The 104,486-nt window shown below is 61.6% G+C and carries 92 protein-coding genes (1 of these 92 only partly in view); 58 read left to right on the top strand and 34 right to left on the bottom strand.

Annotated features, from left to right (window positions below):
* The first annotated feature begins 46 nt into the window (after window positions 1–46).
* Window positions 47–1,009 carry a sensor domain-containing diguanylate cyclase gene (locus NIM87_RS16990; RefSeq protein WP_254675894.1) on the top strand — a complete coding sequence of 321 codons (963 nt, stop codon included), beginning with the start codon at window positions 47–49 and terminating at the stop codon, window positions 1,007–1,009.
* Between the two features lie 568 nt (window positions 1,010–1,577).
* The gene (locus NIM87_RS16985) at window positions 1,578–2,486 is read left to right on the top strand and encodes a DMT family transporter (RefSeq protein WP_254675893.1); all 909 of its coding nucleotides are present in this window, start codon (window positions 1,578–1,580) and stop codon (window positions 2,484–2,486) included.
* A gap of 31 nt (window positions 2,487–2,517) precedes the next feature.
* On the opposite strand, the gene NIM87_RS16980 is transcribed toward NIM87_RS16985, so the two are convergent.
* A complete protein-coding gene (locus NIM87_RS16980) occupies window positions 2,518–2,862 on the bottom strand; it encodes a hypothetical protein (protein ID WP_254675892.1) in 345 nt (114 codons plus the stop codon).
* Window positions 2,863–4,477: 1,615 nt separating this feature from the next.
* Between NIM87_RS16980 and NIM87_RS16975 the strand changes: the two genes are divergently transcribed.
* The 3 genes from NIM87_RS16975 to NIM87_RS18840 are packed head-to-tail and all read left to right on the top strand — an operon-like array spanning window position 4,478 to window position 6,241.
* Entirely contained in the window at window positions 4,478–5,176 is a 699-nt protein-coding gene (locus tag NIM87_RS16975; protein WP_254675891.1) for an SCO family protein, read from the top strand.
* The gene (locus NIM87_RS16970) at window positions 5,176–6,030 is read left to right on the top strand and encodes a WD40/YVTN/BNR-like repeat-containing protein (RefSeq protein ID WP_254675890.1); all 855 of its coding nucleotides are present in this window, start codon (window positions 5,176–5,178) and stop codon (window positions 6,028–6,030) included. The genes NIM87_RS16975 and NIM87_RS16970 overlap by 1 nt, the downstream gene beginning before the upstream one ends.
* Window positions 5,996–6,241 (top strand): c-type cytochrome, encoded by a 246-nt coding sequence (locus tag NIM87_RS18840; RefSeq protein ID WP_408640093.1) that lies wholly within the window; start codon window positions 5,996–5,998, stop codon window positions 6,239–6,241. The genes NIM87_RS16970 and NIM87_RS18840 overlap by 35 nt, the downstream gene beginning before the upstream one ends.
* Before the next feature lie 395 nt (window positions 6,242–6,636).
* On the opposite strand, the gene NIM87_RS16965 is transcribed toward NIM87_RS18840, so the two are convergent.
* From NIM87_RS16965 to NIM87_RS16945, 5 genes are all read right to left on the bottom strand, one after another.
* Window positions 6,637–7,002, bottom strand: coding sequence for a response regulator (locus NIM87_RS16965; protein ID WP_254675889.1), 366 nt, complete (start codon window positions 7,000–7,002; stop codon window positions 6,637–6,639).
* A complete protein-coding gene (locus tag NIM87_RS16960) occupies window positions 6,999–9,185 on the bottom strand; it encodes a PAS domain-containing sensor histidine kinase (RefSeq protein ID WP_254675888.1) in 2,187 nt (728 codons plus the stop codon). Before NIM87_RS16960 ends, NIM87_RS16965 begins: the two co-directional genes overlap by 4 nt.
* Window positions 9,186–9,656: 471 nt before the next feature.
* On the bottom strand, window positions 9,657–9,890 hold the full coding sequence (locus tag NIM87_RS16955) for a DUF2934 domain-containing protein (protein WP_254675887.1): 234 nt from the start codon (window positions 9,888–9,890) through the stop codon (window positions 9,657–9,659).
* A 255-nt stretch (window positions 9,891–10,145) separates the two neighbouring features.
* Window positions 10,146–12,107, bottom strand: a complete 1,962-nt coding sequence (locus tag NIM87_RS16950; protein ID WP_254675886.1) for an MASE1 domain-containing protein — start codon at window positions 12,105–12,107, stop codon at window positions 10,146–10,148.
* Window positions 12,108–13,516: 1,409 nt separating this feature from the next.
* Window positions 13,517–14,866: a tyrosine-type recombinase/integrase gene (locus NIM87_RS16945; protein WP_254675885.1), complete on the bottom strand. Its 1,350-nt coding sequence runs from the start codon at window positions 14,864–14,866 to the stop codon at window positions 13,517–13,519.
* Window positions 14,867–16,403: 1,537 nt separating this feature from the next.
* Here NIM87_RS16945 and NIM87_RS16940 point away from each other — a divergent pair.
* The gene (locus tag NIM87_RS16940; RefSeq protein WP_254675884.1) at window positions 16,404–17,420 is read left to right on the top strand and encodes a zinc-binding alcohol dehydrogenase family protein; all 1,017 of its coding nucleotides are present in this window, start codon (window positions 16,404–16,406) and stop codon (window positions 17,418–17,420) included.
* Window positions 17,421–17,537: 117 nt separating this feature from the next.
* Here NIM87_RS16940 and NIM87_RS16935 read toward each other — a convergent pair whose 3' ends face one another.
* Entirely contained in the window at window positions 17,538–18,245 is a 708-nt protein-coding gene (locus NIM87_RS16935) for a FadR/GntR family transcriptional regulator (protein ID WP_254675883.1), read from the bottom strand.
* A gap of 269 nt (window positions 18,246–18,514) precedes the next feature.
* Window positions 18,515–19,573 (bottom strand): ABC transporter ATP-binding protein, encoded by a 1,059-nt coding sequence (locus tag NIM87_RS16930; RefSeq protein ID WP_254675904.1) that lies wholly within the window; start codon window positions 19,571–19,573, stop codon window positions 18,515–18,517.
* A 337-nt stretch (window positions 19,574–19,910) separates the two neighbouring features.
* Between NIM87_RS16930 and NIM87_RS16925 the strand changes: the two genes are divergently transcribed.
* The 7 genes from NIM87_RS16925 to NIM87_RS16895 all read left to right on the top strand — a co-directional run bounded on the left by NIM87_RS16925 (window position 19,911) and on the right by NIM87_RS16895 (window position 29,001).
* On the top strand, window positions 19,911–21,311 hold the full coding sequence (locus tag NIM87_RS16925; protein ID WP_254675882.1) for an ABC transporter substrate-binding protein: 1,401 nt from the start codon (window positions 19,911–19,913) through the stop codon (window positions 21,309–21,311).
* 139 nt (window positions 21,312–21,450) lie between these two features.
* Window positions 21,451–23,412 carry an ABC transporter permease gene (locus NIM87_RS16920; RefSeq protein WP_254675881.1) on the top strand — a complete coding sequence of 654 codons (1,962 nt, stop codon included), beginning with the start codon at window positions 21,451–21,453 and terminating at the stop codon, window positions 23,410–23,412.
* A complete protein-coding gene (locus tag NIM87_RS16915; protein WP_254675880.1) occupies window positions 23,409–24,161 on the top strand; it encodes a FadR/GntR family transcriptional regulator in 753 nt (250 codons plus the stop codon). Before NIM87_RS16920 ends, NIM87_RS16915 begins: the two co-directional genes overlap by 4 nt.
* A 92-nt stretch (window positions 24,162–24,253) precedes the next feature.
* On the top strand, window positions 24,254–25,390 hold the full coding sequence (locus tag NIM87_RS16910) for a sugar ABC transporter substrate-binding protein (RefSeq protein ID WP_254675879.1): 1,137 nt from the start codon (window positions 24,254–24,256) through the stop codon (window positions 25,388–25,390).
* A 69-nt stretch (window positions 25,391–25,459) separates the two neighbouring features.
* Window positions 25,460–26,986, top strand: coding sequence for a sugar ABC transporter ATP-binding protein (locus NIM87_RS16905; RefSeq protein ID WP_254675878.1), 1,527 nt, complete (start codon window positions 25,460–25,462; stop codon window positions 26,984–26,986).
* Window positions 26,983–28,029, top strand: coding sequence for an ABC transporter permease (locus tag NIM87_RS16900; RefSeq protein ID WP_254675877.1), 1,047 nt, complete (start codon window positions 26,983–26,985; stop codon window positions 28,027–28,029). Before NIM87_RS16905 ends, NIM87_RS16900 begins: the two co-directional genes overlap by 4 nt.
* Before the next feature lie 9 nt (window positions 28,030–28,038).
* Entirely contained in the window at window positions 28,039–29,001 is a 963-nt protein-coding gene (locus NIM87_RS16895; protein WP_254675876.1) for an ABC transporter permease, read from the top strand.
* Window positions 29,002–29,026: 25 nt separating this feature from the next.
* On the opposite strand, the gene NIM87_RS16890 is transcribed toward NIM87_RS16895, so the two are convergent.
* The 7 genes from NIM87_RS16890 to NIM87_RS16860 form a co-directional block, all read right to left on the bottom strand.
* Window positions 29,027–30,184 carry a mandelate racemase/muconate lactonizing enzyme family protein gene (locus tag NIM87_RS16890; protein ID WP_254675875.1) on the bottom strand — a complete coding sequence of 386 codons (1,158 nt, stop codon included), beginning with the start codon at window positions 30,182–30,184 and terminating at the stop codon, window positions 29,027–29,029.
* A 56-nt stretch (window positions 30,185–30,240) separates the two neighbouring features.
* A complete protein-coding gene (locus NIM87_RS16885; protein ID WP_254675874.1) occupies window positions 30,241–30,987 on the bottom strand; it encodes a ribonuclease activity regulator RraA in 747 nt (248 codons plus the stop codon).
* Between the two features lie 25 nt (window positions 30,988–31,012).
* Complete coding sequence (locus tag NIM87_RS16880; protein ID WP_254675873.1) at window positions 31,013–32,173, bottom strand: mandelate racemase/muconate lactonizing enzyme family protein; 1,161 nt, start codon at window positions 32,171–32,173, stop codon at window positions 31,013–31,015.
* A gap of 26 nt (window positions 32,174–32,199) precedes the next feature.
* Window positions 32,200–33,297 (bottom strand): ABC transporter ATP-binding protein, encoded by a 1,098-nt coding sequence (locus NIM87_RS16875; protein WP_254675872.1) that lies wholly within the window; start codon window positions 33,295–33,297, stop codon window positions 32,200–32,202.
* Window positions 33,298–33,308: 11 nt separating this feature from the next.
* Window positions 33,309–34,190, bottom strand: a complete 882-nt coding sequence (locus tag NIM87_RS16870; RefSeq protein WP_254675871.1) for a carbohydrate ABC transporter permease — start codon at window positions 34,188–34,190, stop codon at window positions 33,309–33,311.
* The gene (locus tag NIM87_RS16865; protein WP_254675870.1) at window positions 34,187–35,146 is read right to left on the bottom strand and encodes a carbohydrate ABC transporter permease; all 960 of its coding nucleotides are present in this window, start codon (window positions 35,144–35,146) and stop codon (window positions 34,187–34,189) included. The genes NIM87_RS16870 and NIM87_RS16865 overlap by 4 nt, the downstream gene beginning before the upstream one ends.
* 69 nt (window positions 35,147–35,215) lie before the next feature.
* A complete protein-coding gene (locus NIM87_RS16860) occupies window positions 35,216–36,697 on the bottom strand; it encodes an ABC transporter substrate-binding protein (RefSeq protein ID WP_254675869.1) in 1,482 nt (493 codons plus the stop codon).
* Window positions 36,698–36,900: 203 nt separating this feature from the next.
* On the opposite strand from NIM87_RS16860, the gene NIM87_RS16855 reads away from it, so the two are divergent.
* The 4 genes from NIM87_RS16855 to NIM87_RS16840 are packed head-to-tail and all read left to right on the top strand — an operon-like array spanning window position 36,901 to window position 41,410.
* Window positions 36,901–37,614, top strand: coding sequence for a GntR family transcriptional regulator (locus NIM87_RS16855; RefSeq protein ID WP_254675868.1), 714 nt, complete (start codon window positions 36,901–36,903; stop codon window positions 37,612–37,614).
* Between the two features lie 35 nt (window positions 37,615–37,649).
* Window positions 37,650–38,819, top strand: coding sequence for a mandelate racemase/muconate lactonizing enzyme family protein (locus NIM87_RS16850; protein WP_254675867.1), 1,170 nt, complete (start codon window positions 37,650–37,652; stop codon window positions 38,817–38,819).
* Between the two features lie 21 nt (window positions 38,820–38,840).
* Window positions 38,841–40,199, top strand: a complete 1,359-nt coding sequence (locus NIM87_RS16845; RefSeq protein ID WP_254675866.1) for a mandelate racemase/muconate lactonizing enzyme family protein — start codon at window positions 38,841–38,843, stop codon at window positions 40,197–40,199.
* A gap of 8 nt (window positions 40,200–40,207) precedes the next feature.
* Window positions 40,208–41,410 carry a mandelate racemase/muconate lactonizing enzyme family protein gene (locus NIM87_RS16840; RefSeq protein WP_254675865.1) on the top strand — a complete coding sequence of 401 codons (1,203 nt, stop codon included), beginning with the start codon at window positions 40,208–40,210 and terminating at the stop codon, window positions 41,408–41,410.
* Window positions 41,411–41,957: 547 nt separating this feature from the next.
* Here NIM87_RS16840 and NIM87_RS16835 read toward each other — a convergent pair.
* The 3 genes from NIM87_RS16835 to NIM87_RS16825 form a co-directional block, all read right to left on the bottom strand.
* Complete coding sequence (locus tag NIM87_RS16835) at window positions 41,958–42,800, bottom strand: carbohydrate ABC transporter permease (protein ID WP_254675864.1); 843 nt, start codon at window positions 42,798–42,800, stop codon at window positions 41,958–41,960.
* Entirely contained in the window at window positions 42,800–43,732 is a 933-nt protein-coding gene (locus NIM87_RS16830) for a carbohydrate ABC transporter permease (RefSeq protein WP_254675863.1), read from the bottom strand. Before NIM87_RS16830 ends, NIM87_RS16835 begins: the two co-directional genes overlap by 1 nt.
* A gap of 111 nt (window positions 43,733–43,843) precedes the next feature.
* The gene (locus tag NIM87_RS16825; protein WP_254675862.1) at window positions 43,844–45,100 is read right to left on the bottom strand and encodes an extracellular solute-binding protein; all 1,257 of its coding nucleotides are present in this window, start codon (window positions 45,098–45,100) and stop codon (window positions 43,844–43,846) included.
* Between the two features lie 326 nt (window positions 45,101–45,426).
* On the opposite strand from NIM87_RS16825, the gene NIM87_RS16820 reads away from it, so the two are divergent.
* From NIM87_RS16820 to NIM87_RS16810, 3 genes are read left to right on the top strand one after another with little or no spacing between them, the layout of a single operon-like run.
* Window positions 45,427–46,653, top strand: a complete 1,227-nt coding sequence (locus NIM87_RS16820) for an ROK family transcriptional regulator (protein ID WP_254675903.1) — start codon at window positions 45,427–45,429, stop codon at window positions 46,651–46,653.
* Window positions 46,650–47,294, top strand: a complete 645-nt coding sequence (locus NIM87_RS16815) for a ThuA domain-containing protein (RefSeq protein ID WP_254675861.1) — start codon at window positions 46,650–46,652, stop codon at window positions 47,292–47,294. Before NIM87_RS16820 ends, NIM87_RS16815 begins: the two co-directional genes overlap by 4 nt.
* A gap of 30 nt (window positions 47,295–47,324) precedes the next feature.
* Complete coding sequence (locus NIM87_RS16810; RefSeq protein ID WP_254675860.1) at window positions 47,325–48,413, top strand: ABC transporter ATP-binding protein; 1,089 nt, start codon at window positions 47,325–47,327, stop codon at window positions 48,411–48,413.
* 304 nt (window positions 48,414–48,717) lie between these two features.
* On the opposite strand, the gene NIM87_RS16805 is transcribed toward NIM87_RS16810, so the two are convergent.
* A complete protein-coding gene (locus NIM87_RS16805) occupies window positions 48,718–49,023 on the bottom strand; it encodes an ArsR/SmtB family transcription factor (RefSeq protein WP_254675859.1) in 306 nt (101 codons plus the stop codon).
* A gap of 75 nt (window positions 49,024–49,098) precedes the next feature.
* Here NIM87_RS16805 and NIM87_RS16800 point away from each other — a divergent pair, with 75 nt between their 5' ends.
* Genes NIM87_RS16800 through trxC form a run of 8 tightly spaced genes read left to right on the top strand, consistent with a single transcriptional unit; the run spans window position 49,099 to window position 55,005 of the window.
* Window positions 49,099–49,314 carry a YgaP family membrane protein gene (locus NIM87_RS16800; RefSeq protein WP_254675858.1) on the top strand — a complete coding sequence of 72 codons (216 nt, stop codon included), beginning with the start codon at window positions 49,099–49,101 and terminating at the stop codon, window positions 49,312–49,314.
* 4 nt (window positions 49,315–49,318) lie between these two features.
* Complete coding sequence (locus tag NIM87_RS16795) at window positions 49,319–49,747, top strand: YeeE/YedE family protein (RefSeq protein ID WP_254675857.1); 429 nt, start codon at window positions 49,319–49,321, stop codon at window positions 49,745–49,747.
* Window positions 49,747–50,187, top strand: a complete 441-nt coding sequence (locus NIM87_RS16790; RefSeq protein ID WP_254675856.1) for a DUF6691 family protein — start codon at window positions 49,747–49,749, stop codon at window positions 50,185–50,187. Before NIM87_RS16795 ends, NIM87_RS16790 begins: the two co-directional genes overlap by 1 nt.
* A 19-nt stretch (window positions 50,188–50,206) precedes the next feature.
* The gene (locus NIM87_RS16785) at window positions 50,207–51,100 is read left to right on the top strand and encodes an MBL fold metallo-hydrolase (protein ID WP_254675855.1); all 894 of its coding nucleotides are present in this window, start codon (window positions 50,207–50,209) and stop codon (window positions 51,098–51,100) included.
* 41 nt (window positions 51,101–51,141) lie between these two features.
* Complete coding sequence (locus tag NIM87_RS16780; RefSeq protein WP_254675854.1) at window positions 51,142–51,468, top strand: protein tyrosine phosphatase family protein; 327 nt, start codon at window positions 51,142–51,144, stop codon at window positions 51,466–51,468.
* 5 nt (window positions 51,469–51,473) lie between these two features.
* Entirely contained in the window at window positions 51,474–53,234 is a 1,761-nt protein-coding gene (locus tag NIM87_RS16775) for a SulP family inorganic anion transporter (protein WP_254675853.1), read from the top strand.
* 50 nt (window positions 53,235–53,284) lie between these two features.
* The gene (locus tag NIM87_RS16770; protein WP_254675852.1) at window positions 53,285–54,580 is read left to right on the top strand and encodes an NAD(P)/FAD-dependent oxidoreductase; all 1,296 of its coding nucleotides are present in this window, start codon (window positions 53,285–53,287) and stop codon (window positions 54,578–54,580) included.
* Window positions 54,577–55,005: a thioredoxin TrxC gene (trxC, locus tag NIM87_RS16765; RefSeq protein ID WP_254675851.1), complete on the top strand. Its 429-nt coding sequence runs from the start codon at window positions 54,577–54,579 to the stop codon at window positions 55,003–55,005. The genes NIM87_RS16770 and trxC overlap by 4 nt, the downstream gene beginning before the upstream one ends.
* Window positions 55,006–55,051: 46 nt before the next feature.
* Here the strand turns inward: trxC and NIM87_RS16760 are convergent, their stop codons facing one another.
* Both NIM87_RS16760 and NIM87_RS16755 read right to left on the bottom strand, forming a co-directional pair.
* Window positions 55,052–56,065, bottom strand: a complete 1,014-nt coding sequence (locus NIM87_RS16760; RefSeq protein ID WP_254675850.1) for an NAD-dependent epimerase/dehydratase family protein — start codon at window positions 56,063–56,065, stop codon at window positions 55,052–55,054.
* Between the two features lie 28 nt (window positions 56,066–56,093).
* On the bottom strand, window positions 56,094–57,428 hold the full coding sequence (locus tag NIM87_RS16755; RefSeq protein WP_254675849.1) for a UDP-glucose dehydrogenase family protein: 1,335 nt from the start codon (window positions 57,426–57,428) through the stop codon (window positions 56,094–56,096).
* Between the two features lie 174 nt (window positions 57,429–57,602).
* Here NIM87_RS16755 and NIM87_RS18750 point away from each other — a divergent pair, with 174 nt between their 5' ends.
* The 6 genes from NIM87_RS18750 to NIM87_RS16725 all read left to right on the top strand — a co-directional run bounded on the left by NIM87_RS18750 (window position 57,603) and on the right by NIM87_RS16725 (window position 65,250).
* A complete protein-coding gene (locus NIM87_RS18750; protein WP_254675848.1) occupies window positions 57,603–59,888 on the top strand; it encodes an ATP-binding cassette domain-containing protein in 2,286 nt (761 codons plus the stop codon).
* A gap of 277 nt (window positions 59,889–60,165) precedes the next feature.
* Entirely contained in the window at window positions 60,166–62,025 is a 1,860-nt protein-coding gene (locus tag NIM87_RS16745; protein ID WP_254675847.1) for a feruloyl-CoA synthase, read from the top strand.
* A gap of 3 nt (window positions 62,026–62,028) precedes the next feature.
* Window positions 62,029–63,270 carry a thiolase family protein gene (locus NIM87_RS16740; protein ID WP_254675846.1) on the top strand — a complete coding sequence of 414 codons (1,242 nt, stop codon included), beginning with the start codon at window positions 62,029–62,031 and terminating at the stop codon, window positions 63,268–63,270.
* Window positions 63,270–64,031, top strand: a complete 762-nt coding sequence (locus tag NIM87_RS16735; RefSeq protein ID WP_254675902.1) for an SDR family NAD(P)-dependent oxidoreductase — start codon at window positions 63,270–63,272, stop codon at window positions 64,029–64,031. Before NIM87_RS16740 ends, NIM87_RS16735 begins: the two co-directional genes overlap by 1 nt.
* Window positions 64,032–64,040: 9 nt before the next feature.
* Window positions 64,041–64,487 (top strand): acyl-CoA thioesterase, encoded by a 447-nt coding sequence (locus NIM87_RS16730; protein WP_254675845.1) that lies wholly within the window; start codon window positions 64,041–64,043, stop codon window positions 64,485–64,487.
* Window positions 64,480–65,250, top strand: coding sequence for a crotonase/enoyl-CoA hydratase family protein (locus NIM87_RS16725; RefSeq protein ID WP_254675844.1), 771 nt, complete (start codon window positions 64,480–64,482; stop codon window positions 65,248–65,250). Before NIM87_RS16730 ends, NIM87_RS16725 begins: the two co-directional genes overlap by 8 nt.
* A gap of 1,166 nt (window positions 65,251–66,416) precedes the next feature.
* Here NIM87_RS16725 and NIM87_RS16720 read toward each other — a convergent pair.
* Window positions 66,417–66,893: a MarR family winged helix-turn-helix transcriptional regulator gene (locus tag NIM87_RS16720; RefSeq protein WP_254675843.1), complete on the bottom strand. Its 477-nt coding sequence runs from the start codon at window positions 66,891–66,893 to the stop codon at window positions 66,417–66,419.
* A 269-nt stretch (window positions 66,894–67,162) separates the two neighbouring features.
* On the opposite strand from NIM87_RS16720, the gene NIM87_RS16715 reads away from it, so the two are divergent.
* From NIM87_RS16715 to NIM87_RS16705, 3 genes are all read left to right on the top strand, one after another.
* Window positions 67,163–67,705: a TRAP transporter small permease gene (locus tag NIM87_RS16715; protein WP_254675842.1), complete on the top strand. Its 543-nt coding sequence runs from the start codon at window positions 67,163–67,165 to the stop codon at window positions 67,703–67,705.
* Complete coding sequence (locus NIM87_RS16710) at window positions 67,702–69,024, top strand: TRAP transporter large permease (RefSeq protein ID WP_254675841.1); 1,323 nt, start codon at window positions 67,702–67,704, stop codon at window positions 69,022–69,024. Before NIM87_RS16715 ends, NIM87_RS16710 begins: the two co-directional genes overlap by 4 nt.
* A gap of 129 nt (window positions 69,025–69,153) precedes the next feature.
* Complete coding sequence (locus tag NIM87_RS16705) at window positions 69,154–70,170, top strand: TRAP transporter substrate-binding protein (RefSeq protein WP_254675840.1); 1,017 nt, start codon at window positions 69,154–69,156, stop codon at window positions 70,168–70,170.
* 131 nt (window positions 70,171–70,301) lie between these two features.
* Here NIM87_RS16705 and pobA read toward each other — a convergent pair whose 3' ends face one another.
* Window positions 70,302–71,459, bottom strand: coding sequence for a 4-hydroxybenzoate 3-monooxygenase (gene pobA, locus NIM87_RS16700; protein WP_254675839.1), 1,158 nt, complete (start codon window positions 71,457–71,459; stop codon window positions 70,302–70,304).
* Between the two features lie 55 nt (window positions 71,460–71,514).
* Here pobA and NIM87_RS16695 point away from each other — a divergent pair, with 55 nt between their 5' ends.
* Complete coding sequence (locus NIM87_RS16695) at window positions 71,515–72,387, top strand: helix-turn-helix domain-containing protein (protein ID WP_254675838.1); 873 nt, start codon at window positions 71,515–71,517, stop codon at window positions 72,385–72,387.
* 58 nt (window positions 72,388–72,445) lie between these two features.
* On the opposite strand, the gene pcaQ is transcribed toward NIM87_RS16695, so the two are convergent.
* The gene (pcaQ, locus tag NIM87_RS16690; RefSeq protein ID WP_254675837.1) at window positions 72,446–73,381 is read right to left on the bottom strand and encodes a pca operon transcription factor PcaQ; all 936 of its coding nucleotides are present in this window, start codon (window positions 73,379–73,381) and stop codon (window positions 72,446–72,448) included.
* 146 nt (window positions 73,382–73,527) lie between these two features.
* Here pcaQ and pcaD point away from each other — a divergent pair, with 146 nt between their 5' ends.
* The 8 genes from pcaD to pcaF all read left to right on the top strand — a co-directional run bounded on the left by pcaD (window position 73,528) and on the right by pcaF (window position 80,011).
* Entirely contained in the window at window positions 73,528–74,319 is a 792-nt protein-coding gene (gene pcaD / locus NIM87_RS16685) for a 3-oxoadipate enol-lactonase (protein ID WP_254675836.1), read from the top strand.
* Window positions 74,312–74,701 (top strand): 4-carboxymuconolactone decarboxylase, encoded by a 390-nt coding sequence (gene pcaC, locus NIM87_RS16680; RefSeq protein WP_254675835.1) that lies wholly within the window; start codon window positions 74,312–74,314, stop codon window positions 74,699–74,701. The genes pcaD and pcaC overlap by 8 nt, the downstream gene beginning before the upstream one ends.
* On the top strand, window positions 74,698–75,444 hold the full coding sequence (gene pcaH, locus NIM87_RS16675; RefSeq protein ID WP_254675834.1) for a protocatechuate 3,4-dioxygenase subunit beta: 747 nt from the start codon (window positions 74,698–74,700) through the stop codon (window positions 75,442–75,444). The genes pcaC and pcaH overlap by 4 nt, the downstream gene beginning before the upstream one ends.
* Window position 75,445: 1 nt before the next feature.
* Window positions 75,446–76,066 (top strand): protocatechuate 3,4-dioxygenase subunit alpha, encoded by a 621-nt coding sequence (pcaG, locus tag NIM87_RS16670; RefSeq protein WP_254675833.1) that lies wholly within the window; start codon window positions 75,446–75,448, stop codon window positions 76,064–76,066.
* A gap of 162 nt (window positions 76,067–76,228) precedes the next feature.
* Window positions 76,229–77,266 carry a 3-carboxy-cis,cis-muconate cycloisomerase gene (locus NIM87_RS16665; RefSeq protein WP_254675832.1) on the top strand — a complete coding sequence of 346 codons (1,038 nt, stop codon included), beginning with the start codon at window positions 76,229–76,231 and terminating at the stop codon, window positions 77,264–77,266.
* A gap of 150 nt (window positions 77,267–77,416) precedes the next feature.
* Window positions 77,417–78,139, top strand: coding sequence for a 3-oxoacid CoA-transferase subunit A (locus NIM87_RS16660; protein ID WP_254675831.1), 723 nt, complete (start codon window positions 77,417–77,419; stop codon window positions 78,137–78,139).
* Window positions 78,136–78,807, top strand: a complete 672-nt coding sequence (locus tag NIM87_RS16655) for a 3-oxoacid CoA-transferase subunit B (RefSeq protein ID WP_254675830.1) — start codon at window positions 78,136–78,138, stop codon at window positions 78,805–78,807. Before NIM87_RS16660 ends, NIM87_RS16655 begins: the two co-directional genes overlap by 4 nt.
* Window position 78,808: 1 nt before the next feature.
* Window positions 78,809–80,011: a 3-oxoadipyl-CoA thiolase gene (gene pcaF / locus NIM87_RS16650; RefSeq protein ID WP_254675829.1), complete on the top strand. Its 1,203-nt coding sequence runs from the start codon at window positions 78,809–78,811 to the stop codon at window positions 80,009–80,011.
* A gap of 174 nt (window positions 80,012–80,185) precedes the next feature.
* Here pcaF and NIM87_RS16645 read toward each other — a convergent pair whose 3' ends face one another.
* From NIM87_RS16645 to NIM87_RS16630, 4 genes are read right to left on the bottom strand one after another with little or no spacing between them, the layout of a single operon-like run.
* On the bottom strand, window positions 80,186–82,588 hold the full coding sequence (locus tag NIM87_RS16645) for a glycoside hydrolase family 38 N-terminal domain-containing protein (RefSeq protein ID WP_254675828.1): 2,403 nt from the start codon (window positions 82,586–82,588) through the stop codon (window positions 80,186–80,188).
* A 10-nt stretch (window positions 82,589–82,598) separates the two neighbouring features.
* Window positions 82,599–85,265, bottom strand: a complete 2,667-nt coding sequence (locus NIM87_RS16640; protein ID WP_456298721.1) for a family 78 glycoside hydrolase catalytic domain — start codon at window positions 85,263–85,265, stop codon at window positions 82,599–82,601.
* A 33-nt stretch (window positions 85,266–85,298) separates the two neighbouring features.
* Window positions 85,299–85,982 (bottom strand): GntR family transcriptional regulator, encoded by a 684-nt coding sequence (locus NIM87_RS16635; RefSeq protein ID WP_254675826.1) that lies wholly within the window; start codon window positions 85,980–85,982, stop codon window positions 85,299–85,301.
* 35 nt (window positions 85,983–86,017) lie between these two features.
* Window positions 86,018–86,932 carry a dihydrodipicolinate synthase family protein gene (locus NIM87_RS16630; protein ID WP_254675825.1) on the bottom strand — a complete coding sequence of 305 codons (915 nt, stop codon included), beginning with the start codon at window positions 86,930–86,932 and terminating at the stop codon, window positions 86,018–86,020.
* Between the two features lie 184 nt (window positions 86,933–87,116).
* Here NIM87_RS16630 and NIM87_RS16625 point away from each other — a divergent pair, with 184 nt between their 5' ends.
* The 5 genes from NIM87_RS16625 to NIM87_RS16605 all read left to right on the top strand — a co-directional run bounded on the left by NIM87_RS16625 (window position 87,117) and on the right by NIM87_RS16605 (window position 91,666).
* The gene (locus NIM87_RS16625; protein WP_254675824.1) at window positions 87,117–88,118 is read left to right on the top strand and encodes a sialic acid TRAP transporter substrate-binding protein SiaP; all 1,002 of its coding nucleotides are present in this window, start codon (window positions 87,117–87,119) and stop codon (window positions 88,116–88,118) included.
* 32 nt (window positions 88,119–88,150) lie between these two features.
* Complete coding sequence (locus NIM87_RS16620) at window positions 88,151–88,642, top strand: TRAP transporter small permease (RefSeq protein WP_254675823.1); 492 nt, start codon at window positions 88,151–88,153, stop codon at window positions 88,640–88,642.
* Between the two features lie 21 nt (window positions 88,643–88,663).
* Window positions 88,664–89,965 (top strand): TRAP transporter large permease, encoded by a 1,302-nt coding sequence (locus NIM87_RS16615; protein ID WP_254675822.1) that lies wholly within the window; start codon window positions 88,664–88,666, stop codon window positions 89,963–89,965.
* Window positions 89,966–90,035: 70 nt separating this feature from the next.
* On the top strand, window positions 90,036–90,950 hold the full coding sequence (locus NIM87_RS16610; protein ID WP_254675821.1) for an ROK family protein: 915 nt from the start codon (window positions 90,036–90,038) through the stop codon (window positions 90,948–90,950).
* Window positions 90,947–91,666 carry a copper homeostasis protein CutC gene (locus NIM87_RS16605; RefSeq protein ID WP_254675820.1) on the top strand — a complete coding sequence of 240 codons (720 nt, stop codon included), beginning with the start codon at window positions 90,947–90,949 and terminating at the stop codon, window positions 91,664–91,666. Before NIM87_RS16610 ends, NIM87_RS16605 begins: the two co-directional genes overlap by 4 nt.
* A gap of 33 nt (window positions 91,667–91,699) precedes the next feature.
* Here the strand turns inward: NIM87_RS16605 and NIM87_RS16600 are convergent, their stop codons facing one another.
* Entirely contained in the window at window positions 91,700–92,392 is a 693-nt protein-coding gene (locus tag NIM87_RS16600; protein ID WP_254675819.1) for a FadR/GntR family transcriptional regulator, read from the bottom strand.
* A 291-nt stretch (window positions 92,393–92,683) separates the two neighbouring features.
* On the opposite strand from NIM87_RS16600, the gene NIM87_RS16595 reads away from it, so the two are divergent.
* The 5 genes from NIM87_RS16595 to NIM87_RS16575 all read left to right on the top strand — a co-directional run bounded on the left by NIM87_RS16595 (window position 92,684) and on the right by NIM87_RS16575 (window position 97,680).
* Window positions 92,684–93,427: an ATP-binding cassette domain-containing protein gene (locus tag NIM87_RS16595; RefSeq protein ID WP_254675901.1), complete on the top strand. Its 744-nt coding sequence runs from the start codon at window positions 92,684–92,686 to the stop codon at window positions 93,425–93,427.
* Entirely contained in the window at window positions 93,427–94,458 is a 1,032-nt protein-coding gene (locus tag NIM87_RS16590; RefSeq protein WP_254675818.1) for an ABC transporter permease, read from the top strand. The genes NIM87_RS16595 and NIM87_RS16590 overlap by 1 nt, the downstream gene beginning before the upstream one ends.
* Before the next feature lie 123 nt (window positions 94,459–94,581).
* Window positions 94,582–95,523 carry a sugar-binding protein gene (locus NIM87_RS16585; protein WP_254675817.1) on the top strand — a complete coding sequence of 314 codons (942 nt, stop codon included), beginning with the start codon at window positions 94,582–94,584 and terminating at the stop codon, window positions 95,521–95,523.
* Window positions 95,524–95,663: 140 nt separating this feature from the next.
* Window positions 95,664–96,395, top strand: coding sequence for an SDR family oxidoreductase (locus NIM87_RS16580; protein ID WP_269468124.1), 732 nt, complete (start codon window positions 95,664–95,666; stop codon window positions 96,393–96,395).
* Window positions 96,396–96,408: 13 nt separating this feature from the next.
* Window positions 96,409–97,680 (top strand): L-fuconate dehydratase, encoded by a 1,272-nt coding sequence (locus tag NIM87_RS16575; RefSeq protein ID WP_254675816.1) that lies wholly within the window; start codon window positions 96,409–96,411, stop codon window positions 97,678–97,680.
* Between the two features lie 168 nt (window positions 97,681–97,848).
* On the opposite strand, the gene NIM87_RS16570 is transcribed toward NIM87_RS16575, so the two are convergent.
* The 5 genes from NIM87_RS16570 to NIM87_RS16550 all read right to left on the bottom strand — a co-directional run bounded on the left by NIM87_RS16570 (window position 97,849) and on the right by NIM87_RS16550 (window position 102,912).
* The gene (locus NIM87_RS16570) at window positions 97,849–98,583 is read right to left on the bottom strand and encodes a fumarylacetoacetate hydrolase family protein (RefSeq protein ID WP_254675815.1); all 735 of its coding nucleotides are present in this window, start codon (window positions 98,581–98,583) and stop codon (window positions 97,849–97,851) included.
* A 19-nt stretch (window positions 98,584–98,602) separates the two neighbouring features.
* Complete coding sequence (locus NIM87_RS16565) at window positions 98,603–99,370, bottom strand: DeoR/GlpR family DNA-binding transcription regulator (protein WP_254675814.1); 768 nt, start codon at window positions 99,368–99,370, stop codon at window positions 98,603–98,605.
* A 168-nt stretch (window positions 99,371–99,538) separates the two neighbouring features.
* Window positions 99,539–100,999, bottom strand: coding sequence for a M81 family metallopeptidase (locus NIM87_RS16560; protein WP_254675813.1), 1,461 nt, complete (start codon window positions 100,997–100,999; stop codon window positions 99,539–99,541).
* 81 nt (window positions 101,000–101,080) lie between these two features.
* Window positions 101,081–102,253: an MFS transporter gene (locus tag NIM87_RS16555; protein ID WP_254675812.1), complete on the bottom strand. Its 1,173-nt coding sequence runs from the start codon at window positions 102,251–102,253 to the stop codon at window positions 101,081–101,083.
* Window positions 102,254–102,423: 170 nt separating this feature from the next.
* Window positions 102,424–102,912, bottom strand: a complete 489-nt coding sequence (locus NIM87_RS16550; RefSeq protein WP_254675811.1) for a hypothetical protein — start codon at window positions 102,910–102,912, stop codon at window positions 102,424–102,426.
* A 368-nt stretch (window positions 102,913–103,280) separates the two neighbouring features.
* On the opposite strand from NIM87_RS16550, the gene NIM87_RS16545 reads away from it, so the two are divergent.
* Window positions 103,281–104,435, top strand: a complete 1,155-nt coding sequence (locus NIM87_RS16545; protein WP_254675810.1) for a Gfo/Idh/MocA family protein — start codon at window positions 103,281–103,283, stop codon at window positions 104,433–104,435.
* Window positions 104,436–104,446: 11 nt separating this feature from the next.
* Window positions 104,447–104,486: the start of a carbohydrate ABC transporter permease gene (locus NIM87_RS16540; RefSeq protein ID WP_254675809.1), read on the top strand. 848 nt of this gene lie beyond the right edge of the window; the window shows 40 of its 888 coding nt (coding positions 1–40); its start codon is at window positions 104,447–104,449; the stop codon falls past the right edge of the window.

The following is a 104,486-nucleotide window of genomic DNA, read 5'->3' as shown; positions in this document are numbered from 1 at the left end:
CATCCTGATTGACGCTGAGTCTCACCCTGTTTGACGCGCAGCAGCGGTGAACAGCGAAGACGAAGAGCTGCGGCTGAGCAGACTCTATCAGTACAATCTTCTCGATACGCCAGAGGATGATACCTTTGATCGCATCACGCGTCTCGTATCCGCCCTGCTCGACGTTCCAATCGCCTTGATAACGCTCGTTGATCGTGACAGGCAGTGGTTCAAATCCAAACAGGGATTGGGCATCAGTGAGACACCACGCAGCCAGTCCTTTTGTGCCCATACGATGATTGGCCAAGGACCGATGGTAGTCCAAGACGCTTCCCTGGACGCGCGCTTCGTTGATAACCCGTTGGTCACCGGTCACCCCGGCATCCGCTTCTACGCCGGCATTCCGCTTCGTGCTGCGGACGGCACCCCGCTCGGCGCCCTTTGCGCCATTGATTCCAGCCCACGAGAGATCGACTCCCGACAGTTGAAGTTGCTCGCAGATCTCGCCAACCTCACCATGGAGCAATTTGAACTGCGGCTTTTGGCGACACTCGACGGACTGACAGGGGCAATGCGTCGCTCGTCTTTTCTGGCCACCGCTGCGCGCGATATGGTTCCCGCCCTGCAACGTGGATCACCCCTTTCCTGTCTGATGATCGATGCGGACAACTTCAAAAACTTGAACGACCAGTTCGGTCACGCCGTCGGTGATGAAGCTCTGGTGGCGATTGCCAAGGCCATCCGCGACCAACTCCGTCGTGGCGATAGCCTTGGCAGGATGGGCGGTGAGGAGTTCTGTGTGTTTCTGCCTGGTACAGAACTCAGTGGTGCGATATCCGTCGCTGAGCGCATGCGCATGGCTATCGCAGATATCAGTTTGCAGACCGGCACAGGCGATGTCGGCGTTACAGCGAGTATCGGGGCCGCTGTGATGTTGTCAACCGACTCTGGTCCGTCCGACCTAATCCAACGCGCAGATGTCGCGCTATACGACGCCAAGAATTCAGGGCGAAACAGAGTGGCAGCTTGAAGGATCTAGACCATCGATTGTGGTTCGCATACCGCCCTCCACCCTTGCAATGCGCTTCTGGAGCGTACGCGTGCAGGTTAGCGATAGGTGTTGATCTCAGACACATGCGCGAACATGGTCTTGCTCTAAAAGCCGCGTGACTGGGCTGGTGACCCGTTCGGCCAACTGCCAGACCCTGTCGGTGACGCTAGTATCAAGCCAAGGGCTCGTGATGATCGGGCTTGGGCTGTTCATCCCGAGAGTTGAACCAGTAATAGGGCTCCTCTGGATCCGGTAGGGGTTCCTGAAAAGGCTAGCACATACCGTACCAAGCCTGAAATCGCACTGGCAGTGATCGACCGTGTGCACAGCGCAGGTGCGCGCTTTGCCGACGCCAGCTATAGCGTGGTGGCATTCTTATCGATGCCATCTGTCAGACTGGGGGTGGCACCGCTGCATGTCTCGCCGACGGACACGGGTCCGCCGACATATCGGGGATGGGGAGAGCGACACATCGCCCTTTCAGCAGTAAACCAATAAGCAATAACAAGTCTGCTCTTGGGCAGCTCATCTCCCCAGGGTCAACACCATGCGTTCTATCACTGACAAACTCTCAGCGGCCCTTTCTCGAGAAACTGTTGGTCTTTGGCTTGGGCTGCTCGGCGTTGCAATCTTTGCTGCGACTCTACCTTTTACCCGGCTTGCAGTTGAAGAGCTTGATGCGGGGTTTCTCACGGCGGGACGAGCCGCTGGGGCCGGTATTCTGGCTGCAATGGTTCTTTTGGTTGTGCGCCCCCGCATGCCATCCAAGACTGACTTCTGGAAGCTGCTACTCATCTCCGCCTGTGTTGTGGCAGGCTTTCCGGCGTTTACAGCTGTTGCAATGACAAGCGTCGATGCGTCTCACGGCGGAGTCGTTCTGGGCGTGCTTCCTCTGGCAACAGCCGCTGCAGGTGCTCTTCTTGGCAAAGAACGGCCCTCACTCCCCTTCTGGCTTGCGGCAGTCGCAGGAGCAGCAGTGGTGACCGCCTTTGCCTTGTTTCGCGGCAATGGAGGCTTCGAGGCAGGAGACCTGCTGCTAGCAGCGGCAGTTGTCAGCGCTGCCGTGGGCTATACCTATTCTGGACAACTGGCTCGTACGATGCCGGGCTGGGTGGTGATATCCTGGGCATTGGTCTTGGCATTGCCGATTTCAGTTCCGGTGACCGCTCTCCGGTGGCCTGACAACATTGGCTCGTTCCAGCCGCAGACCTGGTTTGCCTTCGCTTACGTGACTATCATGAGCCAATATGTTGGCTTCTTTGCCTGGAATGCCGGACTCGCCATGGGCGGCGTCGCAAGGGTCAGCCAGGTCCAGTTGCTGCAGAGTTTTCTGACATTGGCGATCGCCGCCACCCTGAACTTCGAGCGCGTGGGCTGGGACACCTGGGCCACTGCAATCATTGTCGTTCTGATTGTTCTGGTCGGCCGAAGACTGATGGTGCGACGCTCCGCGTAACAGCGATCAACAGCCCGTTGGATGATCTGATTTACTCCGAGGGGAACATCCAGCGGACCGACCTGCCCAGCGAGCGGGCATATTCGATTTCCCGCTTCGTGCTCGATCCGACATAGCCGCCGACATTGACCACGAATATCTCGTCCGAAAGGTCAATCTTGCGGAAGTGCAACTGGTCTATGGCCTGTTTTTCTGGGGTGCTCTCGTCCCCGTCTGACAACAGAAACCGCGAGCCAGTGGGCTGATCGGCATGCCCGAAAGCGCCGAGACTGATCACGATGTGACCGAGCATAGACAGATGCAAATTCGCCAAATGGAAGGCATCAGGGAAGCGGCTGGAGCCGCACAGGGTGATAACTTTGGGCCGAGAGCTCATGCGAATATTCCAGTGGCGAAGGGATCAGTAGCTGAACGGAATTAGAGGGCGCTCCTCCATTTGTCATGCCAAACTTCCAGAATACGACAAAGTCAGCTTTCCACGGGAGCTTCCGGAAAGCATAGGTAATCGGGGTGGCTCTGAGCATGAGGCAGGATGTGATGGTGGTCAGCCCCGCATCAGTGTGTCCTGCTGCATGCGTAGGGGCGCGTGACTCTTCTGGCGCGACAGCACGATGCTCACTTCGCCATGGCGCCACGCGTGCGCGAACAAGGCGCGCACGTTTGGCGCGCCAAGGCATCTCACGGAAATGGCATGTACAAAGGTGCTACCTGACCTACTCCGGGTTCGATGTTGAACTCGCCTGGGCCAGGAAGTTAGTGAGCGCGGCCCTCCTAGAATCCCAGTCGAGCGCATAGGCCTTGTGGGTAAGGCGACGCCGTCCATCAGACACTGGATGTAGCCTGCGATACTGTCGGCGGCCATATTGAGGGAGGTGTCAACCGTGTGGATGTAGCGGCTGGTTATCACCAGGGCGCGTGACGACACTGCCAGATGGTCCAACGCATCCCGGGCACTTGAAATTGGGATGGAGGTCATGGGGTGGTGGTGCGCACCCCCGCCTATCCAAAGACGGCTGCGAGGGTGACCTCTGGTCAGGTCGAAAGGCCTCCCTCGTAACGGTCTGCGGAATTTCTCCGGCCGCAGTATGTTGACCGGGCTGATCATTACCAGAAGCAGGTACCTGTCGAGAAGCGGACGCAAGGCCTCTATGAAAGCCTGGGCCCGCGGTGGCTCGGCAACTGTGAGTAGGACCACCTGGTGCTGTGCGCCGGTAACCGGGTCGTCGCTCCATCTTCCCGAAGCGCCCTAGCCCGAGAGGGTGGGCATTACAGTGTGGCCGTGTATCCGGTGTTTTTCCAGAAGACCGACCAGTTCAGGAACGAGAGGGGCATCGACGAGCACTTTAATCCGCGTTCGCTCTGTGCCTTGTAGACTCATCCCACCACCTGCTGTGTCAATCGGCCCGGCCTCGCTCCAAACTGTCGCATCACGCATGCGTGCCTTGATTTGCAGAGGTGCTACCGACAAGATCGCGCGCCATGAGGTTTCAGTCGGTTCCACAGCTGTTTCTGCTCGCCTTGGGGGTCATCGTCTCCCTCGCGATGGGCGTGTCGAATGTCGCGTCAAATGACTTCGCGAGTCGCAACGCCAGACTGGTTTCGACGACGAACGACATGGTGGCTATGGACTGTCAGGACAGCGGCGGGGGGCTGCACTGTGAAGCGAACACGGCGTGTGCGGCGATCTGCGCTGGTCCGGTGATGGCCCTTCCGCTAGCGGTCGCCTCGCTCGAGCAAGCGTGTTCTGCGCTCTACTTCGCGACACTCCTCGCCAAGTCCTTGGTCGGCAGTAGCCCACCTCCAGAGCTTTCCCCTCCGCGAACCACCTACATTGCCTGACACTGGCGGCCCCAGCGCCGATTGAAGTGTCGTGTCCTGTCTGTCTCGGCCCTCACCGTTGGTGCGAGCGGCGGCTGGGACGGGTCTCGCGAACGTCGATCGTGGGTGGCCACCCCACGCAATGATCGGCATCCCAAGGAAACCTTTTTGCAATGAACATCGCCAGAGGGGCAGCATTGATGGCGGCGCTACTGCCATTACTGATCATGCCTGTTGGGGGCCATTCGCTCGAGGAACTCGAATCGCAGCTCTTGGGCCGCGATAAGTACTTCCAACCGGTGGACCAGCCCGCGCCCGCGTTCTCACTCATCGATGCTGAGGACCGCGAGAGCGACCTCGCGGACTACCGGGGCAAGGTGGTGATCCTCAATTTCATCTATGCCAGCTGCGGCGACGTCTGCCCGCTGCACAGCCAGTTGATCGCCCAGTTGCAGTCGATGATCAACATCTCGCCGATGAAGGATCGCGTCGCCTTCGTCAGCATCACCACTGATCCCTCGCACGACAGGGGCAGGCTGCTGACCGAATACGGCGAGGCGCAGGGACTCGATCTGGTCAACTGGACCTTCCTGACGTCGCCGGCGGGCCAACCGGAGGACACGACGCGCAAAGTCGCAAGGGCCTATGGCCTGGAGTTCACCGAAGTGGACGACATGCAGATGCACGGGCTCGTCACGCATGTCATCGATCGCGAAGGAAAGCTCCGGGGCCGCTTCCACGGCCTTAGCTTCGAGGCCTTGAGCCTGGTCACGTTCGCCAACGCGCTGGCGAACGATGCCTATGCACAAGGACATTCGGAGCCGTATCAAGACCCTTGGTCATGGATAACCAATCTGTTCGGAGGTCAGTAATGAGAACCCGTTCTAGCCGGATGCTATTAGCGTCGATCGCCTCCTTGGCGTTCTTTGTGTCATTGAACGCAGAAGAGTTGCCGCTCGGCGAAGTGTCCCACATTCACGGCATCGGCTTTGACCCATCCAAGCCGGGGAGCGTGTTACTCGCGACGCACTATGGCGTCTATCGCGCGAACCCCAATGGCATGGCCGAGGCGGTCTCCACCGACGCCAACGACTTTATGGGGTTCAGCCCCGATCCCAGCAATGCCAGGCGGCTGCTGGCCAGCGGTCACCCTGGACAGGGCGGCAATATGGGGGTGATCCTTTCAACCGACGGCGGCGTCACCTGGCAGAAAATCGCCGATGGCGTCGGAGGTCCGGTCGACTTTCATGCCATGTCAGTCAGCCGCGCCGACCCGAAAGTGATATATGGGCTCTATGGTGGCATTCAGGTGAGCCGGGACGGAGGTTTAAGCTGGAGCCTGGCTGGGCCGAGTCCCGAACGAGTGATTGACCTCGCCGCATCACCCATCGCTGCCGACACGGTCTATGCCGGGACTGCTGGTGGACTGATGCAGAGCGCCGATGCAGGAGTGACCTGGACGCTCATTGGGCCCAAAGGTCAGCCCGCTACATTGGTCGAGGCAATGGCGGACGGCTCAGTCTATGTGTTCTTCGCCGGCATTGGCCTATTTCAGTTGCCGAAGGATGGGCAGGCGGTGCCGCTCGCCAGCGACTTCGGCGACCGATACATCCTCCACCTCGCTGCCGATCCCATCGACGCCACCCACCTCGTCGCCATTACTGGCGAGAGCGCGGTACTCGAAAGCCGCGATGGTGGTAAAACCTGGCAGGGCTTCGGGCAATGAAAGTGCTCGTTCTGGCCTACTCATCGCCGCAAGCATCCTGAGTGCAGCGGGCGTCTACTTCACCGGCGAAGCTTCGAAAGGGCGCGGGCTCTATTCAGCCAACTGCGCGAACTGTCACGGTGCCAATCTCGAAGGACAACCCGGCTGGATGATCAGGCCCTGTCGCGGCAAAAGGCGCGGGTCGCAACCGTCTGATCCAGGCAATTGGTAAGGTAGCGATAGGAAGCTGGGGGCAACCCATGGGACCAAGTGTGGCTAACGGTGTTTATCGGGCGAGGGTCGCTCGCAAAACTGCAAGTAGTTGATCCATGTCATAGGGCTTGGACACGACCGGTCGGGTGCTGAACGCCTCCGACAGTTGCGATGCACCATAGGCACTGGAAAAGGCAAACGGAATGCCGCGCTTCGACGAGCAGGGCGCAATCGAACGTGCCGCCTGCGGCCATTTCGATCGCTTCGGTGAGGTTTGCTGCGCTGGCAGTGACCTTGCACCCTAACTCCATAAGCATATCCTCCACCGACATTGCCAGCAGAGGTTCGTCCTCGACAAGGAATACGCCGACGCCATCCAGGCTAACTCACGTTCTCCAGCAGTATGCCGCAGACCTACCGATTACGAAGGACGGTGCGGAGCTTCTGTTCCAATTCTTCTTTCGCGAAAGGCTTGTTTAGAACCTGGTATGCCTTGAACGTGTCCGGCACGCCTAAGCGGCCGTAGCCGGTGCTGAACAGGAACGGCACCTGTCGGCCCATCAAAACTTCAGCAACGGGAAAAACCTTTTCACCATCGAGATTTACGTCCAGCATGGCGACGTCGAACGTCTCCGTGGCAGCGGCTTCGATTGCTTTGGCGAGGCTCGCCACCGAGCCGACCACCTGGCATCCCAAGTCCTCGAGCATGTCTTCGATAAGTAAGGCCACCACGCCCTCGTCCTCGACGACGAGCACGCGCAGGCCAGAAAGTTCACTCATGGGTGTGGGTTTTCCCTGAGGGGAAAGGACATTTGGCAGCGTAGCCCGTCGCGGTCGAATACCACGTCCAGCTCTCCACCAAGGTCGCGTTCGAGACACCGCTCGATCCACCGTGTCCCAAACCCGCGGCGGCTCGGCGCGGTCACCGGAGGCCCCGCGGCTTCCTGCCAGAGCAGTTCCACCCACCTTTGCCCTGCTCGATCCGCAACTTTCCAGACAAGGGAAAGTCTTCCCTGCTCCGAAGACAGCGCCCCAAACTTGGCAGCGTTGGTAGCGAGCTCGTTGAGGGCCATGGTGAGGCTCAGGGCCGCGCGAGGGTTCAGCGCGACTGCTGGTCCGTCAATATTTACCTGTTGCCCCATGGCATCCGAAAGGGGTCCGATCACTTCCCGGGCGAGCACATCCAAGGGCGCGTCTTTCCAGTTGCGCGACGTCAGCAGATCATGCGCTCGCGCCAATCCCAACAACCGCTTCTCATACTGAGGTGCAAACTCCTTGAGGCTTCCCGAGTGGCGCACAGTTTGCACCGCGAGAGACTGGACGGTCGCAAGAGTATTCTTCACCCTGTGGTTCAGCTCGTCGATGAGGACCCTTTGCGCGCTTTCGGATCGCTTTCGTTCGGTAATATCCACCAGCATATTGATGGCGCCGATCAAGTTGCCTTCGGCATCATGCAGCGGCGTGGGGTACGGCATGAAGGGTACGAAACTGCCATCAGGCCGCTCTGCCATGGCTTCCACATCGCGCACAGGTCGGTCTTCCTTCAGTGCCACCGCCATGGGGCATTGGTCGTGCGGTAGCGGGACTCCCTCGGCGGTGTAGAGGCGCCAGGTCACGCACCACTTCTCGCCAAGCGCCGGAACGCGGCCGGCAATGTCGATGCAGGCCTTGTTGAAGAAGGTGATGTTGCCTTCCGCGTCAGTGGTATAGACGGCGGCCGGCAAGGCCTCGAGGAGGTCTCTCAGATGCCGCTCGCTCTCGCGGATCCTGTCCTCCATGTGCTTTGCTTCTGTCACGTCCTGAATGACCCGGACGCCATAGACAAACTTGCCGTCCTCGTCACGCACGGCGGAACCTTTGACGTCGAGATAGACGGTGGTGCCATCGGGCTTATGCGCCCTTTTACGCAGGGAGTAGCTTCCGAGGTCTCCGGTCACCTGGCGTGAGAAAAGCGCGGCGTCTTCGTCACGATCCTCGTCGTGGGTGTAGTCGAGGAACGTCATATCAAGCAGTTGTTCACGCGATCGGCCGAGCATCTGGCAGATCGCGTCATTGACGCGGAGCAGGCGTCCATGCTCGTCCGCCTCGGCTATGCCGATCGTCGCCGCTTCATATGTAGCGGCCAGCCGCTCCTCGCTGTCCCGATGCGCGCGTTCAGCCTCACGCAGGTTGGTCACATCCGTGGTGAAGCAACGGGTGTTGACGAACTTGCCGTCCTTGAAGCGACTGTTGGAGGTTATGAGGACGTGTTTGATTGAGCCATCCTTGGCACGCAGCCGCGCGGCGTGACGGTCGAGCTTGGTGCCTTTGGACAGCTTTTGAAGGATGTCGCCGATCACCGGTGCATCAGCATGGAATTCCGCAATGTGCCGGCCGACATACTCATCAGCTGAATATCCCAGCAGATTGAGCTCAGCCTGGTTGGCGCGAACGATGATGCCTTCGCCGCTGACGATATGCAGGCCAACCGCGCTGTTTTCGAAGAAGTCCTCCAGATCGTTGTTCTTGCGAAGCAACTCCGCTTCGGCTGCTTTATGGGCTGAAACGTCCTGAAAGCAGTTGATGGCACCCTGGATATTGCCCTGGTCATCTCGCAAGGCACGGATATTCACGAGGGCAGTAATCCGGGAGTGGTCGGGCCGCTCGATGACGACTTCGGCATTCCGGGTGTCGACCCCAGCGCGCACAGCTTCGCCCATGGGACAGTCTTCGTGGCGAAGTGCGGCGCCATCCGGCAAGAACAATGCAAGGGACCCACAGAAGCGCTCGCGCGCATGGTCGAGGTCGGGTGCGCGACCCCACAAGGCGGCAGCCTCTGCATTGTAGCGAACCAACCATCCGTCATGGTCGCAGATATAGACAGCGCCAGGTATGGCATCGAGTACTGCCGGCCCGGCCGACACGAGTGCCTCATATTCCGACAGCTGGCGGGCGGGGATTGGAAAATCGGTGACGTTCGACATGGCGTTGGATAGCCCCCAAGGCTCGGCAAAAGCTCCAAACAGCCGTTAGGATATACTTCCCCGATATAGCAACAACCACTCGGGAAGTAAAAGGTTCCAGGGAATCCGGTCAAACCTGCAGGGCGGTTGCTCTGTCAGAGAGGAGACCATATGCGTGGAACGTCCCTCCCTGGGTAAAGGTGCCGATATGAAGTTCGTATAACACCAATTCGTTGAATGGCCGGCCGGTCCATGCCGGGCCCCCGGTCACTTCCTATTCTGCCAACCAGCCGGGAGGGGCCCGTGAACTTCACCCACCTGCAAACGGCTGGCCGTATCGTGGTAGCGCACACCGTCAACAACCAGCCAGCAGGCGAATTTCCTTAGCCTTAAACTCCGTCTCCCAAAATCCGTCGGCGTCGCGCTCAAGCCGCAACACTTCATGATCAAGGGCGATCTCCACGCAACTTGCCTTTGGTGCCCATAGACCCGCTATCCATAGTTCGCCTGACGGCCGAGCACCGTCTCTCCATCGGCGGAGACTGGGTGCTGTCGTCGGAGGTGGTCGGCCTCGCGCTCCCGCAGGCAGCCTTCCAACGCTGCAAACCAGCAGCCCTTTTCCGCGCCTTCGGGGCGACCGTCCAGTTCCCACTGAAAATAGGCCGTTTCACGAACCCTCTGCTCAAAATCTTGGTCCCCCAGGGATCCACCTTGCACCTGCGCCATCGCAACACTCCCGTTTGCCCGTTAGCGCAGGCAGGCCGGTACGGATGCCAATGGACTGAATTTGTGTGGATGCATGAACTAACGAAGTGAGGAGGCCGGGCATTCGCCGAGGAGTTGCGCGCGCCAACACCTAGAGTGTTGGGCTACCCTGCCACAACAGAACGTGCTCAATCAGGGCTAAGGGCCGCGATGGATGACGTTTTCGTCTGTATGTCGTTCGCGCCGCCACGGGGGGCACCGACACTGGGATAATTCTCAACCAGTAGTGGTGCCGGGAGTGATTGTGCCTGTGCCTACATCGGTTAGGGGCGCCACGAGAAGGGACGAGGTCGGGCCCGCGAGGACCCACGTCAGTCCGGCCGGTGCAAAGTCGCTACGAACACTGCACCCCTGAATCCCGGCAACCATCTTTGCGATGACATGCGTACCAAATCCTAGTCGACCGGGAGGGGTCACGGTCGGGCCATTTTTTTCAACCCAGGTCAGGACGAGTCGGCTGTCCGATGTGAACTCCCAGCCGATTGCGATTTCACCGATATCGTTTGATAGCGCCCCATATTTCGCAGCATTAGTCGCGAGTTCGTGGATCGCAAGTGAGACCGTCTGGGCCGCAGCGGCCGACAATTGAGCCAGGGGTCCGTGAATCGAAACCCGACTATCAAGGACGTCCCCGAAATGCGCCAGTTGCCCGCGGATAACCTCAGCAAGGGAAGTTCCTTCCCACTGACTGGCAATAAGGAGGTCCTGCAGCGCAGAGAGAGCCCGTAGGCGGCTATCAAAGCGTGTAAGGAACTCGGCAACTGACTCTGCCTTAGTTTGCCGTGCCACCGACTGCACCACCGCCAAGAGGTTCTTCGCCCGATGATTTACCTCGCGCATGAGCAAGCGAGTCTGCTCTTCATGTAGCTTCTGCTCGGTCTGGTCGACGATGAAAGCGACGTGGTCATCGTCGTCGAGCTTAGAGGCCGTGAAAATCGTTGGAACCGACGACCCGCTGGCCCGCCGGAATACAATTTCAGCAGGATGGCTGCGCCCCTCTGTCTCCATCTGGGCCATCGCCGATCTCAACTTTTCCCGGTCAGGAGGCGCCATGAGGTCCTGCCAGCGCACAGCCCCCCCCTCAAGCGAAGCAGAGGGGCGTTCAAGGAGCGTGGCAAGGCTAGCATTCGCATGGTGCAGCGCCATGGTACGATCGCCAAACGCTATGCCGACCTGGGTACCTTCCATCATTTTCCTGAGCCGCGCCTCGCTTGTGGCGAGGCTGGCAGTGCGCTCGGCTACACGCTGCTCCAACATGCGGTTGGAGTCAGTCAATTGCAAAAGAGAGTCTGAGTTCTGCTTAGCGAGAACCGCCACGACCAACGCTGAAAAGGCAGCAATGCCCAAGAACAGTTGCTGCTGCACATTGCTTTCCAGTGAATTCCCGATCAACGCAAACGGTTTGATCCGCAGAACTTCGAAGAGGCCGAGAAGCATCACGAGGGCGAGTATTCCAAGCAAGCTCCCCCAGAAAAACAATCGTGCGGCAGCCATCAGGATAAGCGGCAGAAAGATAAGCCCAAATGGCAGGCGCTCAGTCACCGAGGCGGCTGCGACAAGACCGATCGCCAGCACGAATAGGGCGGCCTCGGGAAGGCGCTGTGGCTCACCAAATGAACGCCGGCGCCATGATTCGGCAACGGTCAGCACTGCGGGAGCGGCCACCAGCACGCCAGTGGCGTCTCCCACCCACCAGAGATAGAACGCGCGCTGCCACGGTTGGCCTTCGGACCAAACAAGAGTCAACGTACCGATGGCGGCTGCGATCGTCGGCGCGACCAGAGCACCCCCCAGCACCAGCCAAAGTAGGTCGCTGATCTTCAAGAGGCGAAACGGCAGGCCGGCTAGATGTCCCACCACCAATGCGCCGCAAACAGATGCTGCGACGTTGCCCACGATGAAAAGCGTCGAAACAACCGCACTGTTGCCGAACCAGATGAGATTACCCGTCAATTCTGCGGTTACAGCAGCGGCAATCCACATAATCCAGCTTCGGCGAGAGCTTGCCAGCAGTGCTCCTAGCAATAGTCCGTTGGGTAACCACAGCGAGATACCCGTTTCGGGTATGGTGGCCAGCAGCTGGGCGTAGCCAGAGCCAGCAAGGCACACCAAATAGAACGCAAGGATATGCCACGGTCTAGCGGCCTGGGTAGGGTGAGACTGTTGCGCCTGCTTCAAGTTCGCCTACCACCCTGCTGGAGGAGTTTGACCGTCGCCTAACAGAGACGGCGCCATTCAGCTTTGCCCATCTGTACATCTGACGGGCTTTCGGTCCTGCTGAGTAAGATGGCCCACAAGCAGTGCCCGGACGATGCGGAACACCGGGTGATTGCTGACCGGTACAAGGGGTATGTCACCGATCTGCGCGAAGATTATGCTACGCCCTACGAAAGTCGCGAGAGTGAACCGCACCACCATGGAGAACTTCAAGATGTTGAACCAAGCTTTCCCGGGTTTCCATCGCTACCGCCTTTCGCGATCAGGATGACAGACCATGGCACGCCTGCAAATTAAAAATGTTAACCCGATCCCGTTTGCCGGCATCGGCAGAATTTCGGTGGGCATAATGAGTGCACTTCTTCGAAGGCAAGCCCAAAGGCGGGATAGGCCTCCCAGACAAGATCATCGCCGGCCACGACGACGGCTGGACATTGCCTGAGGTGCTAGACATCACGCGATCAATCCAAGCGCCATTCGCCCCTGGATTGGGTAAGGCGCACTATTCTGTCACCAATTTCGAGCTGCTCGGCGCGATCCTCAAACTCAGGACCGGGCTTGACTTCGCAACCCTGGTTCGCCGAGACATTAGCGGCCCGCTCGGCTGTCGGCAACAGCCGCATTTGGCGACTCCCACGGGCCCAACTATTCCGATGTCGCCCCCATTCGTGCCAGAGAAAAGTTGCTTCGCATTCCCAAAACACTACGCGCTCTGGGCCGCATGGTGCGGTGGTGTCGACTCTGGGCGATAGCTCAGCCTTCTTTGGCGCCTTTTTCGGCGGTCGCGTGTTCTCCTCAAAATGGCTCGACCATATGCAGAAATGGACGCCGCTTTTCTTTCCGATGAGCTACGGCATGGGCCTGATGCGCTTTCGTCTACCACCTGTCATGACGACGTTCCGGATTGCCAGAAATGATCGGGCACGGGGGCGCTTCGGGCGTCTTGATGTATGCCAATCCCGCACGCGCCATTCGCATTGTCGGTTCGACAATTCAACTAGCAGGTCGGGAGCGCCCCTACCGTTTCCTTGCCGCGGTGACCAACTTGCTGCGGTGACGCTGCCGAACAGACTTTCACAACCGTCAGGTGTGCGACCCACGATTTTCAAGTGCTCAACCCCACCCTTTCCACCGCCGCATCTATTGACGGCCTCGATCTGCGGTCTGCGGTCTGCGAAAGGCGCAGACGCGACAGCGCCGTGGACAGATATCTGAAGGACCGCCAAACAACGGCTGACCCGGTCCTCAGCCGCGGAGACGCACACGCGGTCTTTGCCGGAAGATCGGCCTTTTGGCGACCAGAAGGTTCAGAACCCAAGCGGCCCCCATCAGAAGGGCCAGCGTCGTGGAGGCTGGTTCTCCGAATATCATCATGTGCATTGCTCAGCAGTTCTTTCTCCGTGGGTCGGCTTGCCCAGGAAATGTGCGAGGGCTGACTTTCGGGAATCTCGGTCTAGTGCATAGGCAGTATGGGTGAACGCGACACCGTCCAGGAGCCCTTGGATGTAACCAGCGATGCTGTCGGCTGCCATAATGAGCGCGGTGTCGACGGTGTGAATGTAGCGGCTGGTTATCGTCCCTCGCGAATGACCAACCAAGGCCGCGATCGTCGCCTCGGTGAACCCCAGATCGTTTCCGATACTGGCGAAGCTATGTCGCAGAACATGCGGGGTGATGCCGGCCAGGTCGGTATCCTTGAACAGCTTGGTCCACTGTCTGGGGAAGGCTCCGAATGGCGTGTCATCCTCCCATCCGGGGAAGACATAGTCGTCCGCATCCTGTTCCTCGCCGCGGCGGCTCTCGAGATACTCCAGCACGGGCAAACCGATTGGACGAACCGATGCGCCCTCCTTGCTGTCGGTCAGGCGCAGGCAACTGCCTTCTGTATCGACTTCGCCACACTGCAGACCAATGACTTCGCTGCGCCGGCAGCCCGTCAGGGCGATCACCCGGATGATCTCTGCTGTGGTCTCGTATTGCCGATCCTTGATGGCCTTCCGCAGAATATCGCCAAGCGTGCGATACTCTTGCTCGCTGAGACGACGAGCGTTGACCTGGTCCTTCGGCTTGCGAACGCCTTGCACGGGGTTCTGATCGATGATGCCGAGTTCGACTGCATAGGTGAGAATACCGCCGAAGAGACCGATCGTTCGGGCAGACGTGCCAGCCCCGCCACGCACGATAGCTCGGCCCCGCAGCTTGTCGGTCTTGACGTTCGCGCGAGTCTTACCCGCCATTATGTCCTTCATGGCCTGGGTAATGTCGGACTTGGCCAAATCCCGCACGCGCCGATTGCCAAGTAGGGGAACGATGTGGCGCTCGATGCGCCCCACATCGGTGGAAATTGTCGTTGGCTTCTTCGGCCGCCCTCGCTTCCCGAGCACAAGACCATTCCTGAGATCTTCAAGGTATCGGTTGCAGAGTTCTTTGACGGTGATGGCCTCACGATCGAGCTTCCGTTCCTCGGCGGGGTTACCGCCTCGTGCGACATGGCCGAGCAGGACTTTGGCTTCGCGCCTCGCTTCTTCAGGAGTCCAAACCCCGTGCAGGCCGATCGTAAAGCGACGCGAGCGGCCAGCAGTGCGATACTGCACCACATAGCTTCGCTTCCCCGATTTGAAGACGCGCAACCCAAAGCCTGGAAGATCATCGTCCCATAGGACATAGTCAGATGCTCTGATATCGGTCGCATCGACGGTTCGTTTGGTCAGCTTGGTCATTTGGGGGCGTTTCCTTGGCAGAATACCCGCGTAAGCAATGCGTAAGCACCTGGGGGAGGGGTTTGGGCCTCTCCGTCGTATCGCCGGCGCCGTTCAAGTTCAAATTTGTTTTGTGATTTCAGTGGCATAGCGCGCAATCGGATAGAAACGGATAGGTTCGGCGAAAGCCACTATCCATTCTCCGAAGGCAAAGGTCCCGCTCTGGTGGGGCCACTGCTCATCCACTTTAACTACCCCAGACATTGACATACGCTCCGGTCGATTTCTGGTCGTTGTGCGGCTTGGCGCGTGACTAGCGGGCAAAAAACTGATCAAGACCGACAAGCTTTCGGCGAGGGTGCAGTCGCTCGTCGAAGCCAGTTTGGCCGACAACACACACCGAACCTATGCTAGCGCAATTGGGTAGTTCCGCTTTTGGTGTGCTGACCACAGGTGTGACGCGTTGCCCGCTGCGGCCGCGGTAGTGGCAGAATATGTCGCATCGCTCATCGCCGCCGACAAGCAAGGTTCTTGAGTGAAGATCCACGCCCACGCAATTGCACATTTGCATAGGAGAAACGGTCATAGCAGCCCTACAGACACTACCTAGTTAAGGCAGTCCCCAGAGGATCCATGCATTTGCGTGGAAGCCTTGTCGATCAGAAGTTACCGGTTGTGGCCGCTGAATTCAAAGGCGTACTTCAGCACATTCCGGACACGCTGATAGGGCGTCGAGACCGCGCGATGCTGGCTTGTGTTTTGCAGGAGCGTTCAGTCGGTCAGAAGTGGCCGCCCTACGCTTTGAAGACATAGCGTTCTCGGAACAGGGGGCGACGATCTGCATAAGAAAGTCGAAAACAGATTTTTTAAGGCATAGGTGTCAAAGTTGGTGTGCCCAACGGACTAGAGTTGCAGGCGGTGTCCACGCTGAGAGACTCGCTGGATGCCGCGAACATAACTAAAGGGGCGATGTTTCGACTTGTCTATCGCAACACGGAGTTACCCCGGACGGTTGAACCATTGTTGGTTTCTCGCGTGTTAAGGGCCTACCAACAGAAGGCAGGCATCGATCCGGCGAGACACGGTGTGCATTCATTGAGGGCAGGTTTCATCACAAGCGCTGCAGAAGCTGGAGTCAGCCTGGATCGTATCATGGATCACTCTAGGCATATCTAGCCTAGGCACGTGCGAGTGTATGTGGGGCGTGCAAATTTATTCCTGGATCATCCGGGAGAAACGTTCCTGTAGAAGTCCAGCGACTCGGGACTGTCTGCCGGACAGTTAACGGATGCAGTTTATCTTGCAATTTCAATTATGTAAGAGTTCGCGGTTTTGTTCTGACCGGTGCGCCATTTCCTTTTCTCCGAAAATTTCTTTTGAGCCCACGTCCTTCGGGCCACTTCGCGGGCTGTCGTGGCGCGTGTCCACGACCGTATGTGGCGACTGCTCTGGTTGCGGTTCCATCGACCGGCTATACGTGGCGCATCTGCTGTGCGGGCGAGCGCCTGCGCGCCCGATGTTCCGTCGGGTCCACCGTCATCGTAGAAAGCGAAAGATCATGAAAGCGGTTCGCCTTACTGCTCCAAACGCGATCTCCATCGGGGATGTCCCGGTGCCGGATGCAGCGGCGGGCGATGTGGTCATTGATGTGGCCTTCGTCGGCTATTGCGGATCTGATCTCACCTCGTTCAGGGGTCTCAACCCGCTGGTCAGCTATCCTCGTGTGCCGGGCCATGAGATCGCGGGGGTCGTCGCCGCGCTGGGGGCAGATGTCGATGACCTGTCGATTGGTGCTCAGGTAACGGTGCTACCTTACTTCAACTGCGGAAACTGTCGGGCCTGTCGTCTCGGGCGTCCCAATGCCTGCGTGAATAACCAGACGATGGGCGTGCAGCGTGAGGGCGCGATGACCGCTCGCATCGTTGTGCCAAGGAGTAAGGTCATGCCCACGCCAGGGCTGCGGCTTCGCGATGCCGCGCTCGTGGAGCCTTGCGCCGTCGGGTTTCACGCCGTGAGCAGGGCTGATGTCGCTGCTGGCGAAACCGTGGTTGTGCTCGGTTGCGGCATGATTGGACTGGGAGCCTTGATGGGAAGCTTGAGACGGGGCGCAAAGGTGATTGCCGTCGACCTCAGCCCCAAGAAACTGGACATCGCCAAAAGCCTGGGCGCACACCATGTTATCCTTGGTGGCGATGGGGCAGCGGAGCGTATTGCGGAACTGGTGCCCGAGGGGCCCGATGTCGTGATCGAAGCGGTCGGAGCACCGGCCACGTTCCTGCTTGCCGTCGAGGCTGTGGGACAGTGCGGCCGGGTTGTCTATATCGGCTACGCCAAGCAGGCCATCGCCTTTGATACCAAGCAGTTCATCACCAAGGAAATCGACATCCGCGGCTCGCGCAATGCACTTCATGCAGATTTTGCCGATGTCCAGGATTGGCTTCGGGCGCGCCCGGATGTCGGGGACCTGATTGTCTCGGCGACGGTGCCGCTCGATGAGGCGCCGGCTGCCCTGGAGCGGTGGGCCCAGGATCCGGGCGGATACACCAAGATTCTGGTCTCGCTGGAAGAAGCCTAGGCGTCTTCGGTGGCGGGCGGATTGACCTCGCTCCTCAATCAATAATGGGCATCACTGGGTGGCAAGCCGTCCTGCGCCCCGCGTCGTGCGGAGCAGGTGAAGCTCATGGGGGATGCTTCAGATGCCGGCGCTTGGGGTTTGCCCGCCCTCGATCGCCAGACCATTCATGATGTCCTTCAGCGAATCGTCCACCAGGATCTCCATCCGCATTCTGGCCATATCTGGATTGCGCCAGCGTATCGCCTCCAGCACATCCTGGTGCTGAAGCAAGCGTGCAGGCTTTAGCGAGACCGCCTCCACGCCGCTCCATCCCAGTGCAAGCGTGCGCTGCATGACAGTGGTCAGCAGCGTGTTGAACGCGCCAATGAAGGGATTGTGGGTCGCGGCGAGGATTTCGAGATGAAAACGCAAGTCGGCCGCAATCAGCCCATCCCTGTCACGACCAGCCTCTTTCATCTGCGCATAGGCGGTCTCGATCCGTGACAGCTCAGTGTCGCTGCGCATCTGCGCGGCCAGTGCCGCAGCACCTGGCTCGATCATGCGGCGCAGGGGGTGAAGGCTCATGGCGATCTCGTCGAGCGGCTTTGAATCCAGGTGCCAAAGCAAGACTTCTGGATCGAGCATGTTCCAGAAGATGGGTGAGGTGACACTGGTGCCGACCTTGGGCTTGGCCACGACCATGCCTTTTGCGCTCAATTGCGCATAGGCCTCGCGCAGCGCCGTCCGCGAAATGTCATAGCGGGCCAGCATGCTGGCCTCATCGGGCATGCGCTCGTCGGCAGGATAGTCACCAACCACGATTTCGCGTCCCAGTTGATGCAACAACTTGGTTTCCGCTCTGCTGGCGGGCGGGGACGATATCAGTCTTTCAACTGCGGGATTGTGGTCCGGGCGGAAAACGTCGTCGGCGGAAGGATTGCTGAAAGCCATAAAAAATCGATTAGGTCTGGTGCCGCGAGCCGTTAGGGCCCGGTATGTTCCCCATACCCTTTCAATGGTGCGAAAAAAAGTGCCTGCGAGCAATGCGTCACAGTCAATAGCAGCCAAGCGTGCTGCGCATCCTTGGCTGGCGACGGGCCAGGGTCAAATCGGCGTCAGCGCGTCAGGCGCTTGCCGGTCTCGGGGTCGAACAGGTGAACCTGGTCGCTCGCGATGCTGATGCCCATCATGTTTCCAGGACTTGTGGCAATGCGCTCCCGGAAGATGCCCACCAGTTCCTGATCGCCGAGCCGGAAAGCGACCTGCGTTTCCGACCCTGTGGGCTCGACCACCATGACTTCCGCATTCAGCCCCTTTGGGTCGAGGCGGAGATGCTCGGGCCGAATGCCCAGTTTGACCGGGCCGTGATGGGCGGGAATGGCATCTGCCTTGAGGGGGATATCGATGCCGTCGGGCGTTGTGAACGTCGTGCCGGCGATGGATCCGTCAAGAATATTCATGGCCGGCGAACCAATGAAGCCGGCAACGAACAGGTTGGCGGGTGTGTCATAGAGGTCAAGCGGGCTGCCGATCTGCTCGACATAGCCGGACCGCATCACCACGATCCGATCCGCCATGGTCATGGCCTCGATCTGGTCGTGCGTCACATAGACTGTAGTCGTGCTCAGGCGGCGGTGGTTCATCTTGATCTCACCGCGCATCTGCACCCGCAGCTTGGCATCGAGATTGGAAAGCGGCTCGTCGAACAGGAAGACCTGCGGGCTGCGGACAATCGCCCGGCCCATGGCCACGCGCTGCCTCTGCCCGCCGGACAGGTGCCGCGGATAGCGCTCAAGATAGGGTTGCAGGCCCAGAACCTCGGCCGCATTGGCCACGCGCGCCCGTATCGTTTCTTTGTTCACCCGCGCCAGCTTGAGTGAGAAGCCCATGTTCTCCTCAACGGTCATATGGGGATAGAGGGCGTAGGACTGGAAGACCATGGCGATGTCGCGATCCTTGGGAGCAAGGTCATTGACCACCTGTCCGCCAATCTCGATCTCGCCGCCGGTGATGTCCTCAAGCCCGGCAATCATGCGCAAAAGCGTCGATTTTCCACAGCCTGACGGTCCAACCAGAATGACGAATTCGCCATCGGCTATGTCGATGGAAACACCATGCAGCACTTCCACACTGCCGTAGTGCTTTCGCACATCACGGATCGTGACCGCACCCATTGCCTGCCCTCCGATATGGCGGCCACCCAGCTTTGCCGTGTCGTGGCCAATGTCCCTGCCTCGCCGCATGCCGCTGCATCGGCCCCTCATCGATATTTAGTCGACGGATTTGGTGTGAACAAGCATTTTGTCCGACAATATGTTGACGTTTGGCAAGGGCGGGCATAATTATCCGACTATTGACTGCCAATGCTGGGACAAAAGAGGGCGTGGCGGTGAATGCGGGGTGAGGGAATTGACCCCGTCGGGGAGGCTGGTTGCCGTTGGCAGAGTGATTGCCCACGCTTTTTGCGTGCGGTCGCCGGTCGCATGTTCCACTGTGGAGGAGACTGGAACCATGTCGTCAAACAAATATACTCGACGCGACGTTCTGCGGGTCGGTGGTGCGGCGGGCCTTGGCCTGCTGGCTGGGAGTCGAGGGCTTCCAGCCTTCGCCCAGGATGCGCCGGCCGAACTGGACCTGCCGACCGGCAGCGCCGGAAAGCTGACGGTTATTCACCGTACCGAATATTTTGAAGCCGCCCAGAACCTGTTCCGCGACACCGTCACCAAGTTCGCTGCGGCGAACGGGACGGAACTGGACATATCCACGACCAATCCCGAGTCCTTCGGCGATTTCCTGGGCAAGATGTCGGCAGCGGTGCGCGCGGGTAATCCGCCCGACCTGGCCTATACCAGCAATGTTTCCGTGCCGCAGATGCACCTTCTGGGTCTGCTCGAAGACGTCAATGATGTCGTCGAGGAAGCCATCAGCCGCTACGGCAATGTCATGCAGGGGATCAATGCCGAGGAATCCGGCAAGATCGATGGCCGCTGGGTCGCAATCCCCTTCATCGCCAATACCACTGGCACCTTCTTCAGGGGCGACAAGCTGGCGGAAAAGGGGATCGATCCGCAGACCCTGGATACCTGGGAACAGCGCCGCGAGGCGGCACTGGCCATCTCGGATCCAGACAATGGCTTCTGGGGCTGGGGTCTTACCGTCAACCAGTCCGGCGATGGCTGGGGCGTTGCATCCGGTATCCTGAACGCATTCGGCGGCCACTTCACCGACGAGACGGGCACCAAGGTCGAATTCGATTCGCCTGAAACGGTCGCCGCCTACGAATTCGTGCGCGAGACCTATGACCGTAATGGCAAATATGCTGCCATGCTGCCGCCCGGTGTCGAAAGCTGGGGCGATATTTCCAACAACGAGGCCTATCTGGCCGGAAGCATCGGCTATACGCACAATGCTTTCTCGGTCTATGCAGCGGCCAAGCGCGACAACAATCCGGTGTTCCCGGGGACCGTCCTGCTCCGCCAGCCCAATGCCAATAACGGCGACAGCCGGGATGGTGGCGCCGTGGGCGGTTGGCTGACGATCTTTAAGGGCGCGCCGAACGTCGAGCTGGCCAAGAAGCTGGCACTGGACCTGCTGGATCCGGCCAACTTCACGCCCATGTCGTCGGTGGCCGGTGGCCTGTTCATGCCAGCCTACGAAAACCTGTGGACCCCCGAACTGATCGCCGCGGATCCGAACTTTGCGATCATCAAGGATCAGGTCAGCGTTCCCGATCCGTTCATTGGCGCCTCCTGGCCGGCACAGCCCGCCGCCCAGATCGATGCCATTCGCGCCCAGGGCATTCTGGAACAGTCGATGGGCAATGTGATCGCCGGACGCATGACTGCGCAGGAAGCAGTCACCGACGCGCACAACAAGATCGTCCAGCTCTTCGAAGAAGGCGGCATCATGTAGCTGCAAAAGTCGGCGAGGCGGGCAAACCCGTCTCGCCGATTGGCCAGTGACGAATGGCTGCGCATGCCGCCCGCCGGCTGCGCGGGCGCTCTCTTCTTATCGACTGGGTGCCGAATTGGCGCCCCCATGGAGTGCAGGCATGGATGATCGGATGACTTTGGCCGCTGGGTCGCCGCGGCGGCATGTGTCTGGCAAGAAGCGTTTTCAGAACCTGTTCGGCCCCGACTGGAAGGTTGGGTATCTGTTCGTGTTGCCGATGGTTCTGATCATGGCACTGCTGATCTTCTGGCCCTTCGTCAGCGCCATTTTCATCAGCACCACCTCTTTCAACTTCCTGACCGGTGAAACCAACGACGTCGGCCTGCGCAACTATCAGCGCCTCTGGACCAACAGCGATTTCCTGCTCGCCATGCAGAACACGCTGGTCTTCACCTTCTGGTCGCTGCTGCTCAAATTCTTTGTGGGCATGTCCGTGGCCCTCATCCTCAATAGCCGCCTGCCGTTCCGCAGCCTGCTCAGTGGCATCATGCTGCTGCCCTGGATCGTGCCCGAGATCGTCACGGCTCTGGCCTGGAAAAGCATCTACGACCCCATGTTCGGTGGGCTCAATCCGATCCTTCAGGGGGCCGGGATCATTGACCGGCCGCTCGGCTGGCTCTCCGATCCCAATATGGCCATGGGCTCGATCATCTCGGTCAATGTGTGGAAGGGCATTCCCTTCTTCGTGCTGCTATTGCTCGCGGGCCTCAAGGCGGTGGATCGCGAGCAGATCGAGGCGGCTCAGGTGGATGGCGCCACGGCGGTTGAGCGCTTCCGTCATGTGACATTGCCCAGCCTGCGCTACGTGATTGTCGTCACGCTGCTGCTCTCCTTCATCTCGACATTCAATCAGTTCGGCCTGCCGTTCCTGATGACCGGTGGTGGCCCCAGCGGCGCCACCAAGCTCTATTCGATCCTTGCCTATGAAAAGGCTATCGGCTCGCTGCAATATGGGCCTGGCATCGCCATCGCCTTTTCCGTTGCCCCGCTGATGGCGGTGCTGATCTGGCTTTTGGCGCGGTTCATGCGGCACGACGACAAGCGTGACGGCGGCGTGGACGCCCGCCCCGGCATTGCCGACAGGATCGTGACGATCAGCGGCAAGGGCATCAATCTGGTGCTCGATATTGTCTTCTGGCCCATCCAGCTGCTCTTTGCCGGGTTTGAGGTGCTGGTGCGCCAATTACGGCGCGCCCGGGGACGACCGGCAAAGCAGCCGCTGACCAGCACCGCCACGCGCAAAGTGGTCGGGCCCTGGTTGCGCGCATCACTGCTGCTGCCCGTGCTGCTCTTTGTTGCCTTTCCCTTCTACTGGATCATCACCACATCACTCAAAACCACCGACCAGATCAGCCAGCGTCGGTCCATTTTCTGGCCGGAGCCAGCGACGCTGGAACAGTACCGGTCACTGGTGCAGGACACGCCTTTCCTGACATGGCTGCTCAATTCGGCCCTGGTTTCGGCAGCGGCAACGCTGATCTCGGTGGGGCTTGCCTCGCTCGCCGCCTATGCTCTGTCGCGCCTGCGCTTCCGCGGCGCGGGCCTGCTCACCACTCTTTTGCTGATCACCTATCTGCTGCCCGGCACGCTATTGTTCATTCCGCTCTACCAGACGCTCAACGCGATGGGCCTGATCAATAGCCACGCGGCCCTGATCGTCACCTATCCGACGTTCCTCCTGCCTTTCGCCACCTGGGTACTGATGGGGTATTTCCGCTCCATTCCCGTGGAACTGGAAGAAGCCGCGCTGATCGATGGCGCCAGCCGGTTCTACATCTTCTGGCGCATAACCCTGCCGCTGGCGGCGCCGGCCATTCTCTCGGTCACGCTGTTTGCCTTCACCAATGCCTGGAACGAGTTCCTCTTCGCCTTCGTCTTCATCACGTCCGAGTCGTTGCGGACCCTGCCGATCGGGCTGCAATCGCTTGTCGTTGGCGACATCCTGCCCTGGGGCAAGCTGATGGCCGCATCCCTTCTGACCGCGGTTCCAGTCGCTGTTCTCTATATCTACGCGCAGCGGTTCCTGGCCGAGGGTCTCACGGTTGGGGCGGTCAAGGGATGAGTGCCAAGCGATTGAGCGGCGCCGCGGTCGACCTTGCGGCTCCGCGGGGCAGTCCCGCGCCCTCGGCAGTCGATGCCATGGTGACCAATATCCGCGGCTTGATCTCGGATGGTGGGTTGCAGGTGGGCGACAGCCTGCCGACCGAAAAGGAGCTTTGCGAACGTTTTGACGCGGGCCGGAACACGGTCCGCGAGGCGATGCGGATACTCAAGGCCTATGGCATCGTGTCGGTGCGGCCCAAGGTGGGTGCGACCTTGGTGGATGACCGCATGGAGCGGGCGCTCGATCTGTTTTCCTTCAACACGCTCGATATTTCGCGCCGCACCTTCAATGACATCCAGGGCTTCCGCAAGCTGATCGAAGTGGGCACCGTCGATACGCTGTTTGACAAGGTTCAGCCCAGCGACATCGCGGCCCTGCGTGAGATAAACGACAAGCTGCGCGCCGCCCAGTCGATTGCGGAAGCGTCCGAACAGGATTTCCGATTTCACCTGTGCCTGGTGTCCATTCTCGAGAACCGGGCTGTGCGCGATGTCTATCGGATCATGAAGCCGGTGATCATCCGCATCATGGAGCGGGCCAAGCAATTGCGGGACTTCAACGAGGATACGTTCCAGCAGCACGCGGCCATCGTGGACGCGCTCGAGCAGCACGACCGTATTCACTACCAATATGCGCTCGTATCGCATCTGGAACTTGGACTTTGGGCCTTCGAGGAGGAGACGAGGCCCGAGCAGCACGCCTTCTAGGGGTTTGCTGAAGACTGCGCGGGCCGTCCGGTCATCCGGGCTGGGCCGCATGAACTGGCGTCACGATGACGCCAGACCGAGGGAGGACGACCATGAAGACCAAAAGTGTTGCATCACTGGTGATGGCGGGCATGCTCGCAACAACCAGTTTGACGTTCGCCGGCCCCGAAGTGGTTTCGGGTCCGGGCGCTGACCCAACCTGTTTTGCACCCTGGAGTGCGGACACCAAATATCTGCAGTGGCCGGCCCAGGAAGGGCCTTACCGCATCGCGGTGGTCAATGGATTTGTGGGCAATACCTGGCGCATCCAGATGATCAAGACGGCCAAGGCCTATGCCGAGGACCCCTCGATCAAGGACAAGATTGCCGAGTTCAAGGTGGTTTCGACCGGCACCGATGCGCCCGCTCAATTGGGGGCCATCGAGGACTTCATCAACCAGGGGTTCGACGCCATCGTCACCATCGCTGTATCACCCGATGGCTTCGACCGGGTCATCCGCCTGGCGGATCGCGAGAATGTCGTGCTTGTCCCGTTTGACAATGTTCTGGACACCGATGCGGTGATGCAGGTCAACGAAGACCAGACCGCCATGGGCAATCAATGGGCGCAGTTCCTGATCGACGAACTCGCCGCGGCAGGCAAATCGGGTGGCAAGATCCTCGAAGTGCGTGGTCTGGCCGGCAATTCGGTGGACCGTGACCGCTCTGCCGCGATCCACGACACCTTTGCCGCAACGGGCGGCGACTGGGAAATCGTGGAAGTGGTTGGCAACTGGGACGACGGCACGGCCCAGAAGGTCACGGCCGACGCCATTGCCGTTCACGGCCAGTTTGACGCCGTGGCGGCCCAAGGCGGCACGACCGGCGTGGTCCAGGCCATGATCGACGCTGGCCACCCCATGGTGCCCATCGCCGGCGAATCCGAAAACGGCTATCGCAAGCTGGTCGCTGCACGGTCTGCCGATGGCCTGAAGGGTATTTCCATCGGTCAGTCGCCCGGGCTGGTCGCCATTGCCATGAAGGCAGCGGTGTCGGCACTGGAAGGCAACGCCATGCCCCAGCTGATTTCGGTGCCGCTGCCAGTGGCGACCTATGACCAGCTCGAAGATGGTCTCAACTTCTGGTCTGACCTGCCGGACAACTTCTTCACGGTCAACGAGTTCCCGCCCTGCGGCGTGAACATTTCCGGTCCTGCGATCATGTCGCAGTCCGAAGCCGACGTGAACTGAGCCGAACCGAGGCGACGCCACATCCTGGCGTCGCCTTTTCCTCGTCCCGCCCAGGAGTGCCGCCACTTTATGCCTGACCATCCCTTTCTTCAGTTGACCGGCATTTCAAAACACTTCTCGGGAACCCGTGCCCTCGAAAATGTCGACTTCTCCTGCGAACGCGGGACCATTCACGCCGTGCTGGGAGAAAACGGAGCCGGCAAATCGACCCTGATCAAGACCATTGCTGGCGTGCTCAAGCCCGACACGGGGTCCATGTCCATCGACGGCCAGGCGGTGGAGTTTTCGAGGCCATCAGAGGCCAATGCCGCTGGCGTCGTCTGCATCTTTCAGGAATTGTCCCTCGTCCCCGACCTGACAGTGGCGGACAATATCTGTCTGGCCATGCCCCCACGGCGGTTCGGGATGATTGATCGCCGGGCGCAGCACAATTTTGCCGAGGCCATCCTGGCGCGCATCAAATGCGAGGATGTGGACCCCAATGGGCTGGTCCGGGACCTGTCGTTGTCGCGCCGTCAAATGGTTGAAATCGCCAAGGCGCTGGGCAAGTCACCACGGCTGTTGATCCTCGACGAAGCCACATCGGCCCTGACCCGCAAGGACGTCGAGACGGTCTATGATCTTCTGGCGGACCTGCGGCAGGACAATGTCGCCTGCCTTTTCATTTCCCACCGCATGAACGAAGTCGAGCGGCTGTGCGACACGCTGTCCGTGTTCCGCAACGGCCGGCACGTGGAAACCTTCGCCAAGGGTACCAGGACAGATCGCGATATTGTTCGCCTGATGATCGGGCGCGAAGTTGATGCCCAGTTTCCGCCAAGGCCCGCGGAACGGACGCGACCGCCCCACCTCACGATCCAGAACCTGTCCTGGCAGGGGCGCCTCAAGGGGGCGACGCTGTCGGTGGGCAAGGGCGAAATCGTTGGTCTGGGCGGCCTGGATGGCCAGGGCCAGAAAGAGCTGATGCTGGCGCTTTTCGGCGTCTTGCGCGGGGTCGAAGGCACTGTGGATGTCGGCGGCCAGATTGGCGCCCCACGCTCCCCTGCGGCGGCCAAGCGCGCGCCGCGCCGCATTTGCCTGGTGCCCGAGGACCGCAAGACCGAGGGTCTCATGCTGCCCATGTCGATAGCCGACAACCTGCTGGCCGCGTCCTATTCACGCGTGTCCGTGGGGCCGTTCATCGACCCGGCGCAGGAAAGAAAAGCGGTCGATGCAGCGATTGCCAAGCTTCAGATCAAGATCGGTTCCCCCCAGGATGCGGTTGCAACGCTTTCGGGCGGCAACCAGCAGAAAGTGGTCATCGCCAAGTGGCTGATGACCGATCCCGAGGTCATTCTGCTCAACGATCCGACGCGGGGCATTGATGTGGGGACCAAGCAGGAGATTTACCGTTTGATGCGCCAGCTTGCAGAGGAGGGCAGGGCGATCCTGTTCTATTCGACGGACTATGCCGAACTGATCGGGTGCTGCGACAGGGTGGCCATCATGTACGACGGGGCCATAGTCGCCGATCTGGCGGGCAGTGCCATCACCGAGGAAGCCATTGTCGGCGCCTCGCTCAATATCGGTGCCTCGCTCAAGGAGGCCGTGTCGTGACCGTCGCGCGCGCCTTTGGCACCAGCCTGCGGCAGAACCGCGGATTTTACGGCGCAGTGGTCCTGCTCTGCGTCCTCTACCTCGTCTATAACCTGCTGCACCCGCGCGGCTTTTCGTCCGCGGTGCTGATCCAGAATGCCAATGAGTCCGTGGCCATCGTGTTTCTGGCCATGGCGCAGACAATTCCCGTCCTGCTCGGTGGCCTCGATCTGTCGGTGGGTGCTGTCATGACCCTGGCCGCCTGCATTGCTTCGGTCCTGGTCAATGGTTCGCCGCTTCAGATCATCTTTGGCATGGTCGTCACCCTGGCAGCGGGCACTGCGTTCGGTCTCTGCAATGGGTTGATCGTCGTCTATGGACGGTTGCAGCCGATTATTGCGACCCTGGCCACAGGCGCCATCGCCATGGGCCTGGCCCTCTTTATCCGCCCCAAGCCCGGCGGCGATATTGACGGCGACCTCAACTGGGCGCTGACAAATTCGCTCTGGGACTTTGTCGATACCTACGCCCTGTTTGATCCTGACGCGTCCTGGTTTGCGCCGTTCGCGTGGATTCCGGTGCCCATACTGATCATGCTGGTGTTCGGGGTGGGTGTCTGGCTGCCGTTCCGGCGCACGATCATCGGGCGGACGATCTATGCGATCGGCTCGGCGGAAGGCGCCGCCTATATGTCCGGCCTGCCGATCAATCGCGCCAAGATTGCCGCGTTCACCCTGGCCGGGTTCTTCGCCTCCTGCGGCGGCCTTTACCTTGCCATCCAGACGGCCTCGGGCAATGCCGACATCTCTCAGGCCGGCGCCTATACGCTCAATTCAATTGCTGCGGTGGTGCTGGGCGGAACCTCGCTGCTTGGTGGCATTGGTGGCGCCATTGGCTCGATGATTGGCGCGCTTATCCTGAGGGTGATGTCATTCTACTTCCGCATCCTTTCGATTGATCCATTGCTGCAACCGCTGGTCGAGGGCGTCGTGCTGCTCGCGGCGGTCAGCCTGGGAGCGTTCCGGGTGCTGCGCATCAAGAACCGCCTCGAACTGTTCCGCTAGGAGACCGTCATGCAGATTGCGCTTTCGCGGCTTCGGCCAGAAGACAAGCCGGTGGTCATCTCTGCCGGCTTCATCGTTGTGATCCTGATCCTGGGAACGGTGTACACGCTGGCGACGCAGGGCACCGCGCCCCTTTTCTCGCCCAACTATCTGCTCCAGCAACTGCAAACGGGCTCGTTCCTGGGCATTGTTGCCGCGGGCATGATGATGGTCATCCTTCTGGGCCACATCGACCTTTCCATACCCTGGACGCTTGCAGCCGCAGCGATGATGGCGACAGCGGTCGGTGGCGACATGGCGCTGCCGACCGGCATTGCCGTGGGCGTCGCGGTCGGCTTGGTCAATGGCTTCGGCGTCGCCTATCTGCGCATCCCGTCCATGATCTTTACCCTGGGCGTGGACTCGGTGATGCGCGGGTTGATGGTTTGGCACACGGGCGGATTTGCGCCGCAGGACCAGGCAACGCCGCTGATGCGCACCCTGGCTGCGGACAAGTTTTTGGGCATTCCCTTGGCCATCTTTGTCTGGGCGGCGGTGTCGGTGGTGATCGTGGTGCTGTTGTCACGAACCGCGTTCGGGCGATCCATCTACGCCACCGGCAATCGCGAGGCGGCGGCCTATCTCTCGGGGATCAGGACCCCCTGGATCATCGTGGGAGCCTTCGTCGCCTCAGGGGTCTGCGCGGCCATCGCCGGTGTGCTGCTGGCCGGTTATTCCACCAAGGCCTATCAGGGCATGGGTAATGCCTATCTGCTTCCCGCTATTGCGGCGGTGGTGATTGGCGGAACGCGCATTCTGGGCGGGCAGGGGCGCTATGTTGGCACATTGGTGGGTGTCACCCTGATCGTGCTGCTCAATTCGGTATTGTCGATCATGCAGATGCCCGAGGCGGGCCGACAGGTCATTTATGGCTGTGTGATCGTGGGCATGTTGCTGGTCTATGGCCGGGGTAGCCGCAATTTCGGCGGCTAACCCCGCTTGTGTCGATCTCGACCGATCAGGCAAACCAGGTCGTGCCGGGATATTGGTGGGCTCTGGCGACATCTTCGTTCAGTTCCAGGCCAATTCCCGGGCGGTCGCTCAAGGCGATCTTGCCGTTCTTGATGATGTCGCCGCCATCGGTGATGGTCGACCAATAGTCCCGGTGGAACCAATGAAACTCCAGCACGAGGAAGTTGGGCACTGTCGCGCAGACCTGAGCCGATGCCATCGTGCCGATGGGTGAGGACACATTGTGCGGCGCAAAGGGGATTGAATAGAGATCGGCCAGTTCGGCAATCTTCCGGCATTCGGACAGGCCGCCGCATTTGGGAATGTCGGGCATGATGATGTCGACGGCCTGCTGTTCGAGCAGCTTGCGGAATCCGTGGCGCAGATAAAGGTTCTCGCCTGCGCAGATCGGGGTCGACGTGCTGCGCGTGATTTCGGCCATCACGTCGATATTCTCAGGCGGGATCGGCTCTTCGAGCCACATCAGCTGCAGGTGTTCCAGATCGCGAGCGAGGCGGATGGCGCTGTGCTTGTCGAGCCGCGTATGCAGGTCGCAGGCGACCTCGACACCCTTGCCGGCGGCCTTGACCACCATTTCGGCCAATTGCACCATGCGATCATGCTCCCACTTGTTGGGAGTCATGTTGAAGCCGTCCTTCTGGTACCAGCCGGTCTCGGTGCCGGTGTGGCCATAGGCGCGGATATCGAGATCGACCTTGAGTGCGGTGAAGCCGGCTTCAAGCACCTGGTCCACCTCGCGCTGGACCTCGTCCATGTTCATGCCCGGCGAGACTTCGCAGTCGCAATAGACGCGGATATCGTCTCGGAACTTGCCGCCCATCAGCTCATAGATCGGCACCTTGAGCGCCTTGCCCTTGAGGTCCCAGAGCGCGATTTCGACCCCGGTGAGCGCTGTAATGAGCGCACCGGCAAACCCGCCCTCGAACACGAGGCTGCGGCGGATGTCCTCAAAGATGGCGTCGATGGCGAATGGATCGCGGCCGACCAGCTTTTCGGCCAGTTCCTTTTCGATGATGGCTATGGCCTGGTGCCCGCCATGGACGCATTCGCCCAGGCCGGTAATGCCGGCATCGGTTTCGATGCGGACCCACAGATGCATGCAATGACCGACCGTGGCGGCAGTCTTGACGGACGTGATCTTCAAAATAGTTCCCCGGGCAGGTCTGAATTCAATGGTCTGGATGGTGCCGCGATCGGCGCTTAGGCCGGCTTGACGGAATTGAGCTTTCGCCAGGCCTGATATTCTTCCTCGGCGTCAGGGTGCAGCGGGTAGTAGCGCTGCAATGGCTCACCCGCCATGAGCTTGATGCGGGAGAATTCTTCCCATTCAGCATGCTTCTGCCCGTCTTCGAGCACCTGTTGGGCCATGGAGACCGGTACGACCACAGCGCCATCGTCATCGGCCACGATGATGTCGCCGGGCACCACGGTAACCCCGCCACAGGCAATGGTGACATTGACGGCATTGGGGTAGATATCGGTCTGCACGTGGTAGTTTGGCGACCAACCCTTGAGCCAGAGCGCCAGGTCGAGCTTTTCGACATTGGGGCGATCCCGCATCACGCCGTCAATGATGATGCCGGCGCCGCCGCGACCCTTGAAATAGGTACTCATCATGTCGCCGAAAATGCCCGAACGCATGTCGCCGCGCGCATCCACCACGACAACGTCACCTTCCTGCACATGGTAGAGAACGTGCCGGTGCAGCTGGGTTTCGGGGTCGGCATATTCGCCTTCGCTGAACAGATCAGGGCGCTGCGGCAGGCATTGCAGGGTTAGGGCGGGGCCACAAATGGCCTTGCCCTTCGTTTGCGGCAGAATGCCGGTCATGTGCGGGTTCTTGAACCCCATGTGACCAAGCGTGCCCGCAATGGTCGCCGCGCCCAGCTGGCGCAGTCCCTCGACCAGGTGCTTGGGCGGCCGGGTGATGTCGTTTGACTTGATCATGCTCGTCTCTCGTTGTGTTTGGCGGCTACCAATTGGTGACCGAACCATCTCGGCGCGTCAGATGCGGCGCTTCCCAGAATGCAAAGCTTTGTTTGGCCAGGAGGGCCTCGTTGACTTCGACGCCCAGGCCCGGCTGGTCGCTGACCGGATAGACCGCGCCATCGAGCCGGGGCTGCACCGGGAAAAAGTCGGAATTGTCGAACCCCAGCGCCACTTCGGGCGCCCGGGTCTCGAGCCACGAAAAATTGGGAATGGCAGCGGCGAAATGGATTGTCGCTGCCGTGCACACCGGGCCGAGTGGGTTGTGGGGCATCAAATCGACATAGTGTGCCTCGCTCCAGCCGGCCACTTTCATCGCTTCGGTCAGGCCGCCGACATTGCAAACGTCGAGCCGGTTGAACTGGTGAATGCCGCGCTCGATATAGGGTAGAAACTGCCATTTGCTGGCGAATTCCTCGCCAATGGCGAAGGGGATATTCGTCATCGTGCGCAAAGACTCATAGGCTTCTGGCGTCTCGTCTCGGATCGGCTCCTCGAGGAAATCGAGCACCCCCGGCTCGAGTTTGGCGCAGAAGCTGGCGGCCTCGGCGACGGAGAGGCGATGGTGATAATCGATGCCCAGCACCACCGTCTCGCCCAGTTCTTTGCGCGCCCGGTTGAGGATGCGGGCGGTAGCGGCAATCGAGGCGCGCGGCTCGAATATGTCGCGACTGTCCTGGCCGATGGGGAAGAAGCGGATGGCGTCAAATCCCATCGCGCGCAGTTCATGGGCCCGGTCCACGGCGCCTTCTGCGGCAGCGTCGCCCGTTGAAGCGAAAGTGGGGATGACGTTGCGCTGCTTGCCGCCCAGCAGTTCATAAACCGGAACGCCCAGCGCCTTGCCCTTGATGTCGTGAAGGGCAATATCGATGGCCGATATGGCCGCCTGCAGCACCCGCCCGCCCTCGAAATACTGGCTGCGATACATTTCCTGCCAGATGCGGCCGATCTCCATGGCATCCCTGCCAAGCAGGAACTCCCGAAAATGCTCGACGGCACCGGCAACGGCTTTCTCGCGCCCCGTCAGCCCACTCTCGCCCCAGCCGACAATCCCCTGGTCAGTTTCCACCTTGAGCAGGAACTGGTTCCGAATGCCGACCCGCACGGCATAGGTCTTGATGTCGGAAATCTTGAGCTTGAGAGGCATGATCAGTCTCGGTTGACCGGCGTGGTTCAATCGGCGCGCAGCGCCATTTCGGTCTCGCCGTCGAAAAGGTGGATGCGGTCCTGGTCGAATTCGAGCCACACCATCTCGTCGGGCGCGACATGCACGGTTGGCGGCAGGCTGATATTGACGATGGAGCCGGCGAGGAATGCCTGGACAAAGGTGATGTCGCCGGTTGGCTCCACGGTATAGACCTTGGCCGGAACCGTCCCATCCACCTGGGTCTTGTGCAGGTTGATGGTCGAGTGGCGCGCGCCCAGCACGACCTTCCTGGAGCTGGCAGTTGCCACCTTGCGCGCATTGCGTTCGGACAGCGGCAGGGTCCAGCCCTCCGCACTTTTCAACACCGTGTGGCCATCCACGCTGCCCACTTCGAGCGGCACCAGGCTCATGGCGGGGCTGCCGATAAAGCTGGCAACGAACATGTTGACCGGATTGGCAAAGACATTGGCCGGCGAGTCATATTGCTGGAGCAGACCGCCATTCATCACGGCCATCTTGTCGGCCATGGTCACGGCCTCCAACTGGTCGTGGGTCACATAGATGATGGTCGCCTTGAGGTCCTGGTGGAAGCGCTTGATCTCGCTGCGCATCTGCACGCGCAGCTTGGCGTCCAGGTTGGAGAGCGGCTCATCCATCAGGAACACGGCCGGGTCGCGCACCAGCGCGCGTCCGAGCGCCACGCGCTGTTGCTGCCCGCCGGACAGTTCGCGCGGACGGCGCTCAAGCAGGTGGGTAATGTCGAGAACCCGCGCCGCCTCGCGCACCTTTGCCTCGATTTCGGCCTTTGGCAGCTTGCGCATCTGCAGCGGGAAGGCCAGATTCTGGAACACCGTCTTCTGCGGATAAAGCGCGTAGTTCTGGAACACCATGGCGATGTCCCGGTCCTTGGGGTCGAGGTCGTTGACAACGCGGTCGCCGATGACAATGTCGCCCGAGGTGATGGGGATCAGGCCCGCCACGAGGTTGAGCGTCGTGGTCTTGCCGCAGCCGGAAGGGCCGACAAGGGCTACGAATTCACCGTCATTGACCGTCAGCGACACATCCTTGGCTGCATAGACGGAGCCATAGGTCTTGACGAGATCTTTGAGGACCACCTGGGCCATTGGACTACCTTCTAGTGTTTGACGGCGCCTTCGGTGAGTGCGCGTACGAAGTATTTCTGGAGGACGAGGAACAGCACCACGACAGGCACGCTCATCAGGAAGCTTGCAGCCATAAGGCCGGGGAAGTCGGTCGTGTTTTCGGAAAAGAACCGCTGGATGCCAACCGGCAGGGTGAGCTGATCGTTCTTGGTGAGGAAGGTCGCCGCGTAGATGTATTCATTCCACGCGCCGATGAACGAGTAGATCGCCGTGGCAATGATCCCGGGCACCGAGAGCGGCATGACGATCAGCAGGAAGGCCTGGAAACGGGTAGCGCCATCGATGCGCGCCGCCTGTTCGAGCTGCACCGGGATGTTGTCGTAAAAGCCCTTGAGCAACCAGATCGCCAGCGGCAGGCCGAACGTGAGATAGGTCAGGATCAACGATCCATGCGTGTTCACCAGGCCCAGCCAGCGCATCAGAATGAACAGCGGTACGAGGAAGATGACCGCTGGGAACATGTTGCGCAGCAGCACCGAGAAGAACAGGAATTGTCGACCCGGGAAGCGGAACCGCGAGAAGGCGTAGGCGGCCGGCACGGCTACGGCCACCGCAAGGGCAGTCGTGACCGTGGACACAAAGAAGCTGTTCCAGAAGAAGCGCAGGAAGTCTTGCCCAACGCTGTTCTGTGGGTCCAGCAACTTCTGGTAGCTGGCCAGGGTCGGCTCGCTTGGCCACCATTGCGGCGGGAACTGGGTCGCCGCAAAGCCGGACTTGATCGAGGTCAACAGCATCCACGCCATTGGCAGGGCGGTGTAGAGCACCATGATTAGCAGGAAGATGCGTCCCGCCCAGCGCCAGCCGTCCACCCCTTTGCGGCCACGGCGGGTAACCGCATTACCGACACTGCTCATGCGCCGTGCTCCTTGCTTTCGTTGCCGCTCAGGGCCCGCACATAGAAGTAGCCAAGCACCATCATGATGATGAACAGCAGCACCGAATAAGCCGCCGCCACGCCCCAGCGCTGGCGCCCGAAGGCAAGCTCGTAAATGTGGGTGATCCAGATGTGGGAGGCATTGGACGGGCCACCGCCAGTCATGATCCAGGGAATGATGAAGGAGTTGAAATTGGCCACCGCCAACAGGAGGATGGTGACCGTCGATACGCCGCGCAGGTGCGGGAAGGTCACGTGCCAGAACCGTTGCCAGGTCGAGGCGCCATCCACCTTTGCGGCCCGCAGCAATTGCTCGGGAACGGTCTGCAGGCCCGCCATCAGCATGATCATGGCAAAGGGAAATTCGCGCCAGATATTGACCACGATGAGCGAGGGCAGAACGCTGTTGACGTTGTCGATGAAATTGGGCTGCCGGTCGAGGAAGCCGAGTTGCACCATCACCGCGCCGAGTACGCCGAAATCGGAATGGTAGATCCACTTCCAGATATAGGACGCGGCAACCGCGCTGATCACCCAGGGAATGATGAGGACCGCGCGCAGGATCGCGCGGCCGGCAAAGTCGCGATGGAGCGCCAGCGCCGCCCCGAAGCCGAGGACGAAGGCGATCAGCGTGGACGCGAGTGTCCAGATCACCGTGTTGAGCGTGACCTTCCAGAACACACTGCTGGACAGGATGGCGCTGTAGTTCTCGGTGCCGATGAAAATCTTGTCGCGGAGCTGCAGGCCCGGCGGGGTTTTGAAGAACGAGAGGTCAATCGTGTAGTAGATGGGATAGGCGATGACGACGAGCATCACCACGATTGCCGGCAAGACATAGAGATAGTCGGCGCGGCTCATCCACATCTGCCGCAAAAGATTGGGTCGCCGGGCGATATGCTCGGGAGCAGCGCTCAATTGGCCCGTTATCGTGGTCATTGGCTCGTTCCTGTCAGAAGGGGAGACCGGCAGCGGCGCCGCCGGTCTCTTTTGCAGGGAGAGAGGGGGCTAGAGGCCGCCGCCATCGGTGACGTCACGCACCTTTTGCGCGGCGTCCGCAGCGGCTTCTTCCACGGTCATCGCCCCGGTCAGCGCGTTCTGCAGCATGTCGGGAATGATGATGTTCATGATCTCGGGCGTTTCCGGCAGCGTCGGGAAGGGCACGCCGTAGGGCAGCATCGAGGTCGTGACGTCGAGGAACTTGATATTCTCGAGGCGTTCCTTCATCCACTCGGTCTTGAAGCCATTGAGATTGCCTGGGTTGGAGCCGGCATAGGCCATCTTCAGGCTCCATTCCGGGCTCGTCCAGAAGCAGACCATGGCCTTGGCTGCCGCCTCGTCCACTTCCCCGCCCTCGACATATTCAGGGTTGAGGATGTGGATGTTGGAGCCGCCAAACACCACGGCGCGACGGCCGTCGGGACCTGTCGGGATCAGCCCGTAGCGCATGTTGTCGATGACGGTCTGGGCAGTTTCCTTATCGGCGCCGGTCGCCTTGGCCTGGAGATCGAGCATCACGTTGTAGTCCGAAGGATGCGAGATCATCATCGCAACCTGTCCCCCAAGGAATAGGGGCTGGTTGTCGGCCTGCTGATTGGTGAGCGCCGAAACCGGCACCGACTGGTCACGGACATACATGTCGTAGGATGCCTGGAGTGCCCGGATGCTCTCGGGGCTGTCGAGGCGCACTTCGCCATAGGTCGGGTTGGGGTCGGCTTCGTCGAAGACACCGCCGCCGTAGGCCCAGAGTTGTGGCATGAAGCGGTAGGGCGTGTTGCCGGCATTCTTGCGGGCGACCAGGCCATAGCCGGCTATGCCCAGCTTGTCGTGAATCGTCTTGGAATATTCGACGACTTCGTCCCAGGTTGCCGGCGGCCGTTCCGGATCGAGCCCGGCACGCTCGAAGATGTCGGCGTTCCAGATGAAAGCCATGGTTTCATTGTTGGTGGGCACGCCATAGGCCTTGCCTTCCCACATCACCGACTTCATGGCGCCTGGCCAGAAGTCCTCGGTCTTCCAGCCCACATCTTCCGGGCTCAACTCTTGCAGATAGCCCTTCGAGGCAAACTCGACGCCGCCCAGGATTTGCAGGCGCACGACCATGGGGCCGGCATTGCCAAGCAATGCCGTGCGGAACTTGTCCAGCAGGTCGTTATAGGTCAGGGCCTGTTCCTGCAGGTCGATATTGGGATAGGTCGCCCGGAAGGCCTCGAAGAAGTCCTTATAGTACTGACGCAGCAGGTCCGGGTCGCCCTCGAAGACGCCCTGATACCAGAAGGTCAGCTTGCCTTCGTAGTCGAGCGGCGTGACCGCGCCGCATTGTTCGGCCGTATTGTAGGTCTCCGTGCCGGCGATTGACCGGACATATTCCGGCGACCACTGACTAAGATCGACGCTCTGGCCGAGTACCGTCGTGCTCATCATAGAAACGGCGAGCGCAGAGACGAATGCGCCACGCACCAGGGCGCGGCCCAATGGGTATTTGCTCATGTAGTCCTCCTCTGTCCCCGCAGCGCCCCTCGCGCTTCAGGTCCTTTTTGCGGCGGTCTACATCGGGCTTTTGCCTCTTATGTACATCTCGCCATGTAATGAGCGTTGCAGAATAGATATTGCGTGTCAACTGACTTGGATTGTACACGATTTGATGATAGCCATACACGACATTAGGTCACGAGACGGTGGAGGAGTGCAGTTTGGCAAGTACCAGCGAGTTCAAGATATCGCCGCCCGCCGGCATGGAGGACATGGATGTCTCCAGCCAGCGTGCCGTCACGCTTTACGAAGCGATCCGCGAGGATATCTTGTCAGGTCGCCTGGCGCCCAATGAGCGCCTGGTGGTCGCTGATCTGGCCGAACGCCTCGGTACGTCCACCAACCCGATCCGCGAAGCGCTGCAAATGCTGCGCGGGGAGGGCTACGTGATGTTTTCGCCCAATCGTGGCGCTCGCGTCCGCCCGATTGACCACGATTTCGTGCGCAATATCTACGAGATCAGCACCCTGATCGAACCGGCCTTGACGCGCTGGTTTGTCGGCATGGCAACGGACGCTGATATCGCCGAACTTGAACGCATTCAGCGCCTGATCGAAGAGAATAACTTCGTCGACGCGGTGCTCCATAGCGGCCTTGATGTGCAGTTTCACACTGTCGTCTATCAGCGCCACTACAACCGACATGCTGCCGAGATCTGGTGGAAACACCGGCAGGTTCTGCGGGCTGTGACCCAGCGTTTTCCCTATACGCTGGCCCGGCGCAGCCAGGTGATCCGCGAACACCGCGAACTGATTGAACACGTCAAGTCCGGCGAAGCCGACAAGGCGGCGGCCTGTATTGCCCGTCATGTCGAAAGCTCGGGCCAGCACATCCTTGAGCAGATGCGTGCCTTTGATGCGGCGCGGACGGGATAGTTCACGCGGCCATATTTTCGGGAGGGGAACAGCAAATGAAGATCACAGGCGTCAAGCCGTGGCTGATCAAGACCGAGGCGTCCTATTGGGGGGAGTTTCTGTTTGTCGAAGTGACCACCGACGAAGGCGTTTCCGGTTGGGGCGAGATCACCACAACCACCTATGTCGCCAATCGCGCGCTCTGCGTCATGCTCCGGCAGATCAGCAAGATCATCGAAGGGGATGATCCCGCTCAGATCGAGCGCATCTGGCACAAGATCTTCCGCAACTTCACCTATATGGGCAGTCGCGGCGCAGCCGTTGAATGCGTCAGCGCCATCGATATCGCCCTCTGGGATATTCGTGGCAAAGTTCTCGGGCTGCCGATTTATGAGCTGCTGGGCGGTCCGGTGCGCGACGAAATCCTGCTCTACACCCACCCCGATCAGCGCAAGTTCACGACCAGGGAAGGCGTTGTCCAGGAAATCCGGGACATCATCGCCTCGGGCCACACGGCCCTCAAGTTCGACCCCTATCCGCAACAAGGCCCGCTGGGAAAGAACGGCATCGCCCGGGAGCAGGCCGACGGCTATCTCGATGGTTCGATGGACCGCAAACACGCGCGCGAGGCCGCCGAACTCACCGCCCTTATCCGCGAAACCGCGGGCCCCGATGTCGATATCCTCATCGACGCCCATGGGCGCTTTGACGTTCCCACGGCCATCCGCTGTTGTCGCGACCTTGAGGAGGCGGGCGACATCGACTGGTTCGAGGAGCCTGTTCCACCCGAAAGCATCAATGCGCTCAAACAGGTCCGCGACAAGGTCAATGCGGCGATCTCCTGGGGGGAGCGCGGTCACACCAAGTGGGACTTTGTGCCCGTCCTTGAAAACCGGCTGGCCGATTACATCATGCCCGATGTCACCTGGACCGGGGGCATTACCGAACTCAAGAAGATCGCTTCACTGTGCGAGGCCTATTACATTCCCGTCTCGCCCCACGATGCGGCCGGGCCGATCAATGTCGTTGCCGGCGCACAGGTAATGATGACCGTGCCCAATTTCTACCGGCTCGAAACCTCCGAGTGGAACCTGAGCAAATACGATCATCTCATCGACCGGCCACTCGACAATTCCAACGGCAGTCTCAAGCTCAACCGGGCGCCGGGTCTCGGCATCGAGATGAACCGCGACTATCTCGAAGCCAATGTGCTTTCGCTCGATTGAGATCCGCTAGGAGCCAAGTCTATGGATGATCAAATCGCCGCCCAGTCCATCCAGGCCAATGTCCGCACCGCGTCGCGACCGGCGGATCTGCGCATTACCGACCTGCGTGTCGCCGAAATCGTCGGCGCGCCATTTCGCTCGGCCCTGGTCAAGATCTACACCAACCAGGGCATTGTCGGCCTGGGCGAGGTGCGCGACGGCGCCAGCGCCAGTTATGCACTGATGCTCAAGTCGCGCTTGCTGGGCGAAAATCCCTGCGACATCGATCGTCTGTTCCGCCGCATCAAGCAATTCGGGGGGCATGGTCGGCAGGGTGGTGGCGTCTCGGCCGTGGAGATCGCGCTCTGGGACCTGGCGGGCAAGGCCTATGGCGTGCCGATTTACCAGATGCTCGGTGGCAAGTTCCGTGACAAGGTGCGCTGCTATTGCGATACCGATGCCGAAAAGCCCAGCGGCACCGAGACCGGCAAGCGTCTCAAGGCGCGCATGGACATGGGCTTCACCTTTCTCAAGATGGACCTTGGCCTGATGCAGATTGCCGACGTGCCCGGCGCCGTCGTGGCGCCGGCCGGGTCGCTTGAGAGCTATCGCATCCATCCCGGCCAGGGGCCGGCCAGGTCGATGGAGGACCGGCGGGCCCGCAATGCCGTCTATGACACGCACAATGTGCGTCACCCGTTCACCGGCCTGCATTTTTCCGACAAGGGCCTCGACTTGCTCGAGCAATACATTGCCGAAGTGCGCGAGGTGATCGGCTATGAAGTGCCCCTTGCAATCGACCATGTCGGCCATATTTCCCTGCAAAACGGCATTCGCCTGGCCAGGCGCATCGAGAAATACGTGCCGGCCTGGCTCGAGGATGTGATCCCCTGGCAGTACACCGAGCAGTACCGGCAATTGCAGCAGGCCACGACCGTGCCGATCTGCACCGGCGAAGATATCTACCTCAAGGAAGGATTCGAGCCGCTGCTCAAGGCTGGCATCTCGGTCATCCATCCTGATCTGCTGACTTCGGGCGGCATACTGGAAACCAAGAAGATCGGTGACATGGCGCAGGACCACGGCGTCGCCATGGCCATTCACATGGCCGAAAGTCCGGTAGCGGCCATGGCCGCAGCCCATGTCGCGGTCGCCACCGAAAACTTCATGGCGCTCGAATACCATTCGGTGGAGGTCGACTGGTGGGACGATATCGTCACCGGTCTGCCCGGGCCGCTGGTCAAGGACGGGTTCATCACCGTGCCGGACAAGCCGGGATTGGGCATTGATGACTTGGTCGACGACGTCCTTCGCGAGCACTTGCAGCCGGGGGTGACCGACATCTGGCAATCGACCGAGAGCTGGGACGATGACTATTCCTGGGACCGGACCTGGAGCTGAGACCGCCGATGAAAATCACCGATTTGCGATGTGCGGTCATCGGCCGTCACCCGATTGTTCGGATTGTCACCGACGAGGGTCTGTATGGCCTGGGTGAAGTGGAGTTCACCAAGACCTATCTCAAGCCCTTCGTACTGCATTTCCGCGAGGCGTTGATCGGGGAAGACCCCACCGATGTCGAGCGGGTCATGCTCAAGATCCGCCAGCGTGGCAGCTTCAAGCCCTATGGCGCTGCGGTCAGTGCAATCGAGCATGCCCTGTGGGATATTGCCGGCAAGGCAGCCAATGTGCCCGCATACAAGCTGCTCGGCGGCAAGGTGCGCGATCAGGTGCGCGTCTATAACGGCTCGATCCGCAGAAAGCGGACAGGCGACCGGCCCGAGGACTATGCCGCCGACGTCAAGTGGATGATGGAGCAGCCGCAGAACTTCTTCATGGTCAAGCAGGGCATCAGTTTCCACTCGAACATGAAGGACAATATCGACAACTTCCATTACGGCGTCCGTCAGAATAATGCCGGCTATCACGGCGCCATGGATCAGGGACAGATCTCCGAGCACGGCTTCAACCACATGCTCGATTGCGTTATCGCCATGAAGGAAGTCCTGGGCGACAAGGTATCCTTGGCGCTCGACTGTGGTCCGGGCTGGTTCCTGCCCGACGCGATCCGCTTTGCCAATGCGGTCGAAAAATACAACCTGATGTGGCTCGAGGACATGTTGACCGGCGACTATGTGCCCTGGGTCAACCCGCAGGCCTATCGGGAGCTGACGCTATCGACCACGACGCCGATCCATACCGGTGAGCAGATCTACCTGCGGCACAATTTCAAGGAACTGATCGAGACCCAGGCGGTCCGCGTGATCGGGCCGGACCCGGCCGATATTGGCGGCATTGCCGAGCTGAAATGGGTCGCGGAGCACGCCTATATGCACTCGATCATGATGGCGCCGCACGGCACCGCAAATGGTCTGCTGGGGCTGGGGGCGTTGATCAATGTCTGCGCCACGCTGCCCGCCAATTACATCGCCTTCGAATATCCCAGCGCCTCCGACCCCTGGTGGGAGGATATCGTCGTCGGCCTGCCGAGGCAGATCGTCAAGGACTCCATGATCGATCTGCTCGAAGCGCCGGGCCTCGGGCTCGATATCGACCCGGAGGGCGCCAGGAAGTACCTGTTGGAGGATGACGTCGGATTTTTCGATCCCTGACCCGCTCACGCTGCAAGCGAGGCGGAAACGCAAAAGCCCGGCTTCACGCCGGGCTTTCTTGTTGACCTGGCCGTGCAGGCCGCCGCGCGGTCTCNAAGCGCCGGGCCTCGGGCTCGATATCGACCCGGAGGGCGCCAGGAAGTACCTGTTGGAGGATGACGTCGGATTTTTCGATCCCTGACCCGCTCACGCTGCAAGCGAGGCGGAAACGCAAAAGCCCGGCTTCACGCCGGGCTTTCTTGTTGACCTGGCCGTGCAGGCCGCCGCGCGGTCTCAGCCCGTTTCACGTTTAGCTGAACGCGCTGCCCTCTTTCCTCCCTCCCCCTTGTGGGGAGGGTAGCGACGCTAGGCCGACAGGCCATAGCAGAGCTGCGGTGGGGGAGACGCGACCTCCAAAGGCTCCGAGCAAGAGGACATGCCGACACCCCCACCCTCGGTCCTTCTCTCCTCAAACCTCTCCACCGGAGAGGTTTGCCCTTCGGGACGGGTCGAAGCCCACAAGGGGGAGGGACGCGCAGGAGCCGCGTCCGCCTGAGTGTGAAATGATCTAGCCCTTTACGGCGCCGCCGGTCAGGCCCGAGATCACGTAGCGCTGGGCCATGAGGAAGAAGGCGATGGCGGGCATGATCGAAAGGGTGAGGAAAGCCAGAATGCGTGGCCAGTCTGAGCCGAACTGCCCCTGGAACTGCATGATGCCCAGCGGCCAGGTATATTTGGCCTCGGAGTTGAGCACGATCAGGGGCAGCAGGAAGCTGTTCCAACTGCCCACGAAGTTGAACACGCCCACGGTGGCGATGATCGGCAGGCAAAGCGGCAGCGTGATGTACCAATAGATGCGGATATAGCCGCAATTGTCCATGCGCGCGGCGTCGATCAGGTCCTTGGGCAGTTCCTTGAAGAAATTGTGGAACAAGAGGACGGAGAACGACACGCTGAAGGCGACCTGCACCATGATGATGCCCCAGTGGCTGTCCAGCATGCCCAGGTCACGCATCTTGATGAACAGCGGCAGGATGCCGGTCGCCGCCGGAAAGAGTAGCCCCATCATCAGATAGCCAAGGATGAACTTGGACCCGAAGAATTTGATATGGGCCAGGGCAAAGGCAGTCATTGAAGCCACCAGCGTGGAAAACAGCACTGTGCCCCCCGCGATGAGCAGCGAATTGCCCAGGGACGAGAAATAGCGCGGTCCACCGAGAATTTCGGTGAACCGGACGGGGTCCCAGCTCGCCGGTAACCCGAACGGATTGACGCGCAGTTCCCCGATCTCTTTGAAGCCGCCCAGGGCCGTCGTGTAGAAGGGCACGATCACGAATGCCGCCACGATCAGCAGACTGATCCATTGAACGGGCGAGATGACCGGACGGCGTTTCTTGGATGCGGCAGCCATCAGTTCTGCTCCACTTTGAACAGGATGCGACGATAGGCCAGCGCAACGATGACGCAGGCGATGAACAGCAACACACTGACCGCGCCACCAAAGCCCAGCTTCATGCGCAGGATGCCGAACTGGTAGAGGAAGGTGACGATCGTGTGGCTTGAATGGGAAGGCCCGCCATTGCTGAGCGGAATGATCAGGTCGAATAGCTGCAAGGCCCCGGTGATTGCGAAAAACACCGAGATGACGATGGCCGAGCGGATCATCGGAATCTTGATATGCCGGACGATCTGCCACTTGCTGACGCCATCCAGGCGCGCCGCCTCGATGACTTCGCTCGAGATCGATTGCAGGCCGGCAATGAAGATCATCATGTGGAAGCCGAAATACTTCCAGGTAATGACCAGCATGATGGCCGGAATGACCCATAGTTTGTCACCCAGCACAAAGGGCATTTCCACGCCAATGGCGCCGCCGATGGCTGGCAGCAGGCCGTAATTGCCGTCATAGACGAATTTCCAGATCAGCCCGGCGGCGACCTCTGCCAACATGAAGGGCAGGAAAAACAGTGTGCGCAGGATGTTGATGTTCACCGAGCGCTCTGCGAGCGCGATGGCGCACCACATGGCCAGCGGCAATTGCACCAGCAGGGAGACGGCCACCACGATCAGGCTGTTGCGGACGGCGGTGCCGAAATTGCGATGGGTAATCACGTCGGCATAGTTTTCGAAACCGACGAAATCGGTGATTGGACCGTAGCCGTTCCAATCGAAAAACGAGAAGGTCGCCGCGTCGACCATCGGCAGAACGACGAAGACCGTGAAAAGGATCAGCGACGGGGGCAGGAACAACAGGAGTGGCAATAGGCTCTTGCGATCCATGTATCGGCGGCGCCGCGCGGTCGTCGTAATCCCCGCAGTCGCTCCCGCAGCGACGGTGCTCATAGCTCTTCTCCTCACACCCGGTATGGATTGCGCGCAGCAGATCCGGGGCATGCTTGAATGAATGACAGGCCTCGGCGGGCGATATCGCCCGCCGAGGGGATTGGAAAAAGCCTAGAGAGAATCGTCCACGGCTTCCTTGATCAGCTCCGCCGCTTCCTGGGCGCTGATGGAATTGCCGGCCAGTTCGGCAGACATGTCATTGACGACGCCACCGACATTGGGGCCAAGGGCCTGATCGAAGAACAGGGCGTGCCAGTGTGCATTGCCGATATTGCGGGCGATCTGCACCTTGAAGGGGTTGGTCATGACGTCAGCCGCCCCCTTGGAGATCGGGATGTAGTAGGCGTCCTTGGCGTATTTCGCCTGGTTCTCCTGATTGTTGAAGAACTCGACCCAGCGAACGGCCGCGTCCGAGGCGTTCTTGCTGAACGCGATGCCGCCCAGGCCACCCAGCGTATCCGTCGGGTCGCCCTTGCCGCCTTCGATGGTGGGGAAGGGCAGGATGCCGAGCTGGTCGTCGGGGATGCCTTCCTTATTGGCCGAATTGTCCTTCATGGCGCCGTAGTCCCAGTCGCCCATCAGGTGCATCGCGGCCTTGCCATCGCCAAAGTAACCCGAGGCATCGCCATACCCGGCAGCCAGGAAGCCCTGTTGCCACGGTTCCATGGCAGCCAGCTCCAGGAAGTATTCGCCTGCCTTGACGAAGTCCTCGCCGGCAAAGCCGTCGCCCTCGCCGCGTGCCGCGGCCTGGAAGCCTTCCATGCCGGCCTGGCGAACGACAAGCTTGGACCACCAGAAGTGCGCTGGCCATTTGTCCTTGGCGCCGATTGCAATCGGGGTGATGCCTGCATCCTTGAAAGTCTGGACGCCGGCCAGGAAGCCTTCCCAGGTTTCCATGCTGGCGGGGTCAACGCCAGCCTGCTCGAACAAGGCCTTGTTGTACCACAGCACGACTTCCGCCACGTCGCGCGCGACACCATAGAGATGCCCGTCTTCGGCCGTATAGGCGGCAATGCCGGCGCTGCCGACGGCCTCCTTGGCTTCATCGCTCAATACGTCCTCGATCGGACGCAGGAAGCCGGCCTTTGCCTGCTCATAGAAAACGCCGCCGCCCCAGGTGTGAAACACGTCGGGTGCATCAGCCGACTGCAGCAGGGTCGTCAGCTTGGCCTTGAAAGCCTCGTTTTCAAGAAACGGCAATTCCACGACGATGTCGGGATTTTGGGCCATGAAATCGGCGGCGATGCTGTTCATCAGTTCCACCTCTGCCGGGATGGACGTGATGTGCAGGTGCCGGACGACAGTCTGGGCCTGTACCGGCGCGATAGCGGCCAGTCCAAGCATTGCGGCGAGCGCAATATGCTTCATGAATTCCTCCTGTTCAAAATTGCGGTCTCCGAAATCCGTTTCGGAAATTCCTCCCTGACCGCGGCGCTGAGTCAGTCCCCACTGAACTCACCACTTGCTACTTTTTACGCATCCCTTATTAAAGACGCAAGAGGGACGTACCTCATAGCGCCGACGATCCGTTCAAAACAGGATAGGTTACGTAATAACGACTTGAAATATCGAGATAAAATGAATTTCGATGAGGGTTCCGTACAAATTTGAATGCTAAATCGCAGTAGAATTTGATACAGATGGCAAACTAAATCATCGATGCTGAATTTGTTCCCTGGAGTGCCACCTTGGCCGTGAAGATCGCCGATCCGCTGCTGATGCGCGAAATCAATAAGTTCCATGTGCTCGAAACAATCCGCTGCCATGGCCAGATTTCGCGCGTCGAGATTTCGGAGCGCACGCTGCTCAGCGGCACGACTGTTTCGGCCATCACGGGTGCGCTGATCGAGGAAGGCCTTATCCATGCCACCCATACCGAGGCCAATGGGGAAACCCATCGCGGACGACCGCGCGTGCTCCTGGGGCTGGTGGCCGATGCGGCCTATGTGTTGGGCATCAAGATTTCCGAGGCCACGACAACGGTGACGCTGATCGACTTCCAGGGCGAAGTGGTCACCTCCGTGCAACTGCCGATCCGGCTGTCACGCCAGCCGGCCGAAGTCATTGCCGACCTGATCGAAGATGCCATGGATGATTGCATCAACAAGTCCGGCGTCAATCGCAAGCGCATCCGTGGAATAGGTATCGGCGTTCCGGGCCTGGTCGACCCGCGCTCGGGCCGGAGCTATGCCAGCTCGGTTTTCGGCGAGCGTGAAGTGCCTTTGAGCGCCCTTTTGGGTGAGCGCACCGGCTTGCCGGTCAAGCTTGAAAAGCCCGCGAACCTGCTCGCCCTGGCAGAGGCTTGGTTCGGCTATGCGCAGCGGGACAAGAGTTTTGGCGTGATCGTGCTCGATCAGACCGCCAGCCTGGGGCTCTGGCTGGACGACGATGTGCATCGCGGCGCCAGCACGCTTGGCCCCACCTTCGGCCACCTCAAGGTCGGCAGCCAGGGTGTCGCCTGCGACTGTGGTCAGCTTGATTGCCTCAACGCCCATGTGAGCGATGCCGCCCTGCGCAAGCACGCCGCCGATGCGCTGGGGAGCGGGTTCGTCCAGACCGCGCTGGCACGCACCTCCATCACCGCGGCGCTGGCCGAGGCCTGCGATGCCGGCGAGGCCGAGGCCCGCAAGATCATTGATGGGCACGGCGCCAAGCTTGGCGTCGGGGTGTCCCATGTCATCAATCTGATCAATCCCGAAAAGATCATCGTGGTGCTCGAATCCCAGCGCTATTGCGACCTGGTCGAGCCCGCCCTCAGGGCCGCAGCGGCGGCCAACAGTTTCCGCGCGCATTACGCGTCAACCGAGCTGATCCTTCATACGCTGGACGATCAGCTTTGGGCGCGGGGCGCTGCGGCATTGATGCTGCGCGACATCTACAGCGCTCCGTGGACTTCAGCCTACCAGGAGGAACTACAATGACTAAATCTGCCCTGATCGTTTGGGGAGGCTGGGACGGCCACACACCTGAACAGAGCGCCCGCGTGGTCGGGGAGATGCTCGAAGCGCATGACTTTACAGTCGATATCGAGCCCACGACCGAGGCTTTTGCCGATGCCGGCCTGTCGCGCTATGACCTGATCATTCCGGCCATCACCATGTCGCGCATCGAGAAAGAGGAACTGACCAATCTGCTGGCCACCGTACGGGCCGGCACCGGCCTGGCGGGCTTTCACGGCCTCATGTGCGACAGCTTTCGCAACGAGCCCGACTATCAGTTCATGACTGGCGGCCAGTGGGTCGCCCATCCTGGCAATATCATCGACTTTACCGTCAATGTGACCCGGCCGGATGACCCGATCATGCAGGGCATCGGCGACTTCGCCTATCGCTCCGAGCAATATTACATGCACTTCGATCCCAGCGTCGAAGTCCTGGCCACCACCACATTCTCGGGTGAATATTTCGACGAGATCGACGGCGTGGTGATGCCGGTTGCTTGGAAGCGCCGCTATGGCAAGGCCAGGATCTTCTATTCCACCCTGGGCCATGTGGTGGATGAATTTCAGGTGCCGCAGATGCGGACCATGTTCGAGCGCGGCGCCCTCTGGGCCAGCCGCTGATAGACCCTAACCATCGGCAAGGAGGAGACGATGGCAGAACTGCAATTGCGAGGCATCAACAAGAGCTTTGGCGCCGTCAAGGTGATCCACGACATCGATCTCGATATCGCCAACGGCGAATTCGTGGTGTTCGTCGGGCCTTCAGGCTGCGGCAAGTCGACCCTGCTGCGCACCATATCGGGCCTGGAGGAACCCAGTTCCGGCCAGGTCCTGATCGGGGGCGAGGACGTCACCGATTTCGACCCGTCCGAGCGCGGGGTCGCCATGGTGTTCCAGTCCTATGCGCTCTATCCGCATATGACGGTGGAGCAGAACCTGGGCTTTGGCCTGCGCATGGGCGGCATGCCCCGGGAGCAGGTTTCCGAGCGTGTCCTGGAAGCGGCGCGTGTCCTTGAACTGACTGATCTGCTCGAGCGCAAGCCACGTCAGCTCTCCGGCGGCCAGCGTCAGCGCGTGGCCATCGGTCGCGCGATTGTGCGTCAGCCCAAGGCGTTCCTCTTCGACGAGCCGCTTTCAAATCTGGATGCGGAACTGCGCGTCCAGATGCGCATCGAAATTGCCAAGCTGCACCAGCAACTGGGCTCTACCATGGTCTATGTGACGCATGACCAGGTCGAGGCGATGACCTTGGCGGACCGCATCGTGGTGCTGCGCGCCGGCCGCATCGAACAGCAGGGCAGCCCGATCGAACTCTATGACAACCCGGACAACAGGTTCGTCGCCGGCTTCATCGGCTCACCCCGCATGAATTTTCTCGACGGCGTCATTGAGTCCATCAATGGGGCCGACATGACCGTGAAGCTCGACGCATTCGATGCGTCCGGCCTGGTCATCCGCCGCCGCGGCGTCACCGCGGCCGTCGGGCAGAAAGTCAGCGTGGGCATTCGCCCCGAACATTTCAGTGAGGCGGCCGGCGACGGTCCCGTCCTGACGGCCAAGGCGCAGGTGGTCGAGCAATTGGGGGGCGTTTCCTACGTCTATGCAGTGGGCAAGGACGACCAGACCAAAGTGACCATCCAGCAAAAGGGCCATTCGCGGATAGCCGACGGCGCGGCCATCACGGTGGGCTTTGAACCCGGCGCGCTGCTGGCTTTCGACGAATCCGGGCTCAGAATCTAACCGCTGGGAGACGCCCAGGCTCGCGTCCGGGCCGTCGCCATTCCGCCCCATCCAACAGGCCCCTGGTTGCTCGACGGCACCCGGGGGTTGCCTTTTGATCCGGTCGTGCTTGTCGGCGTGCGTCCTGATGAGCCCCCATTTCGCTGATGGAACCACCCATCGGCGAACACCAGCCTGCAAGAGCAGTCAGCCCCCGTCGCCCCGCTGCCAAGGCATCCCCCTTGCGGAATATCCCGCGCATCTGGGCTACACCCAGTCAAGCCCGCTGCGGCCGCAACAGCCGTGGCGGCTCGTCCCCGGTCCATTAATTGGCACAATAGATTCCATATAGGGTTGTCAGCACCTGCTTTACGGCGTCGGAGGCCAGGCTGTAGTGGACCTGCTGGCCGTCGCGGCGGGTTTTGACGAAGTCCCAGGCGCGCAGCTTGGACAGGTGCTGGGAGAGCGGTGACTGGCCCAGCCCGACCCGGTCGCCCAGTTCCGTCACATTCATCTCCTGCTCCAAAAGGTTGCACAGGATCAGCAACCGCTTGGGATTGGCCATGGCGGTAAGAAGGCGCGTTGCCTGATCGGCATTGGCCTCCATTTTTTCGATTTCCATCTTGATCATATTAGAATGTTCTTATATACGACTGGACGCGACGTCAATGTTTATCAACTTCCCTCCAATTTCAAGGATGCCGTCATGAGATTCAATGTTGGAACGCCAGACCGGATTGCCCGCATCGTCATCGGCGCAGCGCTGGTGCTGCTGCCCTTTCTCTCCGGGCTGGCCGTTTTTGCCAATCCGCTCTGGTTTGGCGCCTCGGTCGTCATTGGCGCCGTGCTGATTGTCACTGCCGTCGTCCGCTTCTGTCCGGCCTACGCCATTCTTGGCCTCTCCACCTGCAAGGTTTCCTAACTCCATGACTGAATTTACCCCTCTCATGTCGCTGCTTGGCGGCACGCTGATCGGGCTTTCTGCCGTATTGCTCATGGCCTTTAATGGCCGCATCGCCGGAATGACCGGCATCTTGACCGGCCTTTTGCCGCCCGTCTCCAGCGACTGGCCTTGGCGCGCTGCTTTCATCGCCGGTGCCATTGTGGCACCGATGCTGATCCTTGCTGCCTCCAGCCAGGCCATCAGCTTTGAAAGTCCGGTGCCCGCGCCATGGATCGCCATCAGCGGTCTGATCGCCGGCGTTGGCGTCTATTTCGGGTCGGGCTGCACCTCGGGCCACGGCGTTTGCGGCATGGCGCGGCTGTCGCCGCGTTCGCTGGCTGCCACTGTCATTTTCATGGCGACAGCGACCATCACCGTCTTTGTTGTTCGTCACGTGTTGGGAGGCTTCTGATGCAGCGCACGATTTCTGCTGGTCTGATTGGCCTCGTTTTCGGCACCGGCATTGCCCTTTCGGGCATGGCCAATCCGGCCAAGGTGCTCAATTTCTTCGATATTGCCGGCACTTGGGATCCGTCCCTGGCGCTGGTGATGGTGAGCGCCCTGACGGTTGCTGCCATCGGCTACCGCTTCGTGTTGCGGCGCGACAAGCCCATTGTTGAAACCCGCTTCCACCTGCCCACCGGCCGTAAGCTCGACATGCCGCTCCTGGCCGGTTCGGCCATCTTCGGCGTCGGCTGGGGAATTTCCGGCTTCTGTCCCGGTGGCGCCATTCCGGCGCTGGGCCTGGGCGAACCGACGGCCTGGATCTTCGTTGGAACCATGCTGGCCGGCATCGCCGCCGCCCGCACCATCCGCATGGGATTGCAAGCCCGCGCCACCCAAACTGCCTAATTCGCGAAAGGATATCGCCATGAGCAATCTTCCATTCACGCCCGACCTTTCGGTCCACCCCGAGGTCACCGCCTTCTTCGATGCACCGACCAACACCATCAGCTACGTGGTCAAGGACCCCCAGTCCAATGCCTGCGCCGTCATCGACAGCGTCATGGATATCGACTACGCCGCCGGCCGCATCACCTATGACGGCGCCGACGCCATCATCGCCTATATCGAGCAGCACAAGCTCAAGCTTGAATGGCTGATCGAGACCCATGTGCATGCCGATCACCTCTCGGGCGCGCCCTATATTCAGGGCAAGCTCGGTGGCAAGCTTGGCATTGGCGAGAACATCACCATCGTGCAGGACACCTTCGGCAAGGTGTTCAACGAAGGCACCGAGTTCCAGCGCGACGGCAGTCAGTTCGACCGCCTGTTCACCGATGGCGACAGCTACCAGATCGGCGGGTTGACCGTGCATGTCATGCACACACCCGGCCATACCCCGGCCTGCATGACCCATGTGGCGGGCGATGCCGCCTTTGTCGGGGACACGCTGTTCATGCCCGATGGCGGCTCGGCCCGGGCCGACTTCCCCGGCGGCGATGCGCGCACCCTTTACCGCTCGATCCAGCGCGTCTTGGCTTTGCCGCGCCAGACACGGCTGTTCATGTGCCACGATTACGGCCCGAACGGTCGCGACATTCAGTGGGAGACCACCGTCGGCGATGAAATCGACCACAATATCCATGTCGGCCACGGCACCGACGAGGACACGTTCGTTGCCATGCGCGAGGCGCGGGACGCCACCTTGTCCATGCCCAAGCTCATCATTCCGGCGCTCCAGGTCAACATGCGCGCCGGCAAGCTGCCGCCCAAGGACAGCGACGGCAAAACCTATCTCAAAGTTCCCGTGAACGGCCTCTGACCATGTGGCCCTTCAGTACCAAACCCAGGAAAGACAGAAAAATGAACATCCGTCAGATTGCCCCCGACTTCTCCGCCACCGGTCAGATTCTGCCCGAGCAGATGCCGGCCGTTGCCGCAGCGGGCTTCAAGTCCATCGTCTGTGCCCGCCCCGATAACGAGGAAGGTGGTCAGCCCGCCTTTGACGCGGTGGCCAAGGCCGCCGCTGCCGCCGGCATTGGCATCGTCCATATCCCGGTTTCCGGGCCTCTGGGCGAAGGCCAGATCATCCGCTTCCACGACGCCTGGGCGAACCTGCCCAAGCCGATGCTCGGCTATTGCCGCTCTGGCGCCCGCGCCGGCAGCCTTTACGCCACCCTGTCCAAGTAAGACCGATGCAGCTAAAGACCTACTTCCCCATCCTCGATTGGGGCCGGCGCTACAACCGGCAGACGCTGACCAGCGATCTTGTCGCGGCGGTCATCGTCACCATCATGCTGATCCCGCAGTCGCTGGCCTATGCACTGCTGGCCGGCCTGCCGCCGGAAGTGGGTCTTTACGCCTCGGTGCTGCCGCTGGTCGCCTATGCGATTTTCGGCACATCATCGGCGCTGGCGGTCGGTCCGGTGGCCGTCGTCTCCCTGATGACCGCCGCCGCCGTTGGCCGGCTGGCGGCCGAAGGCACCGCTGACTATGCCAGCGCCGCGATCCTGCTGGCCCTGCTTTCTGGCGCCATGCTCACCGTCATGGGCCTGTTCCGGCTGGGGTTCATCGCCAATTTCCTGTCGCATCCGGTGATCTCGGGCTTCATCACGGCTTCGGGCATTATCATTGCCACAAGCCAGGTCGGCGGCCTCCTTGGCATCAAGACCGAGGGCCATACATTGCCGCAGCTGGCCATGTCGATTTCCGAAAACATCGGCACCGTCAACTGGAACACCCTGGCTGTGGGTGCGCTGGCGCTGGCGCTGTTGCTGTGGATCCGGCTCGATCTCAAGAACTGGCTCAATCGCTTCGGCCTGCCCAAGGGCGTTGCCACCATTATCGTGCGGGCCGGTCCGGTTTTCGTGGTGTTTCTCACCATGGCCTGGTCGGCCGTGTTCGACCTGGGCGGCAAGGGCGTGGCGCTGGTTGGCCAGGTGCCGCAGGGCCTGCCGATGCTGTCTCTTCCCAGCTTCAACGCCGATACCATGCAGGCGCTGCTGCTGCCGGCGCTGATCATCTCGGTCATTGGATTTGTCGAGTCGATTTCGGTTGCCCAGACCCTTGCGGCCAAACGGCGCGAGCGCATCGATCCGAACCAGGAGCTGATCGGACTGGGGGCTTCCAACCTGGCCGCGGCCATTGGCGGCGGTTATCCGGTGACGGGTGGCTTTGCCCGCTCTGTCGTCAATTTCGATGCCGGGGCGGCAACGCCCGCAGCCGGTGCCTTTACCGCCATCGGCATTGCCGGGGCGACGCTGTTGCTGACCCCGTTCCTGGCCATGCTGCCCAAGGCGACGCTGGCGGCAACGATTGTGCTGGCGGTGCTGACGCTGGTGGATTTCTCCATCCTCAAGCGCGCCTGGAACTACTCCAAGGCCGATTTTGCGGCGGTGGCGATCACGCTGGTGGGCACGCTGCTGCTCGGCGTCGAAGTCGGCATCTCGCTGGGCGTGGGCGCGTCCATCCTGGTCTTCCTCTATCGCTCGTCCCAGCCGCATGCGGCCGTGGTGGGGCAGGTGCCTGGCACCGAGCACTATCGCAATGTCGAGCGCCACAGGGTTGATACCGTCCCCGGCGTGCTGTCCATTCGCATCGACGAAAGCCTCTATTTTGCCAATGCGCGATACCTCGAAGACCTCGTCACCAACCAGGTGGCGGCCAATCCCGGCCTGACCGACGTTGTGCTGATGTGTTCTGCCGTCAACGCGATCGACATGTCGGCGCTCGAAAGTCTCGAAGCCATCCATGGGCGCCTGAGCGATCTCAAGGTTCGGCTGCACCTCTCCGAGGTCAAGGGACCGGTAATGGACCGGCTCGCCGGCACTGAGTTCCTGGCCCATCTCAGCGGTCAGATCCACCTCAGCCAGCACCAGGCCATGCTGGCCATAGCAGAGCGCCGCCTGGCAAGGCCCGCGCCTGGCGTCCGCGAACATCTCGGCGTGATGATCTAGATCAAGAAGTCCGCCGCGCGCCCCCGCTAAGGTGTGGCATGGAGGAAGAAATGGCTCATATCGTTGTACTGGGTGCCGGTCTTGGCGGCACGATCATGGCCTACGAGTTGCGCGACGCGCTCGGCGCGGGGCACAGGGTTTCGGTCGTCAACAAGGGGACCAGGTTCAGCTTTGTCCCGTCCAACCCATGGGTTGCCGTTGGCTGGCGCGACCGCGAAGACATTGAGGTCGACCTGACCGAAGTGTTCAAGCGGCGCAACATTGACTTCTTTCCGCAGGGCGCCGAGCGCGTGCATCCCGCAGAGAAGCGGGTGACGCTGACCGACGGCCAGGACCTCGACTACGACTACCTGGTCATCGCCACCGGCCCCGAACTCGCTTTCGATGAAATCCCCGGCTTTGGTCCCGATGCCGCAACGCAGTCGGTCTGCCACATTGATCACGCGCTCGGTGCCAAGGACGCCTTTGATCGATTGGTCGCCAATCCCGGCCCCGTCATTATCGGCGCCGTGCAGGGGGCCTCGTGCTACGGCCCTGCCTATGAATTCGCCTTCATCCTCGACAAGGCCCTGCGCGATGCCAAGGTGCGCGACCGGGTCCCGATGACCTTTGTGACCGCAGAACCCTATATCGGCCATCTGGGCCTCGACGGCGTGGGTGACACAAAGGGGCTGCTCGAAAGCGAGATGCGGCAGCGCCATATCCGCTTCATCACCAATGCCAAGGTCGACAAATTCGAGGACGCAAAGGCCTTCGTCAGCGAAATTGCTGACGATGGTTCGGTGCGGCAGTCCCACGAAATCCCCTTTGTCTATACCATGATGCTGCCCGCGTTTCGCGGCGTGCCGGCCGTGCGCGGCATCGAGGGCCTGACCAATCCGCGTGGCTTCATCCTGGCCGACCAGTACCAGCGCAATCCCACGTTCAAGGACGTGTTTTCGATTGGCGTGTGCGTCGCCATTCCGCCGGTGGGCAAGACGCCCGTGCCGGTGGGTGTGCCCAAGACAGGCTTCATGATCGAATCCATGGTCACCGCCACCACGCAGAACATCGCCAGCCTGGTCAGCGGCAGGGAGCCGACCGCGATCCCCACCTGGAATGCGGTCTGCCTGGCCGACTTTGGCGATGGCGGCGTCGCCTTCGTGGCCCAGCCGCAGATTCCGCCCCGCAATGTCAACTGGTCGGGTTCGGGCAAGTGGGTGCATGTCGCCAAGATCGGCTTTGAGAAATACTTCCTGCACAAGATCCGCGCTGGCACCGCCGAGCCGTTTTATGAGAAACTGGCGCTCCAGGTGCTCGGCATAGACAAGCTCCGGGCCGTCAAGCAGGACAAGACTGGCGCATGACCCACATCGTTTGCTCCCATTGCGGCGCGACCAACCGCATCCCGGACGGCCGCGACCTGGCTTCGGGCAATTGCGGAAAATGCGGACGGCAGCTTTTCGAGGGTCAACCTGCGGATGTGTCCGCCGCAATCCTCGAAAAGCACATCGCCAAGTCCGACATTCCCGTGCTGGTCGATGTCTGGGCACCTTGGTGCGGACCCTGCAAGGTCATGGGCCCACAGTTCGAGGCGGCCGCCAAACGGGCCGAGCCCAGGCTTCGCTTCGTCAAGCTCAACTCCGATGACAACCAATCGCTATCCGGGCGCCTGGGCATTCGGGGCATCCCCACCATGATCATGTTCAAGAGTGGCCGGGAGGTTGCCAGGGTGTCCGGCGCCATGAGCAGCGCCGACATTCTCGCATGGGCCGATCAACACCTGCGCTGACGGTCTCGCACCCCGGGCCCATGCCACGGGATACGAAGTGGAGGCGCTATGAAGCCGCAAGGTGCCGCCCGACCTCTCGATACCACTCGACAAACCTGGCGACGCCCGTCGGGACATCAGTCTGCGGGACGGAGCCGATCAGGGCCTGCAGGAGAGTCGTGTCCGACTCGGTTGCCACCACGTCACCGGGCTGCATGTCCATCAGGTTGAGGCTGGCTCTCTGTCCGATGGCGGTTTCCACCGCCGAGATGAAATCCATCAGTTCCGTGGGCCTGCCGCCGGCGATGTTGACGGTGCGGAATGGGGCGATAGCGGAGAGACTGTCGCTGGGGCCAACGGGTTCACCCGTTTTGGGAATGCACGCGCCCAGCTTGATCATGGCCGTCACCAGATCATCGACATAGGTGAAATCGCGGCGCATCCGCCCATGGCCATAGACGTCGATGGGACGGCCGTTGAGGATGGCGTCGGTGAACTTGAACAGCGCCATATCCGGTCGGCCCCAGGGGCCATAGACGGTGAAGAAGCGGACGCAGGTCGAGGGAATGCCAAACAGGTGCGCATAGGAATGGATGGCCGCCTCGCCGGCCTTCTTGGTTGCCGCATAGAGCGAGGCGGGAGCGTCGGCGCGGTCGGTTTCGGCAAAGGGCATCTTGGTGTTGCCACCATAGACCGAGCTGGTCGACGCAAAGACCAGGTGCTTTGGCGGGGTGCGGCGCAGGGCTTCGAGCAGATTTGCCGTGCCGACCACATTGGACTGGATATAGCTCTGGGGGTGTTCGAGGCTGTAGCGGACGCCCGCCTGGGCGGCGAGGTGGAAGACGATATCGGCCTTGGCGCTGTCGATAGCGCCCCCAAGTGTGTCCGCATCCTCGAGCATGGCTTCAATCTGGCGAAAGCGGGATTGCTCGCCAAGGATTGCGACGCGCGCACGCTTCAGCCCCGGGTCGTAGTAGTCGGTGAAGCCGTCATAGCCAACCACGTCATGGCCCAGGGCCAGCAGGTGCCGGGCAAGGTGGAAACCGATAAAACCTGCCGTTCCGGTGACGAAAGCCTTCATGTCTGTCCTGTCTTTCGGTCGGCCTGGCTCAGTGGGCCGCGTCGTCGGCAACCGGCTCGATGCCCCGGCCGATGCCGACATAGGTGAACCCGTGCCGCGCCATTTCCTGCGGCGGATAGACATTGCGCAGATCGACAAAGACCGGCGCGATCATGGCGGACTTGATCCGGTCCAGGTCAAGCGAGCGGAACTCGTTCCATTCGGTCACCAGCACGATTGCATCGGCGCCCCGGGCGGTCTCGTAGGCATTATCGGCGAACCTGACACCCTCGATAAGGCTGCGCGCAGTGTCCATGCCCTGCGGGTCAAAGGCCACCACACTCGCGCCGCGGTCCTGCAATCCCCGGATCAGATCGATGGAGGGCGCCTCGCGCATGTCATCGGTATTGGGCTTGAAGGTGAGGCCGAGCACGCCAATGGTCTTGCCGCGCACGTCCCCGCCGCAAGCCGCAATCACCTTGCGCGACATGGCGCGCTTGCGATGATCATTGATGGAAACGGTGGTTTCGACCAGCCGCATGGGACTGCCGAAATCCTGGCCGATCTTGACCAGGGCCTGCGTGTCCTTGGGGAAGCAGGAGCCGCCATAGCCGGGGCCGGCATGGAGGAATTTCGATCCGATGCGATTGTCGAGGCCGATGCCGCGGGCCACTTCCTGAACATCCGCGCCGGCAACTTCGCACAGGTCGGCAATCTCGTTGATGAAGGTGATCTTCATGGCAAGGAAGGCATTGGCGGCATATTTGATCAGCTCCGCCGTGCGGCGCGCGGTGAACTGAAGCGGCGCCTGATTGAGATAGAGCGGACGGTAGACCTCGGTCATCACCTCGCGGGCGCGATCGTCCTCGAGCCCGATGACGATGCGGTCGGGCCGCTTGAAATCCTCGATGGCTGCGCCTTCGCGCAAGAACTCGGGATTGGACACCACGGCGACATCGGCGTCGGGATTGATGCTGGCGATGATATGGGCGACCTCGTCGCCCGTCCCCACCGGCACGGTGGATTTGGTGGCGACCACGGTGAACCCGGTGACGGCCCCGGCGACTTCGCGGGCCACGGCATAGACAAAACTGAGATCGGCATGGCCATCGCCCCGCCGGCTGGGTGTCCCCACCGCGATGAAAACGACATCGGCAGGCGCAACCGAGGCCGGCAGGTCGGTGGAAAAGCGGAGGCGGCCGGCGCTGATATTGGATTTGACCAACGCGTCCAGGCCAGGCTCGTAGATCGGAATGATACCTTCGCGCAACGCTGCGATCTTGGCATCATCCTTGTCGATGCAGACCACCTCATGACCAAAATCGGCAAGGCAGACGCCGGTGACGAGACCAACATATCCAGATCCGACGATGGCAATTTTCATGAGCTGTGTTCCCGATACTGGCTGGCCTCTGGATAAAGTGGCACAACGTCCTGATCAAGGGTGTTGCGCGTCAACGGGGCCGTAATCCTAGGGAGTGCCCGCAAAGCTCTTGAGCCGGTCCGGACACCGAAGACGTCTAAATTGACATGAAGATATTTGATTTGGGGGAATTACGTGGCTGACGATCTTTATGGCGCCATTGTCATTCGCGGGGCGCGCGAGAACAATCTCAAGAATGTCTCGCTCGACATTCCCAAGCGCCAGATCACGGTGTTCACCGGAGTTTCGGGATCGGGAAAGTCATCGCTGGTCTTTGGCACCATTGCCGCGGAAAGCCAGCGGCTGATCAACGAGACCTATCCCGCCTTCGTGCAGCAGTTCATGCCCCACTATGGGCAGCCCGATGCCGACCAGCTCGAAAACATTTCGGCGGCGATCATCGTTGACCAGCAGCGGCTGGGCGGCAATTCGCGCTCGACCGTCGCCACGGTGACCGACGCGGCGCAGATGCTGCGCGTGCTGTTTTCGCGGCTGGGTGAGCCGCGCCTTGGACCGCCCGGGCTCTATTCCTACAATGACCCGCGCGGCATGTGCCCGGATTGCGAGGGCATTGGCCAGGTCGCGGCCATGGATATGAGTGCGGTGATCGACGAGACCAGGTCGCTCAACCAGGGTGCGCTCCTGCCCAAGGATTTTGCCGTCGACGGCTGGTACTGGGAAATCTACGCCAATTCGGGCTTGTTCGATCTCGACAAACCGATCAGCCAATATTCCCCCGAGGAGCGCGAGAACCTTTTCCACCTCGATGACGGGCGCAAGATCAAGGTGGGCAAGATCGGCCTAACCTACGAGGGCGTGGTCACCAAGCTCAAGAAGGGGCTCGGCTCCAAGGACCCGGAGAGCCTGCAGCCCCATGTGCTGCGCGAGTACGAAAAGATCTTTACCCGCGCCACTTGCCCCGCGTGTCATGGCACCCGCCTCAATGCCGGGGCGCGCGAAAGCCGGATCAACGGCAAATCGATTGCCGAGCTGTCGGCCATGCAGGTTTCCGACCTCGCCTTGTTCATCAGGGCCATCCAGGCGCCGCAAGTCGGCCCCATGCTCGGTGCCCTGGCGTTGCGGCTCGAGAACCTGGTCACCATTGGCCTGGGCTATCTCAGCCTTGATCGTGAAAGCTCGACCCTGTCGGGTGGCGAAAGCCAGCGGGTAAAAATGGTCCGTCACCTTGGCTCGTCGCTCACCGACATCACCTATGTATTCGACGAGCCTTCGGTGGGCCTCCACCCCCACGACGTGGGAAGCCTTGCCACGCTGATGACCCAGCTGCGCGACAAGGGCAATACGGTGCTGCTCGTCGAGCACAAGCCCGACATGATCGCCATTGCCGACCATGTCGTCGACATGGGCCCGCTTGCCGGCTCAAGGGGCGGCGAGGTCGTTTACGAGGGCGATTTTGCGGGCCTTCTCACCTCCGGCACCTTGACCGGAAACCACATGCGCAAGCATCAGAAGATCAAGGACAAGGTGCGCAAGCCCGAAGGCGATGCCCTGCGCATCGAGCACGCAACGCTCAACAACCTGCGCGACGTTTCGGTATCGATCCCGCGCGGCGTGCTGACGGCGGTAACCGGCGTGGCCGGGTCGGGCAAGTCGAGCCTGATCCAGGGCTGCCTGCCGCTTGCTTATCCCGACACCATCATCATCGACCAGAACCTGGCGCGGGGGTCGCGCCGCTCCAATACCGCCACCTATACCGGCATTCTGGACGCAGTGCGCAAGGCCTTTGCCAAGGCCAATGGCGTCGAGGCGTCGTTGTTCTCGGCCAATTCCAAGGGGGCCTGCCCCGACTGCAACGGGCTTGGCGTCATCTTCACCGATCTTGCCCATCTCGACCCCATGGTCACCACCTGCGAGACCTGCGAGGGCAAGCGTTTCCTGCCCGAAGTGCTTGAGCATGCGCTACGCGGCAAATCCATTGCCGACGTCTATGAGATGAGCATTGAGGATGCGGCAGGCTTCTTCACCGAGGCTGCTATCGCCAAAATTCTGAAGGGCCTTGTCGATGTCGGTCTGGGCTATCTCACCCTGGGCCAGCCGCTCTCGACCCTTTCGGGCGGCGAACGCCAGCGCCTGAAACTGGCCGCCGAGCTGGGCAAGCAGGGCAATATCTATGTGCTCGATGAACCCACCACAGGCCTGCACATGAACGATGTCGATACCCTGATCGGCCTTTTCGACCGTCTCGTCGATGCCGGCTCGACCGTTATCGTCATCGAGCACAATCTGGACGTCATCTCCCGCGCCGATTGGGTCGTGGACCTGGGGCCGGGTGCCGGACACGATGGTGGCACCGTGCAGTTCGAAGGTGTCCCGGCGGACCTCGCCAAGGCGAAGGGCGCGCTGACGGGGCAATATCTGGCGCAGCGGAACGGCGCACCCGGCAACAACCCTCTCCCTTGATCCTTCTCCCCTCAAATCTCTCCGCTGGAGAGATTTGACCCATGGGTCGGGTCGAAGCCCGCAAGAGGGAGGGAGATGATGAGCACTGACCTCTCAGACTTTCGCCTCGCTCCCCTTGATGGGGAGGGGAAGAGGGCAGGGTGATGCCATGCACCACTCCAACGCGGTTTGCGATCCGCGCTCCCTGCCGTGGCCGGACACTTGGGGTTTGCGGCATTGCAGGCCCTTGCACCTGTTATAGTTATGCGTCATAACTAAATCCGTGGGGAGGATACTCATGGACGTCAAATCTACCCCGATCCGCCAGGTGCGGCTCGGAAACATGGCTGCTTCTGCCGAACACCGCGCCGATGGCAGCGCCATCATCCGCTCTGTCGAGGCGCTTGGCGCCTATCCGCGCGCCATTGTCGATGCGCTGGAAGCCTGGGCGCACAAGACACCCGACGCCATGCTAATCGCCGACCGCGACGGCGACGGCTGGCGCGAATTGACATTTGGGGAGGTCCTGGCGCGCATTCCGCCGCTGGCGCAGGCGCTTCTCGATGCCGGTCTCTCGCCCGAGCGGCCCCTGATGATCCTTTCGGGCAATGAGATCGAGCATTTCCTCTTGGGCATGGCAGCGATCTGGGTGGGCATCCCCTATGCTCCCATTTCCCCGGCCTATTCGCTGGTCTCCACCGATTTCGGCAAGCTCCGGCACATTGCAGGTCTTCTTACTCCCGGCATGCTCTATGCCAGCGATGGCGCAAAATTTGCACCCGCCATTGATGCGGTGTTTGGCCCCGACGTGCCGCTGATCGTGCGGTCCAATCCTATTGGCGGGCGCGCTGCCAGCCTCTTCAATGACCTGCTCACGACACCGGTGACGTCCGCTGTTGCCGATGCTCATGACGCCATTTCGGCCGACACCATCGCCAAGGTGCTGTTCACCTCCGGCTCGACCGGTCTGCCCAAGGGTGTCATCACCACCAACCGCATGATGGCCTGCAACCAGCAGATGATCCGCCAGGCGCTGGCCTTCGTGGCCGATGAACCGCCGGTGCTGCTCGACTGGATGCCCTGGAACCACGTCGCCGGCGGCAGCCATAATACCGGCATCGCCATCTACAATGGCGGCAGCTTCTATATCGACGATGGTCAGCCCACTCCGGCGCGCATCGGCCGTACGCTGGAAAATTTGAAGACGGTGCAGCCGACCCTCTTCACCAATGTGCCCAAGGCCTATGAATTTCTCGTCGCTGCCTTTGACGAGCATCCTGAGGCGCGGCGCAATCTCTTCGCGCGGTTGAAGCTTTTGCAATATGCCGGCGCCGGTCTCTCCCAGCACGTCTTTGAGGGTCTCGATAAGGCCGCCCGCGCCGAAACCGGCGAGCGGGTGTTGATCATCACCGGCTACGGCTCGACCGAAACGGCGCCCTTTGCCTTCACCACCACTTGGCCGGTGGAAGAGGCCGGCCATATCGGCCTGCCCGCCGCCGGCATGACGGTCAAGCTCGTGCCCAATGGCGACAAGACCGAATTGCGTCTCAAAGGCCCCAATGTCACTCCCGGCTATTGGCGCGACGCTGAAAAGACCCGCGAGGCCTTTGACGAAGAAGGTTTCTACCAGATCGGCGACGCCGTACGCTTCGCCGACCCGGATGATCTCACCAGGGGCTTTGTCTTCGATGGCCGCGTCACCGAGGACTTCAAGCTCTCGACCGGCACCTGGGTCAATTTCGCTGCCGTGCGCACTGCCGTCATCAGCGCCTGTGCGCCGCTGATCCGCGATGTGGTGCTCACCGGCCTCGACAGCAATTTCATTGGTGCCATGATCTTCCCCGACCTCAACGCCTGCGCCCGCCACGCGGGCCTGCCCGCCGATGCGGAGGCCGAGGCCATTGTCGGCCATCCCGCGGTGCGGCAGAAATTTGCCGAAAGCCTCGGCGCCCTGGCGCAGAAGTCCACCGGCAGTTCCAACCATGTGGCGCGAGCCCTGGTGATGACTGCGCTGCCCGACATCGACAAGGGCGAGGTGACCGACAAGGGCTCGATCAACCAGCGGGCCGTGCGTACCCATCGCCCCGATCTGGTCGCCAGCCTTTATGCTGAACCGCCCGGCCCCGACATTTTCGTACTTTCCCGGAAAGGCGCCTGAACCATGAGCAAAGGCCTTCGCCTCACCTTCGACGACGCCTGGCTGCTCGGCGGCGCCCGCACGCCCTTTGTGGACTATCGCGGCGCACTGAGCGAGATTTCGCCCATCGACCTCGGCATCAAGGCGGCCCGCGCCGCCATCGAGCGGACGGGTGTGAACGCCGCCGATATCGGCCATACCATTGCCGGCTCCATGGCCCAGGCCTCGTTCGATGCCTATGTCACCCCGCGCCATATCGGCCTCTATGCCGGCGCGCCCATCGAGGCCCCGGCCCATCTGGTGCAGCGCATCTGCGGCACCGGCATCGAGGTCATCGCTCAGGCAGCCGATTCCGTGTCCCTCGGCCGCGTCGACCTGGCGCTGGCGGCGGGTTGTGAATCGATGAGCCGCAATCCCATCGCCGCCTATACCCACCGCAATGGCTTTGCCATGGGCAAGGTGGAGTTCAAGGACTTCCTCTGGGAAGCGCTTTACGATCCGGCCGGTTGCGTCAACATGGGCGACACGGCGGAAAACCTCGCCAAGCAATACAACATCGGCCGCGAGCGCGTGGATCGCTTCGCCGAGCGCAGCTTCAACCGCGCCATCGCCGCCCGCGACGCCGGCATCCTGGCCGAGGAAATCGTGCCGGTGATCAGCGAGAGCTTCGAGATCGATACGCTCGACAAGCGCGGGATCAAGCTGCCGCGCGGGGTCGAAAGCGTCGATACCGACAGCCATATCCGTCCCTCGCCTTACGATATCCTTGCCAAGCTCCGTCCCGCCTTTGGCGGCGTGCAGACCGGGGGGAATTCTTCGGCCATCGTCGATGGGGCAGGGGCCGTGCTGGTCGCCTCCTCGGCCTATGCGAAAGCCAATGGCCACACTCCGCTCGCCCGCATACTTGCCAGCGCCGCCGTCGGCGTGCCGCCCCAGATCATGGGCATCGGCCCCGCCCCGGCCATTCGCGCGGTGCTCGAAGTGGCGGGCATGCGCCTCGACCAGATCGACCGCATCGAGATCAACGAAGCCTTCGGCGCGCAGATCCTGGCCTGCGTCGATGAGCTCGGCCTCGATGAAGACAAGCTCAACGTCAATGGCGGCGCCATTGCCATCGGCCACCCGCTCGGGGTCACCGGCATCCGCCTTGGCCTCACCCTGGCGCTTGAACTCAAGCGCTCCGGCAGCCGCTATGGCATCGCCTCGGCCTGCATCGGTGGCGGGCAGGGTATTGCTCTGCTCATCGAAAACCCCGAGGCCGCGTGATGGATATTTCGGGCAAGATCGCCTTTATCACCGGTGGCGCCTCCGGGCTTGGTGCAGCAACAGCGCGCATGCTGGCCGCGGCCGGCGCCAGGGTCGGCATTTTTGATCGCAACGCCGAACTGGGCCAGGCCGTCGCCGCCGAACTGGGCGGGCAATTCTTTGCCCTCGACGTGTCCGATGCCGCCAGCGCCGAAGCTGCCGTATCGGCCGCCGTCGCATCCCTGGGCACGCCATCGGTGCTGGTCAATTGCGCCGGCATCGGCACCGCGGGGCGCATCGTCGGGCGCGACGGACCAATGGCCCTCGATGCCTTCACCCGGGTCATCAATGTCAATCTGGTGGGCAGCTTCAACATGATGCGGCTGTGCGCCCATGCCATGTCGCTGGGCGAGCCGGATCAGAACGGCCAGCGCGGCGTCATCATTTCCACCGCGTCCGTCGCCGCCTATGAGGGGCAGATCGGCCAGGCCGCCTATGCGGCCTCCAAGGGCGGCATTGTCTCGCTGACCCTGCCGGCCGCGCGCGAATTTGCCCGTTTCGGCATTCGCGTCCTCGCCATCGCGCCGGGCCTGTTCCTGACGCCGCTGCTCGAAGGCCTGCCCCAGGAAACCCAGGATGGGCTGGCTGCAGCCATCCCCAATCCGGCGCGCCTGGGTCGTCCCGACGAATATGCGGCATTGGTCAAGTCGATGGTCGAAAACGATTATCTCAATGGCGAAGTGGTGCGCCTTGATGGCGCCCTGCGCATGCAGCCCAAATAGGAGCCGGACATGTTCACCAATACGACCAGGGTGGAAATCCAGTTCGGCGACTGCGACCCCGCCGGCATCGTTTATTATCCCAATTATTTCCGCTTTTTCGACAATGCCACGGCGGGGATGTTGTCGGCCGCCTTTGGCATGCACAAGCGCAATTGGCTGCAACACTACGGCATTGCCGGCATCCCCATGGTCGATACCGGCGCGCGGTTCATTCGCCCATCGAGCTTTGGCGATCTGGTTGAGATCAAAAGTGAAATCACCGAGCTGGGCCGTTCAAGCTTTTCGGTGCAACACAGCCTTTTCAAGGATGGCGAATTGGCCATCGAGGCGCATGAAAAGCGCGTCTGGGTGGTGCGCGACGACCAGGGCGGCATCCGCTCCGCTCCATTGCCTGATCAAGTGCGGCAGCTTTTGAGCGCCGAAGCCGAAAGCGCCGAGAGGACCGAGAATGACTGAAGCCGAAGTTCTGACGATCAGCCAGAAGGGCGCCATCGCCCACCTGATGCTCAATCGTCCCGAAAAGCGCAATGCGCTCAATGACGATCTGATCGCCGCGCTCGATGCTTTTTTTGGCGCCGTGCCAGCCGGAACGCGCGCCATTGTCGTCAGCGGCAATGGCGGACACTTCTCGTCCGGCCTCGATCTCTCCCAGCACGTGGCGCGCAGCCCCCTCGACGTCATGGCCCATTCGCGCAATTGGCACCGGGTCATGGCCCGGATTGCCACTTCGCCGGTGCCGGTCATTGCCGCCATGAGCGGTGCGGTAATGGGTGGCGGGCTTGAATTTGGCGCAACCTGCCATGTCCGCGTGGCCGAAGAGACGGTCCGCTTCCAGATGCCCGAAGGCCTGCGCGGCATTTTCGTCGGTGGTGGTGGCTCGGTGCGGATTTCCCGGCTCATCGGTCCAGACCGCATGACCGAAATGATGCTCACCGGTCGCAGCTATTCGGGCGTCGAAGGCGAGCGCCTGGGCCTGGCGCACCACGTGGTGCCCGAAGGTGGGGCGCTGGAAAAAGCGTTTGAGCTGGCCGAACGGATCGCCAAAAACTCGCCCACCATCAATGGCTTCATCATCCAGGCCATCGCCCAGATCGGCTCCATGCCGCCCGAAGCGGGGCTCTACGCCGAAAGCCTCACGGCGGCCTTGAGCCAGACCGGCCCGGACGCCGAGGAAGGTTTGAAGGCATTCCTCGAAAAGCGCCCGCCGGTCTTTCGCTAGAAGCGACGCGCGGGGGATCTCGCCGCTGGCAAATGGGGTCGTCACCTGCGTCCCCTCTCCCCTCAGGGGAGAGGGACAGGGTGAGGGGTGAAAGCCCCTCGCAGGCCCCGATGCTGAACCCCTCGTCCGGCCCTTCGGGCCACTTTCTCCCCGAGAGAGAGAAGGACGACCGCTGCCCCATCCGAGCGGGTACACTGTTGGAGCAAGGCAGCGTTTCAGCGAAACGGTGAAATGATTCAGAAGCGGTGGGATCTGCGTCCCCTCTCCCCTCAGGGGAGAGGGATAGGGTGAGGGGTGAAAGCCCTTCGGAAGCCCCGATGCTGAACCCATCGTCCGGCCCTTCGGGCCACTTTCTCCCCGAGAGAGACACGACCGCTGCCCCATCCGAGCGGGTACACTGTTGGAGCAAGGCAGCGTTTCAGCGAAACGGTGAAATGATTCAGAAGCGGTGGGAGCTGCGTCCCCTCTCCCCTCAGGGGAGAGGGAGAGGGTGAGGGGTGAAAGCCCTTCGGAAGCCCCGATGCTGAACCCATCGTCCGGCCCTTCGGGCCACTTTCGCCCCGAGAGAGACACGACCGCTGCCCCATCCAAGCGGGTACACTGTTGGAGCAAGGCAGCGTTTCAGCGAAACGGTGAAATGATTCAGAAGCGGTGGGAGCTGCGTCCCCTCTCCCCTCAGGGGAGAGGGATAGGGTGAGGGGTGAAAGCCCCTCGGACGCCCCGATGTTGACCCCCTTCATCGGCCCTTCGGCCCACCTTCTCCCCTTAGAGCGTTTCAAACTCAGGCGGACGCGGTTCCATCGCCTCCCTCCCCCTTGTGGGCTTCGACCCGTCCCGAAGGGCAAACCTCTCCGGTGGAGAGGTTTGAGGAGAGAAGGACCGAGGGTGGGGGTGTCGGCATGTCCTCTTGCTCGGAGCCTTTGGAGGTCGCGTCACCCCCACCCCAGCTCTGCTATGGCCTGTCGGCCTAGCGTCGCTACCCTCCCCACAAGGGGGAGGGAGGAAAAAGGGCAGCGCGTTCAGCTAAACGTGAAACGGTCTAGAAGCGACGCGCGGGGGATCTCGACGCTGGCAAACGGGGTCGTCACCTGCGTCCCCTCTCCCCTCAGGGGCGAGAGAGACGGCCGCTTTCCCAATCGAGCGGGTACAAAGTACAGAAGTACCGCTCAGATCAGCCGGTCGAGCAGGGCCAGCAATTGGGCGCGGGCGGCGGGGCCGCCGAGCCGTGCAACGGTCTCGTCTTCCAGCGCCGCATGGCGCGATTGCGCGGTTGCGAGGAAGGCCGTGCCCGCAGCGGTCAGGTGCAACGCATTGGCGCGCCGGTCCTGTGCCGAAGGCACCCGCTCAACCAGGCCGCGCTCCTCCAGCCCATGCACCAGGGTGACAAAGTTGGCGCGCTTGATCCCCAGCACCTCGGCAATTTCGGTTTGCTTGCGCCCGGGATTATCGTCGATCAGCACGAGCACCGAATATTCTGCGGGCCTGAGCTTGAACTCATCGAAAAAGGCAAGGAACTTCTGGAACACGCTCAGCTGGGCGCGCCGTAAACGATAACCAATGGCGCCGGTCGTGGTCTCGGTGCGCAGCCCGCTATCGGTTTCGGGCAAGTCTATCGTGGTGTCGGTGTCAAAGGATTGGCTCATTGTGTCCTGACCCTAGCGGGACGACCGGCGAAGGCAAGTGCGCCCCACGTGATATATGGTGATGACAGCTAAAAACCTGCGGCCAGAATCAGAGAGTGTCCGGCAGGGCTTTTATTCGTTAGGGTTATCGGATCGAGGGCGCGACGGGGCGTTTCATAGCGCAAAATGCCATCGGTCATAATCCCAAGGTTATGAAGTGGCGGCCAATTGTCATTTTACTTGGGGGCGGCCAACGCCTTAAATCGATCCGAGTGTGGGGGGAGACCTGCGTGTTTAGAGACGAGTCCCTTTTGGGTCGCCTGATTGTAAGTCTGGCCAAGTGGCTGGCCGTCGCTGGCGGCCTGGTTCTCATGGCCATGGTCGCCATGATTGTCGTGTCCATCGTGGGCCGCGCCCTGCTGGCCTTTGGCCTCAAGCCGATCACGGGCGACTATGAACTGGTGTCCATCGGCATGGGTTTTGCTGTCTTTGCCTTCCTGCCCTGGGCTCATCTCCAGCGCGGCCATGCGCTGGTGGCGCTCGTCACCGACAGTTTCGGCCTTCGGGTCAACAGCTGGCTTCTGGTCGTCACCGACCTGATGATGCTGGTCGCGTCCGCTTTTATCGCCCATCGGCTCTATTTCGGCATGATGGACAAGTTTGCCTATAAGGAAACCACGCTCCTGCTGCGCTTCCCGCTCAGTTGGGCCTATGCCCTGGGCTTTATCGGCGCCGCGATCATGGTCGTGGTGGCTTTCTATGTGCTGGGACGTTCGCTTCGCTATGCCCTCAAGGGCGAGGCTGAACCCAAGCACGCCGGAGTTGACCTATGACCCCGTTGCTGCTCGGCTTCCTCGGCCTTCCGGCTGTCCTCATCCTGATTTTCCTGCGCGTGCCCATCGGCATCGCCATGCTCGCCATCGGTGTCTTTGGCAGTTGGGCGGTCACAGGCAGCTTCAATCCGGTTTCGGCCCAGTTCAAGAACCTGGCCTATTCCACCTATGCTTCCTACTCGCTCTCGGTCGTGCCGCTGTTCCTGCTCATGGGTCAGTTCGCAACGCTCGGTGGCCTGTCAGCCGGCCTGTTCAATGCGGCCGCGGCCTGGCTGGGCCACAAGAAGGGCGGCGTGGCCATGGCCGCCATCGGCGCCAGCGCCGGCTTTGGCGCCATTTGCGGCTCGTCCCTCGCCACGGCGGCCACCATGGGCCAGGTGGCGCTGCCTGAGTTGAAAAAATACGGCTATTCCGGCGCGCTTTCGACCGGCGCCGTGGCGGCGGGTGGCACCCTGGGCATTCTCATTCCACCCTCGATCATCCTCGTGATCTTCGCGGTCCTGACCGAGCAGAACATCGCCAAACTGTTCATGGGCGCCTTCATTCCGGGCATTCTGGCGGCTATCGGCTATATCGTGGTCATTGCCATCTATGTGCGGGTACAGCCCGAGGCCGGCGGCGTGCGCGAGCGTATGCCCTATGGTCAGCGCTTCCGCGAACTGGCCAAGACCTGGCCGGTGCTGGTGGTGTTCCTGGCCGTGATCGGCGGCATCTATGCCGGCATTTTCACCCCGACCGAAGCGGCCGCCGTTGGCGCTGCGGGCACCTTCCTGATTGCGCTGGCGGCCCGCAGCCTTGATCGCAAGACCATCGTCGAGGCGTGCCTGGCCACCGCCAGCGCCACGGCCATGATCTTTCTCATCGTGCTTGGCGCCGCCGCGCTCAATGGCTTCCTGGCGATGAGCCAGGTGCCGCAGGTCATGGCATCCTGGGTGGGCGAACAGGGCTTCAACCCCTGGGTCGTCATGGTCCTGGTGCTGGTGTTCTATCTGGTCATGGGCTGCGTCATGGATTCGCTCTCCATGATCCTTTTGACCGTGCCGATCATCTTCCCGATGATGTCGGTGCTCGATTTTGGCCTGACGCCCGATGAATTCGGCATCTGGTTCGGCATCATTGTTTTGATCGTGGTCGAGGTGGGGCTGATTACGCCGCCTGTGGGGATGAACCTGTTCATCATCAATTCCATGTCACCCCAGACCCGCCTGTCGGAAACCTATCGCGGCGTGCTGCCCTTTGTGGCCAGCGATATTGTCCGCACCGCTATCCTGGTCGCATTCCCGCCCATCACGCTGTGGCTGGTCTGGATGTTGTACTAGGGGTGGAACAAGGATTGGAGCCGGTTTGCCAGGCAGATCGGCTCCCGGACTGAACCGGCCGCATCTCGTCTCCGGGCGGATGCGGGCAGTGTACCGGCCAAATCGGCCATGACGAGGGAGGGAAACCCAATGAAGACCAAGATGTTGGTGCTGGGGGCGCTTGCTGCGCTCGCCATGTCCACAAGTGCCTTTGCCCAGGAAGTGACCCTGCGCATTCACCAGATGCTGCCGGCTCAGGCGACCATTCCGGCCCAGGCCATCGAGCCATGGGCTGCCAAGGTGGCCGACGAATCCGGTGGGCGCATCAAGTTCGAGCTCTATCCGGCCATGCAGCTTGGTGGCGCGCCGCCGGAATTGTTCGACCAGGCCAAGGACGGCGTGGTGGACATCATCTGGACCGTGCTTGGCTATACGCCCGGCCGCTTCCCCAAGTCCGAAGTGTTTGAACTGCCGTTCATGACCCCGAATGGCGAAAAGGGTTCAGGCGCTTTCTACAACTACGTCATGGCCAATTCGGCTGACGAGTTTGCCGGCGTGCATGTCATCGCCTTGCATACCCATGGTCCGGGCCTGTTCCACTCCAAGAACCCGATCGCCAGCCTTGAAGACCTCAAGGGCATGAAGGTTCGCGGTGGTTCGCGCATCATTTCGAGCATGCTGGCCGAGCTGGGCGCCGAGCCCATCGGCATGCCGGTGCCGCAGGTGACCGAGGCCCTGTCCAAGGGCGTGATCGACGCCACGACAATTCCGTGGGAAGTGACGCCGTCGCTGCGCGTTGCCGAACTGGTCAAGAACCATACCGGCTTTACCAGCCAGAATGGTCTTTACACCCAGACCTTCGGTTTCGTCATGAACATGGACAGCTACAACAACCTGCCTGACGACCTGAAGGCGATCATCGACGCCAATTCCGGCCTCGAGACGTCGCGTCAGTTCGGGCGCGTCATGGACAATGGCGATTCCTCCGGCCTGTCGATTGCCGTCAATGCCGGCAACAACATCGTCCAGCTCGACGAAGCCGAAACGGCCCGTTGGGTTGCAGCGGCCGAGCCGGTTGTCCAGCAGTGGTACGCCGACATGGAAGCGCTTGGTTTTGACGGTCCGGCTCTGCATGAAGCTGCCAAGGCCGCTATCGCCGCCGAGTAAGACGATCTGAACATGACGAAGGCCCGGTCAGGACACTGACCGGGCCTTTTCTGTTTTGTTCATCCAGCATCAAACGAGGGGCGTTCGCTGTTCATCTTGGGCGCCCTGGCCCCGGCCCTGGAGGGGGCGGACTAGGACGGCAATCCCGTATAATTCTCCGCCAGGCTCTGCTGCGCCACCCGTGATCCAGCCAGATAATCGAACTCCGCCCGCTGAATCCGGCGGCCAAAAGGCCCGTTTTCCGGGAAAGTATGCAGAAGGCTCGTCATCCACCAGCTGAACCGCTCGGCCTTCCATATCCGGCTCAGGGCCCTGGCCGAATAAAGTTCCACACCCACCGACGACCGCTCGCCATAAAATTCAATGAACGCATCCGCCAGCATGGCCACATCGCTCATGGCGAGGTTAAGGCCCTTGGCCCCGGTTGGCGGCACGATATGGGCCGCATCCCCTGCCAGGAACAGGGCGCCAAAACGCAGCGGCTCGGCCACGAAACTGCGCAACGGCGCGATGGATTTCTCAATCGACGGGCCGGTTTCAAGCGCCTCGGCGGTCTCCGGATTGAGGCGGCGGCGCAACTCATCCCAGAACCGGTCGTCGCTCCAGTTCTCGACCTTTTCGTCGGTCGGCACCTGCACATAATAGCGGCTGCGGATCATCGAGCGCTGCGAGCAGAGTGCAAATCCGCGCTCGTGATGGGCATAAATCAGCTCATGCGCCACCGGCGGCTTGTCGACAAGAACGCCAAGCCAACCAAAGGGATAGACCCGCTCAAACGTAGTGAGCGCTGACTGGGGTACACTGGCGCGGCTGACCCCGTGATAGCCGTCGCAGCCCGCGACGTAGTCACAGTCCAGCCGGTGAGTGACGCCATCCTTGACCCAATTGACCCAGGGCTTGCCATCGAGATCATGGAGGGAAACGTCCTCGGCTTCGTAGATGGTCTGGCCCTGCCGGGCGTCCATCAGGTCTCGCGTCACCTCCGTCTGGCCATAGACCATCACATGCCGCCCGACGAGATCGGTAAAATCAATGCGCAGCCGGTCGCCATCAAAGGACAGGTCCGTGCCGTGATGAACAAGGCCCTCGGCCTGCAGTCGTCTATCCACCTGGGCGCGTGTCATCAGGTCCACCGAGCCCTGTTCCAGAACGCCGGCCCGAATGCGGCCAAGCACATAGTTGGCGCTTTTGCGCTCGAGAATGACATTGTCGATGCCCGCCAGGTCCAGTAGCCGCCCGAGCATGAGGCCGGCCGGGCCCGCGCCGATAATCGCAACCTGGGTGCGCATGAAATCCTCCACTTTCTTCTCGCGCCCATAGTGCGGCCTCCCGCCCGTGCCGTGAATGGACAGGGCGCGCAATCTCTTGCACTATCCGAACATGAATTTTGTGCCGACCTATGCCCTTTACGGGGAAATCGATAGCAACAGGCAGCACGACTGGCTCCACTGGGAGACCATCCAGTCGCGCAGCCGCCTGCACGACTATCGCATCGCGCCGCACCGGCATGAGCAGTTCTTCCAGGTGCTGCATCTGAGTTCGGGCAAGGCTGACATGACGCTGGATGGCGACAGTCACACGCTGCTACCCGACAGTGTCGCCGTGGTTCCCGCCGGGGTGGTGCATGGCTATGCGTTCAGTGCCGATGTGCAGGGCGTAGTCGTGACGCTGATGCAACGCGACCTCGAAGGGCTCGGCCTGCCAAGGCCCGAAGCCATGGTGATCCGGGGGGACTGCCGCGACATTGTTTTGGCTGTGAAGCGCCTGACCAGCGAGGCCGACCGGCCGGGGCTCGGCCACGACGTGGCCATGCGCGCCCATCTGACGCTGCTGCTGGTGGCGCTGCGGCGCACCGGCCCTCAGACAACGCAATCGGTGGACGCCGGGCGGACCGGTCAGTTGATCGCAAGGTTCCGTGACCTGGTAGAGCAGCGCTTCCGTGAAACACGGCGCGTATCCGACTATGCAAATGCGGTTGGGGTCAGCCATACCCATCTCAACCGGCTGTGCCGGCAGGTGCTCGGCCGCTCGGCGCTGGCGGTCATCGAGCAGCGCGTGGCGCTGGAGGCGCGGCGCCAATTGCTGTTTTCAGCCCTGCCGGTCAAGCAGATCGGCGCCGAACTGGGCTATGAGGATCCCGCCTATTTTTCCCGCGTCGTCACCCGCGCCTTTGGCCTGTCCCCTGTGGCCCTGCGCGAACAAATGCGGCGGCGCTAAAGCGTTTCGAGCGAAATTGCTTCCGTTTTACGGCTCGGAGACGCGATAACATGGAAACCTAGTATCCGGCCCGGCGCAGTTTCTCGGCCACGTCGCGCACTGCCTGCATCAGGCTGGTGGCCGCCAGTGTTGCCGGTGTATCGGTGCGCGTGGTGAAGCCCACCGGCCCGAGTGTTTCGCTGGTATCGACGGGGAGAAGGTCCAGACGCCCCTCGGCCACATCATCGGCCACCACGCCCTCGGAAATGATCCAGATTGCATCGGTCTGCCGCACGTAGGATCGACCGAAGGCATTGGAGACGGTTTCGATCTCGTCGCGCAATTGCGTTACGCCATGGGCCAACAGGATGCGCTCCACCACCGGCCGGATCACCGAATCCGGCGTCGGCATCAGCGTCTGGTAACCCTCGATCAGCCGCAAGTTGAATTCGGGTTCGCTCAGCACCGGATGGCCCGGCCGTACCGCCAGCACCACGCGCTCGGAATAAAGGTGCTCGAACGAGAGCCCCACCATGGCATTGGGCTCGGCCATGCGGCCAATGACAATGTCCACGTCGCCGGTGCGCAACAGGCTCAGCAGATAGCCATTGGGCCCGGTAATGATGCGGGTCGTGACCCCTGAATTGTCATGGGTAAAGGCCCTCACGGCATCGGGCAGGATATGCGCCGAAACGGTCGGCAGCGCCCCCACTCGCACCATGGCCGCGTCATGCGCGCCACGTGCCGCGTCGATCCCCTGCCGCAAGGCCGCAAGGCTCGTCGAGGCATAGCGGAAGAATACCTCGCCAAAGGCCGTCAGCGCCAACCGGCGACGGCTGCGGTCGAACAATTGCCCGCCCAGCAGGGCTTCGAGCTCCTGGATGGTCTTGGTGGCCGCTGGCTGGCTGATATTAAGCGCATCGGCAGCCCCCGCCATCGAGCGCAGCCGCGCAACTTCCAGGAAACAGGCAATGTGGCGAAGCCGGATCCTGGGGTCGATGATGCGTTGCGACATGGCGTTATCGGTTATGGCTTTCGGGTAATTCGGACAAAAACAGGCAAAACTTTGCGCGGTCCGATAACCCATGGATTATGAGTAGTTCGAGACATATCATTTTACAGCCTCCTCGCCAGCCCCTTAAATCAGGGCAAGAGGACGCCATGACTTTCGCCCGCATCAACGCAATTCTGCTGCATTACCGAACCTGTGGTCCTGCCGGGGCGCCGGCGCTGGTGTTCGCCAATTCCCTGGGCACCGACGCCCGCATCTGGGACGCGGTGATTGAACGTTTCAGCACCCGCTACTTTTGCGTCTCCTATGATAAGCGCGGGCATGGCCTCAGCGACGCGCCGGCGGGAGATTATGCGCTCGACGATCATCTCGATGATCTTGAAGGCTTGCTCGATCATCTCGGTCTGGGGCGCGCCGTTCTTGTCGGCGACTCGGTCGGTGGGGTCATCGCCCAGGGCATGGCGCTGCGCGCGCCGGAGCGGATCGCCGGCCTCGTCCTCTGCTGTACCGCGCCGCGCATGGGCGATAATGCCATGTGGAATGCCCGCATCCAGACGGCTTTAAGCCAAGGGCTGCTGCCCATGGCCGATCCGGTGATGGAGCGTTGGTTTAGCCCTGATTTCCGCCGCGACCGTCCGGTGGAACTGGCCGGCTGGCGCAATCTCTTTCTCTCCACCAATCCGCAGGGCTATGCCGGCACCTGCGCCACCCTGCGCGACACTGACCTGTCTTCCGCCATTGCCGCTATTGCCGCGCCCACGCTGATCGTGGCGGGCGATGAGGATCTCGCGGCGCCGGTGGACCTGGTGCGTAAATGTACCGCTATTCCCGGCTCGCGGTTCCAAGTTCTGGCCGGGGTCGGCCATATTCCGTCCATCGAACAGCCTGCCGCGTTGGCTGGTCTGATCACCGATTTTCTCAAGGAGGTTGGCCATGGCTGACACGTCATTGTTCGACCGTGGCATGGCGACACGCCGTTCGGTTCTCGGCGACAGCCATGTCGATGGCGCCACCGCGCGCATGTCGACTTTCGATAGCGATTTTCAGGCCTTTATCACCGAGGGCGCCTGGGGTTCGGTGTGGTCGCGCCCGGGTTTGAGCAAGCGCGAGCGCTCGATGATCACCCTGGCGCTTCTCGCCGGATTGGGCCACGAAGAAGAATTCGCCATGCATGTCCGCGCCACGGTCAATACCGGCGCCACCGAGGAAGACATCAAGGAACTGTTGCTGCACGTGGCGGTCTATGCCGGCGTGCCAGCCGCCAACAGTGCCTATAAGATCGCCAAGCATGAATTGGCCAAACGCCAGGAGGCAGCGCAATGAGCGGCATTATTCTTCCGGGGGCCGACGGCGTGCTGTTTCAGCGCGACCGCGACTGGCACCCCAAGGCCGATACGCCGGGCTACAAGTCGACCACGTTCCGTGCCCCCAAGCATAGCCTTCTGGCCCTTGGTCCGACGAAATCGGAACTGACCGGTCCGACCTTCGGCCATGAAAAACTTGGTACGCTCGACAACGACCTGATCCGCAATTTCAGTCAGGACGGCACCGACGCCATCGGTCAGCGCTTGGTGGTCTATGGCCAGGTGCTCGACGAAAACGCGCGGCCCGTGCCCAATACTCTGGTGGAATATTGGCAGGCCAATGCCGGCGGCCGTTATCGCCACAAGAAGGAAGGCTATCTCGCCGCGCTCGATCCCAATTTCGGCGGCTTTGGCCGCTCGATCACCGACGAGAACGGCTTTTATCACTTCCGAACCATCAAGCCCGGCGCTTATCCCTGGCCGAATACCGGCAATGACTGGCGCCCCGCCCATATCCACTTCTCGGTCTTCGGCCACGCTTTTGCGCAGCGCCTGATCACCCAGATGTATTTCGAGGGCGACCCGATGATCTGGCAATGCCCGATCGTTGGTACCATCCCCGACAAGTCGGCCATCGACCAGCTCATCGCCCGGCTCGACCGCCACAACACCACGCCTATGGATGCTCTGGCCTATCGCTTCGATATCGTGCTGCGCGGCCGCCGCTCGACCATGTTTGAAAACAAACTGGAGGGGAACTGACATGTTGCACCCCACCCCGATCCTGAAAGAAACCCCATCCCAGACCGCCGGCCCCTATGTCCACATCGGCATGACGCCGAATTTCTGCGACATTACCGGGGTCATCGATACGGACCTGGGCAAGACCATGCTCAACGGCGCCATCGAGGGCGAGCGGATCGATATCGTTCTGCGCCTGATCGACGGAGCCGGGGTGCCGCTTTCCGATGGTGTTGTCGAGATCTGGCAGGCTGACGCCAGCGGCAATTTCCTCGGCCCGACGACGCCCGATTCCAATTCCGCGCCAGCCTTTACCGGCTGGGGCCGCCAGCCGGCCAACGAGACTGGCGAGCTGCGATTTGAGACCATTAAGCCCGGTCGCGTGCCCGGCCCCGATGGCAAGCTCATGGCCCCCCATGTCGCACTCTGGATCGTGGCGCGCGGCATCAATATCGGCCTCCAGACCCGGCTCTATTTCGCCGACGAGGTCGAAGCCAATACTGGCGATTTCGTGCTCAACAAGATCATGGACAAACGCCGCCGCGAAACTCTTATCGCCCGCCGCGAAGACGGCCCGGTGCCGCGCTATGTGCTCGACATCCACTTGCAGGGCGAAAAGGAAACGGTGTTTTTCGATATGTGAATGGTGGCCGGGTTTCTCGGTCGCGACCCCGCTCTCCATCGAGGTCCATCGAGGGGAGGGAGGCGCAAGTTGCGATGCCCGTGTTCATCGTCTCCCTCCCCCTTGTGGGGATGGATCAAGGGTGGGGTGGCGGTGCACACCGCAGCCAGCTAGGAATACCCAATGACCCTGCTCTCCGCCCTTGCTGGCGACGCCGAAATCGCAGCGCTGCTTTCCGACGCGGCTCAGCTTGATGCCATGCTGACCATTGAACGCGCTCTGGCTGCGGCCAGCGCCGATGCGGGCTGGATCAGTATCGACGACGCGACCGCCATAGACAGCGCCATTGAAGGCTTCGAACCCGATTGGGTCGGCCTCCAGGCCGGCATGGTGCAGGATGGCGTCGTGGTCCCGGCGCTGGTCAGGCAGTTGAAAGCTAAGGTCCCCGAGGCGCACCGTGCTGCCCTCCACAAGGGCGCCACCAGCCAGGATGTCACCGACACGGCACTGATGCTGCAATTGGGCAAGGTCTTCGACCTCTATGAGGCGCGTCTGTCGGGTCTCATAACGCAGCTCGAGAGTCTCGATGCCGCCTATGGCGATCGGTCCTTGATGGCCCACACCCGTATGCAGGTGGCGTTGCCCACGACCTGGCGCGCCAAGCTGGCAAGTTGGTCCGAACCCTTGGTCCGGCACTTGCGCGCCATTGTCGCCATGCGGCGCAGTCTATTGGTAATCCAGCTTGGCGGCCCCGTGGGGGATCGCGGAAGCTTTGGCGAATTTGGCGATGCGATTGCCGGGGGCCTGGCCAGGCGGCTCGACCTTGGGTTGGCGACGCCATGGCAGGCAACGCGCGATCCCATCATCGCGCTGGGGGGGCTCCTTGCGCAAATTTCCGGCTCTCTGGGCAAGCTGGGCATGGACGTGACGCTGCAAGCGCAGAACGAAGTGGCGGCCATCCGGCTCGAGGGCGGCGGCGGGTCTTCCGCCATGGCGCACAAGTCCAATCCGGTCAATGCCGAGGTTCTGGTGGCACTGGCCCGCTATAATGCGGGCCTGTCCGGTGTTTTGGCCCAGGCGCTGGTGCATGAAAACGAACGCTCCGGCGCCGCCTGGACCCTGGAATGGCTAACCTTGCCGCCCATGTTGGAGGCGAGTGGTGCCAGCCTGCGCCTCGCCGCGTTGCTCCTCGAGCAAATTCGTGTCGTGGACCCGGATTAGGTTATCCAAAAGGCCGAGTTGGCCTAAGGCAGGCGCAAAATCAGCTGGTTTCGATAACCTATGGATTATCGGATTGGCCCGCCATTTCATTTCCAATTGCCTGCTCCAACTGCCATGAATGCCCGCAACATGCGGGAAAAGGATGTGCTGATGGACAAGACAGTCCCGGATCTGAACAGTGCGGTGGCCGGCATCGAAGATGGCATGGTGGTGATGGTCGGCGGCTTCGGCGGCTCGGGCGCACCAATCGAGCTGATCCATGCGCTGATCGACCGGTTCAAGGCCACCGGCAGCCCCAAAAACCTCACCGTGGTCAACAACAACGCTGGCAATGGCCGGATCGGCATTGCCGCAATGATCGACGCGGGCATGGTCGCCAAAATGATCTGCTCGTTCCCCCGCTCGGCAGACCCGCGGGCCTTTACCGAGAAATACCTGGCCGGCGAAATCGGGCTCGAACTGGTGCCGCAGGGGACGCTGGCCGAGCGCATCCGCGCCGGTGGTGCCGGCATTCCGGCCTTCTATACGCCCGCCAGCTATGGCACCGACGTGGCCAAGGGCAAGCCTGTGGCCGAGTTCGACGGCAAGCATTATGTGCAGGAGCGCTGGCTCAAGGCCGATGTAGCCATCCTCAAGGCCGAGCTGGCCGATACGCTGGGCAATCTCACCTATCGCAAGGCGGCCCGCAATTTCTCGCCGCTGATGGCGGCCGCTGCGGCGCGCACTGTCGTCCAGGCGACCAGGATCGTAAAGCCCGGCGATATTGATCCCGAACAGGTCATCACCCCCGGCATTTTTGTTGATGCGGTGGTCGAGGTGGCCGATGCCAAGCAAGAAGAAGCGCTGATGCGCCAAGGGGTAGCCTACGCATGAGCCAGAAACTTTCCAACGCTCAGATCGCCTGGCGCGCCGCGCAGGACATCGAGGACGGCGCCTATGTCAATCTGGGCATCGGCTTTCCCGAAATGGTCGCCAAGTTCCAACCCCCGGGCAAGCAGGCGATCTTTCACACCGAAAATGGCGTACTGAACTTCGGCGAGGCCCCTGCCGAAGGCGAGGAAGACTGGGACCTGATCAACGCCGGCAAGAAGGCCATCACCCTTCGCCCCGGTGCCGCCTTCTTCCACCATGCCGACAGCTTCGCCATGGTGCGTGGCGGCCATCTCGATGTGGCGATCCTGGGCACCTATGAAGTGGCCGAAAACGGTGACCTCGCCAATTGGTCGACCGGCCCCAAGGGCGTGCCGGCGGTGGGCGGCGCCATGGATCTGGTGCATGGCGCCAAACGCGTCGCGGTCATCACCGACCATGTCACCAAGGACGGCAAGCCGAAGCTGGTGAAAAAATGCACCCTACCGCTCACTGGCGTTGGCTGCGTCACCCGCGTCTATACCAGCCTGGCCGTGCTCGATATCGAGAACCAGCGCTTCGTGCTGCGTGAGAAGCTGCCCACGATGAGCGTGGATGAATTGCAGGCCTTGACCGGCGCCGAACTGGTGCTGCCCAATACCATTGGCGACCTCGTCGCCCCGGAGCTTTGACATGACCGAAGCTTATATCTGCGCTTACAAACGCACGGCCATCGGCCGCTTTGGCGGTTCCCTGTCTGCGGTGCGCCCTGACGACCTTGGCGCCATTCCACTGAAGGCCCTGATGGCCGAACACGCAGGCGTCGATTGGGAAGCGGTGGATGATGTCATCTTCGGCTGCGCCAACCAGGCCGGCGAGGATAATCGCAATGTCGCGCGCATGAGCCTGTTGCTGGCTGGCCTGCCGGTGAGTGTCACCGGCACGACCATCAATCGGCTCTGCGGCTCGGGCATGGATGCCGTCATTGCAGCGGCTCGCGCCATCAAGTCGGGCGAGGCAGGACTGGTGATTGCCGGCGGCACCGAGAGCATGAGCCGCGCCCCCTTCGTGCTGCCCAAGGCCGACACGGCCTTCTCGCGCAATGCCGAAATCTACGACACCACTATCGGCTGGCGCTTCGTCAATCCGGCAATGAAGGCGGCCCACGGCGTCGATTCCATGCCCGAGACCGGCGAGAACGTGGCGCAGGAATTTTCCGTTTCGCGCCAGGCGCAGGACGAGTTCGCGGCGCGCAGCCAGGACAAGGCGGTGGCGGCGCAGAAGAATGGCCGCCTGGGCAAGGAAATCGTCCCGGTTACCATCCCGCAGAAAAAGGGCGATCCCATCGTGGTCGACACTGACGAGCATCCGCGCGCCGGCACCACGGTCGAAACGCTGGGCAAGCTGCGCGCACTCTTCCCCGATGGCACGGTCACCGCGGGCAATGCCTCGGGCGTCAATGACGGCGCGGCAGCCCTGATCATCGCCTCGGAAGCAGCCGCGAAAAAATACGGCCTCACCCCCATCGCCCGCATTCTGGGCGGCGCCACAGCGGGCGTGCCGCCGAGGATCATGGGCATGGGGCCGGCCCCGGCCAGCAAGAAACTCTTCGCGCGGCTCGGTCTCTCGCAAGCCGATTTCGATGTCATCGAACTCAACGAAGCCTTTGCCAGCCAGGGCATCGCCGTCCTCCGTGACCTCGGCATTGCCGAGGACGATCCGCGCGTGAACCCCAATGGCGGCGCCATTGCCCTGGGCCATCCGCTCGGCATGAGTGGCGCCCGCATCACCGGCACTGCGGCCCTCGAACTCAGCCTCACCGGCAAGCGTCGGGCACTCGCCACCATGTGCATCGGCGTCGGCCAGGGCATTGCCGTGGCACTGGAGCGGGTTTAGCGGGGCCCGGCACCGCTTGCCCTTCTCCCCTGAGGGGAGAAGGTGGCCCGAAGGGCCGGATGAGGGGTTCGGTATCGAGTTCTTTCCAGGAGGTCTTCACCCCTCACCCTGACCCCCTCCCCTAAGGGGCGAGGTGACGCAGGCGCCGATGGCGCAGTCGCACTGTGGAAGTCTCTAAACCGACCGCTCCAGTCCGTCGCACTGAACCAGAAGTTCATCCGCCAGGCGCAGCGTGGCGATGCTGCGCGGGGCGACCTGGGCCGTCTCGCCCGCCAGCATGATGGTCGCCCCATCGCCTGACAAGTCGAAGGCGCGTGCTATCAGCCCCCCGCCGTCCTCGGCGCCCTTGAGCGTCGTTACCATGCCGCCTTGGGCATGGACGGCAAGCCATGATCCAGCATGCGCGCCCGTGCCGCCCCGGCTCACATGCGGGGTGGTAACGACCGGCTTGTTGAGGCGCTCCGCCAGAGCCGCCGCATCCTGCCGCGACACGCTCGCCCCCGATTGTAGGAGGATGGAAAACACCTGCTCGCCCTGATCCATATGGCGGTAGCGCGCGCCGTCTTCGGCCGGGATCGGATCGTGATGGGCAAAGATCGGCGCGCGCACGGCGGTGATGTAGAGCGTGCCCTCAAGCGCCGCATAAGAATATTTGGCGTCGTTGACGAGGGTCACGTCATGGCCTGGGGCACTGACCCGCACCCAGCGTTGGCCGGGCACTTCGCGGCCAGTGTCGGGGCGGCTGTCCCAGCCACCTGCAACTTCATATTCGAAACCAGTCCCGCCCAGCGGATAGGCAAGCCGCAACAGCTTGCGCTGTTCACGCCAGTCGAGTGCCACGCGCAATTCCACCGGCAGCGCCGCATCGACTGGCAGGATGATGGTGGTGACCAGCCGCGAGGCGCCATGGCTTGCACGCACTTCGATCGTGGTGCGCACCGGGCCTTCCTCGACCAGCGTCACACCCTCAAGCTTGAGCGCCGTGCCCTCGAAACCGAACCGGTCGGTGCCATGGGTCCAGGTGTCTGAGGGATCATCCACGATAATGCCAGCATGGCCGGGCGCAGTGAAAATATTGATGCCTGTCTGCCGGTTGACGAGGCTCACGATGGCCCCGCTCTCGGACGAGAGTTCAAGCGTATAGCCATCCGTCTCAAACCGGAGCTGCCCGGAATGCGGCCCGCCGAAACTGACGCCCGGCGCCTTGACCCCGGTCTCGGCGGCGACAAAGCGCAGAACGCGATAGCCATAGGCGGTCACCTCGAGGGGGAAGACCAGACGCTGGAGCCCCGTCGTCTTGCCAGCCGGGTCGATATATTGGAAGGGCACGGAGTTCCCCGCCTCGTCGAGCAAAAGGCGCGGGGTCAGCGTATCCTTGTCCACCCAGGGCTCGGCCTCGACGAGGCCACTTGAGGTGACGCCCGTGAAATTCATCACTACGAAGGTCGCGTCGGTCGGATCGACCGGCGGTGCAATGGTGCCGTCGAGCCGGCGCACCGCAGCATTTAACAGTTCCTCGGCACCCGCGATGACGCCGGCCAGTTCGCGCTCGCTGTCGACACAGGCCGCTTCGATACTGGTGCCGCCAAGCGTGTCGTGGAACTGGTTGAACAGCAGCACCTGCCAGAGGCCGGCAAAACGCTCGGCCGGATAGACGGCGCCGGTGGCCTTGTGGGCGAGGGCCGAGGCGGCCTCGGCCTGTTCGAGCAGGCTCTCCGCCTTGCGGTTCAGCGCCTTCAAAGACGACGCCACCGAATAGCAGCCGATGGCGTGGAATTGCAGCTCGGTGTCGACGATAGGCAGGCCCTCGGTCTCGACCTCGCGGAAGAAGCGCTCGGGGTCGGAATAGGCAAGGCTCTCGCCGCGCGCCATGCGGTTTTCGATCTCGTTGATATTCTCGACCGTTGGCGCGCCGCCATGATTGCCCACCCCATAAAAGGCCATGAACGGATGCCCGTGCTTGTCCATATGGGCGTAGTGCTGGTCGATCTTTTCCGGCAGCGGTGTAGAGCGCTTGGAAGTGTTGTAGGCATCCTGGATACGGAAGGCCGGCAGCGCCGATCCATCGGGCGACGTCCAGGTGAAAAGCTCGCCCGGCAGGTCCATTTCATGCGGGCCGGGGCGCATGAAGGTGTAGCTGGTGAAGCCGGTATGCCTCAGCAGCATCGGGAACGTGCCCGGATGCCCGAAACTGTCGACATTGTAGCCGGTGGTCGGCTCCACGCCGAACTTTTCCATGAAATAGCCCTTGCCGTAGAGGGCCTGGCGGATGACGCTTTCGCCATTGGGCACATTGCAGTCGGGCTGGATCCACCAGCCATTGACGATGATCCAGCGGCCTTCATCGACATAGCGTCTGATCTCGGCGAACAGCGCCGGCTCCAGCTCTTCGATCCAGCGATAGATATGCGCCTCGCCCTTGGTGAAGACGAAGCCCTGGCCTTCACGCAGTCGGTCAATGGCGGCCCAGCAGGTGCCGATCGCTTCCGCGCACCCCTCCTGCCAGCGCCAGAGCCAGACGGGGTCGAGATGGGCATTGCCGATCATATGGAGCAGCGGACGCTGGGCTTCGGTCATCGGAAAAATCTCAAATGGAAAGAGAGATGGTGTAGCGGCCGGAGCCAAGGGCAAAGTCTTTACCCGCAACCGGCAGCGGCCTGTCGCCGGCGACGAGAGTTAGGGGTGCAGAGGGCAGGGTGATCGCCGCGCGGCAATTGGGCGGAACGGCAATGGTCCAGGTAACCACATCGCCTTCGATCCGCCACTGGCTTTCGATCCGCCCGGTGGGGGCGTCATATCGCGCCTCGACCCAGCCCAGCCGCCGGTCGAATTGCGGGCGCATGCATATTGTTGAATACCCCGGCGCCGCCTCGTCCCAGTCTATCCCGGCGACGCGCGCATAGAGCCATTCGCCCACCGCGCCATAGGCGTAGTGGTTGAACGAATTCATGTTGACGCTCTGGAAGCCCCGGTCTTCTGTCCAGCCGTCCCAACGCTCCCAGATGGTCGTCGCGCCCTGGACAATCGAAAAACCCCAGCTCGGATAGGTCTCGTTGAATAGCAGATCATAGGCGCGGGTCGATGCGCCGATATCGCTCAACACCGGGCAGAGATGCTTCACACCCAGGAACCCGGTCTGCAGGTGCCCATCCGCCTCGTCGAGTTTTCGCAACAGGTGCTGTCCGGCCCTGGCGTCCAGCTCCGGAGGCAGGATCGAAAAATCGAGGGCGAGGAGATAGGCGGTCTGTGTATCGCCCGTGATGCGCCCATCGGCATCGACAAAAGCCTTCATGAAGGCCGCGCGCACCGCTTCGGCCTGCGCCACGTAATGGGCGACCATGTCCGTGCGCCCGATCACATCAGAGAGCCTGGCCATGAGATCGACCACATGCACCCAATAGGCAGTCGCCACCATGGTGCGATCCGAGGCCGGCCCGATGCTCAGCCAGTCGCCGTAATTGTTATAGACGGCATTGATGCGCAGATGGTCCGGGTTGGCATCGGCAATGTGCTTGAGCCAGGCGACGAGCCGGTCATAGTGCTTTTCGATCAGCGCCCGGTCGCCATAGCGGAGCCAGTGTTGCCAGGCGAGGATGACGGGCGCGTCGCCCCAGCCGGGCGCGCCCGGCTGGGCGGTCAATCGGTAGGGGTTGAGCGGTTTGGACGGCGCCACATCGGTAAAGGCGCCATCGGGCAATTGCGCTTCGGCAATATCCTCGAACCACTTTTCGAGGAAGGCCGAAACGTCCATCACATAGCCGGCGGTCTTCCAGAACACCTGCGCATCGGCGCTCCAGCCATAGCGCTCATCGCGCTGCGGACAGTCGGTGGGAACCGAGAGGAAGTTGTCGCGCTGGCTCCATTCGATATTGGAGATGAGCTGGTTGACCATTGGACTGCCGGTGCGCATGGCACCAGTCAGTTTCAGATCATTGTGGATGGCAATGCCGGTGAGGCTGACGCTTTCGGGCGAGATGCCCTCGGGCAGGGTCAGCTCGACATAGTGAAAGCCATGGAAGGTGAAGCGCGGCTTGAAGCGCTCGCGACCCTCGCCCCGGGCAATGTAGTGATCTGTGGCAACGGCATGGCGGAGATTGGCGACATAGAGTTCGCCTTCGCCATCGAGCATTTCCCCGTGTCGCAGAGTGAAGCGGTCCCCCGCCTTGCCGCTGAGCTGCAGTTCGCAATAGCCGGCAATGTTCTGACCCAAGTCGTAGATATAGCCGCCGGTTTTTGCCCGGTGCAGGACGCGGCCAGGAAAACGCACGATCTCGCGCACCTGCGGAGCGCGGGAGGCTTCAAGGCGCGGCGGGCGCGGATCGGGCGAAAACACCTCGACGGGTTGCCAGCGCGACGCGTCAAAACCCGGCTCGGCCCAGCCGTCCAGCTCCAGGCGCGCATCATAAAGCTCGCCCATCAGGAAGTCGCTGTAGCAGACAGGGCCCTGGCTGGTCGTCCAGCTTTCGTCGGTGACGATCCGCTCGATCCGTCCATCGGCATATTCGAGATGGAGCTGGCACAGGAGCGCCGGGCGGCCGCCATAGTGATTGCCGGCGCGGCGCTGGTTGTGGCCGACTCGGCCCGAATACCAACCCTCGCCCAGCATGGCACCGATGGTGTTGTCGCCCGCCGCGATGAGTGCGGTCACGTCATGGGACTGGTACTCGACGCGCTGATGGTAATCGGTCCAGCCCGGCGCCATCACATCCTCGCCCACCCGCTCGCCATTGAGATGGAGCTCGTAAAGCCCGAGCGCGGTGACATAGACCGTGGCGCGCACCGGCTTTGTCCGACTCGAAAAGTCGCGGCGCAGATGGTCCGCGGGACGGGCTTGCCAGCGATTGTCATAAAGATTGTCGTTCGGCGCCTCGCGTCCAACCGGCAGCACGAAGTAACGGGCGATCCAGCTGGCGTGCCAGTCCTCGGGCTGCATCAGGCCAGTGCGAAAATACTGTGTCTCGGCCCAGTCGGATGCTTCGTCGGATTCGTCCCAGACCATCACCGACCATGCATAGTACCGGTCGGAGACCAAGGCATGGCCGGCATAGGCGATTTGCTGGGTCTGCTCAGAGGCGACCTTGCCGCTATCCCAGACTGTGGTTTCGCCGTGTCGGACGATCAGCCGATAGGCCGTCTGGCTGCGGTCATGGCCAGTGCCATCAAGCGCCCAGTCGAAATGCGGATCGGGGCGGTTGAGCCCCATGGGCGCGGATTGGTGCTCACAGCGGAGCGCAATGGGACGCAATGGGGTCACGGGCTTGAACGATTATTGCTTGGCAGAACGGCGCTAGATGGCCAGCGCTCGTTCCCGCGCGTTGCGGATATGGGTTTCCATGGCCGCGGCCGCCTTCCAGCGGTCGCGCTCCAGAATGGCGTCGATAATGGCGAGGTGATCGCCAAAGGCAGCGGGCAGCGTGGTGACCGACAGCGTGATGCGATCAAGCTTGATCAGCCGCACCCGGATGGAATTGACGTCGTAAGCCTGGATCAGCAGCTCGTTCTCGGTGAAGCCGATCAGTAATTCGTGGAAGCTGGAATCGACGTCCTGGCTTTCCTCAAAAAAGGCGGGCGAGCGATCCTGCTGGAGGCGTTCGAGAATTTGGAAGTGCAGCCGCTTTTGCGCCTCGATCATCTCGTCCTTCATCCGATCGACTGCAAACAGCGTTGCTTCGCGCTCGAAGGCCATGCGCATCTGATAGGCATCGCGGATCATCGGCAGGTCGATGGTGGTGATCTGGATTCCGCGTTGCGGCATGACGTTGAGAAGGCCTTCGGCCTCTAGCCGCGGCAACAATTCGCGTAGCGCGCCGATGGAAAGGCCCAGCGTCGCCACCAGCTCGCGCTGCGATACCACCTGGCCAGGACGGAGGCGGCCGGCCAGCAACTCCTGCTGGAACCGCTCATAGGCCGCCTTCTTCACCGAGGCCTGTCCGCCCCCGGCCGTTTCGGCGCTACTGATCGCTCGTGCCATGTCTCTCCCCAATATGCCTGCGCTGGCCGGGCTTATCAGGCGGCGGGCCGCACCGCAAAGCCAGTGGCTTCGATGGCGTCGAACACCAGCTTGGCCCGCTCGGGCGCCAGTTCCATCAGCGGCGGCATGGCGCGTGACCATTCGGCGTCATCATAGATTGCGGCAAGCGTGGCCTTGAGAGCAAGCAGCGCCCCATTGCCGTCCACCGCTTCGATGCGCGTGGCGGCATTGGCCTTGAGCGCGTTCGAGCTATCCGCGCCTGGCGCTTCGTAGAGTTGGCGCAGGTCCTTGCTGAAGACATTGGGCATGCCGCCGATCATGCCGGCCCCGCCCTGCGGCAAAAGGTTGGGCAATACGCGATCATCGCCGGTAAACACGGAAAGCTGTGGGAAGCCCTGGGCCAGTTCGACGCCGCTGTCCAGCTTGCCGGTCGAATCCTTGATCCCCACGATCTGCGCGCCGAAGCGGGCGACGAGCTTGCGCACAAGGCTGGGCGTGAAAGTGATGCGTGTAAATTGCGGGATATTGTAGAGCAGGATGTCGATATCGGGATTGCCGGCCCGCTCCAGCGCCGTCTCGAAAAAGGCAACAATGCCCTCTTCGGTCGCACTGGCATAATAGAAGGGCGGCAGCACCAGGGCGCCGCGGCATCCGAGCGCCGCGATCTCGGCGATCATGCGGCCCGCCTCATCGCTGCTCGGCGTCATCACGGAAGGAATCTGACGGCTCATGTCCGAGCCGGCATCGCGCAGGTCTTGCAGGGCTGCGATCTTTTCATTGGTCGAGAACGAGGCGCCTTCACCGGTCGTGCCGAAGGTCGAAACGAAGCTGCAGCCTTCGCTCAAAAGCCGCGCGCAATGCATCGCCAGCCGTCCGGCATCGATGGAAAACTGCATGGTGATAGGGGTCACCGATGCGCAGATGATGCCGGAAAGATCGGAATTCGCCACGGTAAAGTTCCTCCGCATTGGCCTTGTACACGAACTGATACAATCAGTTGTTAGATCACTGTTTACATCAGTGCAATCCTGTTGCAAAGTCCGCCCGTCAAACAAGCGGACGCTTTCACCGGTAATATTTTGCCGGAGGGGAGGAGCGAGCCGTTCTCAACAGCGCTTGATCGGGAGGATCGAAATGACCCTTAAGCAAACCGCCTTGGTCGCCATGACCGCAACTGCGCTCGCCACGCTGATGGCTGCGCCCGCCTTCGCTCAGGACAAGCTTGAGCTCAAGTTCACGACGGTTTCGGTGCCGACCGACCTGCATACCCAGGCCATGCAGGTCTTTGCCGACAAGCTCGAAGAGCTGGTTCCGGGTCGCTTTGATATTCAGCTTTACGACTCGGGTTCACTGTTCGGCCAGAATGCCGACCTCGACGCCCTGCAGCGCGGCAATGCTGAAATGGCATATGTGGCCTTCCAGCTGATCGCCGACGCCATCCCGGAATATGGCCTGTTCACCGCCGGCTACCTGTTCCAGAGCCCGGAACACTATCGTGCCGTGCTTGAGAGCGACATCGGCGAAGAGTTTAAGCAGCGCGTGTCCGACGAAATGGGCATTCACATCCTGGACGCCTGCTACCTCGGGACCCGCCAGCTTAACCTGCGCACCGAGCGTGACATTCAGACCCCGGCCGACCTGGCTGGCGTTAAGCTGCGCATGCCGGGTTCCGACAGCTGGCTGTTCCTGGGCGAGGCTCTCGGCGCCAACCCGACCCCACTCCCGTTTGGCGAAGTCTATCTCGGCCTGCAGACCGGCACTATCGACGCGCAGGACAATCCGCTGCCGACCGTTGAAGCGGCAAAATTTTATGAAGTCACCAAGCAAATCACCCTGACCAGCCACCTGGTCGACGGCCTGCCCATGGTCGTCAACAATGAGACCTGGGACAAGCTGACCGATGACGAAAAGGTCAAGATGACCGAAGCCGCCGTCGCCGCCTGCGACTGGAACAATGCCGAGCGCATCGCCAATGAAGATCGCCTGGTGGCCTTCTTTGAATCGGAAGGCCTGACCGTCACCACGCCGGACGTCGACGCGTTCCGCACCCATGTGCAGAATTTCTACCTGACCTCGGACCGTGCAGCCACTTGGCCCGAGGGCTGGGTTGACCGCATCAACGAACTGGCTCCCTGATAGCCAGGACCACGCCTGACCTGGACGACAAAATGAACGATAGCCAAAAGTCCCTTTTTGCCATTTTGCGGAGATTCGCCGACACGCTCGGGATCATTTTCTTCACGGCGGCTTTTGGTGGTTTCATCGTCCAGGTCTTCATGCGCTATGTCATGAACCGGCCTCTAGCCTGGACCGAAGAGTTCGTGATGATCGCCTTTATCTGGGCGGTTTTCTGGGCGGCGGCCTTCATGGTGCGCATCAAGGAGCATGTGTCCTTCGATGTGCTCTATGACATTCTCCCCGATGGCGGGCGGCGGATTTCGGCCATCTTCGCGATGGTTGTCCTGCTGCTCGCCTTTGGGCTGCTCATTCCCCACACCGTGGATTATCTGGCCTTCCTCACTCGCAAGAATTCGCCCGTGATGCGCCTGCCCATGGAATGGATTTATGGCTGCTATCTGGTGTTCCTCGTGTCCTTTTCCGGGCAGGGGATCTACCGCCTTGCCGGCTTGCTTGGCCGCAATTGGCGACAGCACATCTGACCGCCCGCTAGGAGATTTATCATGCTGGCGGAATACGCCCTTCCTATCCTCGTCATCCTGTTGATCGTCATCACGGCGTCCGGGCTGCCGTTTTCGATCTCCATGATCGTCTCCTCGATTTTCTACCTTCTGGTGTCCGGTCGCGACGTTGGTCTTGCCGCCGAAAACGTCCTCAATGGCGTCTTCGGCAATTTCGTCGCGCTGGCGGTGCCGCTCTTCATTTTTGCCGCCAACATCATGGAATCGGGCAAGATTACTGAGCGCCTGCTCAAATTTTCCCTAGCTATGGTTGGCCGCCTTCCCGGTGGTTTGGCGCAGGTCAATGTCATCACATCGCTGATCTTTTCGGGCATGAGCGGCTCGGCCATTTCCGACGCTGCCGGCGTGGGCAAGGTCGTCACCGGCATGATGATCGAAAAGGACCGCTACCCGCGCGGTTTTGCCGGAGCACTGACCGCCGCCACCGCCGTGGTCGGCCCGATCTTTCCGCCCTCCATTCCGCTGGTGTTCTACGCGTTGATCTCGTCGACCTCGGTGGGCGTGCTGTTCATCGCGGGGGTTGTCCCGGCGCTGATCATCGTGTTGGTGCAATGCGTCTTCGTGCAGGTCGTGGCCATCAAGCGCAAATTCCCGGTGGAAGACGCCATTCCGTGGGGACTGTACCCGCTCATTATCGTCCGCGCTCTTCCGCCGCTGATGATGCCGGTGATCCTGCTCGGTGGCATCTACTCGGGCGCCTTCACGCCCACTGAAGCGGCTGCCGTCTCGGCATTTTATGCGCTGATCCTGGCGGCAGTCGCCTATCGCAGCATGGGCTTTGCCGAATTTTTCAATGTCGTGCGCGAGACGGTGAAAACCACTGCAGTGGTCACCCTCGTCCTCGGTGGCGCCTTCGTTTTCAACTATGCCATCGCCATCGAACGCGTGCCGCAGATGCTCTACGAGTTCCTCGTGAGCTTCGAGATGAACCAGTGGACCTTTCTGCTGTTCGTCAACATCCTCTACCTGATCCTGGGGTGCTTTCTCGACGTCTCCACCATCATGCTGGTGATCACGCCGCTGTTCATCCCCACAGCCGCGGCACTGGGCATTGACCTGCACCATTTCGGCGTCGTGGTGGTGTTCAACATGATGATCGGGCTGATTACCCCGCCATATGGCATCCTGCTCTACATCATCAAGGCAATTAACGGCATTCCGCTAGGCGAGATGATCCGCGAAGTCTGGGTCCATATTGCCTTGCTCGTCGGCATCCTGATGCTGATCACCTATGTGCCCGAGTTAGTGCTCTGGCTGCCGCGCTTTGCTGGATTGCTGCAGTGACCGATTTTAGCTGCGCCCACGCTTGATAGTGCGGGTGCAACCGGAATAAATGCGGCCAAAGGGCCTGCATATGATCACCTGTTTCGATATTGGCGGCACCACCATCAAGGCCGCGACCGCTACCGGCCCTGGTGCCTTGACCACGATTGGCCGGGTTCCGACGCCGCGCGACGATTTTGCAGGTTTTGTTCAAGCCATTGCCGGGCTGATCGAGGCGGGTGGCGCCCCAGCAAACAGCGCCGTCTCCATATCGGTCACGGGCGTTGTCGATCCCGAAACCGGCATCACCACCGTCGCCAACATTCCCTGCATCGATGGGCGCAATCTGGCGAGCGACCTCGGCGAACGATTGGGGCGCGCTGTGCTGGTGGCCAATGACGCCGATTGCTTTGCCCTGGCCGAAGCCTTTGCCGGGGCAGGGCGCGGGCATCGCGTGGTGTTCGGCGCTATACTGGGCACTGGCGTTGGCGGCGGCATTGTCGCCGATGGGCGCCTGTTTCGTGGCGCAGGTGGCCTGTCGGGCGAATGGGGCCATGGCACTGCCGTGGCCACCAAAGTCAGTGTGCCGCCCTATGAGGTACCGCACTTTGCCTGCGGCTGCGGGCAGTTGGGTTGCGTCGATACCATTGGTGGCGCCCGCGGCATCGAGAAGTTGCACCGGCAAATGCATGGAACCGATCTGCCCAGCACAGCCATCATCGCGGGTTGGGAGACCGGCGACGCCGCCGCAAGCCAGACCGTAGACCTCCATGTGGAGCTGGTTTCGGTGCCGCTGGCCCTTGCGGTCAATATCATCGGCCCCGATATTATTCCCGTCGGCGGCGGGCTGGGCAATGCCCATGCGCTGATCGCGCGGCTAGACGCAGCGGTCCGCGGACGTATCCTGCGCCAGATCGGCCGCCCGCTGGTGGTGCCGGCGCAATTGACCGTGGATGCTGGCCTGATTGGAGCCGCAAGCCTCGCCTTTTCGGAGCACGCCGCATGACCCTTCTCGAGATTTGCGTCGATGATGCCAAGGGGCTTGCCGCTGCAATTGCCGGTGGCGCCGACCGGGTGGAATTGTGCTCTGTGCTCGAATTGGGCGGGCTGACGCCCATGCCGGGGCTGCTGGCATTGGCGGCCAGGGCTCCGGTGCCGGTCCGCGCCATGATCAGACCGCGCGCCGGGGATTTTGTTTTTGATGCTGATGACGTGGATGCCATGCTCGGCGACATCGACGCTGCGCGGCGGGCCGGCCTTGGCGGCGTTGTGCTGGGCGCGAGCTTGCCCGATGGGCGGCTCGATATCGAAACGCTTGAACGCCTGACCGATGAGGCCGGGGAAATGGACAAGACCCTCCACCGTGCCGTGGACCTCGTGCCCGATCTGGCCGAGGCCGTGGAACAGGCAGTGGCGCTGGGCTTTGATACAATTCTCACTTCGGGCCGGGCTCGCACTGCCCCCGAGGGCCTTGCAGACCTCGCCCTGATGCATCAGTTGGCCGATGGTCGCCTCACCATCATGGCCGGGTCAGGCATCAATGCCACGACAGTTGGAAACATCCTTGATGTGGCGCCGCTCGAGTTTGTGCATGGCGCCTGTGGGGAGCCAGCCGCGCCCGATAGCGCTCCGGCCGCGCAACTGGGCTTTGCCAGCCCCGCGCGGCGCAACACCAGTCAGGCCCAGGTGGCGGCATTGAAAGCGGCGCTGTTGGCCCGCTAGAGCGTTTCCAGCAACGGTAATATGATCGAGCGTTTATTCCCAGGTTTCCAGCATGGCCTCGGATGCAAACGCCAAGTGCCGCGCCATGGCGGTCCGGGACGCCTCGGCATTGCCGCTGAGCACGGCGGCAACAATGGCTTCATGGTCCGCCAGGATATGGTCCCGAACCTCACCAATATCCGCCAGGTGCTGGTGAAACCGCGTGTCCACGGCGCCTTGCCGAGAATTCCACAAACCGTCGAGCATTTCGCGCAGCAGGGCATTGCCGCACGCGTCGGCCAAGGTCATGTGCAGGGTCCGGTCGCTCTCGGCTGACCATTGACCTTGCTGGTTTTCGGCCCGCATTCGCCTGAGCGTTTCAGCCAGCCGCGCCTGACCTTCGGCCGATAGGTTCTGGCTGGCCAGTGCCGCCGCCTCGGGCTCCAGCAGGCGCCGAACCGCCATGATTTCGAGCGGCGAGGCATTCATTTCCGGCAGGGCCTCACTGGCGTTTTCGCGTTTGCGCACAAAGGCACCAACCCCGACGCGCACCTCGACCAGCCCGGCCACTTCAAGCGCAATCAGCGCCTCGCGCACAGTGGGGCGGGACACTCCAAGGCTCAGCGCCAGATCGCGTTCGGATGGCAATTGCCGCCCCGGTTCGACTTCGCCGGCATGGATCTGATCGCGGATCTGGTCGGCGATCTGGATATAGAGTTTGCGGTTGGATACGGCCTGAAGCTTCATCGTGCCCTCTTTCTCGTCTCATAGCTTCGCCACCAAATTCTGTCTACTGGTCTGACCACTTGACAGGTCGGCGGGGGTCTCGTTAGCTGAAGCGTCGATCACACCGCTCAAACGCGGATCGAATTTATCATATTGTAATATAATTAAGCGCGTGGTAACGATTTCACTCTTGCCGGGGGAGGACCGGCAATGGATGGAGCCGTCCGGCATCCGCGCAATGACGCGGTGCGCGGTTCGCCCTTCGGGGTGGGAAGGCTGATCCAAATGACTGCCCGCCAACAAAGGGAGGACATGTTGGCACTTTTGGAATTAACGGGCGTGACCAAGGAGTTCGGGGCCATCAGGGCCCTGTCCGACGTCAGCTTTTCTGTGCGGCCCGGTGAAGTCGTGGGGCTGATGGGCGACAATGGCGCGGGCAAGTCCACGCTGGTCAAGATCATTTCCGGCATTTATCAGCCCACCGCCGGCGCACTGCGATTTGCGGGCGACCACGCCCAGATCCACAGCCCCGCTGAGGCAAGGCGCCTGGGCATCGAGACCGTCTATCAGGATCTCGCGCTGGCCGATAACCTGACGGCCGCCGAGAACATTTTCCTCGGACGCGAGCTCAAGCGCCAGGTGGGGCCGTTCCGCTTCCTGCGTCACGCAGACATGCAGGCTCGGGCCGAGGAATTGTTCGACGAACTTAAGTCCGAGACCCGCGCGGGTGACTATGTTCGGCAGATGTCGGGCGGACAACGCCAGGCCGTGGCCATCGCGCGCACGCGACTATCGGATGCAAAGCTGATCCTGATGGATGAGCCGACCGCCGCCATTTCGGTGCGCCAAGTCGCCGAAGTGCTCAACCTGATCCACCGTCTCAAGGATGCCGGGATCGCGGTGATCCTGATCTCCCACCGCATGCCCGATGTCTTCGCGGTCTGCGAGCGGGTGATTGTCATGCGGCGCGGCACCAAGGTCGCCGACAAGCCTATCGCCGCCTCGTCACCCGAAGAAGTAACCGCGTTGATCACCGGCGCCAAGGAGGCCGCGTGATGTCGCAGGTCCATACGTCAAGTTTCACCAATGTGGGGCGCACCCGCTTCTGGCAGCGCGGGTTTCTCGCCAGCCAATCGGCCTATGTGCTGGCGGCGTTGGTGGTGCTCATCGTGGTCATGAGTCTGCTGTCGCCCAATTTTATGACCGGCGGCAACATTTCCAACATCACCCGCAATTTCTCCTTCATCGCCATTGCGACGCTGGGCATAACGCTGGTCATCATTACCGGGGGCATTGACCTCTCGGTTGGCTCGACCATTGCCCTTTCGGCCACCATCACCTCGCTGACGATGAACGCGCTGAATACCGCCCAGTTCTATCCCTTTCCAGGGAGTGCATTGGCCGTGGCGCTGGTGGCAGGTCTCTTGGCCGCTGCGGCCGTAGGATTGTTCAACGGGCTGGCCATCGCCAAGCTCAAACTCAGTCCGTTCGTGACCACACTGGGGACGCTCTCCATGGTGCGCGGGCTTGTCTATGTGACCACGCAGGGTCGCGGGACTTTTCCGGCGGGGCCGGACAAGGAACTGTTCCTGGCCGTGACGGCTGGCAAGCTGTTCGACGTGGTGCCGGTGTCGTTTCTCTACCTGGTGATCTGCGCCGCAGTCATGTGGGTGGCGCTCAACCACACCGCCTGGGGCAAGCATGTCTTTGCCATCGGCAGCAATGAGAATGCGGGGCGTCTCACCGGCGTCAATGTCGACCGGGTCAAGATCCAGGTCTATGTGCTGTGCTCGGTCGCGGCCGGTATCAATGGTATCATCATCTCGGGCTGGCTTGGCTCGGCCCCCGCCAATCTGGCCACGGCATACGAGCTGACTATCATTGCCGCGGCGGTGATCGGCGGTGCCAATCTGGCGGGCGGCGTTGGCGGCGCGGCGGGCGCGATCATCGGCTGCGTTCTCATCGAGGTGATCCGCAACGGCCTGGTGCTGGCTCGCGTCGACCCGTACTGGCAACAGACACTGGTGGGCGCAATCATCGTCGCTGCTGTGCTGGTGGACCGGCTGCGCTCGTCGCGCAACGGCTGAAGAAACATCGAAATCGCCCTGCGCGGCCGAGGGGTCCGTGCAGGGTGTCGGGAGGCCGGCGGAATTGTTCGCCGGCAAAAGGAGCGGCTTGCCCAATGGCAGGCCTTTTGGAGGAGACTAATCATGACCAAGACAGCCATCGTGCTCGGCACGATTGCCACACTGTTCCTCGGCGGCACTGCAATTGCCCAGGACACCTATACCTTTGCCGTCGTCCCCAAGGCGATGAACAACCCGTTCTTCGACCTCACGCGCGACGGTTGCGAAGCGCGCGCTGCCGAACTGGGCAATGTCACCTGCCTTTACATCGGCCCGGTGGAACATGAAGCTACGACCCAGGCTCAGATCATTGAAGATCTGATCACCCAGGGCGTCGATGGTCTGGCCATCTCTGTGTCCGACATCGCTGCTGCCACCACCGTCATCGACCGCGCCACCGCAGCGGGCATTGCGGTCATCACCTTTGACTCCGATGCTCCCGACAGCACCCGCACGGCTTATGTCGGTACCGACAACAAGCTGTTCGGCGTCGATCTGGGCAAGCTCCTGCTGCAGGTGGCCCCCGATGGCGGCACCTATGGCATGATCTCGGGCGGCGCTGCTGCTCCGAACCTGGCGCTGCGCGTTGATGGCGTCCGTGAGGCCCTTGCCGGCTCCAACTGGACCGAAGTGCCCGGCTCGCCGACCTTCTCGAACGACGACATCGCACTCGCCGTGCAGCAGATGGGCGATCTCAAGACGGCCAATCCCGACATCAAGGCCATCGTGCCGGTCGGTGGCTGGCCGATGTTCGCTCCTGATGGGTGGAAGAACTTCGTTGACCAGTACAAGGCCGATGTCGACAGCGGCGCCCTGGCGCTGGTCGTGGCGGATACCCTTCCCCAGCAGCTCGAACTGCTCAGCGAAGGCTATGCGCACGGTCTGGTCGGTCAGCGCCCCTACGAAATGGGCGTCGTGTCGATGGACACGCTGCTTTCCATCGTCAATGGCGAAACCGTTGATGAAATCATCTACACCGGTAATGACGTTGTCACTGCGGACAATGTAGCCGAATTCCTGAAATAAGCGCATGCTGCCGGGGCGGAATCCGTCCCGGCAGCATATCGATACCTCCCGACGATCCCTGCTGGCACAAGCGGGGTTCGGCAACTGGCCCCGCCGAGGTGGGGCCGCTTTTTGTTCAACGACCAAAGCGTTCGGAAATTATGGCCGACCTGACAGGAAAGTTCGTTCTTATCACCGCCGCCGCCCAGGGCATTGGTCGAGCCTCGGCCGAAGCCTTTGCGCGGGCCGGGGCCAAGGTGATCGCCACCGATATCAACGCGGCCCTGCTGGACGAACTGGATGCTGTGCCCGATGTGACGACCCGCGTGCTCGACGTGTTGTCGAGCGATGCGGTGCATGTGGCGGTAGCCGAAATCGGTCACATCGACGTGCTTTTTAACTGCGCTGGCGTGGTGCATTCGGGCACGGTGCTCGAAATGAGCGACGACGATCTCGACTTTGCCCTCAACCTCAATGTCCGGGCGCAGGTCCGCATGTGCCAGGCGGTGCTGCCGCAGATGCTGGCACGCCGCGATGGCGCCATCATCAATATGGCGACCGTGGCAAGCTCGATCAAAGGCGTGCCCAATCGTGCCGCCTATACCATTTCCAAGGCCGCCGTGGTTGGCCTCACCAAGTCCATCGCCGCCGACTACACAACCCATGGCATCCGCGTGAACGCCATCTGCCCGGGCACGGTGGATAGCCCGAGCCTCCATCAGCGCTGGCACGCCACCGGCGATTTTGAGGCTGCCAAGAAGGCCTTCATCGCCCGCCAACCCATCGGCCGCATCGCCCGGCCCGACGAAATTGCTGACCTCGCGGTCTATCTGGCTGGCGCCACCTACACGACGGGACAGGTGCACATCATCGATGGCGGCTGGACGGCGTGAGCCACGAAGCGACATGAAGATCACTTCCCTCACCACCCACGACCTGCGCTTCCCCACGTCGGCCTCGCTCGACGGCTCGGACGCTATGAACCCGGACCCTGACTACTCCGCGGCCTATGTCGTGCTCGGCACCGACGGAGATTATGATGGCCATGGCCTGACCTTCACCATTGGTCGGGGCAATGAAGTGGTCTGCGCCGCCCTTATCGCGCTGACCGACCGGGTCGTCGGTCTCGATCTCGACTGGGTGGAGGAAAATCCGGGCCGCTTCTGGCGCCACATGACCGGCGACAGTCAGCTGCGCTGGATCGGGCCCGACAAGGGCGCCATGCACTTGGCCACCGGGGCCGTGGTCAACGCAGTCTGGGACCTGCTTGCCAAGCGCGCCAAAAAGCCCGTCTGGCTCTATGTCAGCGAAATGAGCCCCGAACAGCTCGTCTCCATCGTGGATTTCCGCTACCTCACGGACGCCATCACACCCGAGGAAGCGCTGGCCATCTTCAAATCGGCCGAGCCGGGCAAGGCCGAGCGCATCGCTCGTCTGCGGGCTGAGGGCTATCCCTGCTACACCACCTCGGCCGGCTGGCTGGGCTATTCCAACGAAAAGCTGACGCGGCTGGCGAGCGAGGCCGTCGAGGCCGGCTTCACCCATATCAAAATGAAGGTCGGCCGCGACCTCGACGACGACATTCGCCGCCTCGAAATCGTCCGCTCGATCATGGGGCCGGACCGCTACCTGATGATCGATGCCAATCAGGTCTGGGAGGTCGATCTGGCGATTGACTGGGTCAATGCTCTCCAGAGGTTTGAACCCTACTTCATCGAGGAGCCCACCAGTCCCGACGATGTGGAGGGCCACCGCAAGATCCGCGAAGCCATTGCGCCGGTAAAGGTCGCCACTGGCGAAATGTGCCAGAACCGCATCCTCTTCAAGCAGTTCATCACCCGCGACGCCATTGACGTGGTCCAGATCGACGCCTGCCGTATCGGCGGGTTGAATGAAGTGCTGTCCGTGCTGCTGATGGCCGCCAAATACGGCAAGCCGGTCTGGCCCCATGCCGGCGGCGTTGGTCTCTGCGAATATGTGCAGCATCTCTCGATGATCGACTATCTCGTCGTCTCGGGCACGCGGCAGGGCAGGGTGATCGAATATGTCGATCACCTGCACGAACACTTCCTTGATCCCTGCGTGATCAAGGGTGCCGCCTATATGCCGCCGGAACGCGCCGGATTTTCTATCGAGATGAAACCGGCCTCCATCGCGGAGAACACCTTCAGGGGGTGATTGCGCTTGTCACCTCTGCCTTGGGGGAGAGGTCGGCCGAAGGCCGGGTGAGGGGGCCTTTCAACCAGCATGATTTGGCGTGAGGCTTCCACCCCAACCCTCTCCCCCAAAGGGAGAAGGGGAGTTGAACTGTGACTTGGCGGTCGTCCCGATGCGCGCCGCGCCTTCCTAAACTCCGCAGGTCACCCGGCCCCAATCGCCGACAACACCCTCGATCATTTTGGCCCCATCGAGCGGCGCCAGGGCGCGGGCACCGGTGATGATCACCTGGCCCATCTTGAGCGGCAGACCGCGCGCGGCGGCATGGCCGGAGAGCCAGGCGATGGCCGAAAGAGTTTCGGTCCAGCTGGCGCCCTTGTCGACAGCGTGAACCGGCTTGCCATCGAGTTCGAGGGCAACCGGCAACGTGTGGAGACCTGCAATGATCGACCGGTCCAGCGCCGCGCCCACGACCACCGCACCATTGCTTTGCAAATCGCCCAACTGCAGATTGCGCGGCATGGCATCGCGGTCGGTAAAGGGATTGCCGACCAGTTCGATGGCGGGATGCACGCTGGCTATCGCGGCCTCGACCGCTTCGGTTGTCGCTCCGGCGGCCAGATCCGCCCCAAGGCGCACCGCGATTTCGATCTCGGCGAGGAAGATCCGATGGTGTTTGCCATCGATCAGGTCGGCAGCGGCGAAATAGCGATTGGCCGGAATGGGGGAACAGAGCGGCGGGTCGCCCAGCCCGGCTGCGATCTTCCAGCCGCCAACCGGGCCGATTTGCGCAAGGATTTCATCCTGCAGGGCATAAACCGCGTCCAGATCGACGGGCACCAGCGCCTCGGGCGGCGCGTCAAGCTTGGGGCCGCCCGCATGCGCGGCAATCAGCGCGGCGGCGAGGTCGGAAATTGTCTTCATGGCAAAGGTCCGGGAAAAATCAGGCAGCGCCTGTTTCAATCAAGGTAATGCCGGCATCTGCGCAGACTTGGCGGATGGAATCCAGATGGCAAATGTCGGTAATGAAACTATGCGCCTGGCTGAGGTGGCCAATCCGCACCGGCGCGGTGCGGGTAAACTTGGTCCCATCGGAGACGACGATGACGTGGCGCGCATTGGCGATGATTGCTTGCGCCACTTTCACCTCGCGGAAATCGAAATCCATCAAGGCGCCATCCGGGTCTATGGCGGAAACCCCGATGACGGCGAAATCCACCTTGAACTGGCGGATGAAATCCACCGCCGCCTCGCCCACGATGCCGCCATCGCTGGGCCGCACCACGCCGCCGGCAATCACCACTTCCATCGTCGGCACGATGCGGAGGTGATTGGCGACATTGATATTATTGGTGATGACCATGAGCCCGCGATGCTCGGTCAGCGCCTGCGCAACGGCCTCGGTGGTGGTGCCGATATTGATGAACAGCGAGGCATGATCGGGGATCAGTGCCGCCGCCGCCCTGCCGATGGCCCGCTTTTCGATCGGAGCAATCTGGCGCCGCGCTTCATATTCGACATTCTCCACCCCTGAAGGGTGCATCGCCCCGCCATGGGTCCGCTTGAGCGCGCCCCGGTCGCACAGAGTATTGAGATCCTTGCGAATGGTCTGCGGCGTGACCTCAAAAGCGGCGACCAGTTCCTCGACGCTGACCTCACCCTGCTGGCGCGCCAATTCGACGATTTTCGCTTGCCGCATTGTCGGGGTCATGTTCGCGCGCTCCCTTTCGTTTGCTGATTAAACGAAAGGCGGGCAGTGGGGAAGGGGATGGTCTGAAGCGAAGATCACCCCACCCTCACTCCCTCCCCATCAAGGGGAGGGAGGCGCGGGACCGCAGCGTTAGTGTTCATCGTCTCCCTCCCCCCTTGTGGGGAGGGATCAAGGGTGGGGGTGCCTTGCTGTTCCGTCACCCGCCCGCTTCGACCACCTCACAACCGGGGTAAACGCGAAATCCCGATCAAACGGATAGCTCGGACGGGGCGTATGCTTCCGCTCGGTGCGCTCCACGAACTGGTCGACCACTCCAGGCGACAACGCCATGATCCCGGGATTGGCTAGGGGGCCAAGCTCGGGCGAGAGATAGCCTGATTTCACCGTGATAATTTTCGCACTTTTGGGATCGAGCCCCAGCCTGGTGAAGTCGACAATGTTGTGGAATGGGCGGCGACGGGCGGTGAGCACCAGGTCAATGCCACCGATCCGCACCACGGCTTCGCGCAGGCGCGCGTCGTCCACTTTGGCAAGAAAAATCACCTCGGCCTCGGCATCCACTGGTGTGCTGGACGGATCAAGGCTGGCCCCGATATGGAGCATTAGCCGCGCGCCAACGCCCGCTGCATAGGCTGCATCGGTCGCCGCTTTGTCGGTGATCCCGGCAAAGATTACGCCCGTCGCGCCCCGCGCGATCAGCGCCGCGAGCACTTCGGCGCGATCGCCTACGCCGCCGCCGGTTGGATTGTCGCCCGATTCGGCCAGTACCACCGGATGGGTCAGGCTGGCGAGGGCGCGGTCGACACAATCCACAATCGAGCCGGTTTCCATGCCGAAGACGAAGCCCTCGCGGATATCCCAATAGTTCTGCGCCAGATGCGTGGCTGCCTTTTCGATAGCCGCATGATCCGTGCCGGTCACCACCGCGCAAGCGGTGGCGCGGGGCTCGTCGGCCCAGACATAGCCCACCTGGAACGAGGCATCCCAGATGCCGCTCGGCTCCTCGACTTCGTGCAGTTGGGTATAGAAGGTCCGCGCCGGTTCATCCTGGGTGGAGGTACGCTCGCCCGGCAGCAGTACCGGCACTGGCGCCCAGGCGAGGATAGGCTTTACGCCGGTCTTCAGCGCCCGCACCAGCATGGTCACGGCGCGGCGCATGGTGTCAGGCACATCGATATGGGGCGCGGTACGATAGGTTGAGAACATGTCCAGCCCGTCAATGATGCGCTGGCTGATATTGCCATGAAGGTCATAGCTGGCCGAAATCAGTACGTCGGGTCCGACGGTCTCGCGCACGGCGGTGATGAAGTCGCCCTCGGCGTCGAACATGCCTTCGACATTCATGGCGCCGTGCATGGCCAGATAGACCCCGTCGAGCGGCATGGCGGCTTTGAGGCCGGCGATGATCTCGGCCTTCCACGTGTGGTAGAGCGCCTGCTCCACCGGCCCGCCGGCAATGGCGCGGGCATGCATGATGGTGACGAATTCGGCAGGGAAATGGGTCAGAAAATCGAAATACTGGTCCTTGAGCATTGATGGGCCGCGCAGCACACGGAAATCGGCTTCACGGGCAAGCACAGGATTATAGGTGCTGCATTCGGTATGCAGTCCGGCAACGGCAATGCGCATCAGATCACTCCGGGACTTCGAGACGTCTTGTTAGATCAATTCGCTCCTTGGGAGCGATTTGAGGCGAAAAGGCCATGAGGGCTACGCCCGAAAGGCCGGGGCAGGGGAAGCCCTCTTGTTTGGCGTCAGTCGTCCGGTCAGCAGCACGCTCACGATCAGCACCGGGATGACACAGGCGACCCCAAGCCGGATGTTGCTGTGTTCGGCAACAAGGCCAATCAGCGGCGGCCCGATCAGGAACCCGGTCAAAGCCACGAAGGACAGCACGGCCACATTGGCCGAGGCGGCACGGTCGCCAATGCCGGCGGCAGCGGTCACCGCGAGGGGGAAGCCCACCGAAACGCCAACGCCAATAATGCCAAATCCCAATAGCGCAATCTGGACGCTGGGCGAGAAATAGAGCAGCACCGCGCCAGCGACGGCCAAGCTGCCACACAGGCGGGCGGTGTTGACGCCGCCGAGGCGGCGCTTGAGGAAGTCGCCGCCGAACCGACCGGTCGCCACCATGAAGGCAAAGACCGAATAGCCAAGGCCAACCAGGCCCCCTTCGGCATTGAGTGCGTCGCGCAGGAATATGGCGGACCAATCGGCCATGGCGCCTTCGGTCATGGTGATGCCGAAGACAAAGAGGCATATCCCGATCAGCGCCGGACTGGGCAGCGACCAGGACGAGCGCTGCGTCTCGCCGGCGGCCGGCGTGTCGTGCAGCACTGGTAGGGCGATGCCCGCGCCGAGCGCCACGGGCAGCACCAGTGCCGCCAGCAGGGGCACGGCGATGGCGGGGGCAATCCCCAGGCCAGCAAAGCCCGAGCCGATGAGGCTCCCCGCCATGATGCCGAGCGACCAGCAGCCATGGGCGGTGTTCATCAAAAGCCTGCCGGTGGCTTTTTCAACCAGGTCCGCCTGCACATTAAGTCCCAGCTCAACAAAGGAAATGGCCGAGCCAGACAGCATCAGGGCGACGAACAGCAGGCCCGCGTTGGGCGCCAGAACCGGCAAGCTCGCCGCAATCGAATAGAGAATGAAGCCGATGATGATGGCCATGCGCCCGCCGATCCGACCCACGAGAGGCCCAGCAAAGGGCAGCGTCAGCAATGTGCCCACCGGCATGCCGAGCAGCGCCAGCGCCAAGGCAGCTGGCCCCAGGCCAATGGCCGATTGCACTTCGGGAATACGGGGTAACCACGAACCAAAGGCGACGGGCTGCAGGAAGAACACCAGCATGACAAGGCGCTGAGGAGAGAGGAAGGACATGGCGCGGCTCAATCGTGAGGGCCACCGGCTTGCCCGGTGGCTCGATGCGACTCCCTCCCCTCTACGGGGAGGGCAGGGCTAGGGTGCTTTTTGCGCTTGGCGCTGGCTGGGACCTCACCCTCAGCCCCTCCCCGCGAGGGAGGGGGCTGGCAGGTGAAGGTTCTAGAACCTCAGCCCTGCTTGCCCATCGGATAGGGCAGGTACCCGACGAACCCGGTAAGCTTCCATTGCCCGGCGACCTTGCGGCAGAAATAGAGGGTCTGCCAGTTGAGACGATCAACGCCCCCGTCGGCCAGTTTGATTTCGCCGTCAAACTTCTTGTGGGCAATGGCGCGCTCGCCAGTGATCTCGATTTCGTTGAGGCTGGTGGCGCGATGGATGCCCGCTTCCTGGTCTTCGGCATAGACCACTTTCTGCCCTTCGTGCGCCTGGCGCAGCCACTCTTGGCTATAATCGGCCAAAGTCGGATAGCTGATCGTCCAGCCATCCGGATTGTCATCGCGATTTCCATTGATGCCCATGAAGTCATCGGCAACGAAGTCATCAGCTACCATCGACCAATCGGCATTGACGAAGGCCTTGATGTCGCGCGGCACCAGCATGGTCCAGATTGCCGAGCGGTCGGCGTCATTGGGGAAGGGATTGCTCGAATGGCTCATCGTCGTCTCTGTCTGTGGTGGGAAGCGCGCTGAGGCACGTTCGCCAGTTCTGTTTCATATTTTCATGTAGGCCATCGCAGCGACACTTCATGAAAGTGTCCACATGGATACCAATTGCGACATGCTGCGCCTTGTACAGCACTTTGTCCACACCCCTGATGCCGGCTTTGCGACGCAAAACGCTTAGAAATACAGCAAAGTGCTGCGGTTTTGGGCAGGGAAACATGGTGGCTTAAATTGGTATTGTAATGGCGTCGAATGTGTGTTGACATAGCGTTGAGAAGGCGCCTAGTCTTGAAAATCGTTTACACAAACGACACCGATCCGCAAGAGATCGGCGGACTAATAAAACAGGGAATGGCAGGGTTATGCGGGTAGGCATTATCGGCCTCGGTTATCGTCTTGGCTATCTGGCGCGGGTGTTTTCCGTTGCCCGGGACGATTTCGAGATTGTGGGTTATGTGGATCCGGCGCCGGCCGGTCTGGCCTATGCCACCGAACATGGCGTTTCTGTCGGCAAGTCCTATGACAGTCTCGAAGCGCTGATCGATAATGGCAATCTCGACCTGTTGATGGTCGGTTCGCCCAATCACCTGCACCTTGAGCACATCCGCATCGGTCTCGAGCGCGGCATGAAGATTTTTGCCGAAAAGCCGGTTGTTACCTCCATTGAGGACACCATGGCACTGGCCGAGCTGATCGGTAAGTATGGCTCCGACAATGTCATGGTTGGGCTCGTGCTGCGCTATGCGCCGCTTTATGTTGACCTGCGCAAGGCCCAGGCCGAAGGCAAGCTGGGCGAGATCACCTCAATTGAGGCCTCGGAGCATATTCCGCCCTATCACGGCGCCTTTTTCATGCGTGACTGGCGTCGCTATGGAAAATATTCGGGCAGCTTCATGCTCGAAAAGTGCTGCCACGATCTTGATCTCTACAACGGCGTCATGGGCTGCCGTCCGCGCTATGTTGCCAGCTTCGGCGGGCGCAAGACCTTCGTGCCGGACAATGCTCCGCAGGAAACCGGCGTCAATGATCTCGAAGTCTATCACCGCAAGCCGTCCGGCTGGCTGGGGAGCGACAAGGTCTTTGACAGCGATGGCGATATCATCGATTTCCAGACCGCCATCGTTCAATACGAAAATGGCTCGGCGCTGACCTTCCACACCAATCTCAATGTGCCCGACGATTTCCGCCGCTTTGCGGTGATGGGCGCCAAGGGCATGGCGGAAGGCGACTTCATTCGCAATTACTTCCGCGTCACCGACAGTCGCACCTCCGAGCGCCTGACGGACGCCACCTACCAGACCTCCGAGCTCTCCCAGCACTATGGTGCCGACGAGCAGATGGCCGAGGACATCCTCAAGCACATGCTCGATGGTGTGCCGCTGCCGGTCTCGGTCACCGATGCACTTGAGGCGGGGCTGCTAGCCCTCTCGATGGACGAGGCGATGGTCAACAAGACCGTCGTCGACATGGCCCCCATCTGGCAGCGTTTCGATGCTGCTCTGGGCCGCGGGCACTGAGGAGACAGCCGATGACCAGCACCAGAAGCGCCACCCTGTTCGCCCTCGCCC

Origin of the sequence: Devosia ureilytica (assembly GCF_024273195.1) — a bacterium.
Classification (GTDB): domain Bacteria; phylum Pseudomonadota; class Alphaproteobacteria; order Rhizobiales; family Devosiaceae; genus Devosia; species Devosia ureilytica.
This window is presented reverse-complemented; position numbering and strand designations above follow the sequence as displayed.

Coding starts and splice junctions, on each gene's coding strand:
- NIM87_RS16560 (WP_254675813.1), bottom strand. CDS start 100,999: ATGCGCATTGCCGTTGCCGGACTGCATACCGAATGCAGCACCTATAAT.
- NIM87_RS16580 (WP_269468124.1), top strand. CDS start 95,664: ATGGCCGACCTGACAGGAAAGTTCGTTCTTATCACCGCCGCCGCCCAG.
- NIM87_RS16655 (WP_254675830.1), top strand. CDS start 78,136: ATGAGCCAGAAACTTTCCAACGCTCAGATCGCCTGGCGCGCCGCGCAG.
- NIM87_RS16600 (WP_254675819.1), bottom strand. CDS start 92,392: ATGAAGCTTCAGGCCGTATCCAACCGCAAACTCTATATCCAGATCGCC.
- NIM87_RS16920 (WP_254675881.1), top strand. CDS start 21,451: ATGGATGATCGGATGACTTTGGCCGCTGGGTCGCCGCGGCGGCATGTG.
- NIM87_RS16800 (WP_254675858.1), top strand. CDS start 49,099: ATGAGATTCAATGTTGGAACGCCAGACCGGATTGCCCGCATCGTCATC.
- NIM87_RS16615 (WP_254675822.1), top strand. CDS start 88,664: ATGCTGGCGGAATACGCCCTTCCTATCCTCGTCATCCTGTTGATCGTC.
- NIM87_RS16805 (WP_254675859.1), bottom strand. CDS start 49,023: ATGATCAAGATGGAAATCGAAAAAATGGAGGCCAATGCCGATCAGGCA.
- NIM87_RS16620 (WP_254675823.1), top strand. CDS start 88,151: ATGAACGATAGCCAAAAGTCCCTTTTTGCCATTTTGCGGAGATTCGCC.
- NIM87_RS16925 (WP_254675882.1), top strand. CDS start 19,911: ATGTCGTCAAACAAATATACTCGACGCGACGTTCTGCGGGTCGGTGGT.
- NIM87_RS16555 (WP_254675812.1), bottom strand. CDS start 102,253: ATGTCCTTCCTCTCTCCTCAGCGCCTTGTCATGCTGGTGTTCTTCCTG.
- NIM87_RS16745 (WP_254675847.1), top strand. CDS start 60,166: ATGGACGTCAAATCTACCCCGATCCGCCAGGTGCGGCTCGGAAACATG.
- NIM87_RS16645 (WP_254675828.1), bottom strand. CDS start 82,588: ATGACCGAAGCCCAGCGTCCGCTGCTCCATATGATCGGCAATGCCCAT.
- NIM87_RS16565 (WP_254675814.1), bottom strand. CDS start 99,370: ATGACCCCGACAATGCGGCAAGCGAAAATCGTCGAATTGGCGCGCCAG.
- NIM87_RS16775 (WP_254675853.1), top strand. CDS start 51,474: ATGCAGCTAAAGACCTACTTCCCCATCCTCGATTGGGGCCGGCGCTAC.
- pcaC (WP_254675835.1), top strand. CDS start 74,312: ATGGCTGACACGTCATTGTTCGACCGTGGCATGGCGACACGCCGTTCG.
- pcaF (WP_254675829.1), top strand. CDS start 78,809: ATGACCGAAGCTTATATCTGCGCTTACAAACGCACGGCCATCGGCCGC.
- NIM87_RS16710 (WP_254675841.1), top strand. CDS start 67,702: ATGACCCCGTTGCTGCTCGGCTTCCTCGGCCTTCCGGCTGTCCTCATC.
- NIM87_RS16585 (WP_254675817.1), top strand. CDS start 94,582: ATGACCAAGACAGCCATCGTGCTCGGCACGATTGCCACACTGTTCCTC.
- NIM87_RS16985 (WP_254675893.1), top strand. CDS start 1,578: ATGCGTTCTATCACTGACAAACTCTCAGCGGCCCTTTCTCGAGAAACT.
- NIM87_RS16610 (WP_254675821.1), top strand. CDS start 90,036: ATGATCACCTGTTTCGATATTGGCGGCACCACCATCAAGGCCGCGACC.
- NIM87_RS16885 (WP_254675874.1), bottom strand. CDS start 30,987: ATGATCAAGTCAAACGACATCACCCGGCCGCCCAAGCACCTGGTCGAG.
- NIM87_RS16725 (WP_254675844.1), top strand. CDS start 64,480: ATGACTGAAGCCGAAGTTCTGACGATCAGCCAGAAGGGCGCCATCGCC.
- NIM87_RS16740 (WP_254675846.1), top strand. CDS start 62,029: ATGAGCAAAGGCCTTCGCCTCACCTTCGACGACGCCTGGCTGCTCGGC.
- NIM87_RS16605 (WP_254675820.1), top strand. CDS start 90,947: ATGACCCTTCTCGAGATTTGCGTCGATGATGCCAAGGGGCTTGCCGCT.
- NIM87_RS16910 (WP_254675879.1), top strand. CDS start 24,254: ATGAAGACCAAAAGTGTTGCATCACTGGTGATGGCGGGCATGCTCGCA.
- NIM87_RS16970 (WP_254675890.1), top strand. CDS start 5,176: ATGAGAACCCGTTCTAGCCGGATGCTATTAGCGTCGATCGCCTCCTTG.
- NIM87_RS16665 (WP_254675832.1), top strand. CDS start 76,229: ATGACCCTGCTCTCCGCCCTTGCTGGCGACGCCGAAATCGCAGCGCTG.
- NIM87_RS16965 (WP_254675889.1), bottom strand. CDS start 7,002: ATGAGTGAACTTTCTGGCCTGCGCGTGCTCGTCGTCGAGGACGAGGGC.
- NIM87_RS16880 (WP_254675873.1), bottom strand. CDS start 32,173: ATGCCTCTCAAGCTCAAGATTTCCGACATCAAGACCTATGCCGTGCGG.
- NIM87_RS16730 (WP_254675845.1), top strand. CDS start 64,041: ATGTTCACCAATACGACCAGGGTGGAAATCCAGTTCGGCGACTGCGAC.
- NIM87_RS16660 (WP_254675831.1), top strand. CDS start 77,417: ATGGACAAGACAGTCCCGGATCTGAACAGTGCGGTGGCCGGCATCGAA.
- NIM87_RS16760 (WP_254675850.1), bottom strand. CDS start 56,065: ATGAAGGCTTTCGTCACCGGAACGGCAGGTTTTATCGGTTTCCACCTT.
- pcaG (WP_254675833.1), top strand. CDS start 75,446: ATGTTGCACCCCACCCCGATCCTGAAAGAAACCCCATCCCAGACCGCC.
- NIM87_RS16795 (WP_254675857.1), top strand. CDS start 49,319: ATGACTGAATTTACCCCTCTCATGTCGCTGCTTGGCGGCACGCTGATC.
- NIM87_RS16945 (WP_254675885.1), bottom strand. CDS start 14,866: ATGACCAAGCTGACCAAACGAACCGTCGATGCGACCGATATCAGAGCA.
- NIM87_RS16850 (WP_254675867.1), top strand. CDS start 37,650: ATGAAGATCACAGGCGTCAAGCCGTGGCTGATCAAGACCGAGGCGTCC.
- NIM87_RS16930 (WP_254675904.1), bottom strand. CDS start 19,573: ATGGGTGCGGTCACGATCCGTGATGTGCGAAAGCACTACGGCAGTGTG.
- pcaH (WP_254675834.1), top strand. CDS start 74,698: ATGAGCGGCATTATTCTTCCGGGGGCCGACGGCGTGCTGTTTCAGCGC.
- NIM87_RS16960 (WP_254675888.1), bottom strand. CDS start 9,185: ATGTCGAACGTCACCGATTTTCCAATCCCCGCCCGCCAGCTGTCGGAA.
- pcaD (WP_254675836.1), top strand. CDS start 73,528: ATGACTTTCGCCCGCATCAACGCAATTCTGCTGCATTACCGAACCTGT.
- trxC (WP_254675851.1), top strand. CDS start 54,577: ATGACCCACATCGTTTGCTCCCATTGCGGCGCGACCAACCGCATCCCG.
- NIM87_RS16785 (WP_254675855.1), top strand. CDS start 50,207: ATGAGCAATCTTCCATTCACGCCCGACCTTTCGGTCCACCCCGAGGTC.
- NIM87_RS16860 (WP_254675869.1), bottom strand. CDS start 36,697: ATGAGCAAATACCCATTGGGCCGCGCCCTGGTGCGTGGCGCATTCGTC.
- NIM87_RS16735 (WP_254675902.1), top strand. CDS start 63,270: ATGGATATTTCGGGCAAGATCGCCTTTATCACCGGTGGCGCCTCCGGG.
- NIM87_RS16575 (WP_254675816.1), top strand. CDS start 96,409: ATGAAGATCACTTCCCTCACCACCCACGACCTGCGCTTCCCCACGTCG.
- NIM87_RS16815 (WP_254675861.1), top strand. CDS start 46,650: ATGACTAAATCTGCCCTGATCGTTTGGGGAGGCTGGGACGGCCACACA.
- NIM87_RS16825 (WP_254675862.1), bottom strand. CDS start 45,100: ATGAAGCATATTGCGCTCGCCGCAATGCTTGGACTGGCCGCTATCGCG.
- NIM87_RS16835 (WP_254675864.1), bottom strand. CDS start 42,800: ATGGCTGCCGCATCCAAGAAACGCCGTCCGGTCATCTCGCCCGTTCAA.
- NIM87_RS16790 (WP_254675856.1), top strand. CDS start 49,747: ATGCAGCGCACGATTTCTGCTGGTCTGATTGGCCTCGTTTTCGGCACC.
- NIM87_RS16695 (WP_254675838.1), top strand. CDS start 71,515: ATGGACAGGGCGCGCAATCTCTTGCACTATCCGAACATGAATTTTGTG.
- NIM87_RS16870 (WP_254675871.1), bottom strand. CDS start 34,190: ATGAGCAGTGTCGGTAATGCGGTTACCCGCCGTGGCCGCAAAGGGGTG.
- NIM87_RS16845 (WP_254675866.1), top strand. CDS start 38,841: ATGGATGATCAAATCGCCGCCCAGTCCATCCAGGCCAATGTCCGCACC.
- NIM87_RS16625 (WP_254675824.1), top strand. CDS start 87,117: ATGACCCTTAAGCAAACCGCCTTGGTCGCCATGACCGCAACTGCGCTC.
- NIM87_RS16705 (WP_254675840.1), top strand. CDS start 69,154: ATGAAGACCAAGATGTTGGTGCTGGGGGCGCTTGCTGCGCTCGCCATG.
- NIM87_RS16595 (WP_254675901.1), top strand. CDS start 92,684: ATGTTGGCACTTTTGGAATTAACGGGCGTGACCAAGGAGTTCGGGGCC.
- NIM87_RS16840 (WP_254675865.1), top strand. CDS start 40,208: ATGAAAATCACCGATTTGCGATGTGCGGTCATCGGCCGTCACCCGATT.
- NIM87_RS16980 (WP_254675892.1), bottom strand. CDS start 2,862: ATGAGCTCTCGGCCCAAAGTTATCACCCTGTGCGGCTCCAGCCGCTTC.
- NIM87_RS16780 (WP_254675854.1), top strand. CDS start 51,142: ATGAACATCCGTCAGATTGCCCCCGACTTCTCCGCCACCGGTCAGATT.
- NIM87_RS16550 (WP_254675811.1), bottom strand. CDS start 102,912: ATGAGCCATTCGAGCAATCCCTTCCCCAATGACGCCGACCGCTCGGCA.
- NIM87_RS16755 (WP_254675849.1), bottom strand. CDS start 57,428: ATGAAAATTGCCATCGTCGGATCTGGATATGTTGGTCTCGTCACCGGC.
- NIM87_RS16940 (WP_254675884.1), top strand. CDS start 16,404: ATGAAAGCGGTTCGCCTTACTGCTCCAAACGCGATCTCCATCGGGGAT.
- NIM87_RS16975 (WP_254675891.1), top strand. CDS start 4,478: ATGAACATCGCCAGAGGGGCAGCATTGATGGCGGCGCTACTGCCATTA.
- pcaQ (WP_254675837.1), bottom strand. CDS start 73,381: ATGTCGCAACGCATCATCGACCCCAGGATCCGGCTTCGCCACATTGCC.
- NIM87_RS18840 (WP_408640093.1), top strand. CDS start 5,996: ATGGTGGTAAAACCTGGCAGGGCTTCGGGCAATGAAAGTGCTCGTTCT.
- NIM87_RS16810 (WP_254675860.1), top strand. CDS start 47,325: ATGGCAGAACTGCAATTGCGAGGCATCAACAAGAGCTTTGGCGCCGTC.
- NIM87_RS16545 (WP_254675810.1), top strand. CDS start 103,281: ATGCGGGTAGGCATTATCGGCCTCGGTTATCGTCTTGGCTATCTGGCG.
- NIM87_RS16875 (WP_254675872.1), bottom strand. CDS start 33,297: ATGGCCCAGGTGGTCCTCAAAGATCTCGTCAAGACCTATGGCTCCGTC.
- pobA (WP_254675839.1), bottom strand. CDS start 71,459: ATGCGCACCCAGGTTGCGATTATCGGCGCGGGCCCGGCCGGCCTCATG.
- NIM87_RS16635 (WP_254675826.1), bottom strand. CDS start 85,982: ATGGCACGAGCGATCAGTAGCGCCGAAACGGCCGGGGGCGGACAGGCC.
- NIM87_RS16590 (WP_254675818.1), top strand. CDS start 93,427: ATGTCGCAGGTCCATACGTCAAGTTTCACCAATGTGGGGCGCACCCGC.
- NIM87_RS16915 (WP_254675880.1), top strand. CDS start 23,409: ATGAGTGCCAAGCGATTGAGCGGCGCCGCGGTCGACCTTGCGGCTCCG.
- NIM87_RS16865 (WP_254675870.1), bottom strand. CDS start 35,146: ATGACCACGATAACGGGCCAATTGAGCGCTGCTCCCGAGCATATCGCC.
- NIM87_RS16905 (WP_254675878.1), top strand. CDS start 25,460: ATGCCTGACCATCCCTTTCTTCAGTTGACCGGCATTTCAAAACACTTC.
- NIM87_RS16770 (WP_254675852.1), top strand. CDS start 53,285: ATGGCTCATATCGTTGTACTGGGTGCCGGTCTTGGCGGCACGATCATG.
- NIM87_RS16895 (WP_254675876.1), top strand. CDS start 28,039: ATGCAGATTGCGCTTTCGCGGCTTCGGCCAGAAGACAAGCCGGTGGTC.
- NIM87_RS16720 (WP_254675843.1), bottom strand. CDS start 66,893: ATGAGCCAATCCTTTGACACCGACACCACGATAGACTTGCCCGAAACC.
- NIM87_RS16830 (WP_254675863.1), bottom strand. CDS start 43,732: ATGAGCACCGTCGCTGCGGGAGCGACTGCGGGGATTACGACGACCGCG.
- NIM87_RS16955 (WP_254675887.1), bottom strand. CDS start 9,890: ATGGCGCAGGTGCAAGGTGGATCCCTGGGGGACCAAGATTTTGAGCAG.
- NIM87_RS16570 (WP_254675815.1), bottom strand. CDS start 98,583: ATGAAGACAATTTCCGACCTCGCCGCCGCGCTGATTGCCGCGCATGCG.